This window comes from Streptomyces tanashiensis, from assembly GCF_014648895.1.
In the GTDB taxonomy this organism is placed as follows: Bacteria; Actinomycetota; Actinomycetes; order Streptomycetales; family Streptomycetaceae; genus Streptomyces; species Streptomyces tanashiensis.
Map to the genome: position 1 here is coordinate 906053 of NZ_BMRZ01000001.1, position 111796 is coordinate 1017848.

Here is a 111796-nt window from a genome sequence, read left to right on the forward strand (position 1 = left end):
GCAATGCGCCCGGCGTACCTGTTGCCACCACGGTCGAACACGACGGCCTCGACACCGGCGGCCTTGGCGCGCTCAGCGACAAGGGCACCGACCTGCTTGGCCTGCGCGGACTTGTCACCCTCGCCACCGCGGATCGACGCGTCCAGGTTCGACGCCGACGCAAGGGTGTGACCCTTGAGGTCGTCGATGACCTGAGCGGTGATGCCGCGGTTCGAACGCGTCACGACGAGGCGCGGACGCTCCGCCGTACCCGACACGTTCTTGCGGATGCGGATGTGGCGGCGAGCCTTGGCCGCACGCTTGTAAGCGTCGCCCTTGGCGATCTTCACACCGTATGCCATGGCTTACTTACCAGCCTTTCCGACCTTGCGGCGGATGACCTCGCCGGCGTACTTGACGCCCTTGGCCTTGTACGGGTCGGGCTTCCGCAGCTTGCGGATGTTCGCCGCGACCTCGCCGACCTTCTGCTTGTCGATGCCCTCGACCGAGAACTTGGTCGGCGACTCGACCTTGAACGAGATGCCCTCGGGCGCCTCGATCAGGATCGGGTGGCTGTAGCCGAGCTGGAACTCCAGAGCGGAGCCCTTCGCGGCCACGCGGTAACCGACACCGCTGATCTCGAGCGCCTTCACGTAACCCTGGGTCACACCGGTGATCATGTTGGCCACCAGCGTGCGGGACAGGCCGTGCAGGGCCTTGTTCTGACGCTCGTCGTTCGGACGGTTGACGTTGAGCACGCCATCCTCGCCCTTAACGATCTCGATCGGCGCGGCGACGGTGTGGCTCAGGGTGCCCTTGGAACCCTTGACCGTGACCGTGCGGCCATCGATGGTGACGTCCACGCCGGCGGGAACCTGGATAGGCAGCTTGCCAATACGCGACATTAGCTATTCCTCCGTTCCCGACTACCAGACGTAGGCGAGGACTTCCCCACCTACGCCCTTCTTGCCTGCCTGCTGGCCGGTCAGGAGACCGTGGGACGTGGAGATGATCGCCACGCCCAGGCCGCCGAGAACCTTCGGCAGGTTGGTGGACTTCGCGTAAACCCGGAGACCGGGCTTCGAGATCCGCTTGATGCCCGCGATGGAGCGCTCACGGTTCGGACCGAACTTGAGCTCGAGGACGAGGTTCTTGCCGACCTCGGCGTCCTCGACCTTCCAGCCCGTGATGAAGCCCTCCTGCTGGAGGATTTCCGCGATGTGAGACTTGATCTTGCTGTGCGGCATCGTCACGGAGTCGTGGTATGCCGAGTTCGCGTTACGCAGACGAGTCAGCATGTCCGCGATCGGATCAGTCATGGTCATGAATTGGCCTTCGGCCTCTCTCGCCGGGGTTTCCTGTATGCGCCATCCCTCTCCCCACACAGGGGCGGGACGGGTGCGGCGCGGGGACCTACGGCGTAGTAAGTCGTACGGGCGGCGGACGCCCAACCCTCCTAGCCTAAGCCATGGAGGCCTGGGCATCCGCCAACCCAGTGCTTACCGAGAGACTCCGGTCATCCCAAGTAAGGGATTACCAGGAGCTCTTGGTCACGCCCGGCAGCTCGCCACGGTGAGCCATCTCACGGAGGCACACGCGGCACAGGCCGAACTTGCGGTACACGGAGTGGGGACGACCACAACGCTGGCAACGCGTGTAGCCACGCACGCCGAACTTGGGCTTGCGGGCAGCCTTCGCGATGAGAGCCTTCTTCGCCATCTCGCTTACGCCTCCTTGAACGGGAAGCCGAGGTGACGCAGAAGGGCACGGCCCTCGTCGTCGTTGGTCGCCGTGGTCACCACGGTGATGTCCATACCCCGGACACGGTCGATCTTGTCCTGGTCGATCTCGTGGAACATGACCTGCTCCGTGAGACCGAAGGTGTAGTTGCCACGCCCGTCGAACTGCTTGGGGGACAGACCACGGAAGTCGCGGATGCGCGGAAGCGCGAGCGACAGGGTGCGGTCCAGGAACTCCCACATGCGGTCGCCACGGAGGGTGACGTGCGCACCGATCGGCTGGCCCTCACGCAGCTTGAACTGCGCGATGGACTTGCGAGCCTTGGTGACGGCCGGCTTCTGACCGGTGATCGTGGTGAGGTCACGGACGGCACCGTCCATGAGCTTCGAGTCACGGGCGGCGTCGCCGACACCCATGTTGACCACGATCTTCACGAGGCCGGGAACCTGCATGACGTTCTCGTAGGAGAACTCCTCACGCAGCTTGCCCGCGATCTCCTCGCGGTACTTCGTCTTGAGACGCGGAGTGGTGGTAGCCATCAGATGTCCTCACCCGTCCGCTTGGCAACGCGGATCTTGTTGCCCTCGTCGTCGAAGCGGTAACCGACACGCGTGACGACCTTCTTGCCGTCCTTCTCCACGACCAGCTGGACGTTGGAGACGTGGACCGGAGCCTCGGTCGTGACGATGCCACCGGCCTGCGACGGGCCGGCCTTGGTGTGCTTCTTGACCCGGTTGACACCCTCGACGAGGACACGGTTCTCGCGGGGGAAGGCCGTGATGACCTTGCCCTGCTTGCCCTTGTCCTTACCGGTGATGACCTGGACCAGGTCGCCCTTCTTGATCTTCATGCTTACAGCACCTCCGGCGCGAGCGAGATGATCTTCATGAACTTCTTCTCGCGCAGCTCACGGCCGACCGGGCCGAAGATACGGGTGCCACGAGGGTCGCCGTCGTTCTTGAGAATGACAGCGGCGTTCTCGTCGAAGCGGATGTACGAGCCGTCCTGGCGGCGGCGCTCCTTGACGGTGCGAACGATGACCGCCTTGACGACGTCACCCTTCTTCACGTTGCCACCGGGGATCGCGTCCTTGACGGTGGCGACGATGACGTCACCGATGCCCGCGTAGCGGCGACCCGAGCCACCGAGAACACGGATGCAAAGGATCTCCTTGGCACCAGTGTTGTCGGCGACACGCAGTCGCGACTCCTGCTGGATCACGTCTATCTCCTGATTTGTCTGCCGGTTCCCGGCCGGGGCTTCGCGAGGAAGCCCCGGCCGAGCCTGGCGGAACTGACCTGAGGGATACCCCTCAGGCTGAACAGTTGGATTTCCCTTGCGGGAAAGTCCTTACTTGGCCTTCTCGAGGATCTCGACGACGCGCCAGTGCTTCGTGGCGGACAGCTTCCGGGTCTCCATCAGGAGGACGCGGTCGCCGATGCCGGCAGCGTTCTGCTCGTCGTGAGCCTTGAGCTTGTTCGTACGGCGGATGACCTTGCCGTACAGCGCGTGCTTGACGCGGTCCTCGACAGCGACGACGACGGTCTTGTCCATCTTGTCGCTGACGACCAGGCCCTCGCGGACCTTGCGAGCGTTGCGCTCGGTCTTCTCAGTCACGTTGCTCTCGCTCATCAGGCGTTCTCCACCGTCTCGATGCCCAGCTCACGCTCACGCATCAGGGTGTAGATCCGGGCGATGTCCTTACGGACGGACTTGAGCCGACCGTGGTTCTCGAGCTGGCCCGTCGCCGCCTGGAAGCGGAGGTTGAACAGCTCTTCCTTGGCCTCGCGGAGCTTGTTGAGAAGCTCCTCGTTGCCCAGCTCGCGCAGCTCGGACGCCTTGGTACCGGCCGACATCACAGCTCACCTGCTTCGCGCTTCACGATCTTGCACTTCATCGGCAGCTTGTGGGCCGCACGGGTCAGGGCCTCGCGCGCGATCTTCTCGTTCGGGTAGGACAGTTCGAACATCACCCGACCCGGCTTGACGTTCGCGATCCACCACTCCGGAGAACCCTTACCGGAACCCATGCGGGTCTCGGCGGGCTTCTTCGTCAGCGGGCGGTCCGGGTAGATGTTGATCCAGACCTTGCCGCCACGCTTGATGTGGCGGGTCATCGCGATACGAGCCGCCTCGATCTGGCGGTTGGTCACGTACGCCGGCGTGAGGGCCTGAATGCCGTACTCGCCGAACGCAACCTGCGTACCACCCTTGCTGGCGCCGGAGCGCTTCGGGTGGTGCTGCTTGCGGTGCTTGACCCTACGGGGGATCAGCATTTCGGTCAGGCCTCCGTTCCGGTGCTCTCAGCCGGAGCGGCAGCGGCGGCGGGAGCGTCGGCCTTGGGGGCCTCGGCAGCCGGCGCGGACTGCTGCTGCGGCTTGCGGCCGCGGCCGCCACGCTCGCCACCGCGGCCACCACGGCCGGCCGGGCGGTCGCCAGCGCCGGCACCACGGGCCGGGCGGTTGCCCGCACGGGCCGCAGCGTTCTCGGCGCGGACCTCGGCGATGTTCTTGACGTCGCCCTTGTAGATCCAGACCTTGACGCCAATGCGACCGAAGGTCGTCTTGGCCTCGAAGAAGCCGTAGTCCACGTTCGCGCGGAGCGTGTGCAGCGGCACACGGCCCTCGCGGTAGAACTCCGAGCGGGACATCTCGGCGCCGCCGAGACGACCGCCGCACTGGATCTTGATGCCCTTGGCGCCGGCCTTCATCGTGCCCTGCATGCTCTTACGCATGGCGCGACGGAAGGAGACGCGGGAGGAGAGCTGCTCGGCAACGGCCTGAGCAACCAGCTGAGCGTCCATCTCGGGGTTCTTGACCTCGAGGATGTTCAGCTGGACCTGCTTGCCCGTGAGCTTCTCGAGGTCGCCGCGGATGCGGTCGGCCTCGGCGCCACGGCGGCCGATGACGATGCCGGGACGCGCGGTGTGGATGTCCACCCGCACGCGGTCACGGGTGCGCTCGATCTCAACCTTCGAGATACCGGCGCGCTCCATGCCGGACGTCATCATCCGACGGATGGCGACGTCTTCCTTGACGTAGTCCTTGTACAGCTTGTCGGCGTACCAGCGGGACTTGAAGTCCGTGGTGATGCCGAGCCGGAACCCATGCGGGTTAACCTTCTGGCCCATTACCGGGTTCCTTCCTTGCTGCTGACGACCACGGTGATGTGGCTGGTCCGCTTACGGATCCGGTAGGCACGGCCCTGAGCACGCGGACGGAACCGCTTCAGGGTCGGGCCCTCATCCACGTACGCCTCGCTGATGACCAGCGAAGAGGCGTCGGTGTGGTCGTAGTTGTGCGCGGCGTTGGCGATGGCGCTGTCAAGCACCTTGCCAACCGGCACGCTCGCGGCCTGCGGGGCGAAACGCAGGACCGCCTGAGCCTCCGTGGCGTCCATGCCACGGATAAGGTCCACCACGCGGCGGGCCTTCATGGGCGTGACGCGGATGTACCGCGCCTGGGCCCTGGCTTCCATGGTTGTCCTTCCAGTGTCTGTCATGGTCATTCCACCCCGCTACTAGCGGCGCTTCGACTTCCGGTCGTCCTTCACGTGACCCCGGAAGGTGCGCGTCGGCGAGAACTCGCCGAGCTTGTGGCCGACCATCGACTCGGTGACAAACACCGGAATGTGGGTCTTGCCGTTGTGCACCGCGATCGTGTGGCCGAGCATGGCCGGGATGATCATCGAGCGACGGGACCAGGTCTTGATGACGTTCTTGGTACCGGCTTCGTTCTGGGCGTCCACCTTCTTGACGAGGTGGCCGTCGACGAAGGGTCCCTTCTTGAGACTGCGCGGCATCTAAACCCGCTCCTAGCGCTTCTTGTTCGTCTTGCGGCGGCGGACGATGTACTTGTTCGAAGCCTTCTTCGGCGAACGAGTACGACCCTCCTTCTGACCCCACGGGGAGACCGGGTGGCGACCACCGGAGGTCTTGCCCTCACCACCACCGTGCGGGTGGTCGACCGGGTTCATCGCCACACCGCGGACGGTCGGGCGAACGCCAAGCCAGCGCTTGCGGCCGGCCTTGCCCCAGTTGATGTTCGACTGCTCGGCGTTGCCGACCTCGCCGATGGTGGCGCGGCAGCGGGCGTCGACGAGACGGATCTCACCGGACGGCATACGAAGGTGGGCCATCGTGCCCTCCTTCGCCAGCAGCTGCACGGAGGCACCGGCCGAGCGGGCGAACTTGGCACCGCCACCGGGACGGAGCTCGATCGCGTGGATCGTGGTACCGACCGGGATGTTGCGGAGCGCCAGGTTGTTGCCGGGCTTGATGTCCGCGCCCGGGCCGTTCTCGACGCGGTCGCCCTGGGTCAGACCCTTGGGGGCGATGATGTAGCGCTTCTCGCCGTCCACGTAGTGGAGGAGCGCGATGCGCGCGGTGCGGTTGGGGTCGTACTCGATGTGAGCGACCTTGGCCGGCACGCCGTCCTTGTCGTGACGACGGAAGTCGATCACACGGTAGGCGCGCTTGTGGCCACCGCCCTGGTGACGGACGGTCACACGACCGGTGTTGTTACGGCCGCCCTTGCTGTGCAGGGGGCGGACCAGCGACTTCTCCGGCGTGGACCGCGTGATCTCGACGAAGTCGGCTACGGAGGAGCCACGACGGCCCGGCGTAGTCGGCTTGTACTTGCGGATTCCCATTTCTCAGTCCTCGTCCGATTCCGGACGATCCAGACCGCCGTTAGGCGGTCGGACCGCCGAAGATGTCGATACGGTTGCCCTCGGCAAGGGTCACGATGGCGCGCTTGGTGTCCTTGCGCTTACCGAAACCGGCCTTGGTGCGCTTGCGCTTGCCCTGGCGGTTGATCGTGTTGACCCCGGTGACCTTGACCGAGAAGACCGCCTCGACGGCCTGCTTGATCTGGGTCTTGTTGGAGCCAGGCGCGACGATGAACGTGTACTTGTTCTCGTCCAGCAGTGCGTAGCTCTTCTCCGAGACAACCGGCTTGACGAGAATGTCGCGCGGGTCCGAGAAGGTCTTGCTGGTGACGACGGCCTCAGTCATCAGGCGTCGCTCCCTTCGGTCTCAGCGGTCTGGGGGCCAGACACGAAGGACTCGAGGGCGGCCTGGGTGAAGACCACGTCGTCGGAGACGATCACGTCGTACGTGTTGAGCTGGCCCGGCTCCAGGATGTGCACCTGGGGCAGGTTACGAGCGGACAGCCACGCGGCCTCGTCGGAGCGCTCGACGACCAGGAGCAGGTTCTTGCGCTCCGAGATCTTGCCGAACAGCGTCTTGGCGGCCTTGGTGGAGATGCCACCCTCGACCACGCCGGTGACGACGTGGATGCGGGAGTGGTTCGCCCGGTCCGACAGGGCACCGCGGAGGGCGGCGGCCTTCATCTTCTTCGGGGTCCGCTGCGAGTAGTCACGCGGCACGGGACCGTGCACGACGCCACCACCGGCGAACTGCGGGGCGCGGGTCGAACCCTGACGGGCGCGGCCGGTGCCCTTCTGGCGGTAAGGCTTCTTGCCACCACCGCGGACTTCGCCACGGGTCTTGGTCTTGTGCGTGCCCTGACGGGCCGCGGCCAGCTGCGCGACGACGACCTGGTGGATCAGCGGGACGCTGACCTTGGCGCCGAAGATCTCCTCGGGGAGCTCGACGGTCCCGGCCTTGTCGCCAGACGGCGAAAGGATGTCAATGGTGCTCATCGGTTCCTCAAACCCCCTTGGCCGCAGTGCGGACCAGGACGAGGCCACCGTTGGGGCCGGGGACGGCGCCCTTGATGAGCAGCAGACCCTTCTCGGCGTCAACGGCGTGGACGGTCAGGTTCTGGGTGGTCACACGCTCGTTGCCCATGCGACCGGCCATGCGCATGCCCTTGAAGACACGGCCCGGGGTGGCGCAGCCACCGATCGAACCGGGCTTGCGGTGCACGCGGTGGGCACCGTGCGAGGCCTTGCCACCACGGAAGTTGTGGCGCTTCATCGCACCGGCGAAGCCCTTGCCCTTGCTCTTACCGGTGACGTCGACCTTCACGCCGGCCTCGAAGACCTCGGCGGTGATCTCCTGGCCGAGCGTGTACTCGGAGGCGTCAGCGGTGCGGAGCTCCACCAGGTGGCGGCGCGGGGTGACGTCGGCCTTGGCGAAGTGGCCCTTGAGGGGCTTGTTCACCTTGCGCGGGTCGATCTCGCCGAAGGCGATCTGGACCGACTCGTAGCCGTCGACGTCGTTCGTACGGACCTGGGTCACGACATTCGGGCCGGCCTTGACGACGGTCACCGGGACGACCCGGTTGTTCTCGTCCCAGACCTGCGTCATGCCGAGCTTCTCGCCCAGGATGCCCTTGATGTTCTTAGCCATCTCGCGCGTCACCTCAGAGCTTGATCTCGATGTCGACGCCCGCCGGCAGGTCGAGGCGCATGAGCGAGTCAACCGTCTTCGGCGTGGGGTCGAGGATGTCGATGAGGCGCTTGTGCGTGCGCATCTCGAAGTGCTCGCGCGAGTCCTTGTACTTGTGCGGCGACTTGATGACGCAGTACACGTTCTTCTCAGTGGGCAGCGGCACCGGGCCTGCGACCGACGCACCAGTGCGAGTCACCGTCTCGACGATCTTCTTCGCCGAGGAGTCGATGACCTCGTGGTCGTAGGCCTTGAGCCGGATGCGGATCTTCTGTCCCGCCATGGCTACTAGTAGTCCTTTGTCTCGTAACGCTCTGGAACCCGGTGCGTTTCCGTTTTCCTCCGACCCACGCGGTCGGGCGTGTCGCACTCCCTCTACGCAGAGATCCCTAGGGATCTCCCAACCAAGGGGGCACGGTCGCCATGACCGCAGGCCGGGGGGAAAACACCCACCGGGTGCCTGGTCGGCACCCCGCTGACGCTTCCCAGAAGATTCCCGTACGTCCGCTCCTGAGAAGGAGCGACGAGTACTGTGGGACTCGCTTCCGGTCCTCCCGACGGGAGGCGCGCAGCATCGGCACTCAACCGAGCAACTTGGACAGTCTGCCATACGGGGCCTTGCGGCCGCCAATCGGGGGCGAAGACTGTACCCCACGTCACGTACGGCCATGCGCCGGGGCGCATGCGCCTGCCGCGCGCGCCCCTTCTCCCCCGTCACCCCAGACGCCGGGCCCGCTCCGTCAGATGACGCCGCTCGGGGGCGCTGGTCGTGTGCCGGGCCGCCTCCCGGTAGGCGGAGGCCGCCCCCTCCCCGTCGCCGAGAAGTTCGAGCAGGTGCGCGCGGGTCGCGAGGAGGCGGTGGTTCCGGGCGAGCAGCCGGTCCGCCGCGAGACCGTCCAGGAGCTCCAGACCGGCCCGTGGGCCATGGACCATGGCGACGGCGACGGCACGGTTGAGCGTGACCATCGGGTTCGGCCCGGTGCCCTCCAGCAGCTCGTACAGGGCGAGGATCTGCGGCCAGTCCGTGGCCTCGGCGGACCCCGCCTCGTCGTGCACGGCCGCGATCGCCGCCTGGATCTGGTACGGGCCGACCCGGCCCTGCGGCAGGGTGCGGCTGATCAGCTCCACGCCCTCGGCGATCAGCCCGCCGTCCCAGCTCCCCCGGTCCTGCTCCGCCAGGGGTACGAGTTCCCCGCGCGGGCCCGTGCGGGCCGGACGGCGGGCGTCCGTGAGCAGCATCAGCGCGAGCAGGCCCGCCGTCTCGGTGTCGTCGGGGACGAACCGGTGCAGCATCCTGGCGAGCCGGATCGCCTCCGTGGACAGCTCGGGCGCGGTGAGCGCGTCCCCTGCGCTGGCCGTGTAGCCCTCGTTGAAGACGAGGTAGAGCACGTGCCGCACCTCGGCGAGGCGGGCGGTGCGGTCCTCGCCCTCGGGCTGCGCGAGGGACAGCCCGCCGGCCTTGATCACCTGCTTGGCCCGGCTGATCCGCTGCGCCATGGTCGGCTCGGGCACGAGGAAGGCGGCGGCGATCTGCGCGGTGGTGAGGCCGCCGACGGCGCGCAGGGTGAGCGCGATCCTGCTGGGCGGCGACAGGTCCGGGTGGCAGCAGAGGAAGAGCAGGGACAGGGAGTCGTCCCGGTCGGTGCCGGACTCGTCGTCGGCGGCGTGCGCGAGGAGCTCGGAGTCCGGGGTGGCGAGGGCGACGGCGTCCTCGCGGCGCCGGCGCGCGGCCTCGCTGCGCACGTGGTCGACGTACCTGCGCTGGGCCACGGTCACCAGCCACGCGCGCGCGTGGTCGGGGACCCCCTGCCCGGGCCACTGCTGCGCCGCCGCGATCAGGGCCTCCTGGACGGCGTCCTCGCAGAGGTCGAAGTCGCCGTATCGGCGGACGAGCGCGCCGAGGACCTGCGGCGCGTACGCGCGCAGCAGGTCCTCGACCTCGTGCGGGCCGGTCACACGTCCGCCGCGGACTCGTGCAGGACCGGCCACAGCTCGACGGGGTCGACGTCCGCGAAGGGCATGTCCGCGGCGATCTCCTGGGCCCGCTCCAGGCTCTCGCAGTCGAGCAGGTAGAAGCTGGCGAGGTACTCCTTGGTCTCCAGGTACGGGCCGTCGGTGACCGCGGGGGCCCCGCCCTCGCGCCGCACGAGCTGGGCGGCGGCCGCGTCCGCGAGGCCGTACGCGCCGATCAGCTCGCCGCTCTCCCGGTACTTCCGGTTGAAGGCCTCCTGCCGGGCGATCGCCTCGGGCCAGGCCTCGGCCGGGAAGGAGTCCCACTTGGCCTGGTTGCCGTAGATCATCGCGACGTACTTCATCTCGGGTGTCCTCCCCGTCCCGCCCGCCCCTGTGGCGCGCTGTCACCCTTCGGTCGGAACCAGGATCGCTCTCTCGACATCCGCCCGCACGAATGTCGGAGATCTTTTCCGGGGATCCTCCCCGGCCGCCCCGCCCGGCGCACAACCGCCCCTCTCGCAAATCCGTCTTCCAGTCGACCGATTGAGCGAAGGGCCCTGCCGTGCACACTCCTCCCCGTCGGCGGACGGTTCTCGCCGCCGCCCTCGCGGTCACCTCGGCCGCCGCCGGGTGCTCCGTCCCGGAGCCGCGCCGGACCGCGCCGACCGCCGATCCCGCGCCCGGCAGGCCGATCGCCTCCGCGCGGGCCCGGCGGACGCTGCTCATGCAGTTCTCCGCCCATCCGGACGACGACCTGTACTTCATGAACCCCGACACGCAGCGGCTGCTCGACGCGGGCGTCCCGCTCGTCTCCGTGTACGTGACGGCGGGCGAGCACACCGGCCGGAACCGGATCGCGGGGATGCCCGAGACTCCCCCGGACCGGGCCGCCTACTCCGCCGCCCGCCACCAGGGCCTGCGCCAGTCGTACGCGGTGGCCCTCGGCCTGCCCGCTTTCACGCCGTGGCGGCGGGAGGTCCTCACGCTCCCCGGCGGGCGGCGGGCCGAGGTCGACACGCTCACGCGCGGCGCCCACAGGATCGAGCTGGTCTTCCTCAACCTGCCGATGCACACCAGCCGCCGCTACATGGCCGTGCCCGCGCTCTGGCACGACCGGGCCCTGGAACTGCGCACCCATCTGTCGGCCGGCTCCCCCGTCACCCGCTCCGACACCTACGACTACGACCGGCTGGTCGCCGTCCTCGCCGGACTGCTGCGCCGCTACCGGCCCACGGTCGTGCACACCCTGGACCCGGACCCCGACATCCAGCTCGGCGACGAGGCCACCCGCAGGCGGGACTCCGAGCAGCCGGGCTACGCGGACCACGGGGACCACACGGCGGTCGCCTCGTTCACCTGGGCCGCGCTGTGCCGCTGGGTCAGCGACGCGGTCCGGGACGGCGAGCCGATACCGGCGTTCACGACCACCGCCTTCCGCGGCTACTACAACCGGCACTGGCCCAAGAACCTCCCGCCGGAGGTCCTGGCGGGGAAGGCGGCCCGGCTCGTCCCGTACGGCGGCAGCCCCTCCTGGCAGTGCGGCAACCCCTCGGGCTGCGGCGACTACGGCGTCGGCGGCGACCGGCCGCTCACCAACCGCAAGGGCTGGGTGCGCTCCACGCACCACCGCTGGCCGGGCGCGGGCCCGGCGCTCGCCGAGGAGCCCGGCGGCCGCCTCGCCGCGTACGGGGTGCTCGGGCTGCGCGCGGTCCGCTGGCGGGAGTCCGCGCCCGGCGTCTGGGGCGAGCCGGTGGACCTGGGCGGCGGCCCGCTCGCGCCTGCGCTCGGTTCGGCGGTGCTCGGCGACGGCCGGGTGCTGCTCCTCGGGGTGCGGTTCGCCGCCCTCGACGGACACGGCGGGGCCGACCGGCGCGAGGTGGTGCTCCTGGAGCAGCGCTCCCCCGGCGGCGGCTTCCTGGCTTGGCGGGGCCTGGGGAACCCGGAGCGCGGGGACGACCGGGGGCGCCGGATCGGTGCCCCGGTGGCGGTGGCCGCTCCCGACGGCCGGGTCCACCTCTTCGTACGGAACGCGGACAAGGGCGTCTCGACGCGGGTGCGGGCGGCGGACGGCTCCTGGTCCCCCTGGCGGAGGCTGCCCGGCGACGCGGAGGTCCAGGACGGTCTGGCGGTGTCCGTGGACGCGGCCGGCCGGGTGCACGTGTACGCGGCGGGGCGGGAGTCCGTACGGCACTGGGTGGACGGGGTCCCGCGGCCGGCTCCGCTGCCGCTCTCCGGTTCCACGGTGGCGAGCGCGGGCGGTGAGCTCCTCTACCGGGCGCCGGCGGTGGCACGGCTGACCGGCCCGGACGGCGACGCGGGTCTCGACGGGTACGGGGGCGTCGTCGCCGCGCGGTCCCCGGCGCTCGGTACCGTCCTGCTCGGCACGGACGAGCAGGGCCGGGTGGCGCTCAGGGCCGGTGGCCGGCTCCGTACGCTGCGACGGCCCGCGGTGGCGGCGGCGCTCCACCTGGGCGCGCGCGGAGCGACCGTGGTCGGGCTGGGCGCGGACAGCCACCCCTGGTCCTGGCGCCCGTAGGACCCCGCGGGTTCCTGACGCCCGTAGCACCCCGCGGACGACGGCCGGAGGAAACAGCCCGGGAACGCGAGAAGGCCCCGCACCTTTCGGTGCGGGGCCTTCCCTCACTGCTCAGCGGCTCCTGCGAGCCACCAGGTCAGTTCAAGATCAGGCGTTGATCTTGACGACCTGGCCGGCGCCGACGGTCCGGCCACCCTCACGGATGGCGAACTTGAGGCCCTCCTCCATGGCGACGGGCTGGATCAGCTCGACGGTCATGGCGGTGTTGTCGCCCGGCATGACCATCTCGGTCCCCTCGGGGAGGGTCACGACGCCGGTCACGTCCGTGGTACGGAAGTAGAACTGCGGGCGGTAGTTGTTGAAGAACGGGGTGTGACGGCCACCCTCGTCCTTCGACAGGATGTAGGCCTGGGCCTCGAAGCTGGTGTGCGGCGTGACCGAACCCGGCTTGATGATGACCTGGCCGCGCTCGACATCCTCGCGCTTGATGCCACGGAGGAGCAGACCGACGTTCTCACCGGCCTGGCCCTCGTCGAGCAGCTTGCGGAACATCTCGATGCCGGTGACCGTGGTGGTGGTCTTCTCGGTCTTGATGCCGATGATGTCGACGGTCTCGTTGACCTTGAGGACACCACGCTCGATACGACCGGTGACAACGGTGCCACGACCGGTGATCGTGAAGACGTCCTCGATCGGCATCAGGAACGGCTTGTCGACGTCACGCTCGGGCTGCGGGATGGACTCGTCGACGGCGTGCATGAGGCCGAGAAGCTTCTCGCCCCACTCCTTGTCGCCCTCGAGCGCCTTGAGCGCCGAGACACGGACGACCGGCAGGTCGTCGCCCGGGAACTCGTACTCGGAGAGGAGCTCACGGACCTCGAGCTCGACGAGCTCCAGGATCTCCTCGTCGTCCACCATGTCGGCCTTGTTCAGGGCGACGACGATGTACGGAACGCCGACCTGGCGGGCCAGGAGCACGTGCTCCTTGGTCTGCGGCATCGGGCCGTCGGTGGCGGCGACCACGAGGATGGCGCCGTCCATCTGCGCCGCACCCGTGATCATGTTCTTGATGTAGTCGGCGTGACCGGGGCAGTCGACGTGCGCGTAGTGACGCGACTCCGTCTGGTACTCGACGTGCGCGATCGAGATGGTGATACCGCGCTGGCGCTCCTCGGGAGCCTTGTCGATCTGGTCGAAGGCCGAGGCCTCGTTCAGGTCCGGGTACGCGTCGTGCAGCACCTTGGTAATGGCGGCCGTGAGGGTCGTCTTACCGTGGTCGATGTGACCGATGGTGCCGATGTTGACGTGCGGCTTAGTCCGCTCGAACTTCGCCTTCGCCACTGGGGTCCTCCTGGAGTGGTTCTGAACGCCTTGCTTCATCGGCGCCAGGTGATCTTTGCTGGGATGCCAGTAAACCGGGGCCCGATCCCTCGGGTTTCGGGGGGCTGAGCCCCGGCGACTGGTGTCAAGCCTAAAGCGTGAACTCGGAAGAGTTACTCGCCCTTGGCCTTCGCGATGATCTCCTCGGCGACGTTCCGCGGAACCTCGGCGTAGGAGTCGAACTGCATCGAGTAGCTTGCGCGACCCGAGGTCTTGCTGCGGAGGTCTCCGACGTAGCCGAACATCTCCGAGAGCGGCACGAGGCCCTTCACGACGCGGGCGCCGCTGCGCTCCTCCATGGCCTGAATCTGGCCACGGCGGGAGTTGATGTCACCGATGACCTCACCCATGTAGTCCTCGGGCGTGACGACCTCAACGGCCATCATCGGCTCAAGGATGACGGGAGAAGCCTTGCGCGCGGCCTCCTTGAAGGCCTGCGAACCGGCGATCTTGAACGCGAGCTCGGAGGAGTCGACCTCGTGGTAGGCACCGTCGAGAAGGATGACGCGGACGCCAGTCATCTCGTAGCCGGCCAGGATGCCGAACTGCATGGCCTCCTGCGCACCCGCGTCGACCGAAGGGATGTACTCCTTCGGGATGCGGCCACCGGTGACCTTGTTCACGAACTCGTAGGAGGCGTCGCCACCCTCGATGGGCTCGATCGCGATCTGCACCTTGGCGAACTGACCGGTACCACCGGTCTGCTTCTTGTGGGTGAAGTCCACGCGCTCGACGGCCTTGCGGATCGTCTCGCGGTACGCGACCTGCGGCTTGCCGACGTTCGCCTCGACCTTGAACTCGCGACGCATACGGTCGACGAGGATGTCGAGGTGAAGCTCGCCCATACCACCGATGATGGTCTGGCCGGTCTCCTCGTCCGAGTGGACCTGGAAGGAGGGGTCCTCCTCCGCGAGACGCTGGATGGCGACACCCAGCTTCTCCTGGTCACCCTTGGACTTGGGCTCGATGGCGACCTGAATGACCGGCGCCGGGAAGTCCATGGACTCCAGGATGACCGGGTTCTTGTCGTCGCACAGCGTCTCACCGGTGGTGGTCTGCTTGAGGCCCATGACGGCGACGATGTCGCCGGCGCCCACCGAGTCGATCTCCTCACGCTTGTTCGCGTGCATGCGGTAGATCTTGCCGATGCGCTCCTTCTTGCCCTTGACGGAGTTCAGCACCGCGGTGCCGGCCTCCAGGCGACCGGAGTAGATCCGGACGAAGGTGAGCTTGCCGAGGTGCGGGTCGCTCGCGATCTTGAACGCGAGCGCCGACAGCGGCTCGTCGTCGGACGGCTTGCGCTTCACGACGAGCTCGGCGTCCTTGACGTCGTGGCCCTCGATGGCCTCGACGTCCAGGGGCGACGGGAGGTAACGGACGACAGCGTCGAGCAGGGGCTGGACGCCCTTGTTCTTGAACGCGGTGCCGCAGAAGACGGGGGTGACCGTCTTCTCGCCGTTGCCCTTGCCGGACGCGATGGTGATACGACGGACAGCCGCGTACAGCTGCTCCTCGGTGGGCTCGACGCCCTCGAGGAAGAGCTCCATGAGCTCCTCGTCGTTCTCCGCGACGGTCTCGACGAGCTTGGCGCGGTACTCCTCGGCCTGCTCGAGCTTGTCCGCCGGGATGTCGACGACGTCGTACATCTCACCCTTGCTGGCCTCGGCGGACCAGACAAGCGCCTTCATGCGGACCAGGTCGATGACGCCCTGGAAGTCCATCTCGGCACCGATGGGGAGCTGCATGACGATCGGGACGGCGCCGAGGCGGTCCACGATCATGTCGACGCAGCGGAGGAACTCGGCGCCCGTACGGTCGAGCTTGTTGACGAAGCAGATGCGCGGGACGCCGTAGCGGTCCGCCTGACGCCAGACAGTCTCGGACTGGGGCTCGACACCGGCCACACCGTCGAACACGGTGACAGCACCGTCGAGCACGCGCAGCGAACGCTCCACCTCGACGGTGAAGTCGACGTGGCCCGGCGTGTCGATGATGTTGATCGTGTGATCGACATTCTCGAGCGGCCAGTGGCAGGTCGTCGCGGCAGACGTGATCGTGATGCCGCGCTCCTGCTCCTGCTCCATCCAGTCCATCGTGGCAGCGCCGTCGTGGACTTCACCGATCTTGTACGAGACACCGGTGTAGAACAGGATCCGCTCGGTGGTGGTCGTCTTGCCCGCGTCGATGTGGGCCATGATGCCGATGTTGCGCACCTTGGCCAGGTCAAGCGAAGTGGTAGCCATATCGGCTCAGTCTTCTCTCGGTCTCGATGTGGGTTGCGACTACCAGCGGTAGTGCGCGAAGGCCTTGTTGGACTCGGCCATCTTGTGCGTGTCCTCACGCTTCTTGACGGCAGCACCGAGGCCGTTGGAGGCGTCGAGGAGCTCGTTCATGAGGCGCTCGGTCATGGTCTTCTCGCGACGGGCGCGGGAGTAACCGACGAGCCAGCGGAGGGCCAGCGTGGACGCGCGGCCCGGCTTGACCTCGATCGGCACCTGGTAGGTGGCGCCACCGACACGGCGGGACTTGACCTCGAGGGCCGGCTTGACGTTCTCGAGAGCGCGCTTCAGCGTGATGACCGGGTCCTGGCCGGTCTTCTCACGAAGACCCTCCATGGCGCCGTACACGATGCGCTCGGCGGTGGAACGCTTGCCGTCCAGCAGGATCTTGTTGATCAGCGAGGTGACAAGAGGAGAGCTGTAGACCGGGTCGATGATGACCGGGCGCTTCGGGGCGGGGCCCTTACGAGGCATTCTTACTTCTCCTTCTTGGCGCCGTAGCGGCTGCGAGCCTGCTTACGGTTCTTGACGCCCTGCGTGTCGAGGGAACCGCGGATGATCTTGTAACGAACACCCGGCAGGTCCTTCACACGGCCACCACGCACGAGCACGATGGAGTGCTCCTGCAGGTTGTGACCCTCACCCGGGATGTAGGCCGTGACCTCGATGCCCGAGGTCAGACGCACACGCGCGACCTTACGGAGGGCCGAGTTCGGCTTCTTCGGGGTGGTCGTGAACACACGCGTGCAGACGCCGCGACGCTGAGGGGAACCCTCGAGTGCGGGCGTCTTGTTCTTCTCGACCTTGTCCTGCCGGCCCTTACGGACCAGCTGCTGGATCGTAGGCACTACTTCTCCGGTTTCTGTGTGCCGTCGGTAAAACTAACCTGGAACATTCACCGACCCACGCGGTCGGGTGTGTCGAATCTCGCGGACCTCCGCCAGGGGCGGAAAAAGCGCGGATCACGGTGGCCGATATATGACTCGCCGTGCGGTTGAGGACACGCACGGGAGCCCAGGCACACCCCAGGCACAAGGCATGAGCGTACCTATCGCATGGACTCCGGTCAAAACAAATGCCCACGCGCACGTGGTCCCGGCCGGAGCGGGCCGGGACCAGGGCGGATCGTTCCGGCACCCCGGGGAGGGCCGCCGGTCGCGGGCGGTGGCGGCCGGTCGCGGTCAGTCGCGGGCGGTACGCCTCGACTCGGCGGCGGCGGGGGCGTCGGCACCCTCGGCGTCGGGCTCCAGGAACTGGTTCACGACCTTGACGAAGACGCCCAGGCGCTCGTCGGGGACGCCGAGCCAGCGGGCGAAGTCCTCCATGGTCGGCTGCCAGTCGTTGGGCGGCAGCAGGTCCGCCGCCAGCGGAAGCTCCTCGGGGGTCACCCGGCCGGACCGGATCAGCATGTCGCGCACGGACACCCCGAGGAGGGGCGCGATCCGGCGCATGGTCTCCAGGTCCGGCATGCTCTGCCGCTGCAGCAGCCGCGTGACGGCGGCGCGGTGCACTCCGGCCTCGTCCGCGATGCGGGACTTCCCGCCGCCGCGGGGGCTGTCGATGTCGTATCCGCGCGCCCGCATCAGGCCCTCGACCCAGCCTGCGAACTCGTCGAGCCCTTGAGTGCTCATGTTGTACCGCTCCTCGCTCCCCACCCTTCGGATCCCATACCTTAGCGTGCTTGCGCGCACAGAATTACGTGCTTTCGGGCACGCAACCGTGTCGAATCGGTGAAGACCAGTTCACGGGGGTGTCGAATTTTGTTGCGCGCTCGCACGCAACGTGTAAGTCTGGCTCGCCGCCGCACTCGTCGGCCCCCCGAGCCACAGGAGCCCCATCGGCCCCATGGGCCCGGGCGGGCCCCGGACCGTGGAGAACTCCCTTGTTCCATCCCGACCCGTCCCCCTGGCAGGCCTCCGCCGCGTGCGCCGGCCTCTCCCCGTCCGTCGTCTTCGCCCGCCGCGCCAAGGAGGCGGCCCCGGCTCTGCGGGCCTGCGCCGACTGCCCCGTGCGCCGCGAGTGCGAGTCCGCCGTGGCCCCGGCCGAGAGCTACTTCGACGGCGTCTGCGCGGGCCGCCTCTGGCGCAACGGCCGCCCGGCGGACGCCCAGCGCGTCGCGAAGGCGGTCGCGGCGGCGGGGAGCGGCCGCCGTGGCTGACCGCACCGAGGACACCACCGGCGCCCACCGCACCGCCGTCGCCCCGGCGGCAGCGTCCGCCGCCACCCGTACCGTCGAGCTCGTCCTGCGGGACATCGCGCTCTGGACGGCCTCTCTCGTACGGCAGTTCCCCGAGCTGTCGGAGGAGCTGGCGCCCGGCCGCCGCTCCCCCGCCGGCACCGCGCCCACCGCCCCGCACCCGGGCCGCGACGAGCTCATCCGCGAGGAGCGGCGCGAGGCGCTGCTCCTCGAACAGCGCCACGGCCTGTCCGTCCCCGGGCACGGCGCCGCCCCGATCCGGCTGCACATCTCCGACGCCATCCGGGACATCACCGACGGCGTGGTGGAGCTGGAGGAGGCGGTCTGCGCCCGTCTCGCGCTGCCGCGGCCGCGCCGGGCCGGGGTGATCGAGCGGCTGCGCCGGATCGTCGGGCTGCTCGACACCGTCGCCGGGCACCCGGACCTCGCCCGGCACGTCCGGGACGAGATCCGGCGGATGGCCCGCCGGTGCGCCCGGACGCTCGGCGACGCGGAGACGGTCGTGCGGGTGACGGGCCGCTGCCCCTGGTGCGACTCGGTGTCGCTGCGGGCGTTCCCGGACCGGCGGGCGGTGCTGTGCGTGAACCCGGCGTGCGTCTGCACGGACGCGGCGTGCGGCTGCCAGGACGACCCCGCGTACCGGCACCTGTGGCCGGAGGGCCAGTGGGAGGAGCTGTCGGAGGCCTCGGGGACCGGTACCGAGGAGATCCGGGCGGCGATGGACGACACGAAGGAGACCTCATGCTGAGCTCGCCCGCACTGCCCGCCCTTCCGGCGCTGATCCCGGGGCCGCTGGCCGCCGTGGAGGCGGGCGTCGCGCCCGCGACGATCCGCAAGTGGGTCCAGCTGGGCCATCTGCGGGCGGCGGGCCGGGCCGGCCGGGCCCAGCTCTTCCGCCTGGAGGACGTCTTCGCGGCGGAGCGGCTGGCCCGCCGCCGCCCCCGTACGGCCTGATCCCGCCGCCTCTCCTGAAGCGCCCCGCGTCCCTCCGGACGCGGGGCGCTTCGCCGTTCCGTCAGGAGGCCTTCAGGAAGGCCCGGAGGGAGCGGACGAGTGCGTCGGCGAAACGTTCGCGCACCGGCTCGGGGACGCGGTCCAGGGAGAGGTACGGGTTGAGGTCCTCCAGCTCGACGAGGAGCAGCTCGCCTCCGGGGGCGCGGCAGGCGTCGACGCGCTGGATGCCGTGGTCGAGGGTGTTCCAGTCGATGAAGCGACGCGCGAAGTCGAGGTCGTCGGCGGTCGGTTCGTACGGCTCCAGGACCCAGCGGCGCTCGGGGTCGGGGGCGTACAGGGCGTACTGGAAGCGGTCGTCGACGAAGTAGAAGGAGACCTCGTACCGGAAGTCGACGCGCGGCTGGACGAGGAGCTCGCCGTACGAAAGGCCGGCGAGCTCCTCGTACGCCAGGAAGCGCAGGCCTATGGAGTCGGCACCCGCCTTGGGCTTGACCGCGTACGCGGCCGCTTCGGGCAGGCGGTGCAGGTCCTCGGCCCGGTCGACGGTGGGGATGACGGGGTACCCGGCGGCCGTCAGGTCAAGGAGGTACTGCTTGCCGGCCATGTCGCCGCGGCCGTGCAGGGGGTTGTAGACGAGGGTGCCGAGCGCCGTCGCCCGCTCGCGGAAGGCGTCGTACGCCTCCTGGTGGCCGAGGACCGGGCCGCTGTTGCGGACGACGACGGCGTCGAAGGCGTCCATGAGGGCGGCGGCGTCGAGCGGGTGACAGAGCGCCAGGTCGAAGTCGGCGCGCAGCCGGGCGGTGAGGTGGATGTCCTCGTCGCAGTAGCGCCGGCCCCGGGCCGGGTAGGCGAGGTCGGTCACGTAGAGCAGTCGGGGGCGGGCGGACACGGGGCGGCTCCTGGGTCGGGTGCCGCCAACCTATCGAGGGGTGCCCGGGGGGCCGCTCGCCGGGCCGTACGGAAGACCGCCTCCGAATTAGTTGCGTGCGCGCACGCTCCCTGTCACAGTTGGTGCAGCGGCGGAGCTGTGCCCGCGAGACGGGCCGCAGTCTCCGCCGTCCGCCGTCCGGGAGCGCTCCGCGCCCCCGCCCCTCCCCCGCGTCGAGCGCCCCGGACGGCACCCCGCACCACCCGTCCCGCTCCCCCCTTCCGAGGAGAACCGTCATGACCACTCCCCCGAGTGCGTTCCCGGACGTCGAGAAGCTGGTCGTCGACGTCCTCAAGGCCGACCCGGCCCTGGCCGGGATCACGGTCGCCGTCCAGGCGCCGGCCGGCTTCGACGGCACGCAGAACGCCGTCCTGGTGAACCGCCGCGGCGGCGCCTGGATCGGCGACCTGCACGTCGACAAGCCGCTGGTCGAGTTCGAGGTGTACGGGCCGACCAAGAACGCGGCCCACGTCCTCGCCAACGCCGCCCGGCGGGCGCTGCTCGCCACCATCGGCAAGCAGCTCGGCGCCACCTTCGTCAGCGACGTCGAGGAGCAGGACGGGCCGCGCTGGATGCCCGACTACCTCTACCGGGGCGCCAACCGCTACCTCTGCGTCATCCAGCTCTCGCTGAACGTCTTCTGAGCCCGCTCCCCCGGGCGCCTCTCCGCCCCTGAGCGCCCCCGAGCCCGCACGGCTCCCTGACGGGCGCTCACCCACAGACCAGGCCTCGCCGTCCGGCGGGGCCTTTGCCGTACCCGGACCCGATGTCCAGGGCGGTCATCCCACCCCACCCCAAGGAGAAACCCCACCATGGCTGGAAACAACTCTGCCGAGATCCGCGTCGCAGGCACCGGCAAGCTCTACGTCGCCGACGCCGGCACCTCCGCCCCGGCCACCTTCGGCACGGACTCCGCCGCCGACTGGTCCGGCGCGGGCTGGAAGGACCTCGGCTTCACCTCCGGCGACGGCGTCACCTTCTCGAAGAAGGACAAGCTGGAGGCCATCGACTCGTGGCAGTCGGTCTCCCCGATCCACTACATCTACTCGAGCCGTGACCTCTCGCTGAAGTTCTCGCTGCTCCAGTTCAACGAGGACACGCTGCCCTTCTTCATGGGCGGCGACGCCGTCAAGGCGGAGCCGACGCCGGCCGTCGACACCTACCGCTACGAGATCGCCGAGCGTCCGTTCGCCGACGTCCGCGCCCTCGGCCTGGAGTTCACCGACGTCAAGGCCGGCGGCACGACCGCGGTGCGCTACCGCTTCATCATCCCGCGCGGTCAGGTCACCGCCACCGACGACATCAAGCTGGCCCGCAAGGCGGCGTCCCAGCTGGGCATCACCTTCAGCGCGATGTCGAAGGGTGACGGCAAGCCGCTGGCGACCTTCCTCATGAAGGACAGCCAGTACTCCGCGACCGTCTGATCCCTCTCCCCCCGGGGCGGGACGGCGCACCGCCGTCCCGCCCCACCCCTCTCCTCTTCACGCATCCGAACAAGGAGTACGCATCACCATGGCCCGTTTCGACGTCAACGCCGCCCGCGCCCAGCGACAGGAGGCCCACGGCCGCAAGTGGTCCTTCGAGCTGGACGGCGAGACCTACACCCTTCCGACCGAGCTGAGCCGCGGCACCGCCAAGGCGCTGCGCAAGCTCGACGACAACGACGTGGACGGCCTGCTCGCACTCCTGATGGGTGAGGAGCAGTTCTCCCGCTTCGAGCAGCACGACATCACCATGCAGGACATCGCCGCCATCCTGGAGGCCTACGGCAAGGAGACCGGGCTCGGCCTGGGGGAAGACTGAGCCTCGTCGAGTTCGTCGACGAACACGCCGAGGCCCTTGAGGCGGACTTCCTCCGCTACTACTCCACCGATCTGCTCGACTGGCACCGCGGCGAGCTCTCCAGCCGTCGCGTCGTGCTGCTGATCAAGCATCTGCCGCGGGACAGCGCCGTACAGCGCGAGATCCACGGCGAGACCGCCGAATGGTCGATCACCGACCATCTCCTCGCGGCCACGGTGGACCATCTGGCCGTGGCGAACTGGATGTTCGCCTGCGTCAACACCGGCGAGGACTCCGACCCGCCGGAGGCTCCGACGCCCGTCCCCCGCCCGGGAGGACGGGACGACGAGGACGAGGACGGAGAGCGAGCGGACCAGGACGGGCAGAGGCCGTCCGCCGGGGAGGGCAAGGTCGTCTCCCCCCAGGCCATCGCCCGCTTCTTCGGGTGATCCCGCGGCCCCCGGAGCCCCTTCCCGTCAGGGAGTGGGCTCCGGGGGCGCTTCTTCCCGTCCTCGCTCGGCGCTCATGTCCTTCTCCAGGGCCCTGGCCCGGTCGGACAGCCTCCGCCCCCTGCTCGCGCGCGCGTCCGGTTCGCCCGGGTCGGCGTCGCGCCGGTCGGCGGACGGTCCGACCTGGACCGGCACCCCGGCCAGCGGCGGCACGATCGGCCGGCCGCCCTTGCCGCGCACGACCTTCCGTACCGGCTGGACGTTCCGGCGGGTCCGGCTCTCCTGGGCGGTCACGAGGACGTCCGGCTCCGTGTCGGCCTCGGACTCCTTCTGGTGCTCGGGCTCCGGCTCGGGCTCGGCCCGCTGGCCCGTCGCGGGGTCGGCCCGATGTCCGGGCTCGGCCCGCTGTTCGAACAGCTCGCGTTCCCTGCGGACGCGCTCCTCGGCCTCGACGACGGCCGCGGGCGGTTCGAGGAGCCGGGCGAAGGGCAGCGCGATGACCCGCGCGCCCTCCTGGCCGGCGTCGGTACGGCGCTGGGGCCGGCGGATTCCACGCGCGTCACCCTGCCCCTGCGCGTAGGCGTCGGCGACGCGCTTCTCGTACTCCCTGCGGATGCGCGGCAGTTCGTCCGAGACGGCCTCGGCCCATCCGGACGTGAAGGCGGACGTCTCCCGTCGGTCGACCTCGGCCCTGGGGATCACGACGAGTTCCTCGGGGGCGTACCCGGAGACGTGGACGAGCTCCGAGAGATAGGCGAAGAGGTGGGGCAGATCGGGGTGGGACGCAAGCCAGTCGACGACCCGCTCCCGGCGACCAGCGCCCGGCTCCGTATCCATGCGTCAGTGCTGCCTTCCAGCCCCCTGGGGTCCCCGCGCGCCCCTCGCGCCCCTCGCCCCCCAAAGTGGTCCGGTCCGGGGAACGCGGCTTCCAGGTTACCCGGTCGAACTCACGGCCGTTTCTGGCGCCAACACGTTCGGATATCGCACAAGAAGACACGCCGTCAGACGTTTCCCGCTCGACAAACATCGAACAGATGTTCCACACTCTGTTCGCACAGCAGTTCGAACACGTGGTGCCCCCGCTCCTCACTCCGCGGCGCCGCCACACCCGCACGGGCAAGCAACCGGAAGGCAGGCGTCCATGACTCAGCAGGCCGAGGCATCCCGACCGCACATCCCGCTCCAGGACCGCCTCCGCCAGCTCCTCGACGGACCCGTCGCCCTCGACAAGAGAGCGTTGCTCGGCACGCTGTACGCCGAGGTCTCCCGCCGCGAGACCCTCGCGTACGCCGCCGGCTGGAACGACGCCCTCGCGACGACGCGCCGCGGCCCCCGCCGATCCGAGGACGCCTAGCGCCCCGGCTGCCCCCGCACGAACGAGCCCTTGCCGCTACCGGCAGGGGCTTTTCGGCGCTTGGCCGTCACCGGCCGGAAGCGGAGCAATCCATGGCAGAAACGATCGCGGATCTCTCGAAGGAGATCACCTCCCTCAGGGACGCCCTCCTCAAGGACCGGGTCGACAACAGCGACCCCAAGAACCCGAAGACGCAGGTCTCCGAACTCAAGGAACACCTCGTCCAGCAGGCCCCGAAGCTCATGACCGAGGACTTCTTCAAGGCGCAGTTCGCCCCTTACTTCAAGAAGTTCGACGACATGCACCAGGAGCTCGTCAAGGCGAAGAAGACGGAGTGGATGGAGGCCGCCGGTCTCGGCAGCTTCGCGGCCGCCGTCGAGAAGTTCCACGAGGACAGCGTCTGGTGGCCCGTGTACCTCGTGTCGGGCTTCCTCAGCCTCGCCGTCCCGGCGTTCCTCATCGCCGTGGCGTTGAACCTCAAGGACCTGCAGCGGAAGATCCAGGGCGGGATCTTCAACTGGCTCGGCCGCAAGTGGCCCAGCCTGCGAGGTCAGATCCTGGCCAGCGTGGAGGGTGGCCTCATCCCCCGCCGTCAGAACGCCCAGACGGTCAGGGATCGCGAGGCGGGCAACCTCGCCGGCGTGACCCTCACCAACCCGCCGGACCCGGCGACCTTCGACGCGCTCAAGCGGGCCCTCGGCGACATCAACCGCCGGATCATCAACTTCAACAAGGCCGTCGCCAAGATGAAGAGCAAGGCCCAGCTCGACAAGCTGGCCACCGGCGTCGAGGCGATCACCAGGGCCACGGACGCCGCGAAACCCACGGACATCGAGACGCTGGCCAAGGCCATCGACAAGCTCGGTGACGCCCAGACCAAGTTCAACCCGCGCGACGTCCCCAAGCCCCGCCCGCTTCTTGCGACGGCCGACGCCGCCAGGACCCTCGCCGAGGCCGGCGAGACCGTCACGCAGAGGTTCCAGAAGCTCAAGGACGACGCCGCCGAGCTGGCCCGCCTCATGGCCGGCGGCGCCTCGTCCTGACCCCCACCCACCTGGAAAGGAGGTACTCCCATGTCTCTCGTCAGTGCCCTCAAGAAGTCGTCCGACGGCCTGCGCAACATCAAGACCCAGGCGTCCGGCGCCGGCACCTCGATCAAGAAGGTCGGCGACGCCGGCAAGTCGGCGTCCAGTCAGCTCAAGACGCTCCGTACCAACGCTCAAGGCTCCAACACCCAGCTCAAGAACCTCAAGACGGCCTCGGAGCAGGCCGAGCGCGCCATGAAGAAGGCCGGCGACACCGCTCAGTCGGCCGGCGGCAAGCTCGGCAAGTACGAGTCCGGCGCCGGCAAGGCCGCAAAGGGCCAGGACAAGCTCAACAAGTCCATGAAGGGCAACTTCCTGGTCCGGCTGCTCGAACTCTTCATGCCGCTCATCGAGACGATCGTCGAGATGGCGATGCGCTCGAAGACGATGCAGACGGTCATGAAGAAGGCGTTCAGCGCCATCAAGACCGTGATCAGCTCGGTCATGAAGGCCATCGGCCCGATCATGAAGCAGGCCGGCGCCCTCATCAAGACGGTCTGGAACGGCATCAAGAAGGCCATCTCCACCGTCGTGAAGGCCGTCGCCACGGTCATCAAGACGTACGTGAAGATCTGGAAGACGGTCATCACCACGGTGATGAACGCGATCAAGAGCGTCATCAGCGCCGTCTGGAACGGCATCAAGGCCGTCATCACCCCGGTGGTGAACTGGATCAAGTCCGCGATCCCGAGCGCGTTCACCGCCGTCAAGGACAAGATGTCGTCCATCTGGAACGGCCTCAAGGACATCGCGTCCCGGGCGTTCGACGGCATCAAGAGCGGTGTGAAGGGCCCGATCAACGCCGTCATCGGCCTCATCAACTCGATGATCGGCAGCCTCAACCGCGTCAAGGTCAGCGTCCCCGGCTGGGTCCCCGTCGTCGGCGGCAAGACCTTCGGCGTCAACCTGCCGACCATCCCGATGCTCGCCACCGGTGGTGTCGTCATGCCCCGCCACGGCGGTGTCCCGGCGATCCTCGCCGAGGCCGGCGAGGCCGAGGCCGTCCTGCCGCTGTCCAAGCTGGACCGGCTGCTCGCCCTCACCGCCCGCCGCGCCCGCATGGGCCAGAGCGTCAGCCAGGGCGGGGCCGCCGGTCCCGGGCTGCACATCGAGCACTACCACGCGGCCCGGAACAGTGACCCGCACACCACCGCCGACGCGCTCATGTACCTCGTGAAGGCGCGTGGAGCACGCGCATGAGTGCCATGGCGCTGGGTGGCGCCATGCCCAACCCCTTCAGGGGTGTTGCTCCGACGATGAAGTCCCTGGCGCGGGGGCTCGGTGACGCGGGCGGCGCGCTCAGGCAGCTCAAGCAGGACGTCCAGCGCGCCGCGACGGGTGTCGGCGCCCTGGCCACCGGGATCAAGAGCTCCGGCACCTCCCTCCGCACCCTCGGCCAGAACGCCTCCGGCGCCGCCACCGCCGTCACCAAGATCAAGCGCTCCACCGCACCCACCAGGGTCAAGCGGATCGGCGACGCCGCCGGCAAGGCCCGCAGGGCCGCCGGGAAGATCGGCTCCGGCGCCGGCGTGATCCTCGGCATCCTGCTGCCGCTGCTGCCCATCACGGACGTCATCTCCGGCCTGATGGGCACCTTCGGCACCGTGATGACCATCGCCTCGATCGCCATGACGGGCGTCAACGTCGCCATGCGGGCCAACCCGCTCGGCTTCCTCGTCGGCCTGATCGTGCCCATCGCGGCGTACCTGATCGAACTGGCGGTCAACTCCGAGACCGGCCAGCGGATCATCAAGCAGGTCCTCCAGCAGGCGCTGAAGGGCTTCCAGGCGGTCTGGAAGTTCATCCAGCCGTTCATGCAGGGCCTCGGCAAGGCCGTGGGCACCTACGTCGCGGCGTACCTGACCGTCTTCAAGACCGGACTCAAGATCGTCGGGTCGGTGATCGGCGGAATCTCGAAGATCGGCTCCGCCGTCTCCTCGGCGTCGAACGCGCTGCGCGGCATCGCCTCCCGGACCATCGGCGGCATCAGGAGCGCCGTCCAGCCGGTCGCCGACTGGATCACCGACAGGATCCCCGGCTTCTTCCGGACCGCCAAGGACGCCGTGAGCAACGCCCTGCGGGGCATCGGCGACCTGGTCAAGGGCGCGCTGAGCGCGGTCATCGGTGTCGTGAAGGGACCGATCAACGGCCTGATCGCCTTCGTCAACTGGATCATCGACGGGCTCAACAAGCTCAGCTTCGAAATCCCGCTCACCGGCAAGAAGTTCGGCGTCGAACTCGACAAGCTCCCGATGCTCGCCGAGGGCGGCATCGTCTCGCCCGGAAGCGCGGACGACTACCGCATCGACTCGCTCTCCCAGCTGGAGAACCGCCGTGTCCCGGCGCTCACCGAGCCGCCTCCCCGGCCGCACCGCGTCCGGGACTTCCACGAGGAGCCCGGCGCCGGCCCCCGGTCGACCGCCGAGGACCTGCTGTTCCTCGCGACCGCCCACCGCTGACCCCATCCGAAGTGAGGTGACGGCCCCATGGCCGAGACCACTACCCCCTACGCCGGAAGCACCCTCACGGCCGACGTCGCGCCCGGCTCGCTCATCACCCAGGACGGGCAGATGCAGTGGGCCGGGCTCCTGATCGGGCCCGGCACCCCCTTCGCCGTCGACAAGTCCGGCCTGCAGGGCTGGGAGGACCTGCCCGAGTACGACTCCTCCGACGCCGACCGCCCCACCTCGCACGGCGCCTGGCCGGGTGCCCGGTACGCCAAGCCGCGCAAGGTCGGCGGCACCATCGTGCTGATGCCGGAGTACAAGGGCGCGGCGGGTGCCATCCGCATGCTGCGGCAGGCGCTCGCCCTCCTCGACGAGGAGCGCTGGCTGACCGTCCGGCTGCACGGCGAACTGCTCGCCGTCCGCGCCCGGATCGCCCAGCGCGTGGTCCCCGCCGACCAGGGCTTCGCCACCCAGGGCAGCTCCCGCATGTCCGTCCAGTGGCTGGCGTCCGACCCCCGCCGGTACGCCGTCGACGAGCAGGTCGCCACGACCACTCCCCCGCAGCCGGAGTCGGGCCTCACCTGGCCGCTGACATGGCCGCTCAGCTGGGGCAAGGCGACGAGCACCGGTGACGTCAGCGTCGAGAACACCGGCTCGGCCGCCTGCCACCCGGTGATCGTCTTCCGCGGCCCGTGCTCCATGCCCGCCGTCACCGAGCGGGTCACCCGGCGCCGTCTGCGGTACGCGATCGACCTGGCCGCCGGCGACGAGCTCACCGTCGACACCCGCGCGGGGACGGTCATGCTCAACAACTCGGCCTCCCGGCTGCACACCGCGATGGCCGACTCCACCCCGGAGGAGCTGTTCGTGCTGGACCCCGGCCGGACCGACCTGTCCTTCCGGCCCGAGGAGGGCACCGCGGCCTCGCTGATGACGGTGCGCTGGCGCAGCGCCGAGTGGTGACCGCCGCCGCACGGACCTCGTGCGGCGACCGGCCCTCGTGACCACCGCCGCGTGAGCCCCGCGCGGCGACCGGCCCCTCCTGACCGCCGCGGCGGTGATCACGCCACGGCGTGGTCACCGCCGCGGCGTCGTTCCTCCACCCCGACCGCCCCCGCCCCCTTCCGGAGAGGTGACCCATGACCGTACGCGCCGCTTGGCTCCAGTCCACCGGCCAGACCCGCGAGGACACCCGTCTGACCCTCGCCGCCCTGCTCACCCCCAGCGGCCAGAGCCCCGAGGAGACCCCGCTGCGCTCGCGGTCGGGCATCGTGCCCGGTGGCTTCGTGCTGACCGGCAGCGCCCCGATGCAGTGCACCATCGGCACCGGTCGCGCGATCCTCCAGGGCAAGGACACCGCCCAGGGCTCCTATCTCGTCGCCGTCACCGCCCCGGAGAGCTTCACCCTCGGGGACGGCGACGCGCAGTACGACCGGATCGACCTGATCGAACTGGCCGTCGTGGACGGCTCCTACGACCAGGGCGCCACCACCGAGGCCGTGCTGCGGCTGGTCAAGGGCACTCCCGCGGCCACCCCCGTCGCCCCGGTGAGCGGCGCCGGCAGCGCCCTCCCGCTCTACACGGTCCGGGTCCCGAAGGGCACCTCGGCCGGTACCGGCGGCGTGAACTGGACCACCGCGGTCACCACCCAGCACTGGGCGGTCGTCGCGCTCGGCGGGATCATGCCCACCAGCGGCTTCAAGGGCGCGTACACCGGCCAGTACCGGGACACCGCCGGGCTGCTCCAGCGCTGGGACGGCGCGACCTCGACCTGGGTCTCGTACCCCAAGGCGATCGGCGGCATCGCGCCGCACGGCACGGTGACCACGGGCACGTACACCGGCCAGTTCCGGGACAACGCCGGAGTGCTCCAGCGCTGGGACGGCACCGCCTGGCAGTACGCCGAGGGCAAGGCGACGATCCTGTTCAGCGCCTCGCAGACGTCCCACCAGTCCATCCCCTTCGCCGTGTGGACCCCGGTCACCCTCCAGACCGTCGACATCGACGACTTCAACGGCTGGAACGGGACCGACACCTTCACCGTGCCCCGCACCGGCTGGTGGCGCGTCTCCGGCCACACCGCCTGGACCAGCGACTCCTTCGAGGGCATGCGCGGCACCCGGGTCGTCGTCGGCGGCGTCGGCGTCCCCCGGATGACCTGGCTCACGCCCGCGGGCGGCGGCCCCGTCGTCGTCGGCGGCCAGGGCCTCATCAAGCTCACCGCCGGCAGCACGGTCCAGCTCTCCGCGTACCAGACGGTCCCGACCCCGGTACGCACCCTCGGCGGCGGCGGCTACTCCTGCAACCTCTCGGCCGAGTGGATCAGGTCCTGACTCCACCGGATCGCCCCCCGATCCCGTCCCTCCCCCGCCTCGACTCCTCGATCGGAGAAACCCCATGAACCTGCGCAGCAGCTGGGTCGCCGAGACCGGCCAGACCCGCGAGGACACCCGCCTCACCCAGACCGGTGTCACCACGATGCAGAACCCCGTCCAGGTCCGCTCCGGCATCCTGCCCGGCTCGTACGACGGCGCCTTCCGGCTGGCCGGTTTCTGGACCTTCGGCGCCGGCGCCATGACGGCCACGGTCTCCGAAGGCCGCGCCGTCATCCAGGGCGACATCACGCAGGGCGCCTACCCGGTGACGCTGCCGGTCGCCACGGCCGTCAACTTCACTCCGGGCAACGCCCAGTACGCCCGCATCGACGTGATCGTCCTGAAGATCTACGACTCGCTCTACGACACCTCGACGAAGACCGAGGCGAAGCTGGAGATCATCCAGGGCACCCCGGAGCAGACCCCGAAGGTCCCGCTCATCCCGGCGCGCTGCCTGCCGCTGTACGAGGTCCTGGTCCCGGCCGGCGCCAGCGCCGGCAACGGCGGCATCCCGTGGAACACCTCCCTCAAGGACCTGCGCTCCACGGTCGTCTCGCTCGGCGGCATCCTCCCGGCCGAGGGCCAGACCGGTCCGGGCGCCTACCCGGGTCAGTACCAGGACGCGGCCAACACGCTCCAGCGCTGGGACGGCGCCGCCTGGGTGCCGTACCCGGCGGCGCTCGGCGGCATCATCCCGAACACCGCCTCCGCCACACCGGCGAGCTACCCCGGCCAGTACCGCGACACGGCGAACGGCCAGCTCCAGCGGTGGAACGGTTCGGCGTGGATCCCGGCCGTGGCGGTCGGGGCCTTCGTCGACAACGGCGACTACGGCGACACCACCTCGACCACCTACACCTCGACACTCGCGGGCCGCGTCACCAACCCGCTCACGGTCAGCTTCGTCGCCCCGCCGTCCAGGGCCGTCGCCGTCAGCTTCGGCGCCAAGATGCGGTCGACGAGCAGCGACCACTACGCGTACATGGCGCTCAAGCTCACCCAGGGCGCGACGGTCGTCAACGACCTCGAGGACGACTACGCGGTGCTCGCCGCCAGCCAGAACATGATCTCGGTGGCCAACACGCGCCGCTACTCCGGTCTGACCGCGGGCACGACGTACACGCTCACGGCCTTCTTCCGGGTCATCACCAACACCCTCACCCTCAAGGCCGGCTTCGACAACACCTTCATCAAGGTCGACCCGCTGCCGTAGTCCCGGATCCACTCACCCGACAGGAGAACACCATGGCACTGCGCAGCGGCTGGCTCCCGCCGACCGGACAGACCCGTGTCACCACCCGCCTCACCGCCCACGGCGCCACCACCCCGGCCAACCCGCTCGCCTCGCGCTCCGGCATCCTGCCGGGCACGATCGACGGCAAGTTCCGGGTCGGCGGCCTCTGGATGAGCTCCAGCGGCCCGATGACGGCGACCGTCTACGCCGGGCGCGCCGTCATCCAGGGCCCGAACAACCAGGGTGCCTACCCCGTCACCCTCGACGCGGACACCGTCCTCACCTTCGGTGACGGCGACCCGCTGAACCCGCGCATCGACCTCGTCGTCCTGCGCGTGTACGACGACGAGTTCGACAGCCTCACCCGGAGCGAGGCCGTCCTGGAGATCGTCAAGGGCCAGCCGAAGGCGACGCCGGAAGCCCCGGCCGCGCCCCCGCTCTCCCTCCCGCTCTTCTCGGTCAAGGTGAAGGCCGGGGCCTCGGCCGGCACCGGCGGCATCGACTGGGCGGGCGGGGCCTCCACCGACCTGCGCACCACCCTCGTCGGCGTGGGCGGCATCCTGCCCGTCTACAACAACGCCGGCGTCCCCGGCTCCTACCCGGGCCAGTACCAGGACAACGACAACGCCCACTTCCTCCAGCGCTGGGACGGCCTGGGCTGGGTCGCGTACCCGAAGGAGATCGGCGGTGTCGCCCCCAGCGGCACGGTCTCGACCGGTACGTACGCCGGCCAGTTCCGCGACAACTACGGCGTCCTCCAGCGCTGGACCGGCACCGCCTGGGCGAACTACCAGCCCCCGGTGGAGGTGGAGACCACCACGAGCGCCACGACCGCACTGCCCGGCTGGACGGTCGTGGCCTTCGCCGCCCGCCGCACCCGGGGCCTCGCGACCGTCCTCGTCACCGTCACCCGCAACGGCGCCACCATCAACGTCGACGGCGCCGGCAACTTCACCGACGAGCCGCTGTGCACCCTGCCCGCCGGATGGCGCCCGGCCTTCGACTACGAGGCCTCCGCCTGCGACGGCTTCGGCAACGGCGGTGCCTACATCTCCCCCAGCGGCCAGATCAACCTGCGCACCTGGTCGTCCAACGGCGCTCTCGTCGCCGGCCGGAACGTGCGCATCTCCGCGACCTACGTCCTGTAAAGGGGGCTGTCCATGGCCATCGACACGCCCTACCGGGCCATCTTCTGCGACCTCTGGTCCGACACGACCCTCGACATCCTGCCGCTGCGGGACGTGTCGTTCGAGGACTACATCGGCCGGGCCGGCTCGCTGTCCGGCACCGTCCCCATCCCCGACCGCGAGATCGCCGAGCGGGCCCACCGGATCAGGCCGGGCCGCACCACGGTCTACCTGGAGCGCGGCGGGGACCTGTGGTGGGGCGGCATCGTCTGGACCACCAACCTGCAGGCCAGTGACCGGGGCGTGCTGACCCTGGGAGTCCAGGCCTCCACCTTCGACTCGTACGCGACCCGGCGCCGCATCCGTACGAACGAGTTCGAGACCCAGTTCACCCAGCCGACCGACCAGTTCGTCATCGCCCGCAGCCTCTGGCGCAGTCTCTCGGACGGCCTGGGCCTCAGCAGGATCGACGTCGGCGACGGGGACGAGGCACCCGGCGCACTGCGGACGGCCTCCTGGCGGTACGGCGACGAGACCGTCTACCAGGAAGCCCTCGACCAGCTCGGCGCCCAGGGCCTCGAATACCAGATCCAGGTCTACCGCGATCCGAGCGAGGGCACGCGGGTCCGCCGGCTCAAGCTCGGCTCGCCCATCCGCACCGGCGCCACCGACATGGTCTTCGACCGGCCCGGCTCGATCCTGTCGTACTCCATCCCGGACGACGCCACCCGCGGCGGGACCACGGCCCTGGCCCGCGGCGCCTCGACCAACAGCAACGCGGGCACCGAGTCCCGGCCGACGCTGTCCGACGTCAAGGTGCCGACGAAGCCGCTCCCGGACCTCTGGCCCCAGCTCGACCTGTCCTCGGACCACAACGACATCAGCGACAAGAGCACGCTGAACGCGCTCGCCCAGGCGGAGGTCGACACGCCGTGGGGTTCCGTGCAGATCCCCGAGATCAGCATCCGGCTCGGCGGGATCGTCCCCCCGACGCTCCTCGGGCGCACCGCCCGCATCCGCATCACCGACGAATGGCACCCGACGGGCCTCGACGCCCGCTACCGCATCGTCGGCGTCAAGGTCAGGCCGGCCGAGCGAGGCCGTCCCGACACCGCCGAACTCGCACTTGAGGAGGGCTGATGGCCCTGCTGCCCGAGAACATCGTCGACCGGCTGATCCAGATGGAGCGACGGATCCAGGCCCTGTCCACAGCGGTCAACACCCGTCCTCCTCTCAACGAGATCCGTCCCACCACGCCCTCCTCCCCGGCCAAGCCGGTCCTCCGGGTCTTCGACGGCTACAACCACGAGCTCTTCGCGGACGACATCGCGACCGGCGGCCTCGCCAGGCCGTGGCTGCAGCTGATGCCGCCGGTGGACCACCAGAACGTGGCGAAGTGGCCGTCGACCACGAGCACGACCTTCACCCCCATCGCCCAGTCCTTCAATCCGGTCTGGCAGCCCAAGATGCGGCTGATGATGTACACGAGGGCGTCCAGCGGCGCGGCCGGCCAGGTGAAGGTCATGGTCGACGGCCAGCAGTTCGGCCCGACCGTGCCCGCCGGAACGAGCTTCGACCACACCGGTCTGCTCCCGGTCGACCTGCCGACCAAGTTCGGCAAGGTCATGACCGTCGAGATCCACGCCGTGGTCACCAGTGCCTCCGGCACGGTGTACGCCCAGACCGTCAGCATGTACGGCACCCAGACCTGACCGTCCGCCCACCCCGGCCGACGAGGCCGTCGAGGAGCACACCATGAACATCGACCCCACCCAGCCCTGGGGCGTGGCCATCGACTACGCCGGCCGCGCCACCGTCACCGAGAACGGCCACACCATCGCCGTACGCGTCTACGACAACGGGCTCGGCTACACCCTGGAACGGGACCCGTTCACCGGCCAGTACCCGTCGGTGCACATCAGCGCGGAGTTCGCCAAGGCCGGCACGGGTGACACCACGCTGCGCGGCTACGGCCTGGCCGTCGTCGAGGCGAAGGACGGCGTCCCCGCCGTTCCCGACCCGACCGCCGTCCAGCGGGCCGTCGCCGCCGCGCTCGCCGACTTCGAGACCCGCCGCGCGCACTACGCCGCCCTCTGCGCCGCCTGGGACCCGGCCGCGCAGCAGCCCGTCCCGGAGCCCGAGCCGCTCCCGTAACCCTTCCGCCCCACCCGTACGCAGCCCGCCCGAGTGCGGGCTTTTCTCATGCCTGGAGGACACCAGATGGCCACTCCCCTGTCCGCGGACCGGTTCCTCGCCGCGCTCCGCGCCGAAGGCGTCACCGTCGTCGAACACCCCGGCTGGCGCACCCACAACCGCAACCAGGTCGGCACCTGGGGACCGGTGGTCGGCGTCATGATCCACCACACCGTCTCCAGCGGCACCGCCTCCTCCGTCGAGCTCTGCTACAACGGCTACGACGGGCTCCCCGGGCCGCTCTGCCACGGCGTCATCGCCAAGGACGGCACCGTCCACCTCGTCGCCTCCGGCCGCGCCAACCACGCGGGCGGCGGCGACCCCTCGGTCCTCCAGGCCGTCGTCACCGAGACGTACGGCGACCGGCCGCCCGCCCCCCGCGAGCACCAGGGCAGCAGCAACGCCGTCGACGGCAACTCCCGCTTCTACGGCTTCGAGTGCATCAACCTCGGCAACGGCACCGACCCCTGGCCGGCCGCCCAGCTCGACGCCATCGAGCGGGTCTCCGCCGCCCTGTGCAGGGCCCACGCCTGGGGCGCCAAGTCCGTCATCGGCCACCTGGAGTGGTCCGACTGGAAGAGCGACCCCAAGGGCTTCGGCATGCCGACCATGCGCGACCGGGTCCAGACCCGGCTGGGCAAGGCCCCCGCCAAGAACACCCCCGCCGCCGGCAAGCCGGCCGCCCCCCGCCTCCAGCCGTTCCCGGGCGCCTCGTTCTTCCGCAAGGAGACGAGCTCCCCGATCATCACGGCCATGGGCCGCCGCCTCGTCGCCGAGGGCTGCTCCGCGTACACCGTCGGTCCCAGCCCCCGCTGGGGCGAGGCCGACCGGCTCAGCTACGCGAAGTGGCAGCACAAGCTCGGCTTCCGCGGCACGGACGCCGATGGCGTCCCCGGCGCCGCCTCCTGGAACGCGCTGAAGGTCCCCTTCACGAAGTAACCGACCCCCACCAAGGAGCACACCGATGTCCGATGCCGCCAAGCGCACGGCCCGTACCGTCCTCCAGTCCGCCGTCGGCATCGCCGTCGTCCTCCCCGCGATCGTCGACGCGTCCGGTGTCCCCGAGACCCTCCCCTGGGTCGCCGGGGCACTGGCCGTCGCCGGCGGGCTGGCCCGCGTGATGGCCCTCGACCTGGTGCAGAACCTGCTGCCGTCCTGGCTGCGCAGCACCCCGGGCGGTGCCGATGACCGAGTCTGACCCGAACGACCCCGTCGCCGTCGCCCTCGAACTGGAACGGCTCCGGGGCACCCTGGAGGCCGGCTTCGCCCGGGTCGACGGCTCGCTCGCGCTGCTCGTGCAGCGCAGCGACCAGACCGACAGGCAGCTCGCCGACCACGAGGCACGCCTCGACGAGCTGGAGCGGGCCCGCTGGCCGCTGGCGAGCATCGCCGCCCTGACCGCGAGCGCCGGTGTGCTGGTCGCCGTCTGGGAACTGGCCGCGCGCTGACCGCTCCGGCCGGACGAACGCCGAAGGGCGGCCACCCCGCACGGGGTGACCGCCCTTCGGTCAAGCGACTCGCTTACTGGTTGTACGGACCGTAGTCGTAGTCCTCCAGCGGAACGGCCTGGCCGGAGCCCGAGCCGAACGGCGAGTAGTCGATGTCGTCGTAGCCGACGGCCGAGTACATCGCGGCCTTGGCCTCCTCGGTCGGCTCGACCCGGATGTTGCGGTAGCGGGAGAGACCCGTACCGGCCGGGATGAGCTTACCGATGATGACGTTCTCCTTGAGGCCGATGAGGCTGTCGGACTTGGCGTTGATCGCCGCATCCGTCAGGACTCGGGTCGTCTCCTGGAAGGAGGCGGCCGACAGCCAGGACTCCGTCGCCAGCGAGGCCTTGGTGATACCCATCAGCTGCGGACGGCCGGAGGCGGGGTGACCGCCCTCGGTGACCACACGACGGTTCTCGGTCTCGAACTTCGACCGCTCGACCAGCTCGCCCGGCAGGAGCTCCGCGTCGCCGGACTCGATGATCGTCACGCGGCGCAGCATCTGCCGGATGATGATCTCGATGTGCTTGTCGTGGATCGACACGCCCTGCGAGTTGTAGACCTTCTGGACTTCGCCGACCAGGTGGACCTGGACCGCGCGCTGACCGAGGATCCGGAGCACGTCGTGCGGGTTGGTGGCACCCACGGTGAGCTTCTGGCCCACCTCGACGTGGTCGCCCTCGCCCACGAGCAGACGGGCACGCTTCGAGATCGGGAACGCCGTCTCGTCGGTGCCGTCGTCCGGGGTGACGACGATCTTCTTGGTCTTCTCGGTCTCCTCGATGCGGACGCGACCGGCCGCCTCGGAGATCGGGGCGACACCCTTGGGCTGACGCGCCTCGAAGAGCTCGACGACACGGGGCAGACCCTGGGTGATGTCGTCACCGGCCACACCACCGGTGTGGAAGGTACGCATCGTCAGCTGGGTACCGGGCTCACCGATGGACTGGGCGGCGATGATGCCGACCGCCTCACCGATGTCGACCAGCTTGCCGGTGGCGAGCGAACGGCCGTAGCAGAACGCACAGGTACCGACGGCGGACTCACAGGTCAGGACCGAACGGGTCTTGACCTCCTCGACGCCCGCGTTGACCAGGGCGTCGATGAGCACGTCACCCAGGTCGACGTTGGCCGGCGCGATGACCTTGCCGTCGACGACGACGTCCTCGGCGAGCATCCGCGCGTACACGGAGGTCTCGACGTCGTCCGTCTTCCGCAGGACACCGGCCTCGTCCTTGGCCGCGATCCGCAGCTTCAGACCGCGCTCGGTGCCACAGTCCTCCTCGCGGATGATGACGTCCTGCGAGACGTCCACCAGACGACGGGTCAGGTAACCCGAGTCGGCGGTACGCAGGGCGGTGTCGGCGAGACCCTTACGGGCACCGTGCGTGGAGATGAAGTACTCGAGGACGGTGAGGCCCTCGCGGAACGACGCCTTGATGGGACGCGGGATCGTCTCGTTCTTGGCGTTGGACACCAGACCACGCATACCGGCGATCTGACGCATCTGCATCATGTTTCCTCGGGCACCCGAGTCAACCATCATGAAGATGGGGTTCGTCCGCGGGAAGTTCGCGTTCATCGCCTCGGCGACCTCGTTGGTCGCCTTGGTCCAGATCGCGATGAGCTCCTGCGTGCGCTCTTCCTTGGTGATCAGACCGCGCTCGTACTGCTTCTGGACCTTCTCGTCCTGCGCCTCGTAGCCCTTGACGATCTCCTTCTTCGCCTCGGGAACGACGACGTCGGAGATGGCCACGGTGACACCGGAACGGGTCGCCCAGTAGAAGCCCGCCGCCTTCAGGTTGTCGAGCGTCGCCGCCACGATGACCTTGGGGTAGCGCTCGGCGAGGTCGTTGACGATCTCGGAGAGCTGCTTCTTGCCGACGGAGTAGTCGACGAACGGGTAGTCCTCGGGCAGCAGCTCGTTGAAGAGCGCACGGCCCAGGGTCGTCCGCAGACGGAACGTGTCACCCTGCTGCCACTCCGGCTCGCCCTCCTCGGCGACCGGGGGAACCCAGCCACGCGGAGCGACGGTGCCGACGGGGAAGCGGATCTCGATCTCCGACTGGAGCGCGAGCTCGCCGGCGTCGAACGCCATGATCGCCTCGGCCGTGGAGCCGAACGCGCGGCCCTCGCCCTTGGTGTCACGGAGCTCACCGTCGGTGGTCAGGAAGAACAGACCGAGGACCATGTCCTGGGTCGGCATCGTGACCGGACGGCCGTCGGCGGGCTTCAGGATGTTGTTCGAGGACAGCATCAGGATGCGGGCCTCGGCCTGCGCCTCCGCGGAGAGCGGCAGGTGGACGGCCATCTGGTCACCGTCGAAGTCCGCGTTGAACGCGGTGCAGACGAGCGGGTGGATCTGGATGGCCTTGCCCTCGACCAGCTGCGGCTCGAAGGCCTGGATGCCGAGGCGGTGCAGCGTGGGCGCACGGTTCAGCAGAACCGGGTGCTCGGCGATGACCTCTTCGAGGACGTCGTACACGACCGTGCGGCCGCGCTCGACCATGCGCTTCGCCGACTTGATGTTCTGCGCGTGGTTCAGGTCGACCAGGCGCTTCATCACGAACGGCTTGAAGAGCTCCAGCGCCATGGCCTTCGGCAGACCGCACTGGTGCAGCTTGAGCTGCGGGCCGACGACGATGACGGAACGCGCCGAGTAGTCGACACGCTTGCCGAGCAGGTTCTGACGGAAACGACCCTGCTTGCCCTTCAGCATGTCGCTGAGGGACTTCAGCGGACGGTTGCCGGGGCCCGTCACCGGGCGACCACGACGGCCGTTGTCGAAGAGGGCGTCGACCGCCTCCTGGAGCATCCGCTTCTCGTTGTTCACGATGATCTCGGGGGCACCGAGGTCGAGCAGACGCTTCAGACGGTTGTTGCGGTTGATCACACGGCGGTACAGGTCGTTCAGGTCGGAGGTCGCGAAGCGGCCACCGTCCAGCTGCACCATCGGACGCAGGTCCGGCGGGATGACCGGCACGCAGTCGAGAACCATGCCCTTGGGGCTGTTCGCGGTCTGCAGGAACGCGGAGACGACCTTGAGGCGCTTGAGCGCACGGGTCTTCTTCTGGCCCTTGCCGGTACGGATGATCTCGCGGAGGCGCTCGGCCTCCTCGTCCAGGTCGAAGGACTCCAGGCGCTTCTGCAGCGCCGCGGCACCCATCGAACCGTCGAAGTACGTGCCGAAGCGGTCACGCAGCTCGCGGTAGAGGAGCTCGTCGCCCTCCAGGTCCTGGACCTTGAGGTTCTTGAAGCGCGACCAGACCTCGTCCAGACGGTCGATCTCGCGCTGCGCACGGTCGCGCAGCTGCTTCATCTCGCGCTCGGCACCCTCGCGCACCTTGCGGCGCACGTCGGCCTTGGCGCCCTCGGCCTCCAGCTCGGCGAGGTCGTTCTCGAGCTTCTTGGCGCGGGCCTCCAGGTCGGAGTCGCGACGGTTCTCGATCTGCTGACGCTCGACGGAGACGTGCGCCTCCAGCGAGGGCAGGTCACGCGTACGACGCTCGTCGTCGACGTACGTGATCATGTACGCCGCGAAGTAGATGACCTTCTCGAGGTCCTTCGGGGCGAGGTCGAGCAGGTAGCCAAGACGCGACGGAACGCCCTTGAAGTACCAGATGTGGGTGACGGGAGCGGCGAGCTCGATGTGGCCCATCCGCTCACGGCGCACCTTGGCGCGGGTGACCTCGACGCCACACCGCTCACAGATGATGCCCTTGAAGCGGACGCGCTTGTACTTGCCGCAGTAGCACTCCCAGTCCCGGGTCGGACCGAAGATCTTCTCGCAGAAGAGTCCGTCCTTCTCGGGCTTGAGCGTGCGGTAGTTGATGGTCTCCGGCTTCTTGACCTCGCCGTGGCTCCACTGACGGATGTCGTCAGCGGTGGCCAGACCGATCCGGAGCTCGTCGAAGAAGTTGACGTCGAGCACTATGCGTCAATCCCTCTCAGGGTTGTAAGGCTTTGGGGTCTGATACGGGGGTCCTGGGGCCGGCGGGGGGACCATTGCTGGTCCCCCTGCCGGACTCCCGTCAGACCTCTTCGACGCTGCTCGGCTCGCGCCGGGACAGGTCGATGCCGAGCTCCTCCGCTGCGCGGAAGACGTCCTCGTCGGTGTCGCGCATCTCGATGGACATGCCGTCCGAGGACAGCACCTCCACGTTGAGGCACAGGGACTGCATCTCCTTGATGAGGACCTTGAAGGACTCGGGGATGCCGGGCTCAGGGATGTTCTCGCCCTTGACGATGGCCTCGTAGACCTTCACGCGGCCGGTCACGTCGTCGGACTTGATCGTCAGCAGCTCCTGGAGGGCGTACGCGGCGCCGTATGCCTCCAGCGCCCACACCTCCATCTCACCGAAGCGCTGGCCACCGAACTGGGCCTTACCACCCAGCGGCTGCTGGGTGATCATCGAGTACGGGCCGGTCGAACGCGCGTGCAGCTTGTCGTCGACCAGGTGGTGGAGCTTGAGGATGTACATGTACCCGACGGAGATCGGGTCCGGGAACGGCTCGCCGGAGCGGCCGTCGAACAGCCTCGCCTTACCGGTCGGGAGCACCATGCGCTCGCCGTCGCGGTTCGGGATGGTGTGCTGGAGCAGACCCGCGAGCTCGTCCTCACGCGCACCGTCGAAGACCGGGGTCGCGACGTTGGTGCCGGGGGCGACCTGGTCGGCGCCGATCGCCTGGAGGCGCTGCGCCCACTCGTCCGCGAGACCGGAGACGTCCCAGCCGCGGCTGGCGAGCCAGCCGAGGTGGATCTCCAGGACCTGTCCCGGGTTCATTCGGGACGGGACACCCAGCGGGTTGAGGATGATGTCGACCGGGGTGCCGTCCTCGAGGAAGGGCATGTCCTCGATCGGAAGGATCTTGGAGATGACACCCTTGTTGCCGTGACGGCCGGCGAGCTTGTCACCATCGGTGATCTTGCGCTTCTGGGCGACGTAGACGCGGACCAGCTGGTTCACGCCCGGGGGAAGCTCGTCGCCCTCCTCGCGGTCGAAGACGCGGACGCCGATGATCTTGCCGATCTCGCCGTGCGGCACCTTCAGCGAGGTGTCACGGACCTCACGGGCCTTCTCACCGAAGATCGCGCGGAGCAGGCGCTCCTCCGGCGTCAGCTCGGTCTCACCCTTGGGCGTGACCTTGCCGACGAGGATGTCGCCGGCGACGACCTCGGCACCGATGCGGATGATGCCGCGCTCGTCGAGGTCCGCGAGGACCTCCTCGGAGACGTTCGGGATGTCCCGGGTGATCTCCTCGGGGCCGAGCTTGGTGTCACGGGCGTCGACCTCGTGCTCCTCGATGTGGATCGAGGAGAGGACGTCGTCCTGCACGAGGCGCTGCGACAGGATGATCGCGTCCTCGTAGTTGTGGCCCTCCCACGGCATGAACGCCACGAGGAGGTTCTTGCCGAGCGCCATCTCGCCGTCTTCGGTGGCGGGACCGTCGGCGAGGACCTGGCCCTCGATGACGCGGTCGCCCTCGTCCACGACGACCTTCTGGTTCACAGAGGTGCCCTGGTTGGAGCGGGAGAACTTGTGCAGGCGGTACGTGATGTACGTGCCGTCGTCGTTGGCGACCGTGATGTAGTCGGCCGACAGCTCCTGGACGACACCGTCCTTCTCGGCCTTGAGCACGTCGCCGGCGTCGGTGGCGCAGCGGTACTCCATGCCGGTGCCGACGAGCGGGGCCTCCGACTTAATCAGCGGGACGGCCTGACGCATCATGTTCGCGCCCATGAGGGCACGGTTGGCGTCGTCGTGCTCGAGGAACGGGATCATGGCGGTCGCGACCGACACCATCTGGCGCGGCGAGACGTCCATGTAGTCCACGTCCGACGGCTCGACGTAGTCGACCTCGCCGCCACGCTTACGGACCAGGACGCGGGCCTCGGTGAACTGCAGCTCGTCGTTGAGCGCGGCGTTGGCCTGCGCGATGACGAACCGGTCCTCCTCGTCGGCGGTGACGTAGTCGACCTCGTCGGTGACCTGGCCGTCGACGACCTTGCGGTACGGCGTCTCGATGAAGCCGAACGCGTTGACGCGGCCGTACGAGGCGAGCGAACCGATCAGACCGATGTTCGGGCCTTCGGGGGTCTCGATCGGGCACATGCGTCCGTAGTGGGACGGGTGCACGTCTCGGACCTCGAAGCCGGCCCGCTCACGGGACAGACCACCGGGACCCAGCGCCGAGAGACGACGCTTGTGCGTCAGACCCGACAGCGGGTTGTTCTGGTCCATGAACTGCGACAGCTGGCTGGTGCCGAAGAACTCCTTGATGGAGGCGACGACCGGCCGGATGTTGATCAGGGTCTGCGGCGTGATCGCCTCGACGTCCTGGGTGGTCATCCGCTCGCGGACGACGCGCTCCATACGAGCCAGACCCGTGCGGACCTGGTTCTGGATGAGCTCGCCGACGTTGCGCAGACGACGGTTGCCGAAGTGGTCGATGTCGTCGGTCTCGACGACGATCTCGTTGCCGTTCTCGCCGATCGTCTCGGTCTCGCCCGCGTGGAGCTTGACCAGGTACTTGATCGTGGCGATGACGTCGTCGGTGGTGAGGACACCGGCGTCCAGCGGCTCGTCGGCGCCGAGCTTCTTGTTCACCTTGTAGCGGCCGACCTTCGCGAGGTCGTAGCGCTTCGGGTTGAAGTAGAGGTTCTCGAGCAGCGTCTGAGCGGCCTCACGGGTCGGCGGCTCGCCCGGACGCAGCTTGCGGTAGATGTCGAGCAGCGCGTCGTCCTGGCCCTGGGTGTGGTCCTTCTCCAGGGTGGCGCGCATGGACTCGTACTCGCCGAACTCCTGCAGGATCTGCTCGGTGGTCCAGCCGAGAGCCTTGAGGAGGACGGTGACGGACTGCTTGCGCTTGCGGTCGATGCGGACACCGACCAGGTCGCGCTTGTCGATCTCCATCTCCAGCCAGGCACCCCGGGACGGGATGATCTTGGCGGAGAAGATGTCCTTGTCGGACGTCTTGTCGATCGACGAGTCGAAGTAGACACCCGGCGAACGGACCAGCTGCGACACCACGACACGCTCGGTGCCGTTGATGACGAAGGTGCCCTTGTTGGTCATGAGCGGGAAGTCGCCCATGAAGACCGTCTGGGACTTGATCTCGCCGGTCTCGTTGTTGGTGAACTCGGCGGTGACGAAGAGCGGGGCGCCGTACGTGAAGTCACGGTCCTTGCACTCGTCGATCGAGTTCTTCGGCGGCTCGAAGCGGTGGTCGCGGAAGGTCAGCGACATCGACCCGGAGAAGTCCTCGATCGGGGAGATCTCCTCGAAGATCTCCTCCAGGCCGGACTTCGTGGGGACGTCCTGTCCCGACTCAAGGGCAGCCTCGACGCGAGCCTTCCAGGCGGCGTTGCCGAGCAGCCAGTCAAAGCTCTCGGTCTGCAGCGCGAGGAGGTTCGGAACCTCGAGGGGCTCCTTGATCTTTGCAAAGGAGATGCGCAGCGGGGCGGTGCTTGCGCCGTTGTTCGTATTGGTCGAGGCGTTGCGCGAGGCGGCCAAGAGGGGGTCCTTCCGAGGGCTCGGACTCACTACGCGCGTACCGGTCCCCAGCAACGCTTCACGGCAGACTTTTCCTGAGATGACCAAAGGGCCAGGTCAGACGGGGTCGGTCCACGAAGCTGATGCGAAGGTATGCCCCTGGTGACGGGCAGGGGGCAGCTAACAGGCAGCGCAAAGGGTCAGTGTAGCCACTTGGCTCACTGATGTCCAGGGCGACTTCTTCGCGACCCTCGTTGCTCTCAACTCCGCGGTACCTCGCGCCGTGCGGCGCACCTCGATACTGCCCGTTCAGTCGTCGATCCATGCCTCGGAAACGGATCGTTGTGACGACGCGTCCTGAGAATTGCGCGCTGCGTGCGGTTCGTCAAGACCCGCCGGTCTGCGGGGCGCACGGCGAAGATCACCATACTCCGCTTCCAGCGCCTCTCAGGCCCCCCGCCACGCCCGTCCCGGGAACGCCGAAAGGCGACCACCCAGAAGGGTGATCGCCTTTCGCTGCTCCCGCGTTACACGGGAGCAGGAGTCAGCTTCAGCGACTCGAAACGGTCTTACTTGACCGTGACGGAGGCGCCGGCGGCCTTGAGGGACTCGGCAGCCTTCTCGGCGGCCTCCTTCGCGACCTTCTCGAGGACCGGCTTCGGGGTGCCGTCGACGAGGTCCTTGGCCTCCTTGAGGCCCAGGGAGGTGAGCTCACGCACGACCTTGATGACCTGGATCTTCTTGTCGCCGGCACCCTCGAGGATGACGTCGAACTCGTCCTGCTCCTCGGCGGCCTCGGGGGCAGCGCCACCGACGGCGGGGCCGGCAACGGCGACGGCCGCGGCGGCGGTGACGTCGAACTTCTCCTCGAAGGCCTTCACGAACTCGGAGAGCTCGATGAGGGTCATCTCCTCGAACTGGGCGAGGAGGTCGTCCTGAGAGAGCTTCGCCATGATGGGCGATCCTTCCACTAATTCGGCAGGTGCCGATGTGTCTATAGAGGCGGGCGTAACGGCCCGCTACGACCCGCGCACTAGGCGGCGCGGATCAATGCGCGAGCCGAATTACTCGGCACCGCCCTGCTCGGCGAGCTTGACGCGAAGCGCTTCCGCGGTGCGGACGAACTTCGACGGCAGCGCCTGGAAGAGCGAGGCAGCCTGAGACTGCTTGCCCTTGAACGCGCCGGCCAGCTTGCTGAGCAGAACCTCGCGGGACTCGAGGTCCGCAAGCTTCTTGATGTCGTCGGCGGAGAGAGCCTTACCGTCAAGGACACCGGCCTTGATGATGAGGTTCGGGTTCTCCTTGGCGAAGTCACGCAGGGCCTTCGCCGACTCCACCGGGTCACCGGTGACGAAGGCGACCGCGGTCGGACCAGCGAAGTGCTCGTCCAGTGCGGTGATCCCGGCCTCGTTGGCCGCAATCTTGGTCAGCGTGTTCTTCACCACGGCGTACTGGGCGTTCTCACCGAGAGAGCGACGCAGCGTCTTGAGCTGCGCGACGGTGAGACCCCGGTACTCGGTCAGCACGGCGGCGTTGGAGCTCTGGAACGCGTCCTTGAGCTCGGCCACCGATGCAGCCTTGTTGGGCGTCGGCATAGTGCGTCGGCCTCCTTCCGGGTGATGAGGACCGCTCAGAAGGGGGCTGGACAAACAAAACGCCCCGGCGCAGGCGCACGGGGCTGAGCTCGACCGGACGAGTCCGGGAACTTTCCACAGTCACCTGCGCGGGTCGTCCGTTGTCAGCGGATCCTTCGGCCACCGCACCCGGTAGGGCACAGCAACGACCAGCGGTCTTTGGCTTCTGTGGAAGAGTACGCGACCGTGTCGGCTTCGGGCAAATCAGCCCTGGCCGAGTTCCTTCCCGAGGTCCTTCATCATCTGCATGAAGTCGAAGGTGTCCTTCGCCGGCGGGGCCTGGACGTTCGCCTTGGTGCCGTAGTCGGAGTAGAAGGCCGTCATGTTCATCGTGCCCTCGGGCATCTTCATGCCGACGACCATCTTCACCGGGTAGCCGTCGCCGTTGACCCAGAGCTCGGTGTCGTAGCCCTTGACCCCCGAGTCCTTCATGGTCGCGACGAGCTTCTCGCGGTCCGCCTTCGGCAGGCCGTCGAAGGCCTTGTTGGCCTTCAGCATGTCCTCGAAGGCGACCGAGCCCTTGTAGTGCTGGGCGTCGACGCCCTCGACCTTCTCCGGGCCGACGTGCTTGATGCCCGGGGACTCCAGGAGCAGCGCGAGCTGCTGGGCCGGGTCCTGGTTCATGCCGCCGAGGTTCTGCGTCATCTGCTTCTGCAGGGCGGCATCGCCGGACTCCTTCGCCAGGGCGGCGAAGTCCATCTTCATCCAGCGCTTGCCGTCCATGGAGGCGGCCTGCTCGGCGCCCATGTCCATGTACATGACGTTGTCGTGCATGATCATGCGAATCTTGTCGGGCATGCCGGCGGCGCCCGCCCCGGCGAACATGCCGCCGGACATCGTCACGTCCATCGAGGCCGGGTCCCAGCCCTGCACGCCGGTCATGGTGGTGGTGCCGGAGCCCAGACCGGCGCCCGTCATCTCGATCGTCATCCGGAGCTTCGCGGCCTTGGCCTGGGAGGTCTTCTCGTACGCGGCCTGGATGACCTTGGTGACCTCCCCGAGGCTCTGCACCTTCGGAGCACCCGCCTCGGCCCCCGCCTTGGCCCCGGTCTTGGCGTCTGCTCCGTCCTGACAGCCCGCGACACCCGTCACGACGGCCACGGCCGTCAGGGCGACGCCCGCGCGCTTCCATGCGGACTTGTTCATGAGCGTTCCCCACCCCTTGATCTACGTCTTTGCGGTCTCTTGAACCGTAACAAGAAGCCGGCCCCGCACCTCCGGAGAGGTGCGGGGCCGGCTTGACCACTCAGTGAACCGGTGAGGTTCAGACCGCGGCCGGGTCCTCCTCGACGAGGAGGTTACGGGTGCGGTTGGAGTCCAGCGGGATGCCGGGGCCCATCGTGGTGGAGAGGGCGGCCTTCTTGATGTAGCGGCCCTTGGCGGCGGACGGCTTCAGACGGAGGATCTCCTCCAGCGCCGCGGCGTAGTTCTCGACCAGCTTCGTGTCATCGAAAGAGACCTTGCCGATGATGAAGTGCAGGTTCGAGTGCTTGTCGACGCGGAACTCGATCTTGCCGCCCTTGATGTCGTTGACAGCCTTCGCGACATCGGGGGTGACGGTGCCGACCTTGGGGTTCGGCATGAGACCACGCGGGCCGAGGACGCGGCCGAGGCGGCCGACCTTGCCCATGAGGTCCGGGGTGGCCACAACGGCGTCGAACTCGTTCAGGCGGTTGCCCTTGGAGATCTCGTCGATGAGCTCGTCGGAACCGACGATGTCGGCGCCAGCGGCGATCGCGGCCTCGGCACGGTCACCGGTCGCGAAGACCAGGACCCGGGCGGTCTTGCCGGTGCCGTGCGGGAGGTTCACGGTGCCGCGGACCATCTGGTCGGCCTTGCGCGGGTCGACACCCAGGCGGAAGGCGACCTCGACGGTGCCGTCGAACTTCGTGGCGGCGGTCTCCTTCGCGAGGCGGACGGCCTCGAGGGGAGCGTAGAGCCGCTCGCGGTCGATCTTGGCGTCCGCGGAGCGGAGAGCCTTGCTGCGCTTCACTGCTTCTCCTGGTGTTTCAGGTATGGAGTCGTGGTGCGGGCCGCGCCGGCCCTACCACTGAAAGGTCAAACGGGGGGGTGATCAGCCCTCGACCGTGATGCCCATGGAACGGGCGGTGCCGGCGATGATCTTGGACGCGGCGTCCAGGTCATTGGCGTTGAGGTCGGGGAGCTTGACCGTGGCGATCTCGCGGACCTGGGCGGCCGTGAGCTTGGCGACCTTGGTCTTGTGCGGCTCGCCGGAGCCCTTCTCCACACCCGCGGCCTTGAGGATCAGCTTGGCGGCCGGCGGAGTCTTGGTGATGAAGGTGAAGGTGCGGTCTTCGTAGACCGTGATCTCCACCGGCACGACCATGCCACGCTGCGACTCGGTCGCGGCGTTGTAGGCCTTGCAGAACTCCATGATGTTGACGCCGTGCTGACCGAGCGCGGGGCCGACCGGCGGGGCCGGGTTGGCCGCACCAGCGTTGATCTGGAGCTTGATAAGCCCCGTGACCTTCTTCTTCTTGGGAGGCATTGCTCTCTCCGGGTCCTAGTGAGAGTGTTCAGCCCGCCTTCCGGTCATCCGGATGCAGGCATACCGCACAACGATAACGGGTATAGACGTGCGGCCAAAAACCGAGCAGGTCAGAGCGGCTTTAACAGCCACTCTGACCTGGTCGGAAGACGGTGAGATCAGTTCTTCTGGATCTGGTCGAAGCTGAGCTCGACCGGGGTCTCGCGACCGAAGATCTCGACGAGGCCCTTGACCTTCTTCGAGTCGGGGTTGATCTCGTTGATCGTGGCCTGGAGGGTCGCGAACGGGCCGTCGGTGACGGTGACCGAGTCGCCGACCTCGAAGTCCAGGACCTGGACCTCCAGCTTGCGGGCGGGAGCCGGCTTGCCCTCGGCCTCGGCGGCCTCGCGGGCGGCCTTCTCCTCGGCCTCCGGGGCGAGCATCTTGACGATCTCGTCCAGGGTCAGCGGGTACGGGTCGTAGGCGTTGCCCACGAAGCCGGTGACGCCGGGGGTGTTGCGGACGACGCCCCAGGACTCGTTCGTCAGGTCCATGCGGACGAGAACGTAGCCGGGAAGCTTGTTCTGCTTGACGTTCTTCCGCTCGCCGCCCTTGATCTGGACGATCTCTTCCTCGGGGACCTCGGCCTGGTAGATGAAGTCCTCGACGTTGAGCGAGACGGCACGCTGCTCGAGGTTGGCCTTCACGCGCTTCTCGTAGCCCGCGTAGGTGTGGATGACGTACCACTCGCCGGGGAGGGTGCGGAGCTCCTCGCGGAGCGCGGCGACCGGGTCGACCGGGGCGGCCGGCTCGGCCTCCTCCTCGGTCTCTTCCTCGGTGTCCTCGTCCTCGACCTCGACGTCGTCCTCAGCCTCGACCTCGACGGTCTCGTCCTCGTCGGCCTCGTCGATCTCGACGTCCTCGTCCGCAGCGTCCTCAGCAGCGTCGACCTCGACGTCCTCGACGTCCTCGTCGGCGGCCTCGACGATGTCCAGCTCGTCCTCGACGGACTCGGACTCGAAGGCGTCGTTCAGGTTCGCGTCAGACACGGTGGCTGCTTCTTCCTGCGATACAGATGGGGTGGAACAAAAAGTCAGCCGAAGACGTACTTGACTGCTTCCTGGAAGCCATAGTCAATCACGGTGACGAGGCCGATCATGATGACGACGAAGACAATCACCACGGTGGTGTACGTCGTCAGCTGGCTGCGCGTGGGCCAGACGACCTTGCGGAGCTCGGCGATGATCTGGCGGTAGAAGAGCGCGAGACGGCCCAGAGGGCCCTTCTTTCCGCGCTTCCCGCCCTTGCGGGACTTCTTCTTCGACTCTGCGGTCTCGTCGTCGGCATCAGGCATGTCGATGGAGCCTACGGCGTCCGTCACGATCTCTCACCTGATTCCGGGTCGGCCGTGCCGCGCCCGGGTGGAGCCGCACGGCGGTGCAATGAAGTACGTACATGCGCACAACACCTGGCGGTGTGTGTAGCAGGGCCGGAGGGACTTGAACCCCCAACCGCCGGTTTTGGAGACCGGTGCTCTACCAATTGAGCTACGACCCTTTGTCGGTGTCCTCAACGTACCGCATCGTGAGATGTGGTCGGTGCGGGCCAACGAGGAGTGAGCATACGTGGTCATGGGCCCCTACGTCGAACAGAAAGCGCGCCGACCTGCCGTAGGACGCGCGTACGACCGGGAATGACCGTTCCTGTCCGGTCCGTGAAACCTGTGTGCCGGGGCCGGAGAGGGTCTGGGACGATGGGCCGCATGAGCGCTGCTACCCCTCCCACCGAGCGTCGGGTCTCCGCCCGGATCGGTGCGATCTCCGAGTCCGCCACCCTCGCCGTCGACGCCAAGGCCAAGGCCCTCAAGGCCGCCGGGCGCCCGGTGATCGGTTTCGGCGCGGGTGAGCCCGACTTCCCGACCCCGGACTACATCGTCGAAGCGGCCGTCGAGGCCTGCAAGAACCCGAAGTACCACCGCTACACGCCGGCCGGCGGTCTGCCCGAGCTGAAGGCCGCGATCGCCGCCAAGACGCTGCGCGACTCCGGTTACGAGGTCGACGCCTCCCAGGTCCTCGTGACCAACGGCGGCAAGCAGGCGATCTACGAGGCCTTCGCCGCGATCCTCGACCCGGGCGACGAGGTCATCGTCCCGGCGCCGTACTGGACGACGTACCCCGAGTCGATCCGTCTCGCGGGCGGTGTCCCGGTGGAGGTCGTCGCCGACGAGACCACCGGCTACCGGGTCTCGGTGGAGCAGCTGGAGGCGGCGCGCACGGAGAAGACCAAGGTCGTCCTCTTCGTGTCGCCCTCGAACCCGACCGGCGCGGTGTACAGCGAGGCGGACGCCGAGGCGATCGGCCGCTGGGCCGTCGAGCACGGCCTGTGGGTCCTGACCGACGAGATCTACGAGCACCTGGTCTACGGCGACGCGAAGTTCACCTCGCTGCCGACGATCGTGCCCGAGCTGCGCGACAAGTGCATCGTGGTCAACGGCGTGGCGAAGACGTACGCGATGACGGGCTGGCGCGTCGGGTGGATCGTCGGCCCGAAGGACGTCGTGAAGGCCGCGACGAACCTGCAGTCGCACGCCACGTCCAACGTGAGCAACGTCGCCCAGGTGGCCGCGCTCGCCGCCGTCTCCGGCAACCTGGACGCGGTCGCCGAGATGCGCACCGCCTTCGACCGCCGCCGCCAGACGATCGTGCGGATGCTGAACGAGATCGAGGGCGTCTACTGCCCGACGCCGGAGGGCGCGTTCTACGCGTACCCGTCGGTGAAGGGGCTGCTCGGCAAGGAGATCCGCGGCAAGCGCCCGCAGTCCTCGGTCGAGCTGGCCGCCCTGATCCTGGACGAGGCCGAGGTCGCGGTCGTCCCGGGCGAGGCCTTCGGCACCCCGGGCTACCTGCGCCTGTCGTACGCGCTCGGCGACGAGGACCTGGTGGAGGGCGTGTCCCGGATCCAGAAGCTGCTCGCCGAGGCGACTGACTGATCCTCTCGCAGGTGCGGGCCCCCGGTTCTCCGGAACCGGAGGCCCGTTTTTGCGTTCCAGCGGGCACCCGATCGTGGAAACGGGGTGTCTTCGTCCATTCGGGTGCGGCAGGATCAGCCGATGGAGCACGTTTCACGCGACATCACCCTGCTGCCCAAGGCCCATCTGCATCTGCACTTCACCGGTTCGATGCGGCCCACGACGCTCATCGAGCTGGCCGACAAGTACGGCGTGCATCTCCCGGAGGCGCTGAGCAGCGGCACCCCACCCAGGCTGCGGGCCACCGACGAACGCGGCTGGTTCCGCTTCCAGCGGCTCTACGACATCGCCCGCTCCTGCCTGCGCGCGCCGGAGGACATCCAGCGGCTCGTCCGGGAGGCGGCCCAGGAGGACGTCAGGGACGGCTCGGGGTGGCTGGAGATCCAGGTCGACCCCACGTCGTACGCTCCGCACCTCGGCGGCCTGATCCCGGCCCTGGAGATCATCCTGGACGCGGTGGACGCGGCCTCGCGGGAGACCGGGCTCGGGATGCGCGTGCTGGTCGCGGCGAACCGGATGAAGCACCCTCTGGAGGCGCGGACCCTGGCCCGGCTCGCGGTGCGGTTCGCGGACCGGGGCGTGGTCGGCTTCGGGCTCTCCAACGACGAGCGGCGGGGCATGGCCCGGGACTTCGACCGGGCCTTCGCGATCGCCCGTGAGGGCGGGCTCCTTGCGGCCCCGCACGGCGGCGAGCTGACGGGGCCCTCGTCCGTACGGGACTGCCTGGACGATCTGCGGGCGGCGCGGGTGGGCCACGGCGTGCGGTCGGCGGAGGACCCCCGGCTGCTGCGGAGGCTCGCCGAGAAGGGGGTGACCTGCGAGGTCTGCCCGGCGTCGAACGTCGCCCTCGGGGTGTACGAGAAGCACGAGGACGTGCCGCTGCGGACCCTCTTCGAGGCCGGGGTGCCGATGGCCCTCGGCGCGGACGACCCGCTGCTCTTCGGCTCGCGGCTCGCGGCGCAGTACGAGATCGCCCGCCGGCACCACGGGTTCACGGACGTGGAGCTGGCGGAGCTGGCGCGTCAGTCGGTGCGGGGTTCGGCGGCGCCCGAGGGCGTCCGGGCGAAGCTGCTCGCGGGGATCGACGACTGGATCAGCCGATCCCCTTGAGCAGGGTGCGGGCGAGCGCGCGGGCGAAGTCGTCGAGGGAGTCCGGCGGCCTGCGGTCCGGGCTCATCTCCCAGGCGAAGGAGCGCTGGACGCAGGCCCCGAGGAGCAGGGAGGCCGCGGCCACCGGGTCGGCGTCTGCGCCGATGCGGCCGTGCCGCTGCTCGGCGCGGAGATAGGCGGCGAGGCCTTCGATGGGCTTGTGGGGGCCCATGCCGTAGGTGCGCATGGCCTCCTCGTGGCGCCGCTTGAGCTGCGGTTCCGCGTACAGGGAGGCGACGACCGGGAAGGTCTGCTCGTAGAAGAGCGCGGCCTGCCGGGCGACCTCGGTGAGGTTCTCCTCGACGGTGCGGCCGCCGGGGTCGTGGGCGAGCGTGCCGAGGAGTCCGCCGAGCTGGGGCAGGCGCTCGTTCAGGACGGTCAGGAAGAGCTCTTCCTTGCTGCTGAAGTACTTGTAGAGCGCCGCTTCCGAGCAGCCGGCCGCCTTGGCGATCTCCTTGGTGGTGGTGCGGGCGAGCCCCGCCGTGCGCATGAGGTCCCGGGCGGCGTCGACGATCCGGGTCCGGGTCGGCCTCTGTTCCATGCATCCTCCAGCCACGCTTGACGTCTGAGTGAGTATCCACTCACCCTGGGGGTGAGTGAATACTTACCCACCCCGGGAGGGTGCGACATGAAGCTCACAGTCTTCGGTGCGACCGGCGGCATCGGCCAGGAGATCGTCCGGCAGGCACTGGCCTCGGGCCACGAGGTGACGGCGGTGGTGCGGGATCCGGCACGGCTCACGGCGACCGGCACGCGCCTCACGGTCCTGCGGGCCGACCTGACCGACCCCGGGGCCCTGCGCGGGGCCGTCGCGGGCCGGGACGCGGTCCTCTCGGGCCTCGGGGCCCGGAGCCGGGCGGACGCGGGCGTGGCCGCCCGGCTGACCCGCTCGGTGCTCACCGCGATGGAGGCCGAGAGGACACGCCGGCTCCTGGTGGTCAGCGCCGCCCCGCTGGGCCCGGTCCCGGAGGGTCAGGCCCTCGTCGACAAGGCGGTGCTCGCGATCGTCAACTCCGTCCTGAAGGACGTCTACGCCGACCTGCGGGTCATGGAGTCCGACCTCGCCGCGAGCGACGCCGACTGGACCTCCGTACGCCCGCCCAAGCTGACGGACAAGCAGGGCACCGGGCAGTACCGCAGGGTCGTCGGCGGCACCCCGCCCCGGGGCCGCTCCCTGGCCCGCGCGGACGTGGCGCACGCGATGCTGTCGATGATCGACGACCCCGCGACGGTCAGGCAGGGCGTCGGCGTCGCGTACTAGAGCTCGACGCCCACGGTCACCGGCTCGTTGACGAGGGTGATCCCGAAGGCGTCCCGTACGCCGGCGACGACCTCCCGGGCGAGGGCGAGGAGGTCCTCGGTGGTCGCCTCGCCGCGGTTGGTGAGGGCGAGCGTGTGCTTCGTGGAGATGCGGGCCGGACCGGAGCCGTACCCCTTGGTGAATCCGGCCTTGTCGATCAGCCAGGCCGCCGAGGTCTTCACGGCTCCGTCCTCGCCCGCCGGGAAGGCCGGCGGGGTGACGTCCGCTCCGAGCCGCACCGCCACCCGGGCCCGGAAGCTGTCGAACTCGTCGCTCGTGAGGATCGGGTTGGTGAAGAAGGAACCGGCGGACCAGGTGTCGTGGTCCTCCGGGTCCAGGACCATGCCCTTGCCGGCGCGCAGCCGCAGCACGGTCTCGCGGGCCGTGGCGAGGGGCACCCGGTCCCCGGCCTCCACGCCCAGGGCGCGGGCGGTCTCGGCGTACTTGATCGGCGCGGAGAGGCCGCCGGCGTCCTCGAGGTCGAAGCGGACCCGCAGCACGACGTACCGGTCGGGCTGGTCCTTGAAGAGGCTGTGCCGGTACGAGAAGGCGCACTCGGCACCGGTGAGGGTGACGGTCTCCTCGGCGCGCCGGTCGTAGGCGACGACCTCGGTGACGGTGGCGGAGACGTCCTGCCCGTACGCGCCGACGTTCTGGATCGGGGTCGCCCCGGCGGAGCCGGGGATGCCGGCCAGGCACTCGATCCCGGCGAGCCCGGCCTCGACGGTCCGCGCCACGGCGTCCGTCCATACCTCTCCGGCGGCGAGCTCCAGGCGCGTGCCGTCCAGGACGAAGCCGGTGGTGGCGATGCGCAGCGCCGTGCCGTCGAAGCCCTTGTCCCCGATGACCAGGTTGGAGCCGCCGCCGATGATCAGCAGCGGGGTGCCCGCGGCGTCGGCCTCGCGGACTGCGGCGACCACCTCGTCGTCGGTGGTCGCGGTGACGAGCCGGGTGGCGGGGCCGCCCAGCCGGAAGGTGGTCAGGGGCGCGAGGGGGGCGTCTGCGATCTGCTGCACGGGCTCAAGCGTACGGGCGCGGTCGCGGCAGGAGAAAAGGCGACGGCCCCGCCGGGAGTGGCGGGGCCGTGCACGGCGCGGGGCCGCGGCGTCCTCGGCGCGGCACCGGGGGTGCCGTCACGCGGTGATCAGCCCCGGCTTCCCGGCGTCGGCCCCGGACTCGGCCCCGGACTCCGCCTCGGTCCCGACAGCGACCTCGACCTCGACACCGGCCTCGGCGCCGGCCTCGATCCCGGCCTCGGAGGGCGTCCCGGACAGCACCTCGGACTCCGTCTCCGCCTTCCGTCGGGCCTCCTGCCGCCGCGACGGGGCGAAGAGCACCGCCACCGCGCCGAGCGCCACCGCCCCGGCGCCGACCCACAGCGCGGGGACCAGGCCGTCGACGAAGCGCTGGCCCGACTCGTATCCGCCCTGCGCGGTGAAGATCGAGGCCATCACGGCGACGCCGAGCGCGCCGCCGACCTCGCGCAGCGCGTTGTTCGCACCGGACGCGATGCCCTGCTCGGAGGGGCGGACGCTGGACATCACGAGGTTGGCCGCGGGGGCGAAGTACAGCGCCATGCCGATGCCGCTCACGACGAGGGCGGGGAGCTGGGCGGCGTACGAGGCGTCGGGCGTCAGGACGAGGGCGAACCAGGCGAGGCCGAGCGCCTGGAGGGCGAGGCCCGCGGCGACGACCGGGCGGCCGCCGATCCGGTCGGAGAGGGCGCCCGCGATCGGCGCGACGATCATCGGCATGCCGGTCCAGGGCAGCATCCGCAGCCCCGCCTCGGTGGGCGAGTAGCCGAGCACGCCCTGCATGTACTGGCTGAGCAGGAAGATCGAGCCGAACATGCCGAGGAACATCAGCAGGCTGGCCGCGTTGATGCCGGAGAAGGCGCGGTTGCGGAAGAGCCGCATGGGCAGCATCGGCGCCTTGTTGTGGATGCCGTGGTGGACGAAGCCGCCGAGGAGCGCGGAGCCGGCGATCAGCGCGGTGAGCACGGTGGCGGAGGTCCAGCCGTCGAGCGGGCCGCGGATCAGCCCGTACACGATGCCGAACAGGCCGCCGCTGGCGAGGAGGGTGCCGGCGATGTCGAGGCGGGCACCGGCGCCGTACGACTCGGCGAGCCGCAGCCGGGCGAGCGGCAGGAGGGCGAGGCCGAGCGGGACGTTCAGCCAGAAGATCCACTGCCAGGACATGTGCTCGGTGAGGGTGCCGCCGATGAGCGGGCCGGCGGCGACGGCGAGGCCGTTGACGGCGCCCCAGATGCCGAACGCCATGCCGCGCCTGGCCGCCGGGACGGCCGCGGTGAGCAGGGTGAGGGTGAGCGGCATCATGATCGCGGCGCCGACGCCCTGGACGGCGCGGGCGGCGATCAGCGCGTCGATGCCGGGGGCGAGCGCGGCGGCGGCGGAGGCGCCGGTGAAGACGGCGAGCCCGGCGACGAAGAGCCGGCGGCGGCCGAAGCGGTCGCCGAGGGCGGCGCCGAACATGAGCAGGACGGCGAAGGTGAGGGTGTAGGCGCTCACCGTCCATTCGAGGTCGTGCAGTCCTCCCCCGAGGTCCTCCCGGATGGAGGGCAGGGCGGTGGTGACGACGAGGTTGTCGAGGGCCGCCATGAAGCCGGCGACGCTGGTGATGACGAGGGCCCAGGCGGCGGAGCCGCGGCGGGCTGCGGGCTGGTTCACTGCTGCTCACCCTTCGGGTTAGTTATTGATGACTAACTTCTACGAGCAGGGGTCGGCCGGGACGCGGAGCGGACCGGCCCCGGGCCGGAGCCCGGGTGTGCGCTACTTCTCCAGTCGCCCGAGGCGGCGGGCGGAGGGGTAGAACCCCTCCCAGACCCGGTGCTCGGGCGGGAATCCCATGGCGACGAGGGTGTTGACGAGCATGCCGTACGCCAGGAAGGTCGTGGTCTCGTTGACGTCGGCGCCGAGCGGCAGGTGGACGGTCTCCCACAGCTCCATCCAGCCGGCCCGGACGGCCTCACCGAACTCGTGGTCGCCGGCCTCCTCCGCGGCGGCCACCGCGACGTACACCTGCATCTGCATCAGGAGCCGGTCCGGCTGCTCGGCGATGAGCCGGGTGTAGGCGTTGGCCATGGCATGCAGGGCCTCCTCCCCCGACAGTCCCTCGGCGGCCTCCTCGAAGACCCGCCGGGTGTCCGCCAGGCAGCGTTCGGACGCCGCCAGGAAGATCGCCTTCTTCCCGGGGAAGAGCCGGAAGAGGTACGGCTGCGAGACGCCGACACGGCGGGCGATCGCCTCCGTGGAGGTGCCGTGGTAGCCGCCCCGGGCGAACTCCCTCATCGCGGAGCGGATCACGCTCTCGCGCCGCTCCTCTGCGCTCATCCTGACCATGCATACGAAGTTAGTACTCAATCACTAACTTCGTCAACCCGGGAAAAGGGGCGGCCTCGTCGGGACGGCCGCCCCCAACCGGAATCCGGGGTCAGGCCAGGCGCACGACGGCCCGGGACATGCCCAGGACCTTCTGCCCGGCGCTCGTCGCGGTGATGTCGACCCGCACCTGCCGGTCGTCCAGCTTCGCGGCGACCTTGGCGGAGACCTCGATCAGGGCACCGGCCCCGTCGTTGGGGACGACGACCGGCTTGGTGAAGCGGACGCCGTACTCGACGACGGCGGCGGGGTCGCCGGCCCAGTCGGTGACGACGCGGACGGCCTCGGCCATGGTGAACATGCCGTGGGCGATGACGTCCGGGAGGCCGACCTCGACCGCGAACTTCTCGTTCCAGTGGATGGGGTTGAAGTCCCCGGAGGCGCCGGCGTACTGCACGAGCGTGGCGCGGGTCACGGGGAAGGTCTGCGCGGGCAGCTCGGTGCCGACCTCGACCTCGTCGTAGGCGATCTTCGCGGTCATGGTCAGGCCCCCTCGGGCGCGCGGGAGACGAGCTTGGTCCAGGCGGTGACGACGTGCTCGCCGGAGGCGTCGTGGACCTCGCCGCGGATGTCGAGGATGTCGTTGCCCGCGAGGGACTTGATCGCCTCGATGGTGGAGGTGACCGAGAGCCGGTCCCCGGCGCGGACCGGCCGCGTGTAGGCGAACTTCTGGTCGCCGTGGACGACGCGGCTGTAGTCGAGACCCAGCTGCGGGTCCTCGATGACGGCGCCGGCCGCCTTGAATGTGATGGCGAACACGAAAGTCGGCGGAGCGATCACATCGGAATGTCCGAGCGCCTTGGCCGCCTCGGTGTCGGTGTACGCGGGATTGGCGTCACCGATCGCCTCGGCGAACTCGCGGATCTTCTCGCGGCCGACCTCGTAGGGCGCGGTGGGCGGATAGGTCCGCCCCACGAAGGACTGGTCGAGCGCCATGGACTCGATACCTCCTGCTGAATCTGTTGCCGATTGCGATGTTGCCGATGGTGCCGACAAACGACACGAGGCCGCCCCCGAGTGGGGACGGCCTCGTGTACGAGCCTGATTAGCGCGTCTCGCGGTGCGCAGTGTGCGAGTTGCAGCGAGGGCAGTGCTTCTTCATCTCAAGACGGTCCGGGTTGTTACGCCGGTTCTTCTTGGTGATGTAGTTCCGCTCCTTGCACTCCACGCAGGCCAGCGTGATCTTCGGGCGGACGTCGGTGGCAGCCACGTGAGTGCTCCTTGACGGACGGATGGACGGATGAACGCATAGAAGAGTAGCCGATCGAAGGACCGACCCCACAATCGGCTACTGTCTGTAGCGGTGACCGGACTTGAACCGGTGACACAGCGATTATGAGCCGCTTGCTCTACCGACTGAGCTACACCGCTTTGATGATCCGGACCCCGTCCGAAGACGGGATCCCTCTCACCAGAGCCCCAATACGGAATCGAACCGTAGACCTTCTCCTTACCATGGAGACGCTCTACCGACTGAGCTATTGGGGCGAGCGAGGAAGACATTACACGGTCTCCGGCCCATCACCCAAATCCGTTTCCCGGCGACCTCGCGACAGCCCTCACCAGGCGTCCCGTACGCCACTCGTGGCCTCATCGGTACGACTATTGCGCTCCTCCTCGAAGGTCGCTCCGAGCGCCCCTAGGCTCGGCCCCACGCTGCGTGATCTTGATCTTGAGGAGCCTTGAGGAGCCCGATGTCAGCCGACAGCAAGCAGCCCCAGCCGCCCGAGGACGGGGCCGCCACCACCGCCGACTCGACCTCGCTCCTGCTCTCCCACGCGCGGCTCACCGACGGACGGACCGTGGACGTACGGCTCGCCGGCGGCCGGATCGAGGCCGTCGGCACCGCGGGCAGCCTCACCGCCGTGGGCGCGCGGGTCGACCTCACCGGCTATCTGCTGCTGCCCGCCGCCGCCGAACCCCACGCCCACGCCGACACCGCGCTCTCCGCCGACACCCCCGGCCCCGTCTCGTACGCCCCCGAGGAGGTGCAGCGGCGGGCCACCGAGGCGGCGCTGCTCCAGCTCGGCCACGGCGCGACCGCGCTCCGCGCGCACGTGCGCATCGGCGACGTCCAGGGACTCGGCCCGCTCGAAGCCGTGCTCCAGGCCCGGCGCTCGCTGCGCGGCCTCGCCGACCTGACGGCCGTCGCCGTGCCCCGGCTGCTCACGGGCGTCGCGGGCGCGGACGGGCTCGCGATACTGCGGGACGCGGTGAAGATGGGCGCCGGCGTGGTCGGCGGCTGCCCGGACCTCGACCCGGACCCGGCCGGCTACGTGGAGGCGGTGCTCGACGTCGCGGCCGAGCAGGGCGTCCCGGTGGACCTGCACACCGACGGGGACGACCCGGCCCGGCTCGCCCGGCTCGCGGCGATGGCCGGCGGACTGCGGCCCGGGGTGACGATCGGGCCGTGCGCCGGGCTCGCCCGGCTCCCCCCCGACGCGGCACGGCGGGCGGCCGACCGGCTGGCGGCGGCCGGGGTGACGGTGGTCTGCCTTCCGCAGGGCGGCTGCGGGGGCACGGAACTGCGCGGGGCGGCGCCGGTGCGGCTGCTGCGGTCGGCCGGGGTGCGGGTCGCGGCGGGCAGCGGGGCGCTCCGGGACGTGGCCAACCCGGTGGGACGCGGGGACCCGCTGGAGGCGGCCTACCTGCTGGCCTCGCTCGGCGGGCTGCCGCCCGGGGAGGCGTACGGGGCCGTCAGCGCCGAGGCGCGGGCGGTGATGGGCCTCCCGGAGGTGCGGGTGGAGGCCGGCTTCCCTGCGGAGCTGCTGGCGGTGCGCGGCGAACGCCTGGCGGGCGTGCTCTCCCTCGCGTACAGCCGGATCGTGGTGCACCGGGGCCGGGTGGTGGCCCGGACGAGCGCGGTGCGGGAGTACTGCGACTCGGCGGCGGCCCTGGACCTGCCGCGACAGGCGCGCCCGGAGCGCCCGCCCGAGCCGGGAAGCCCTCCGGCCGGACCCGTCGTACGGTCGTGAGTATGCGCATCGTCATCGCTGGAGGACACGGACAGATCGCCCTGCGCCTGGAGAGGCTGCTCTCGGCGGCCGGGCACGAGGTCGCGGGAATCATCCGCAGACCGGAGCAGGGCGCCGACCTGCGGGAAGCGGGCGCCGAGCCCGTCGTCCTGGACCTGGAGTCGGCGTCGGTCGAGATGGTCGCCGCGGTGCTGCAGGGCGCGGACGCGGCCGTCTTCGCGGCGGGCGCGGGCCCGGGCAGCGACGCCGCCCGCAAGGACACGGTGGACCGGGCGGCGGCGGTGCTCTTCGCCGACGGGGCGGAACGCGCGGGCGTGCGCCGCTACCTCGTCGTCTCCTCGATGGGCGCGGACGCGTCCCACCCGGGCGACGAGGTCTTCGACGCCTACCTGCGCGCGAAGGGCGCGGCCGACGACGAGGTCCGCTCCCGTACGGCCCTGGAGTGGACGATCCTGCGCCCCGGCTCCCTGACGAACGACGCGGGCACCGGCATGGTCCGCCTGGAGGCCCGCACGGGCCGCGGACCGGTCCCCCGGGACGACGTGGCCGCGGTCCTCGCCGAGCTCCTCGACACCCCGGCGACGGCCGGCCTCACCCTGGAACTGATCGCCGGCTCGGTCCCGCTCTCGGTCGCGGTGAAGGACGTGGCGGGCAACTGAAGCCCACCGCTCCAGGAAACGAGTGAAGGCCCCCGGTGCAAGCACCGGGGGCCTTCTTCACGTGGCGACGCCAGGATTCGAACCTGGGTAGGCTAAGCCGACGGATTTACAGTCCGCTCCCATTGGCCACTCGGGCACATCGCCATGGGTTCGCTGCCTTGGTTCCCCGCTTTTCTGCGGTGTTCCCCGGCAACGACGTAAACAATACCTGATCCCCGGGGGTGCTTCGCCACCGGATTGATCGACGGCTGATCAGCGGTTCGGCCCGTGGCTCACCCCCTAGGCTTTGGGGGTACCCCACAGCATCCGAGCAAGGAGCCACGAGTCATGGCCGACTCCAGTTTCGACATCGTGTCCAAGGTCGAGCGGCAGGAGGTCGACAACGCCCTCAACCAGGCCGTGAAGGAGATCTCCCAGCGCTACGACTTCAAGGGAACCAACGCCTCGATCTCCTGGTCGGGCGAGAAGATCCTGATGCAGGCGAGCGGCGAGGAGCGCGTCAAGGCGATCCTCGACATCTTCCAGTCCAAGCTGATCAAGCGGGGCATCTCGCTGAAGTCGCTGGAGGTCGAGGGCGAGCCGCAGCTGTCCGGCAAGGAGTACAAGCTCTTCGCCTCCGTCCAGGAGGGCATCTCCCAGGAGAACGCCAAGAAGGTCGCGAAGGCCATCCGTGACGAGGGCCCCAAGGGCGTCAAGGCGCAGGTCCAGGGCGACGAGCTGCGCGTCAGCTCGAAGAGCCGGGACGACCTGCAGGCCGTGCAGGCGCTGCTCAAGGGCAAGGACTTCGACTTCGCGATCCAGTTCGTGAACTACCGCTGACGGTCGTGTCCGAATACCGCCGGCCTCACGCTCGGCGGTCCCCGCACACTGGGTCCCAGGAAGACCCGTGCGGGGAGAGGAACCAGCCATGACCGTGTACGCGTACGTCGACGGCCCCCTGGGCGAGATGCTCCTCGTCGGGCAGCTCGCCGAAGGGGGCCGCGCCGTGCTGCGCTCGCTGTCCCTGCCCGGGCAGAAGGGCGCCGTCGAGGTCGAGGACGGCTGGACGCTCGCGCCTGAGGCGTTCGCCGAGGCCGCCCGGCAGCTGGGCGAGTACTTCGCGGGGCGGCGCGACCGCTTCGACCTGCCGCTCGCCGGCGACACCGGGACCGAGTTCCAGCGGCGCGTCTGGCGGGCCCTGGAGGAGATCCCGTACGGGACGACCGTCTCGTACGGGGAGATCGCCCGGCGGGTCGGCTCGGCCGGCGCCGGGGTGCGGGCCGTGGGCACCGCGATCGGGCGCAACCCGCTGCTCGTGGTGCGGCCCTGCCACCGGGTGATCGGAGCCGACGGGAACCTGCGCGGGTACGCCGCCGGGCTCGACCGCAAGGAGCGGCTCCTCGGGCTCGAAGGGGCCCTCGTGTGAGCGAGGGGCTCTTCCCCCGCGAGCGGGTCACGGTGGCGCCCGGGGCGGTGCACGTGCCCGCGTGGCTCCCGTTCGCGCGCCGGCGGGAGCTGGTGGACGCCTGCCGGGAGTGGGGGCGCGGGCCCGTCCCGTACCGGCGGACGGTGCTGCCCGGCGGCGGCGTGATGTCGGTGCGGTCGCTCTGCCTGGGACGGCAGTGGGTGCCGTACCGCTACCTCGACTCCGTCGGGGTCCCGCTGCCTGACCGGCTGGTCGCGCTGGGCCGGGAGGCGCTCGTCGAGGCGTACGGGGACCACGGGGGCTTCACCCCCGACACCGCGCTCGTGAACTTCTACGCGCCCGGGGCGCGGATGGGGATGCACCAGGACCGGGAGGAGCGCTCCGGGGCGCCGGTGGTGTCACTGAGCCTCGGGGACCGGTGCGTGTTCCGTTTCGGGAACGAGGAGAACCGCGGCCGGCCGTACCAGGACGTCACCCTGGCCTGCGGGGACCTCTTCGTCTTCGGCGGGGCTTCGCGGTGGGTTCACCACGGCGTCCCCAAGGTGTTCGCGGGGACCGCCGAGCCGGCGCTCGGCCTGACCGGGCGACTGAACATCACGCTCAGGGAGACCGGCCTCAGCGTTTAATGTGCGGAGCATGACACCGGAACTGCGCCGCTCCCTGGGCCTCTTCGACGCGGTCGTGATCGGCCTCGGCTCGATGATCGGCGCGGGGATCTTCGTCGTCCTCGGCCCCGCCACGGACGCGGCCGGCTCCGGGGCGGGGCTGCTCTGGGCACTCGGGCTCGCCGCCGTCGTCGCGTACTGCAACGCCATGGCCTCGGCGCGGCTCGCCGCCCGCTACCCGGCCTCCGGCGGCACCTACGTGTACGGTCGCGAACGTCTCGGTTCCTTCTGGGGGTACCTGGCCGGCTGGGCGTTCGTCGCCGGCAAGACGGCCTCGTGCGCGGCGATGGCGCTGACGGTCGGGGCGTACGTGTGGCCGGAGCAGGCGCACGCGGTGGCGGTCGCCGCCGTGGTGGCCCTGACCGCCGTCAACTACCGGGGAGTTCAGAAGTCCGCGCTACTCACCCGGGTGATCGTGGCGCTCGTCCTGGCCGTCCTCGCCTGCGTGGTCACGGTCTCCTTCGGGGCCGGCGGGGCCGGGCTCCCGGCCCTCGGCGGGGAGTTCACGACGGGCGGGGTCCTCCAGGCCGCGGGTTTGCTCTTCTTCGCATTCGCGGGGTACGCGCGGATCGCCACGCTCGGCGAGGAGGTCCGTGATCCGGCCCGCACCATCCCCCGGGCCGTGCCGCTCGCGCTCGGCCTCGCGCTCGCCGTCTACGGCCTCGTCGCGGTCGGCGTGCTCACCGTCCTCGGCCCCGCGGCCCTCGCCGACTCCCCCGCGCCGCTCGCCGACGCGGCCCGCGCGGCGGGCGCCGACGGGCTCGTGCCGCTGGTCACGGCGGGCGCGACCCTCGCGGCGCTGGGCGCGCTCCTCTCGCTGATCCTCGGGGTGTCCCGTACGACCCTGGCGATGGCCCGGGACGCCTACCTGCCGACGGCCCTCGCGGCCGTGCACCCCCGCTTCCAGGTGCCGCACCGGGCGGAGCTCGCGGTGGGCGCGGTGGTGGCCGTCGTCGCGGCGACGGCGGACGTGCGCGGCGCGATCGGCTTCTCGTCGTTCGGCGTGCTCGTCTACTACGGGATCGCCAACGCCTCCGCCTGGACGCTGGGCGGCCGCGACCGCTACCTGGCCGCGCTCGGCCTCGCCGGCTGCGCGGCCCTCGCCTTCGCCCTGCCCCTCGGCTCGGTCCTGGCGGGCTCGGGCGTGGTGGCGGCGGGCGTGGTGGCCTGGGCGATCAGCCGGGGCCGGGCGGTGCCGCCCCGGACGTGAGGCCAGGGGGTACCGACCGGCCCGGGCGTGAGGCCAGGGGGTACCGACCGGCCCGGGCGTGAGGCCAGACGGTTCCGACCGCCCCGGACGTGAGGCCAAGGGGTTCCGACCCCTGCCCGGGCGTGAGGCCCGGGAGCGGGTCAGCGGGGGCCGTAGCCGTACGCCTGGTCCGTCGGGACGATCTCCTTGCCCAGGGGCAGCAGCGACACCGGGATCATCTTGAAGTTCGCGATGCCCAGCGGGATGCCGATGATCGTGATGCACAGGGCGATCCCGGTGGTGATGTGGCCCAGCGCGAGCCACCAGCCCGCCAGGATCAGCCACAGCACGTTGCCGACGCAGGACGGCGCGCCCGCGTCACGCCGGTCGACGACCGTCTGGCCGAACGGCCAGAGGGCGTAGATGCCGATGCGGAAGGCGGCGAGTCCGAAGGGGATGCCGATGATCGTGATGCAGAGCAGGACGCCCGCGAGCATGTAGCCCAGGAACATCCAGAACCCGCACAGGACCAGCCAGATGATGTTGAGGATCGTCTTCACGGGCGTCGACCTGCCATCTGTTCGAGCCGGGCGATCCGCTCGGCCATCGGCGGATGCGTGGAGAACATCTTGGAGAGGCCCTGTCCGGGCCGGAAGGGGTTCGCGATCATCATGTGGCTCGCGGTCTCGATCCTCGGCTCGGGCGGCAGCGGGAGCTGCTTGGTGCCCGCCTCCAGCTTCCGCAGGGCGCTGGCGAGGGCGAGCGGGTCGCCGGTGAGCTGGGCCCCGGAGGCGTCGGCCTCGTACTCCCGGGAGCGGGAGATCGCGAGCTGGATGACCGAGGCGGCGATCGGGCCGAGGATCAGGACCAGCAGATAGCCGAGGATGCCCGGGCCGTCGTCGTCGTCGGAGCGGCCGACCGGGATCAGCCAGGCGAAGTTGACCAGGAACATGATCACGGAGGCGAGCGCTCCGGCGACCGAGGAGATCAGGATGTCCCGGTTGTAGACGTGGCTCAGCTCGTGGCCGATGACCCCGCGCAGCTCGCGCTCGTCGAGGATCGCGAGGATGCCCTCGGTGCAGCAGACGGCGGCGTTGCGCGGGTTGCGGCCGGTCGCGAAGGCGTTGGGCGCCTGCGTCGGGGAGATGTAGAGCCGGGGCATGGGCTGGCGCGCCTGCGTGGAGAGCTCGCGCACCATCCTGTAGAGCGCGGGGGCCTCGAACTCGCTCACCGGGCGGGCGCGCATGGCCCGCAGCGCCAGCTTGTCGCTGTTCCAGTACGCGTACGCGTTGGTGCCGAGCGCCACGAGCAACGCGACGATCAGTCCCGTACGCCCGAAGAAGCTGCCGATGACGATGATGAGGGCCGAGAGCCCTCCGAGGAGGACGGCGGTCCTCAGCCCGTTGTGCCGGCGGTGCACGGTACGCCCTCCAGGTGGTGCGGCAGGGGAACCCTTTTCCTCGCGTGGTGGTCCTCCCCGGACGTCGTCCGAGGAGGACTCCCATGTCCAGTGGACCCTTCTGTACTGGTCAACGCCAGGCGGGAGGTCCCGGTTCCCCGGCTCGCGGGGGGGTGCCGTGTGGGCCGTACGGGTGAAGGCGCCCCTAGCGGGCGGCCGGGATCTTCTCCAGGCCGAGGGCGGTGGGCTCGACCTCGCTGGTGCAGTGGGCGCAGCGGGAGGCGATGGCCGGGATCTCGGTGAAGCAGCGGGGGCAGTCGCGCTTCTCCGCCTTCGGGTCGGCGGCCTCCTCCTTGGCGAACTTCTCCTGGATCTTCGTCATGGGGACGACGATGAGGAAGTACAGGACCCCGGCCGTGATGACGAACGCTATGACGGCCGCGATGGCCAGGCCGTACGGGAAGACGGTGCCCTGGATCTTGAAGCTGGCCTCGCTGAAGTCGCCGACCGAGCCGGTGGCCAGACCGATGAGCGGGGTGATGAACGCCTTGCTGAAGCCGGTGACGACGGCCGTGAACGCGGAGCCGACGGCCAGGCCGATGGCCATCGAGACGACGTTCCCGCGAAGTATGAAGTCCTTGAATCCGTTCAGCACGGGGTGTTGCTCCTCGGTGTTCTTCTGTGGGGGGGGTCAGAAAAGGCTGTCCGTCGCGAAGCGGAGGGCGAACTGCGGGTAGCCCGACAGCACGACCCCGGCGACGGCGGTCAGCACGATCGCCAGGGTGACCGGCGCGGGGGCCTTGTGCGGGACGGGGGCGCCCTCCGGCGCGCGGAAGAGCAGGGCCGTCCAGCGCAGGTAGTAGTACAGCGCGATCACGACGTTGACACCCATGATCACGGCCAGCCACCCGAGGCCCGCGTCGACGGCCGCCGAGAAGACGGTCACCTTGGCGAAGAGGCCGATGATACCCGGGGGCAAACCGGCCAGATTCAGGAGGAAGAACCCGAGGGCGAGGGCCGCCGCGGGGCTGGCGGCGTACAGGCCCCGGTAGTCCGCGATCCGGTTCTCGGGGTGGGTGCGGGCGACGAGCGCGACGACGGCGAAGGCACCGAGGTTCACGACGGCGTACATCACGGCGTACGCGACGGTGGCACCGATCTGGTCGTCGCCGGAGTACGCGGCGGCCGCGATCGGCACCAGGAGGTAGCCGGCCTGGGCGACGGAGGACCAGGCGAGCAGCCGGACCGCGCTCCACGCGCGCGTGGACACCTGGCGGAGCGCGGCGACGTTCCCGGCCGTCATGGTGAGCGCGGCGAGGACGGCGAGGGCGGGGCCCCACACGTCCGCGTACGACGGGAAGGCGACGACCGTCACCAGGATCAGGCCCGTGAAGCCGACGGCCTTGCCGACGACGGACAGGTAGGCGGCGACGGGCAGCGGGGCGCCGACGTAGGTGTCGGGCACCCAGAAGTGGAAGGGGACGGCCGCCGTCTTGAAGGCGAAGCCGACGAGGGTGAGGGCGACACCGGCCTCGGCGAGCGTCTGGAGCTGCCCGGGGACGTCGTCGAGGCGCTGGGCGATCTCCGTGAGGTGGAGGGTGCCGGTCGCCGCGTACACGAAGCTGACACCGAGCAGGGTGACGGCGGTCGCGGTGACGGAGGACAGGAAGAACTTGAGCGCTGCCTCGCCGGACATGCGGTCGCCGCGCTTGAGGCCGACGAGCGCGAACGCGGGCAGCGAGGCCACTTCGAGGGCGACGACCAGGGTCGCCAGGTCGCGGGAGGCGGGCAGCAGGGCGGCGCCGGCGGCCGAGGAGAGCAGCAGGAACCAGTACTCGCCGGCCGGGAGCCTCTCGCGGGTCTCCGAGAGCGACAGCAGCGCCGTGAGGAGCGCGCCGGCGAGGACGAGCGCCTGGATGACGAGCGTGAAGTGGTCGGCGGTGTAGCTGCACGCGTCCGCGTGGCCCTCGGCCTGGGCCTTGGCGGTCAGGCAGAAGGTGGAGCGGTCGCCGGCCCGCAGCGGCAGGAGGAGCGCGAGGGCGGCGGCGAGGCCGCCGACCGCGGTCCAGCCGAGGATCTGCTTGCGCTCCTGCGGCACGAACAGGTCGGCGACGAGGACGGCGAGCGCGACCACGGCCGTGAGGGTGGGGGGCGCGATCGTGAGCCAGTCGACGGACTGGACGAGGGACGACGTCATCGGGGGCCTCCCGCGAGGAGCTGCTGGACGGCCGGGTCGGTGAGGCCGAGGAGGACCGCGGGCCAGAGTCCGGCGAGGACGGTGAGGGCGACGAGCGGGGTCCAGGCGGCGAACTCGTACCCCTGGACGTCGGCGATCGCCGTCTCCCCCGCGGGCCGCGGGCCGCCCATGCAGACGCGGCGGACGACGACGAGGAGGTAGGCGGCGGTGAGGAGGGTGCCGAAGGCGCCGATCGCCATGAAGGTGAGGAAGGCGGGGCGGCTGAGGCCCTCGGCCGGGTCGAAGGCGCCGAACAGGGCGAGCATCTCGCCCCAGAAGCCGGCGAGGCCGGGCAGTCCGAGGGAGGCGACGGCGGCGAAGGCGAGGAGGGCGCCGAGGCGGGGGGCGCGGCCGTAGAGGGCGGCGCCGGTGGCCCCGGCGAGGGTGTCGAGGTCGGCGGTGCCGTACCGGTCCTTGACCGCGCCGACCAGGAAGAACAGCAGGCCGGTGACGAGGCCGTGGGCGATGTTGGCGAAGAGGGCGCCGTTGACCCCGGTGGGGGTCATGGTGGCGATGCCGAGGAGCACGAAGCCCATGTGGCCGACGGAGGAGTACGCGATGAGGCGCTTGAGGTCGCCCTTGTTGCCGGGCCTCGCGAGGGCGAGGCAGGCGAGCGATCCGTAGATGATCCCGGCGACGGCGAAGGCCGCGAGGTACGGGGCGAGGGTCTGCATGCCCTCGGGGGCGATCGGCAGGACGATCCGGACGAAGCCGTACGTGCCCATCTTGAGCAGGACGCCGGCGAGGAGGACGGAGCCGACGGTCGGGGCGGCGGTGTGGGCGTCCGGGAGCCAGCTGTGGAGCGGCCACATCGGGGTCTTCACGGCGAGCCCGAGACCGATCGCGAGAACGGCGATGACCTGCACCGCTGTGGTCAGTCCGCGGCCGTTGTCGGTGGCGAGTGCCACCATGTCGAACGTGCCCGCCTTCACGCCGATGAGGAGCAGGCCGAGCAGCATGACGACGGAGCCGAGCAGCGTGTAGAGGATGAACTTCCAGGCGGCGGCCTGCCTGCCCTCGCCGCCCCAGCGGGCGATGAGGAAGTACATCGGGATGAGGACCGTCTCGAAGGCCAGGAAGAACAGCACGAGGTCGAGGACGGCGAAGGTGGCGAGGGTGCCGGACTCGAGGACCAGCAGCAGGGCGACGAAGGCCTTCGGGGACCCGCCCGCGGGCAGCTTGAAGTAGCTGTACAGCGCGCAGAGGAAGGTCAGCAGCGCGGTCAGGACCAGGAGGGGGAGGGAAATGCCGTCGACACCGAGGTGGATGCGCACGTCGAGTGCCCTGATCCAGCTGATGTCCGTCGTGGCCTGCATCTTCGACGGCTGGTCGTGGTCGAAGCCGAGCGCGAGGACGAGCGCGGCCAGCAGGATGACGCCGGTGACGGTGACGCCGTGGCGGAGCACGGCCTGGTCGGGCGACTTCCCCTTCAGCCCGGGCGGGGCGGGGAGGAGAGCGGCGACGGCGCCGAGGAGCGGGCCGGCGACGATCAGCACCAGAAGGAACTGCATCACGGATTCGCTGATATCGATCACGGCTCACGCTCCGGCGGCGGCGTTGGCGAGGGCGACGGCGACGATCGCCAGGACGACGGAGCCGGCGAGCAGGGCGCTCAGATAGGTCTGGACGTTGCCGGTCTGGGCACGGCGGACGAGCCACCCGAGGCCCTTGGCACTGTCCCCCGCGGCGCGTACGTAGGTGTCGACGACCTCGCGGTCCAGGAAGCGGACCAGGGAGGCGGCGGCGAGTACGGGGCGGACGAAGGCCGTGCGGTAGACGGCGTCCAGGTGGAAGCCGTCGGCGGCGGGCCCGTGCAGCGGTCCCAGGAGGGCACGGCCGGGGTCGGCCGGGTCCTCGGCGGGGTGCGGCAGGTGCAGCGCCTCGGCCTCGACCTGGCCCGCCTCGGCGTCCGGGTGGGCGACGTGCGGGACGGGGGCCGCGACCGGGGTGCGGGCGGCGAGGGTGCGCCAGACCGCGTAGGTGACGGCGGCTCCGGCGACGGCGAGGCCCGTACCGAGGACGGCCGTGGTGAGGGTCGGGGTGAGGGGGTGCCCGTCGAACCAGTCGTCGAGGTAGGTGACGGTCAGACCGAAACCGAGGGAGGGGATCGCGAGGACCCACAGGACGCTCGTCATGGCGATCGGCTGGCGGCCGTGGTCCGGTGCCTCGGCGCCGCGGCCGCGGAAGGTCCGCAGCCAGAGCCGGAGCGCGTACGCGGCGGTGAGCAGGGCGGTCAGCAGGCCCGCGACGAGGACGGTCCAGCCGGCCCCGGCGGGGGCGACGTCCCGCTCGCCGAAGGCGGTGTGCTCGGCCGCCACGAGGACGGCTTCCTTGGAGAAGAAGCCGGCGAAGGGCGGGATCGCGGCGAGCGCGAGCAGGGCCACGGTCATCGTCCAGTACGCGTCCGGGATGCGCCGGGCGAGGCCGCTCATGCGGGACATGGCGGTGAGCGAGTTCGTGCCGGCGGCGTGGATGACCACGCCGGCGGCGAGGAACAGCAGCGCCTTGAACGCGCCGTGCGAGACCAGGTGGAAGACGGCGGCGCCCCGGTCTCCGACGGCGAGGGCACCGGCCATGTAACCGAGCTGGCCGATCGTCGAGTAGGCGAGGACCCGCTTGATGTCGTCCTGGGCGAGGGCGGCGAGCGCCGAGCCGACCATCGTGATCGCGGCCATGACGGCGAGCACGGTCATCGCGGCGGCGGACGCGGCGAAGACCGGAAGCAGCCGGGCCAGGAAGTAGATGCCGGCGGCGACCATCGTCGCCGCGTGGATGAGCGCGGAGACGGGGGTGGGGCCGGCCATGGCGTCCGGGAGCCAGGTGTGGAGCGGGAACTGCGCGGACTTGCCGGCGACGCCGGCGAGCAGCAGCAGCGCGATCAGGGTCGGGTGGTCGAGGCCGCCGCTCGCGACGGCGCCGAGGACGCCGGTGATCTCGAAGGTGCCCGCGTCGGTGGCGAGCGCGAAGAGACCGATGAGGAAGGGGACGTCACCGAGCTTGGTGACGAGGAAGGCCTTGAGGGAGGCGGACCGTGCCTCGGGGGTCTCCCAGTAGTGGCCGACGAGGAAGTACGAGCAGATTCCCATGACCTCCCAGCCGACCAGGAGCACCATCAGGTCGCCGGTGTAGACGACGAGCAGCATCGCGGAGGTGAAGAGGGAGACGAGCGCGGCGTACGAGGGGTAGCGCGGGTCCTCGCGGAGGTAGCCGGTCGAGTAGATCTGCACGCAGGTCGCGACGACGCAGACGAGGACGGCGACGAGTGCGGCGAAGCCGTCGATGTAGAGGCTCAGGTCGATCGGGATCGAGCCGGTCGGGGTGAGCTCGGTGGAGGCGACGATCGCCTTCCCTCCGCCCTGGCGGGCGGCGACCAGGGCGGCGAGGACCACGGCGGCGAGCGTCGGCAGCACGGCCAGCGGGCGGACGAAGCCGGGCGCGGTGCGGCCGAGCAGGAGTCCGGCGGCGGAGCCGAGGAAGGGGAGGAGGGGGACGAGGACGGCGAGGGTGGTCGTGGTCACGCGGCGGCCTCGGCCTTCTCCTCGGCGGACGGTTGTTCCTTGGTGTCGCGGAGACGGTCGACGTCCGAGGTGCCGCGGTTGCGGTGGACCATCAGGACGATCGCGAGTCCGATGCCGATCTCCGCGGCGGCGACGGCGATGGTGAAGAGCGTGAGGGCCTGGCCGGCGTGGAGGGTGTCACGGAGCCAGACGTCGAAGGCGACCAGGTTGAGGTTGACGGCGTTGAGCATCAGCTCGACGGACATCAGGACCAGGATCGCGTTGCGGCGGGCGAGGACGCCGTAGAGACCGACGGCGAAGAGGAGGGCGGCGAGGACGGCCGGGTAGGCGAGGTGCATCAGTTCTCGTCCTCCTTCTTCTTCCGGGAGAGGACGATCGCGCCGACCAGGGCGGCGAGGAGCAGCACCGACAGCGCCTCGAAGGGCAGCACCCAGTGCTGGAAGAGGAACTCGCCGGTGACGCTGGTGGAGCCCTGGGCGGGTCCGTCCAGATCGATCCAGGTCGTGCGGAACGCGTCGACGACGACCCAGACGAGGGCGGCCGCGGCGGCCACCGCGACGGCGAGGGCGACCGGCCGGTTGCCGGAGTCGGCGTCCGGGGAGCGGCCGATGGGGGCCTTGGTGAGCATGAGACCGAAGAGGAGGAGGACGACGACGGAACCGACGTAGATCAGGACCTGGACCCAGGCGATGAACTCGGCGGTCAGGAGCAGGTACTCGACGGCGAGCCCGCCGAGCGCCACGACCAGCCAGAGGGCGGCGTGCACCAGCTGGCGGGTGGTGACGGTGACGAGGGCGGCGCCGAGGGTGGCGATTCCGACGAGGACGAAGGCGATCTCGACGCCGGTGGGCGAGAGGAAGCCGTGGGCCTGTGCTGCGAGGTTCACTGCTGGTCCTCCTGGGCCTCGCCCTGGGCCTGAGCCTGGGCGGCGGCCTGGGCCTCGGCGGCGGCCTGGGCGGCGGCCTTCTCCACCGCCTTGCGGGCCGCGGCGATCTCCTTCGGCTCCTCCGCGTGCGGGTCGAGCGCGGGCGGCTCGGGGACCGTCCACATCCACTCGCGGAGCTTGTCGCGCTCGTGGGTGAGCTCGTGGATGTCGGTCTCCGCGTACTCGAACTCGGGCGACCAGAACAGCGCGTCGAAGGGGCAGACCTCGATGCAGATCCCGCAGTACATGCAGAGCGAGAAGTCGATGGCGAAGCGGTCGAGGACGTTCCGGCTGCGCTCGCGGCCGCCGGGGGCGGCGGGCGGCACCGTCTCCTTGTGGGAGTCGATGTAGATGCACCAGTCGGGGCACTCACGGGCGCAGAGCATGCAGACCGTGCAGTTCTCCTCGAACAGGCCGATGACCCCGCGGGTGCGGGGCGGGAGCTCGGGCTGCACGTCCGGGTACTGCGCGGTGACCGTCTTGCGGGTCATCGTGCGGAGGGTGACGGCGAGGCCCTTGGCGAGGCCGGAACCGGGGATGGGAGGCATGGTTACTGGATCGCCACCTTCACGATGCCGGTGAGCGCGATCTGCGCCAGGGCGAGCGGGACGAGCGTCGTCCAGGCCAGCTTCTGCAGCTGGTCCTCGCGGAGCCGGGGGTACGAGACCCGCAGCCAGATCACGACGAAGGCGAGGACGGCCGTCTTGAGGAGGGTCCAGACCCAGCCGAGGCCGTCGGCGCCGAAGGGGCCGTGCCAGCCGCCGAGGAAGAGGACGGTGGTGAGACCACAGAGGACGACGATGCCCGCGTACTCGGCGAGCAGGAAGAGCGCGAAGCGGAGACCGGTGTACTCGGTGTACGCGCCGAAGATGATCTCCGAGTCGGCGACGGGCATGTCGAACGGGGGCCGCTGGAGCTCGGCGAGACCGGCGACGAAGAACACGAGCGCGCCGATGATCTGCCAGGGCAGCCACCACCACTCGAAGGCGTTCAGGATGCCGGGCAGGGAGACGGTGCCGGCGGCCATCGCGACGGAGGCGGCGGCCAGGAGCATGGGCAGCTCGTACGCGAGGAGCTGAGCCGCGGTACGGAGGCCGCCGAGCAGCGAGAACTTGTTCGCGGAGGCCCAGCCGGCCATGAGCGAGCCGAGGACGCCGACCCCCATCACGGCGAGCACGAAGAAGATGCCGGCGTCGACGACCTGCCCGACGGCTCCCTCGCTGGGCCCGATCGGAATGGCGACGAGGACGAGCAGGTACGGGAGGAGGGCGACGGCCGGTGCGAGCTGGAAGATCCGCCGGTCCGCGTCCTTCGGGACCACGTCCTCCTTCTGCGCGAACTTCACGCCGTCGGCGACGAGCTGGGCCCAGCCGTGGAAGCCGCCCGCGTACATGGGGCCGAGACGGCCCTGCATGTGCGCCATGACCTTGTGCTCGGTCTGCCCGACGACGAGCGGCAGCACGAGGAAGACGCCGAAGACGATGAGCAGCCGGACGGCGACGTCGAGTGCGTCGTTCACGCGGGATCGCCTCCGGCGGGGTCGGTGGGGTTGTCGATGCCGCCCCGCCCTGCGGGCGGCTCGGCGGAGGCACCGGCATCGGTTGGACCTTCATGAGCGGACGCACTGCCCGAGCCGGGGGCGTCGGGGTCGGGGGTCGGGGTGTCCGGCGCGGGGGCGGGGGCGTCCGGGCCGGGGGCCGGGACGTCCGGCTCGGAGGCCGGGACGTCCGGGCCGGGGGCCGGAGTGTCCGCAGGGGCGGCGGCTTCCGGTGCCGGCGCCTCGGTGCCGCCGGGCTTCTGGGGCTCCGGGCTGGAGGCCTGGACGTCCGGGCTAGGGGCCGCGGCATCCGGCCCGGAGGCCGGAGTGCCCGCAGGGGCAGCGGCTTCCGGTGCCGGTGCCTCGGTGTCCGCAGGAGCCGCGGCCTCCGCAGCCGGCGCCTCGGTGCCGCCGGGTTCGGCGGCGGGCGGCGCTTCGGCGCCGCCGGGCTTCTGGGGCTCCGGGCCGTCGGTCTTCGCCGGGGGCGTTGCCTCCGGCTTCGCGGGCTCGGTGGTGGGCGGTGTCGGTGGCTTGTCGTCGAAGGCCGGGCGGGCGTGGTGCCACGGGGCGTCCGAGCTACGGGTACGCGGGGTGGCGGCCGCGCCCGGGGCCGCCGGGCTCTCGGGCTCGGGGGCCGTCTGGCTCGCCGAGCCGTCGGCAGCCGAGCGGCTGCGGCGCGGCGGGCGGGCCGCTGCGGCCGGGGCTTCCGTGGACGCGCCGGGCTCCGGGGCCGACTGGCTCGCCGAGCCCTCGGAGGCCGAGCGGGAGCGGCGTACCGGGGCGCCCGGCTCCGGGGTCGCCGGGTTCTCGGGCTCCGTGGCCTTGGGCTCCGGGGCCGCCTGGCTCGCCGAGCCCTCGGAGACCGAGCGGGAACGGCGTACCGGCGCGCCCGGCTCCGGGGTCGTCTGGCTCGCCGAGCCCTCCGTGACCGAGCGGGCGCGCCGGACCGGGCGGTCGCCCGCCGCGGCGCGGGCCGGGCGGTCGCCTGCCGTCGCGCGGGCGGGGCGGGTGGGGGCCGGGGGGAGCTGGCCCTTGAGGGGGCCCCACTCGTTGGGGTCCGGGACGCCCGGCGGGAGCATCTGGCGGCGCTTCGGACCGCCGCCGTCATGGGACTCGCCCGGCTCCTTCGCGCCCGGCCACGCCTTGGCGACGCGGGCCGCGAGGACGAAGTCCTTGCGCAGCGGGTGGCCCTCGAAGTTCTCGGGGAGCAGGAGGGGGACGAGGTGCGGGTGGCCCTCGAAGGCCACGCCGAACATCTCGTGGGTCTCGCGCTCGTGCCAGCCCGCGCCCGCGTAGATCCCGATCGCCGTCGGGAGGACGGGGGCGTCGTGCGGAACGGTCGTGCGCAGCAGGAGGCGGCGCGGCCGGCCGTCGCCGAGCGCCACGACGTGCGCGCAGACGCGGAAGCCGGTGCCCGGCTCGTCCACCGCGCTCAGCCAGTCGAAGTACGTGCAGCCGAGGCTGTCCCGGGCGGTCTCCAGCGCCGCGAGCCACGTCGACGGCGGGACGTCGACGGTCAGCAGGTCGTACGCCTGCTCCGCCGTCGCCTCCTCGCCGAAGATCTCGGTGACGGCGTCGGGGAGGGAGTCGTACCGGTTCACTCCGTGCCTCCCGGCGGCGGGACCAGGGGGCTCGTCAGCTGGGAGACCGTGGCGGCGGTCGCGTACCGCTCGGCCAGGCTCTCGCGGGCGATCTTCTCCTGGAGCTTGAGGATGCCCTGGAGCAGCGCCTCGGGGCGCGGCGGGCAGCCCGGGACGTAGACGTCGACGGGGATGATCTGGTCGACGCCCTTGGTGACCGAGTACGAGTCCCAGTACGGGCCGCCGCAGTTCGAGCAGGCGCCGAAGGAGATGACGTACTTCGGCTCCGGCATCTGCTCGTAGAGGCGCTTCACCGCCGGCGCCATCTTGTCCGTCACCGTGCCGGAGACGATCATCAGGTCGGCCTGGCGCGGTCCCGGCGCGAAGGGGATCACGCCGAGGCGGATGAAGTCGTGCCGGGCCATCGACGCGGCGATGAACTCGATCGCGCAGCAGGCGAGCCCGAAGTTGAAGACCCACAGGCTGTAGCGGCGGCCCCAGTTCAGGACCACCTTCATCGGCTCGGGGGCCAGGCGGGCGAGCGTCCCCAGCTTCGGAGCGGGCAGGGGTGTTACGTCCATGACAGGACGCCCTTCTTGTACGCGTAGAGCAGCCCCACGGCCAGGAAGCCGAGGAAGACGAACATCTCGACCAGGGTCGTGGCGCCGTAGCCGGGCGCCGCGAAGACCGTCGCCCAGGGGAAGAGGAAGATCGAGTCGACGGCGAAGATGACGTAGAGGAAGGCGTACACGTAGTAGCGGACCTGGGTGTGGGCCCAGCCCTCCCCCACGGGGTCGACACCGCACTCGTAGGTGAGGAGCTTCTCCGGCGTCGGCACGACGGGCCGCAGCAGCCGGCCCGCGCCGAACGCCACGGCGACGAAGAGCACGCCGACGACGGCCAGCAGGCCGACGACGGAGTACGTCTGGAAGTAGTCCGCCGCGTCGGCCGCGACAACGGTCGGTTCCCGCACGTCCGCCCCTCGGTCTCGGTGTCTCATGAGTCACTTCTGTACGCACGCGAGTCTAGGCCCTGCTAAAGGGACCGTAAGCAGTCGCGGGTGCCTTCTCGCATACCCACCGGTACGCGCGCGTGGGCCCGCGCCGGTGGGGATATCCCCCCTCGCCCTGACCCACCTCCCCCATGGCGTCGCGCCCTGCCCGACCGGCAGTCTGGGGACCATGAGCGCCGATCTTGATCCCGTCGAGTCCCCAGAGCCGTCCGACCTCTCCGGCTCGGCCGAGAACCCCCGTCCGCCGCTGCGGTTCGCCTACGGGAAGGAGACCTGGAAGGAGATCGCCTTCCTCCTCTCCAATCTCTTCACGGCCGTGGCCGGTTTCGTCTACGCGGTCGTCAGCATCGCGCTCGGCGTGGGCCTCGCCGTGACCGTGATCGGCCTGCCGCTGCTCGCCCTCGGCCTCGGCGGTGCCCGCCTGCTCGGCCGGTCGGAACGGGCACGGGCGCGGGCCCTGCTCGGGATGCGGATCGCCGAGCCCTCCCCGCACCCGCGGCACACCGGCTTCTTCGGCTGGCTGTGGGCCTCGCTGAAGGACCCGGTGGCCTGGCGGACCCAGCTGTACGGGCTGATCCGGCTGCCCTGGGGGATCGTGACGTTCACCGTCGGGCTGGTCTCGCTCGTCGTCCTCTGGCCCGTGCTGCCCTTCCTGGCCCGCGGCCTCGCCAACGGCGACCGGGGCATGGTCCGGGGGCTGCTCTCGCCCTCCGACGAGCTGGAGCGGCGGATCGCCGAGCTGGAGTCGGACCGGGGCGTGGTCGTCGACACCGCCGCGGCCGACCTGCGGCGCATCGAGCGCGACCTGCACGACGGCGCCCAGGCCCGGCTCGTGGCCCTGGCGATGGGTCTCGGCCTCGCGAAGGAGAAGCTGCTGGAGGACCCGGAGGCCGCCGCGGCGATGGTCGACGAGGCGCACGGCGAGGTGAAGCTGGCCCTCCAGGAGCTGCGGGACCTCGCCCGGGGCATCCACCCGGCGGTCCTCACCGACCGGGGGCTCAACGCCGCCCTCTCCTCGGTCTCCGCGCGCTGCACGGTGCCGGTGAAGGTGCACGTGGACCTGGCGGAACGGCCGGCGGAGGCGATCGAGGGCATCGCGTACTTCACGGTGTCGGAGCTCCTCCAGAACGTGTCCAAGCACTCCCGTGCCCGGTCCGCCGCCGTGGAGGTCTGGCGGGCGGGCGACCGGCTGATGCTCCAGGTGCGGGACGACGGGGCCGGCGGGGCGCGCTTCGACGGCGGTACGGGGCTCGCGGGGCTCGCGGAGCGGCTGGGCGCGGTCGACGGGCTGCTCGTCCTCGACTCCCCCGAGGGCGGTCCGACGACGGTCACGGCGGAGCTGCCGTGGCGCTCCCGGCCGACGGCCTGATCCGTTCCGCGGCTCGCGGGTCTTGCGGGTCTGGCCGGTATGGCCGGTCTGGCCGGTCCCGCGCGTCTCCCGGCTCTCGCGGGCCTCGCCGGTCTGGCCGGGGTCTCGCCGGTCTCGCCGGTAGGGAAAACCCCCGCCCCGAGACGCCCACCCGCCTCATGGTCCGGCGGGCCGCGGGACGGAACCCTGGATCACGTACCGCCCGCACCCCCCGAGCCGCTCCGAGCAGAGAAGGAACACCGCGATGGCCGCCTCCCACCGACTCCCCGCCGCGATCCGCGCGCCGTTCGAGGCCCGCACCTGGCGCGCCTTCGGGTACGTGCTGATCGGGCTGCCGCTGAGCATCCTCTGGTTCGCGCTCTCCGTCTCCTTCGTCTCGGCCGGCGCCGGGCTGCTCATCACCTTCCTCGGTGTGCCGATCCTGGCCGGGGCGCTCGCCATGTGCCGGGGCTTCGGCGCGGTGGAGCGGGCCCGGGCGCGCGGGCTGCTCGGCCTCGACGTGGCCGCGCCGGAGCCGGTGCGCGGGCGGACCGGCGGGGCGTTCTCATGGATGGGGGCCATGCTGAAGAGCGGCGCGTCCTGGCGGCACCTGCTGTACGCGTTCCTGCACATGCCGTGGGCGGTGTTCTCGTTCTCGGTGACCGTGGCGCTGTACGCCTGGGGCTGGAGCCTCTTCACGTACCCGCTGTGGCAGTGGGTCTTCCCCACCTGGGTCGGGCAGGACGGGATCCAGCTGTACGGGGACGCGACCCACTCCTTCTACCTCGACGCGCCCTTCGAGATCGCCGTGACCAGTCTGATCGGGCTCGTGTTCGTCCTCATCGGACCGTGGGTGCTGCGCGGGCTCGTCTCCGTCGACCGGCTCCTCGTCTCCGGGCTCCTCGGCCCGTCCCGGCTGGCCTCGCGCGTCACGGAGCTGGAGTCCGACCGGGGCGTGGTCGTCGACACCGCCGCGGCCGACCTGCGGCGCATCGAGCGCGACCTGCACGACGGCGCCCAGGCCCGGCTCGCGGCGCTCGCCATGGACCTGGGGCTCGCGAAGGAGAAGCTGGCGCGGGACCCGCAGGCGGCGGCGGTACTCGTCGACGAGGCGCACGGCGAGGTGAAGCTGGCCCTCCAGGAGCTGCGGGACCTCGCCCGGGGCATCCACCCGGCGGTCCTCACCGACCGGGGGCTCGACGCGGCGCTGTCGGCGGTGGCCTCCCGGTGCGCGGTCCCGGTGTCCGTGGACGTGGACCTGCCGGCCCGGCCGGTTCCGGCGATCGAGGGCATCGCGTACTTCACGGTCTCGGAACTCCTCCAGAACGTCACCCGGCACTCGCGCGCCCGGCGCGCCTGGGTGGACGTGTGGCGGACGGAGAACCGGCTGATGCTCCAGGTCCGGGACGACGGCGTGGGCGGCGCGAGCGTGGAGGGCGGCGGGTCCGGTCTCGCGGGGCTCTCCGAGCGGGTCGGCGCGGTGGACGGGGTGCTCGCGGTGGACTCGCCGGCGGGGGGTCCGACGACGGTGACGGTGGAACTGCCCTGGCGCGCGTAAGCCCTGGCCGGGCCGTTCACGGGCCCGCGCCCCGCGCCCGTTGTGGGCCCGCGCCGCGCCGTTGTGGGCAATCGTTCCGCTGGGGCGGAACGGGTGGGCACAACGGAACGGCGCCCTTGCCGGCGCCCGAGGCTCCCGCGCCTTTGACCCGCACCCCAGTGCACCGTCACTGGGACCCCCATCGCCCCAGCGGGACGACTGCCCACACGGCCGGGGCCAGGCCCCCGTGGGCCTGGGTGAAGTGCCATGCTGAAGGGGTCATCGGATGACCGGAGCATGGGGGCGGCAGGGCGTGAGTGTGCAAGACGTGGCAGCGCGGGTACGGGTGGTCATCGCCGAGGATTCCGTCCTGCTCAGGGAGGGTCTGACCCGGCTCCTGACCGATCTGGGGCACGAGGTCGTCGCCGGGGTCGGGGACGGCGAGGCGCTGGTGAAGACGGTGGCGGGGCTCGCGGGTGAGGGCGCGCTGCCGGACGTGGTGGTGGCGGACGTGCGGATGCCGCCGACGCACACCGACGAGGGCGTGCGGGCGGCCGTGCGGCTGCGCAAGGAGTACCCGGGGCTGGGTGTCCTGGTGCTGTCGCAGTACGTGGAGGAGCAGTACGCCACCGAACTTCTGGCCGGTTCCAGCCGGGGCGTGGGCTATCTCCTGAAGGACCGGGTCGCGGAGGTCCGCGAGTTCGTGGACGCGGTCGTGCGGGTCGCCGGGGGCGGTACGGCCCTGGATCCGGAGGTCGTGCAGCAGCTGCTCGGCCGGAGCCGTCAGCAGGACGTGCTCGCGAACCTGACCCCGCGCGAGCGGGAGGTCCTCGGTCTGATGGCGGAGGGCCGGACGAACTCGGCGATCGCGAAAGCGCTGGTCGTGAGCGACGGAGCGGTGGAGAAGCACATCAGCAACATCTTCCTGAAGCTGGGGCTCTCCCCGAGTGACGGCGATCATCGCCGGGTACTCGCGGTGTTGACGTACCTGAAGTCCTGATCATCTGACACCCTGTCAGATAACCTGGTCCTAGTTCCAAGGGATGAGGCGGAACCAGACTTTCCGGAACACTCCGGGTGGCGACAGAACGTGACGATTCAGGGCAAGAGGGCGTCTCAAAAAGAGGTCCATGATGTGAGAAGTCCCGGGAGGGCCCCCCTCACCGTCGTAGGGTGGGCCACGGGACGGAAGGTGATCTCCACCGGTGATCTCCACCGGCGATCGCCTCCCGCGCCCCGAGCCTTCTCCCCGCCTCCGGCGGAGAGTCCCCTTGCCGCGAGGGAGGTCCAGTTCAGTGACCAGCCAGGTCAGTAGCGAGGCCGGTGAGGCCCTGGTCGGGGAGCAGCGCAGCGCCCCGGCGACGCCCCACCACGGCACCGAGAAGGAAGTGCGCCGGCTCGACCGGGTGATCATCCGCTTCGCGGGTGACTCCGGAGACGGCATGCAGCTGACGGGTGACCGCTTCACCTCGGAGACGGCGTCCTTCGGGAACGACCTCTCCACGCTGCCGAACTTCCCGGCCGAGATCCGGGCACCCGCCGGAACCCTGCCGGGCGTGTCGTCCTTCCAGCTCCACTTCGCCGACCACGACATCCTGACCCCGGGCGACGCCCCGAACGTGCTGGTCGCGATGAACCCCGCCGCCCTCAAGGCGAACATCGGGGACGTGCCGCGCGGCGGCGAGATCATCGTCAACACCGACGAGTTCGCCAAGCGCGCCATGGCCAAGGTCGGGTACGCGACCTCGCCCCTGGAGGACGGCTCGCTCGACGGCTACCGGGTCCACCCGGTGCCGCTGACGACGCTGACCCTGGAGGCGCTCAAGGAGTTCGGCCTGTCCCGGAAGGAGGCCGAGCGGAGCAAGAACATGTTCGCGCTCGGGCTGCTCTCCTGGATGTACCACCGGCCGACCGAGGGCACCGAGACCTTCCTGCGCCAGAAGTTCGCGAAGAAGCCGGAGATCGCCGAGGCCAACGTGGCCGCCTTCCGGGCCGGCTGGAACTTCGGCGAGACCACCGAGGACTTCGCCGTCTCCTACGAGGTCGCCCCCGCGACCCGGGCGTTCCCCACGGGCACGTACCGGAACATCTCCGGGAACCTGGCCCTCTCGTACGGTCTGGTCGCCGCCGCCCGCCAGGCGGACCTGCCGCTCTACCTCGGCTCGTACCCGATCACCCCGGCCTCGGACATCCTGCACGAGCTGTCCAAGCACAAGAACTTCGGCGTGCGGACCTTCCAGGCCGAGGACGAGATCGCCGGCATCGGCGCCGCGCTCGGCGCGGCCTTCGGCGGCTCGCTCGCCGTCACGACGACCTCCGGCCCGGGTGTGGCGCTCAAGTCCGAGACCATCGGACTCGCCGTCTCGCTCGAACTGCCGCTGCTGATCGTCGACATCCAGCGCGGCGGCCCGTCCACCGGTCTGCCGACGAAGACCGAGCAGGCCGACCTCCTCCAGGCCATGTACGGCCGCAACGGCGAGGCGCCGGTGCCGGTCGTGGCCCCGAGGACGCCCGCCGACTGCTTCGACGCGGCCCTCGACGCGGCCCGGATCGCGCTCACGTACCGCACGCCGGTCTTCCTGCTCTCCGACGGCTACCTCGCCAACGGCTCCGAGCCCTGGCGCGTCCCGGACGTCGAGGAACTCCCCGATCTGCGGACCCTGTTCGCGACCGGGCCGAACCACACCCTCGCCGACGGCACCGAGGTCTTCTGGCCGTACAAGCGCGACCCGGAGACCCTCGCCCGCCCGTGGGCCGTGCCCGGCACCCCCGGCCTCGAACACCGCATCGGCGGCATCGAGAAGCAGGACGGCACCGGCAACATCTCGTACGACCCCGCCAACCACGAGTTCATGGTCCGCACCCGTCAGGCCAAGATCGACGGCATCGAGGTCCCGGACATCGAGGTCGACGACCCGGACGGCGCGGGCACCCTGGTCCTCGGCTGGGGCTCCACCTACGGGCCGATCACGGCCGCCGTCCGCCGCATCCGGCGGGAGGGCGGTCCCATCGCCCAGGCCCACCTGCGCCACCTCAACCCCTTCCCGAAGAACCTCGGCGAGGTCCTGAAGCGGTACGAGAAGGTCGTGATCCCCGAGATGAACCTCGGCCAGCTCGCCACCCTCGTCCGGGCGAAGTACCTCGTCGACGCCCGCAGCCACACCCAGGTCAACGGCATGCCGTTCAAGGCCGAGCAGCTCGCCGCCGCCCTCAAGGAGGTCATCGATGCCTGAGTCGCGCAGTGACTCGCTCCTCCACCTGGTGCCGAAGGCCGAGGCCGAGCAGTCCATGAAGGACTTCAAGTCCGACCAGGAGGTCCGCTGGTGTCCGGGCTGCGGTGACTACGCCGTCCTCGCCGCCGTCCAGGGCTTCATGCCGGAACTCGGCCTGGCGAAGGAGAACATCGTCTTCGTCTCCGGCATCGGCTGCTCCTCCCGCTTCCCGTACTACATGAACACCTACGGGATGCACTCCATCCACGGCCGCGCGCCGGCCATCGCCACCGGCCTCGCCACCTCCCGCCGCGACCTGTCCGTCTGGGTCGTCACGGGCGACGGCGACGCGCTCTCCATCGGCGGCAACCACCTGATCCACGCCCTGCGCCGGAACGTCAACCTGAAGATCCTGCTCTTCAACAACCGGATCTACGGCCTCACCAAGGGCCAGTACAGCCCGACGAGCGAGGTCGGCAAGATCACCAAGTCGACCCCGATGGGCTCCCTGGACGCGCCCTTCAACCCGGTGTCGCTGGCCCTCGGCGCCGAGGCGAGCTTCGTGGCCCGCACGGTCGACTCCGACCGCAAGCACCTCACCGAGGTGCTCCGCCAGGCCTCCGAGCACAACGGCACGGCGCTCGTCGAGATCTACCAGAACTGCAACATCTTCAACGACGGCGCCTTCGAGGTCCTCAAGGACAAGGACCAGGCCAAGGAGGCGGTCATCCGCCTCACCCACGGACAGCCGATCCGCTTCGGCGCCGAGAACGAGAAGGGCGTCGTCCGCGACCCGGCCACCGGCGACCTCCAGGTCGTCACGGTCACCCCGGAGAACGAGTCGCGGATCCTCGTCCACGACGCCCACGCGGCCACCCCGACGACGGCGTTCGCGCTGTCGCGCCTGGCCGACCCGGACACCCTCCACCAGACGCCGATCGGCGTCTTCCGCTCGGTGGACCGTCCCGTGTACGACACGCTCATGGCGGACCAGCTGGAGACGGCGGTCGAGCGCCACGGCAAGGGCGACCTGGGCCAGCTCCTCGCGGGCAACGACACCTGGACGGTCGTCGGGTAGATCGCGCGTCAAGGGCCCGGTCCGCGGTGCGGGCCGGGCCCTGTACGCCGTCAGTCGCGCTTCGCCGCCTCGGCGTACGGGCCGAGGCAGCGGGGTCTTCCGGACCTGATCTGCCAGAGGGTCAGTCCGTCGAACCGGGACTCCGAGCGGTCGGTGGACATGGCCTTGTAGGACCTGGCCACACCGCGGTACGACTGGTCCTCCTTCATGAACGCGTTCGCCATCGCCGCGCCCAGGCGCACCGCGTTCCCCCGGAGGGCGGAGCGCAGCGCCTGCGCCGTCCAGAGCAGGGCGTCGTACGACTCCACCGCGAAGCGGTCCACCGGGTCCGCGGCCGCGAGCCGCCAGCGCTTGCGGTACGCGGCCGCGAACTCCTTCGCGGCCGGGACCGTGTCGGGATCGGTGTAGCCCGTCCCGAAGTACCAGCCCTCGGCGGCCGCCCCTGCCACGGCGACGAACTCCGGCCGGAGCGCGGCCTCGACGCTTCCGCGCGAGCCCCGGTAGCCCTGCTGCCGCAGTGCCTTGGCGCACAGAGCGGCCCGGCGCGGCGACGTGCCCATGTAGAACACGCCCGTCGGCGAAGTGGCGAGTGCCGCCCGGACCGCCGGGGCGAAGTCCTCAGTGTCCGCCGCGACCCGGTGCACCGTGACCGTGCCTCCGGCGGGGGGCGTTCTCCGCGCGGTCTGGGCGGCGGACCAGCTGTAGGTGCCGGCGGCCCGGTCCTCGATGACCGCGGTGCGGCCCAGGTGGTGTGCGGTGAGGTAGCGGCCGAAGGGCAGGATCATCGCATCCTCCTGGGGCCGCATCTCGAAGTACGTGGCCATCTCCGGCGTCTGACTCCGGATCTCCCCCAGCGCGACCGTCGGCACCAGGCTGAGCATCGGCACCCTCGGATCCGCGAGCACGTTCGCTGCCGCCACGGCCGTCCCGAAGGCCGTCGGGCCGAGGACGGCGACCAGGGCCGGGTCCTTGAGGAGGGCGCGGGCCCCGGCGGCGGCCCGCTTGGGGTCTCCCCCGTCGTCCGTCACCCTGAGAACCAGGTCGAAGGGCCGGTCGGCGCGGGCGTTGAAGGTCTCGGCGGCGAGGCGCAGCCCTCGTTCCTGGCCACGCCCGTCCGTCCTGCCGGGACCGCTGAGGTCGGTGAGGACCCCTAGTGTGTACGCCGTTCGCACGGTCCCGGGCCCCGTTCCGGTGGCCGGATCGCGGCCGAGCAGCCAGGCGGTGAGGCCGCCTGTGACCGCGACGGCTCCGGCCGCTCCGACGGCGAGGAAGCGGCGACGTGACGTCCCCTGCGGCTCCTGGGGGTCGAGCATGGTCGGGTCGGCGACCGGCAGGTCGAGGACGCGTGACGAGCGCTGGGCGATCAGCGCGGGCAGGCCTGGCGGCAGCCAGTTCCCCGCCGCCGGGCCCTCGTACGGGCCGAGGGCGTCCCGCACCTCGGCGGCGCTCGGCCGGTCGGCGGGGTCCTTGGCGAGGCAGGCGGTGACGAGCGGGAGCAGGGTCTCCTGTACGTCGGCGAGATCGGGTTCCTCGTGAACCGTGCGGTAGACCACGGCGGCCACCGCGCCCGTACCGAAGGGGCGTTCGCCGGTCAGGGCGTACGCGAGGACGCAGCCGAGCGAGAAGACGTCGGCGGCCGGGCCGACCTCGCCGGCGCCCGCGATCCGGGCCTGTTCGGGGGCGAGGAAGCCGGGGGTGCCGATCATCGCGTCGGTGGCGGTGAGCGCGGTGGCGCCGCTGACCCTGGCGATGCCGAAGTCGATGAGCCGGGGCCCGTCGAGGGCGAGGAGGACGTTGCCGGGCTTCACGTCGCGGTGGACGAGCCCGGCCGCGTGCATGCCGTCGAGGGCGTCGGCGAGCCGTGCGCCCAGGGTGCGGACGGTGGGCTCGGGCAGGGCGCCGTGCAGGGCGACGGCCTCGGCGAGCGAGGGCCCGGGCACGTACTCGGTGGCCAGCCACGGCTCGCGGGCCTCCGGGTCGGCGCCGAGGACGCGGACGACCCAGCGGCCGGTGATCCGCTCGGCGGCGGTCGTCTCGCGGCGGAAGCGGGCCCGGAAGCCGGGGTCGGCGGCGTGCTCGGCGCGGATGAGCTTGAGCGCGGCGAGCGCCCCGCCGGCGGACCGGGCGAGGTAGACCACGCCCATGCCGCCGGTGCCGAGCCGCCCGAGCAGCCGGTAGCCGGCGATCGAGGACGGGTCGGCCTTCTTGAGCGGCTGCATGCTCAGGCCTTCTTCTGGGGCTCGGCGGGGGCGGGGCCGAGGTACTTGTAGGCCCCCTTCTGCACGCCGTAGAGGAAGGTGCCGATACCGGTGAGCTCGCCGTTGTCCTGGAACTGGTATCCGCCCATGGCCCCGGTGTGCTTCTGCTTCCGCAGGGCCCCCCACAGGCCCTTGCGGCTGAGCGGTCCCTTGGCCGCGCTCGTGGCGAGCCAGCTGGTGACCAGGTCGACCACGTCGAAGGACTCGCCGGTGTAGAAGGCCGGGGTGGTGCCGTAGCGCTTGCTGTGGGCGTCGAGGAAGTCCTGGGTGAGCTTGCGGTCGGCCGCCTTCTCCTTCGGGTCGGCGGCCCGCTGGACGGGGTCCATGACGGGCGCGCAGACGAACCAGCCCTCGGCGTCGCTCCCGGCCTCCTTCAGGAACTCCGGCCCGAAGACGTGCTGGCCGGTGAACCGGGGCCCGGTGAAGCCGAGTTCTTTCAGGGCGCGGGCGGCGAGCACGGCCGTGGAGCGGACGCCGTTGTGGACGTACGCGTCGATGCCGGAGTCGATCATCTCCCCGATGATCGAACGGTAGTCGGTGGCCCGGCCAGGGACGACCCGGAAGTACGGCTTGATGCCCGCCTGCTTGAAGCCGAAGCGGGCGCCGCTGTTGCACTGCCAGCTGTACTGGTCGTCGGTGCGTTCCTGGAGGACTCCCGGGCGGCGGATCTGCGGCAGGAGCGTGGTGGACCAGGCGAGGTAGACGCTCGCCATGAAGTGGTTCGGGATGGCGCGCAGCACGGTCGTGTTCGGCGCGCCGCCGCTTTCGCCCCTCAGGGTGAAGAGGTTGTAGCCGGCCGAGGTGGTGAGGAGCGGCAGGCCTGCCTCCTCGAAGGCGGGGAGCGCGGCGATGCCGGTGTCGTCGGAGGTGGGGCCGAGGACGGCGAGCACGGAGGGGTCGGTGGTGAGCCGGCGGGCGGCGGCGAGGGCGCCGGTCCGTTCCCCACGGTCGTCGGAGACCTTGAGTTCGAGGGTGAAGGGCTTGCCCTTGTGGACGGCATTGAACCGCTCGACGGCGAGCCGGGCACCGCGCTCCTGGGCCCGGCCGATCTCCCGGGCGGGTCCGGAGAGGTCGGCGAGGACGCCGATGGCCCAGTTGTTCCGGGGCTTGGGCGCGGGGTGCTTCCCGTCGGCGCCGGTGTCGTCGCGCCGGTCGAGCAGGGCGAAGGCGCCGCCGCCCGCGGCGATCACGGCGGCACCGGCGCCGAGCAGCAGGAAGCCGCGCCTGCTCGTCCTGGCCGGGGCGGCCGGGTCCGTACCGGGCGCGGTGGCGTCGATGTCGGGCAGCGCGAGCATGGCCGCCGAGCGTTCGGCGATGGTGGTGACGACGGGCGCGGGCAGCCAGTCGGCGGAGGTGCCGGGGATGCCCTCGGTGAGCCGGTCGGCGATCTCCTCGGCGGCGGGCCGGTCGGCGGGGTTCTTGGCGAGGCATGCCGCCAGGAACGGGAGCAGGTCTTCCGGTACGCCGGCGAGGTCGGGCTCGTCGTGGACGGTCCGGTACATGAGGGCGTCCACGGCCCCGGAGCCGAAGGGCGGGCGGCCGGTCGTCGCGTACGCGAGGAGGCAGCCGAGGGCGAAGACGTCGGCGGGCGGGCCGATGGCGTCGGTGCGGGCCTCGGCCTGCTCGGGGGCGAGGAAGCCGGGGGTGCCGACGACCATGTCGGTGGCCGTGAGCGCGGTCTCTCCGGTGGCGCGGGCGATGCCGAAGTCGATGAGGCGCGGGCCGTCGACGGCGAGGAGGACGTTGCCGGGCTTGACGTCCCGGTGGACGAGCCCGGCCGCGTGCACGGCGGCGAGGGCGCGGGCGACGGCGCCGCAGAGGATCCGTACGCTCCGCTCGGGCAGCGGCCCGTGGGCTCGGACGGCCTCGCCGAGGGAGGGTCCGGGCACGAAGGCGGTCGCCATCCACGGCTCGGGCGCGTCGGGGTCGGCACCCGTCACGGGCACGGCCCAGGGGCTGACGACCCTGCGGGCGGCCTCGACCTCGCGGCGGAAGCGGGCCCGGAAGTCGGGCTGGTCGGCGTGGTCGGCGAGGGTGACCTTGACGGCGGCGAGCTCACCGCTCTCGGTGCGGCCGAGGTAGACGACGCCCATGCCGCCGGCGCCGAGCCGTCCCAGGAGGCGATAGCCGGCGATCGTGGACGGGTCGGCGGGGAGCAGCGGCTGGAGCGCGCCGGGCTCGGGATCGGCCATCGGGCTCACGACTGGGCTCCCAACTGATTCTTGGCGCGCTCCTGCATGGTGGCGCTGGCCCGGATCTGGGCATCGTCGCTCTCGGCCCGGGTGCGGCCGGGGGCTCCCTTGACGACGGCGGCGACACTGACCTGTCCGATGCGCAGCTGGTACCAGCTGTAGGACTGCGGCCCCTTGAAGGCATCGGCGAGGTACGAGCCGCGCTCCATCAGGGTGTCCAGGTTCTCGTCGGAGCCGTAGGGGACGCCGAGCGACTGGAGGTCGGTGATGCGTTCGCCCTGGCGCAGCTGCTGATCCGGGCAGTGCAGCGCTTCCTCCAGGGTCTCGGCCATTTCCCAGTCGGCGTCGGCGGCGGTGCGGTGGACGGTGACGGTTGCGGCGACCCGCAGGGGCCCCTTGCCGCCGGCGGCCGGGATCTCGCTGTAGGCGGTGACGCTGTAGAGGACGGACCGGGGCAGGGCCCCGACCTCCCACTCGCAGTTCGCGTCGAGGACCGGCCAGGAGCCGGGGGCGCTGAGGAACGGCGTGCGCTTGGCGAAATCGGGTCCCCAGTCGTCCGGCCCCGCCACGATCGCGAGGGCGAGCCGCTTCGCGTCGGCCGCGTTGCGCGGCGCCTTCTTCGGGTCCAGCGTGAAGGCCCGTGCGGTCGGTGACGTGGTCGCCGTCCCGGACGCGCTCGGTGTCCCTCGGGAGGGTTTCGCCTCGTCCCCTCCGCCTCCCGACGAGCAGCCCGCCAGGAGCAACCCGCCCGCCGCCACGGCAGCGGCGCGCAGCACTCTTCCGTACGCGTCTCTCACGATTCCCCCACGGTCGTTCACACGATCCCCCGGTCGGTGAGGGAGATCGTACGGCTCCGCAGATCAACTCGCGCGGTCTACAACGTCATTGGGACGCCTCCCGCACCGTGTCGTAACGCACACGCGCCGCCTCCACCGCGTCGAGGCTGCTCGCGGTCCACCGTGCGAGCTCCGCGACCCGGCGGGCGGCCTCCTCGCCGAGTTCGGTGAGGCGGTAGTCGACGCGGGGCGGGATGACGGGCTTGGCGTCGCGGTGGACGAAGCCGTCGCGCTCCAGGGTCTGGAGCGTCTGCGTGAGCATCTTCTCGCTGACGCCGCCGATCGCGCGGCGCAGTTCGCTGAAGCGGTACGAGCGCTCCCGCAACGCGATCAGGATCAGGACGCCCCAGCGGCTGGTGACGTGCTCCAGGACGAGGCGCTCCGGGCACCTGGCGTCCGCCACGAGGGGCTGCGGCGGGCTGTGCGGGACCTTCTCACTTACTCCCATACCAGTACCTTACTTCAAAGTGGGTACTTACGAATGGTTAGCGCCCGTCGTACGGTGAGTGCATCGCCCAGCGCACCCCGCCCACCCCACGGGAAGAAGGAAGCACCATGAGCATCGTCGTCACCGGAGCCACCGGAGAGCTCGGCCGTCTCGTCATCGACGCCCTCCTCACCGGCGAGTCCGCCGTCCCCGCCTCGTCCGTCGCCGCCGTCGTCCGCGACAAGGAGAAGGCCGCCGACCTCGCCGAGCGCGGTGTCGAGCTGCGGATCGCCGACTACAACCGCCCGGAGACCCTGGCGGACGCCTTCGAGGCCGGTGACCGGGTCCTCCTGATCTCCGGCAGCGAGGTCGGCCGGCGCGTGGCGCAGCACGGCGCCGTGATCGACGCGGCCAAGGCGGCGGGCGTGGCCCAGCTCGCGTACACCGGCGTCCTCGGCGGCCCCGAGGCCGACTTCACGCTCGCCGACGAGCACAAGGCGACCGAGGAGCTGATCCTCGCGTCCGGCCTGCCCCACACCCTCCTCCGCAACGGCTGGTACTCCGAGAACTACACCGCCAACCTCGCCCCGGTCCTGGCCCACGGCGCCGTCGTGGCCAACGCCGGCGAGGGCCGGATCGCCTCCGCCTCCCGCGCCGACTACGCCGCCGCCGCGGCCGCCGTCCTGACCGGCCCGGCCGAGGAGCACCTGGGCAGGGCGTACGAGCTGAGCGGCGACACCGCCTGGTCCCTCGCCGAGTACGCGGCCGAGGTCGCCGCGCAGACCGGCCGGGAGATCGCGTACAGCGACGTCCCCGCCGCGACCCACCTGGAGATCCTCACCGGCGCCGGGGTCCCGGCCCCCTTCGCCGAGATCCTGGTCGACGTCGACCGGGCCGTCGCGCTCGGCGCGCTCGCCCTGCGGACCGGCGACCTGGCCCGGCTGATCGGCCGCCCGACCACCCCGATCGCCGAGTCGATCAAGGAGGCGCTGGCCGCCTCGTGAAGTTGTCATGACCGTACAGCGGTACGGGCATGACAACCCGCCCCGTGCGGCGCTACCTTCGACAGGACAGCGCGGCACTGGGCGGGAGGTCCGGGGTGAAGACGGAGAAGAACGAGGCGAGAGCAGGACTGCTCTACGGGATCGGCGCCTACGGAATGTGGGGACTGGTCCCGCTCTTCTGGCCCCTCCTCAAGCCCGCCGGCGCGATCGAGATCCTCGCCCACCGGATGGTGTGGTCCCTGGCCTTCGTCGGCATCGCCCTGCTCGCGCTGCGCCGCTGGGGCTGGATACCCGAGCTCGTGCGCGACCCGCGCAAGCTCGGCCTGATCACCGTCGCCGCCACGGTCATCACCGTGAACTGGGGCCTCTACATCTGGTCCGTGAACACGGGCCACGTCGTCGAGGCCTCCCTCGGCTACTTCATCAACCCGCTCGTCACCATCGCCCTCGGCGTCCTCGTCCTGAAGGAGCGCCTGCGTCCCGCGCAGTGGGCCGCCGTCGGCGTCGGCTTCTCGGCCGTGCTCGTCCTGGCCGTCGGCTACGGGCAGCCGCCGTGGATCTCGCTCACCCTCGCCTTCTCCTTCGCCGTCTACGGCCTGGTGAAGAAGAAGGTCAACATCGGCGGCCTGGAGTCGCTCGCCGCCGAGACCGCCGTCCAGTTCCTGCCCGCCCTCGGCTACCTCGTCTGGCTCGGCACCCAGGGCGACCTTGCCTTCGGCTCCCACGGCGCCGGCCACACGGCCCTGCTCGCCGCCACCGGCATCGTCACGGCGGCCCCCCTGGTCTGCTTCGGGGCCGCGGCGATCCGCGTACCGCTGTCCACGCTCGGCCTGCTCCAGTACCTCGCGCCGACCTTCCAGTTCCTGCTCGGGGTCGTCTACTTCCACGAGGAGATGCCGCCGGAGCGCTGGGCGGGCTTCTCCCTCGTCTGGCTGGCCCTGACGATCCTCACCTGGGACGCGCTCCGGACCGCCCGGAAGAGCCGGGCCGCGGTCGAGGCGGCCGCCGCCGCGTCCCGTACGGAACCCGCTCCCGCGCCCTCCGTCGCCTCCGCACCCTGACGGGCGTCACGCGTCCAGCAGGTCGTGCTCCCGGATCAGCCAGCAGACCGCCGTCAGGCGCAGGGTCGCGAAGTCGTGGCCCACGGGCTCGGTCCACTCGGCCTCGGAGAGCCAGTCGGTGAACCCGAGGACGTAGTCGGCGAGCTCCTCCCGGCGGACGGTCCGGCCCTCCGGGCCCCGCCGGGCCGGGAGCAGCGCGTCGCACACGGCCGCCGCGTGCTGGTCGACGGCGGCCACGAGCCCCGGCTCGAAGGAGAACTCCGAGAGCCGGGGCATGTACGTGGCGGCGACGTCGATCAGCGGGCAGGCGGGCGCATCGTTCATCCCTCCACATTAGGGGCGTACCGGGGCGTTCAGACCGTGACCTCGGTCGCACCTTCCGGGAACGAGATCGCGGCGGCACGGGAGGCGTACGACGCGCGGGAGGCGGCGGGCGTGTCCTGAGGAGAAACGGGCGTGTCCTGAGGAAAAACCGGTGGCCCTCCGGGGGAGGGCCACCGCACTCTGAGGGACATGCAAGAACCGAAGTACCGGATCCGCGCGCTCCACGACGAGCGCACGATCACCGTCTACCAGGCGTACCGGCCCGGGCTCGGGCTGCCCGCGGCCCGCGACGGCCGGTTCCCGGCCGCCTGGAAGCGGGACCGGATGACGTGGATCAAGCCGTCGTTCCTCTGGATGATGTACCGCTGCGGCTGGGGGACGAAGGAGGGCCAGGAGACCGTCCTCGCCGTGGAGATCACCCGCGAGGGCTTCGAGTGGGCCCTGCGGAACGCCTGCCTCTCCCACTACGAGCGCGGCTTCCACGCCGACCAGGCGTCCTGGAAGCGGCAGTTGAGGGAGGCGCCGGCCCGGGTCCAGTGGGACCCGGAGCGCGACCCGCACCTGCGGCCCCTCCCGTACCGCTCGCTCCAGCTCGGCCTGTCGGGCGAGGCGGCCCGCCGGTACGCGGACGAGTGGACGGTCTCGATCACCGACGTGACGGCCCTCGCCCACGAGGTCCACGGCCTGGTCAGGTCCGGCGACCTGGAGGCGGCCGCAGGGCTCCTGCCGCAGGAGAGGCCCTACCCGGAGCGGGAGGGCCTCCTCGACCACCTGCGGGCTCAGCCGCCCGCGACGCCGAAGTTGAAGTCCCCGGTGCCGAGCAGCCTGTAGAGCCGCAGCCACAGGGGCATGAGCTGCTCGGTGGCGCGGGCGCTCGACAGGTCGCCGAGGTCGATGATCCGGTCGGACGCCCACCCGAAGGAGGCGAGCAGCTCCGCGACCACGGCCTTCGCGTCCGCGTCGTCGCCGCTCAGGAAGACGTTGTGGTGTCCGGGGACCCGGCCGGGCTCGACCATGACGGTGTTGGTCATGGTGTTGAGCGTCTTGACGACCCGCGCCTCCGGGAAGGCGCTCTGCAGGTGCTCGGCGACGCTCCTGCCGTCGGGCAGGCCGACCTTGGGCGGGAAGCCCTCGGAGAAGTCGAGCGCGTTGGACACGTCGATCAGGACCTTGCCCCGCAGGTTCGCGGCGCCCGCGGCCTCCAGGACGGCCAGGGAGACGAGCCCGCCGGTCGCGTTGACGACCAGCTCGGCGGAGCCGGCCGCGTCGGCGAAGGTCCCGTGCGCCCCGCCGTGCTCCTCGGCCCACTTGGCGGCGTCGGCGTTGTCCGCGGTACGGGACCCCATGGCCACCTCGTGCCCCAGGGAGACCAGCTTCGTGGCGAGCCGGCGCCCGACCTCGCCCGTTCCCAGTACGGCGATCTTCATGTGCGTGCGCTCCTTCGGGGCGGCGAGACGGGGAGCCCGACCCTAGCGTCTGAAACCCCCGCCGACCGTCCCGCGCCGTCCCGACGTGTCCCCGAGTCGCGCCCCGGACCGAGGCGCAGACGGGGGTGCCGATGGGGGTGCCGACGGGGGCGGCTCCCCGGCCACCGGCCCCTCGTCCGCTGAGCGAACGCACCTGACCGGTTTCCGCTCTTGACGCGGAGTCAAAATCTCGCTGAACATTCAGCACGCACGACCGAACAACCGCACAACTGAACAACCGCGCATCCGCACAGCTCCAACGCCTCGTGGCACCCACGCCCGAGGCGTCTCGCACGTTCCGTCCCATCCCCGTTCGGAATCCGGAGCCCCCACATGAACATCTCCGTGCCCAGACGCGTCACCGCGGCCGCCGCCCTCGCGGCGCTCGCACTCGGCGGACTCACCGGTACCGCCTCCGCCGGGTCGCAGGCGGCCGTCGCCGCGCCCGACATCCCGCTCGCCAACGTCAAGCAGCACTTGGCGGACCTCCAGTCGATCGCCACCGCCAACGGCGGCAACCGCGCCCACGGCCGTACCGGCTACAAGGCGTCGATCGACTTCGTGAAGGCGAAGCTCGACGCCGCCGGCTACACCACCACCCTGCAGACCTTCACCTCCAGCGGCGCCACCGGCTACAACCTGATAGCCGACTGGCCGGGCGGCGACCCGAACCAGGTCCTCATGGCCGGTTCGCACCTCGACTCGGTCACCTCGGGCCCCGGCATCAACGACAACGGCTCCGGGTCCGCCGCGACCCTGGAGACCGCGCTCGCCGTCTCCCGCGCCCAGCTCCAGCCGACGAAGCACCTGCGGTTCGGCTGGTGGGGCGCCGAGGAGCTCGGCCTCATCGGGTCGAAGTACTACGTCAACAACCTGCCCGCGAGCGAGCGTTCAAAGATCAGCGGCTATCTGAACTTCGACATGATCGGCTCGCCGAACCCGGGCTACTTCGTCTACGACGACGACCCGACGATCGAGCAGACCTTCAAGGACTACTACGCCGGGCTCGGCATCCCCACCGAGATCGAGACCGAGGGCGACGGCCGCTCGGACCACGCGCCCTTCAAGAACGCGGGCATCCCGGTCGGCGGGCTCTTCTCCGGCGCCGACTACACCAAGACCGCGGCGCAGGCCCAGAAGTGGGGCGGCACGTCCGGCCAGGCCTTCGACCGCTGCTACCACTCGTCCTGCGACACCACGGCGAACATCAACGACACCGCCCTGGACCGGAACGCCGACGCCATCGCGTACGCGATCTGGAACCTGTCCACCGGGACGACGACCCCGCCGACCGGCACGGTCTTCGAGAACACCGCCGACGTCTCGGTCCCGGACAACGGCGCCGCGGTGACGTCGACGGTCAACGTCACCGGCGTCACGGGCAACGCGCCCTCGACGCTCAAGGTCGGTGTGAACATCGTCCACACCTACATCGGTGACCTCGTCGTCGACCTGATCGCCCCCGACGGCTCGGTCTACAACCTGCACAACCGGTCCGGCGGCAGCGCCGACAACATCAACCAGACCTACACCGTGAACGCCTCCTCCGAGGTCGCCAACGGTGCCTGGAAGCTCCGCGTCCAGGACAAGGCCTCGGTCGACACGGGATACGTCAACAGCTTCAAGCTGACCTTCCCGTAACCGCAGAAACTCCCGGGTGGGTCGGTGAATTTCGCCCCCGACCCGCCCGGGGTCCCAACGTCCGCGCTACTTGCCGGCGTTCGCCGCGTCCACCAGCGCGTCCTTCGTCACCGCGCCGACGTAGACCTTGCCGTCGTCGGTGAGGAGCGCGTTCACCAGCTTCGTCCTGAACACGGTGCCCGAGCCGAACTTCCCGGTGACCTTGTCGCCGAAGGAGTCCAGGAAGCCCTGGATCTCCTTCGGCGCCTCGTCGGTCTTCGGCGCCGGAGCCCCCGTGTCGAGCTTCGCGATCGTCGTCCAGCCCTCGCCGATGACGTTCAGGTCGCCGTCCTTCCCGAGGCCCGCTCCGAGGCCGGGGAAGCCCTCCTCGAAGCCCTTGGGCAGGTCCTCGCCGGACTCCGTCGCCTTCTCCGCCGCCCCCTCCGTCACCTTCGCGCCCTTCGGCGCCGTGAAGGTGAACTCCGAGGCGGCCGGCCTGCCGAAGTCGACCTTCGTGAAGCCCGCGTCGACGACCGGCTTGCCGCCCTCGACCGAGGAGAGGGTGAACTTCAGCGGGGTGCCGTTCGCCGCGTCCACCGCGATCTTCACCGACGCGACCGTCGAGCCGGCCTGCTTCGGCTTGATCACCAGCTGGTACGCGTCCCGGCCGGCCACCTTCGCCGTCCCGTCCACGGTGATCGAGGTGGTGTCGCCGGCGGCCTTCAGGACCTCGTCGGCGAGCTCCTTGGGCGTGCCGGGGAGCTTCTGCTCCTTCTCCGGGGCGCCGGACGCGCCCTTCTCGTGGAAGACCTCGTTCGACTTGCTGTCGTAGGCCCAGACGTCGTCGCCGCTGTGGATCAGGCTGTACTCGTCGGAGCCGTCGAGCAGGGTGAGCCGCTGGCGCTCGGGGCCGTCCGCCGCCACGCGCAGCGTGTGGCTGCCCGAGACGAGCTCGGTGAGCTTCTCGGCCGGGTCGGCCGAGGAGGAGCCGCCGTCGCCGCCCAGGCCCCCGAGGCCGGACGCCAGGCCGCCCAGCGAGGGCAGGCCGAGGTCGGTGGAGATCTTGAAGGTGCCGGACAGGGTCTGGGTGTCCGAGGCGGCGATCTTCTCGATGAGCTGCTGAGCCGTGATCTCCGGCAGGTCCGGGTCGCCGGACGCCGCCAGCGCCGGGACGAGCCCGATGGTCGCCGCGGCCACTCCTGCCACCGCGACCGGGACGATGAACCGGCTCGCCTTACGGGTCTCTGCCATGGTCTCCGCTACCTCCGTGCCGTGCTGCCCCTGTGGATGATGTCTCCATCTCACCAAGGCGGCGGCGCGGAATCGTCAGCCCCCGGGATCAACCTCACGTACTGCTTCGGGATGACCCGACCCCGAGACGCCCTACCCCGCGCGGTGGACCACGGCGTCGCACATCTCGGCCAGCGCGGCCTTCGCGTACCCGTCGGGCAGCGGCGCCAGCATCGCGCGGGCCTCCTCGGCGTACCGCACGGTGTCCCGGCGGGCCTGCTCCAGGGCGGGGTGGGCGCGCAGCAGCCGCAGGGCCTCGGCGTGCCGCTCGTCGTCGCCGAGGTCGCCGTCGATCAGGGCGACGAGCTCCAGGTCCTCCGGGCGCCCGTGGGCGGCCGCGGCGGCCCGCAGGTGGAGGACGGGGAGGGTCGGGATGCCCTCGCGGAGGTCGGTGCCGGGGGTCTTGCCGGACTCGTGGGAGTCGGAGGCGATGTCGAGGACGTCGTCGGCGAGCTGGAAGGCGACGCCGAGCCGCTCGCCGTACTGGGTGAGGATGTCGACGACGCTCTCGTCGGCGCCGGACATCATGGCGCCGAAGCGGCAGGAGACGGCGACGAGGGAGCCGGTCTTGCCGCCGAGGACGTCGAGGTAGTGGTCGACCGGGTCGCGGCCCTCCTGCGGACCGGCGGTCTCGAGGATCTGGCCGGTGACGAGCCGTTCGAACGCCTCGGACTGGATGCGTACGGCCTCGGGACCGAGGTCCGCGAGCGTGTGCGAGGCGCGGGCGAAGAGGAAGTCACCCGTGAGGACGGCGATCGAGTTGCCCCAACGGGTGTTGGCGCTGTCGACGCCGCGCCGGACGTCGGCCTCGTCCATGACGTCGTCGTGGTAGAGCGTGGCCAGGTGGGTGAGCTCGACGACCACGGCGGAGGGCACGACGCCCGGCGCGTAGGGGTCGCCGAACTGGGCGGCGAGCATCACGAGCAGGGGGCGGAACCGCTTCCCGCCGGCCAGGACGAGGTGCTGCGCGGCCTCCGTGATGAAGGGGACATCGCTCTTGGTGGCGTCCAGGAGGCCCGCCTCCACAGCCGCCAAACCCGTCTGGACATCGGCCTCAAGAGCCTGGTCCCGCACGCTAAGACCGAACGGCCCGACGACGGTCACGAGGGGGTCTCCTGTCTGCTGACGCCTGCTGACGATCACACGGATTGTTCACATGGACTGTTGACGATCACATGGATTGTCGATGTGTCGCTCGATTCACTCAAGCCAGCGTATCCGGTCACCTTTCGATCACCGTGGGCGCCTTCCCGTCACCCCCGGTATGTTCGGGATCAGCTCATACGACCAGGAGTATGCGTTTTGTCCCGAACAGCGATCGACACCGATACGAACGGCGAGCAGCCTCCCGAGGACGACCGCGCCTTCCCCGGGCATCCACGGGGTCTGCCGCCCCGGCCGCGCCGCACCATGCACCCCGTCCATTGAGGTGACCTGATGACGAAGATCCGTACCGACTTCCCGTACGAGACCCGCCACGAGGACATCCGCATCCCGCTGCCGGACGGCACCCGGCTGTACGCGCGCGTGTGGCGGCCGCTCACCGCGGAACCCGTACCGGCCCTCCTGGAGTACCTCCCGTACCGCCTCACCGACTGGACCGCGCCGCGCGACTGGCAGCGCCACCCCTGGTACGCGGGCCACGGCTACGCCTCCGTACGCGTCGACGTCCGGGGCCACGGCAACAGCGAGGGCCTACCCGGCGACGAGTACGACGCCGTCGAGCTCGCCGACGGGGTCGCCGTCGTGAACTGGCTCGCCGAGCAGGAGTGGTGCACCGGGAAGGTCGGCATGTTCGGGATCTCCTGGGGCGGCTTCAACTCGCTCCAGGTCGCCGCCCTCGCCCCCGGACCGCTCAAGGCGATCGTCACCGTCTGCTCCACCGACGACCGCTACGACAACGACGTGCACTACATGGGCGGCTCGGTCCTCGGCGTCGACATGCACGCCTGGGCGGCCACCATGCTCGCCTTCGCCTCCCGGCCCCCGGACCCGCTGCACGTGGGAGAGGAGTGGCGCGAGCTGTGGCTGAAGCGCCTGGAGGCCGTCGAACCCCTCATCCACACCTGGCTCGCCCACCAGACCCGCGACGCGTACTGGAAGCACGGCAGCGTCTGCGAGGACTACTCCGCGATCCGGGCCGCCGTCCTCGCCGTCGGAGGCTGGCACGACCCGTACCGCGACACCGTCCTGCGGCTCGCCCGGCACCTCCCCCAGGACCGGGTGCGCGGCATCATCGGCCCCTGGTCCCACCAGTACCCGGACCGCGGCCTGCCGCCGGGACCGGCCATCGGCTTCCTCCAGGAGACCCTGCGCTGGTGGGACCACCACCTCAAGGGCGCCGAGAACGACGTCATGGCCGAGCCGCTGCTCCGCTCCTGGATCAGCGAGTCGCACCGGCCGGCCACCGTGTACGAGGAGCTGCCCGGCCGCTGGGTCGCCGACCCCGCCTGGCCCTCCCCGCACGTCACCCCCGTCACGTACGGCTTCCAGGGCGCCCCGGTCGTCGTCGACTCACCGCAGCAGACCGGCCTCGACGCGGGCCGCTTCTTCCCCTTCGGCAACGACGCGGACCTCCCGCCCGACCAGCGCGACGAGGACGCCCACTCGGCCTGCTTCGACTTCCCCGTCCCGGAGGACGGCGGCCCCATCGAGGTCCTGGGACGGCCCTCCGTGAGCCTCGCCCTGCGCACGGCCGCCCCCACCGGCCAGGTGATCGCCCGGCTCTGCGACATCGCCCCGGACGGCTCCTCCACCCTCGTCACCCGGGGCGCCCTGAACTTCTCCGCCCGCTACGGCCGCGACCGGGCCGTGGAGGCCCAGATCGGCGAGACGGAGAGCTTCGTCTTCGAGCTGAACGGCATCGGGCACACCTTCCCGCCCGGACACCGGGTGCGGCTCGCGGTCTCCTCCACGTACTGGCCGTGGATCTGGCCCCAGCCCGACGCCGCCGGCTTCACCCTCGACCCGGCCGGCTCCTCCCTCACCCTCCCGGTCCGCGAGCACACCGAGGACGCCGTCGAGTGGGAGGAGCCGGAGCAGTCCGAACCCCTCGGCGTCGTGTACCCGAGCACCCTGGAGGAACCGCGCCCGGAGCGCGTGGTGGTCCGGGACGTGGCGAAGGGCGAGTGGACGCTGGAGGTCGACCCGAAGTACGGCGGCACGCGCGTGTACCCGGACGGCCTGGAGTTCACCGAGGACGCCGTCGAGACCTACACGATCGACGAGAGCGGCCCGCTGTCCGCCCGCACCCGCTCGGAGTGGGCCATCCGGCTGCACCGGCCCGAGCTGGCCTGGGACGTCACCGTCGACACCCGCTCGGAGGTCTCCTGCGACGCGGACGCCTTCCTCACCGAGAACGAGGTGGTGTGCAAGGAGGGCGGCGAGGTCGTCTTCCACCGGACCTGGGAGAAGAGGATCCCCCGTACGGCGGGCTGAACTCACGCCGTACGGGGGACCGGTCCGGGGTTACGCCTGCGCGCCGGCCTTGCGGCGGCGGGCGACGACCAGCGCACCGGCGCCCAGGGCGACGGCCCCGGCGGCGGCGAGGCCGAGCGGCAGGGTGTCGTTCGCACCGGTGGCGGCGAGGGTGCCGTTCACGGGGGTGTTCGACGAGCCGCCCTGCTGCGTGGTCTGGGTGTTGCCACCGGAGGTGACGGTCGGCGCCGGGGTCGGCGTCGCGGTCTCCGTCGGCTTCGGCTTCGGCTTGTCGCCCTTGGCGAGGATGTCGAAGTTCAGGTCCTTGTAGTCCTCGCCGACGCCGCAGCTGCCGTCGTTGTTCTCGTACTCGCTGTAGCCGAAGATCACGCCCTTGCCGGCCTCGGCCTTCGCGTCGACCGTGAGGCGCAGCTTCACGTCGTAGCTGGCGCCCTTGGCGAGCTTGCCGACCTCGATCGAGTCGAACTTCTCCGTGAACTCCGTCCATTCCAGGACGTCGTCGGAGGACCACTCGATCGGGATGATGTGCTTGGCGAAGTCCGTCTCCTCGTCGATCTCCTCGCCGGGGGCGGGGAGCCGCAGGGCGTTCGCGAAGGCGTGGACGCTGTCGAGGGTCTGGTCGGAGGTGTTGGTGACCCGCAGCGAGAAGACGGCGGGCTCGCCGGCGGTGACCGTCTTCGGACCGCTCAGGGCGATCTTGACGGCGGAGTCCTCCTGGCACTCCTCGCCGATCTCCTCGAAGAAGGCGAGCTCCTCCTTGGCGGCGTCGAGCTTCTCGGAGGCGGCGTCCTTCACCTTCTGGGCGAGGCCGACGACCTTGGAGGCGGCGACGCTCGCGTCGGCGAGCGCAGTGCTCGCCTTCTTCAGCTTCTCGTCGGCGGCGGTCTTGGCGGCGGCGGCCTCGTCGGCGGCCGTCTTCGCGGCGGTGACGGCGTCGGCGGCGGCCTTCTTCTGCTCGTCGGTGGCGTCGGCGGGCAGCTCCGTCACGGCCTTCTCGGCCTTGGCGAGCGCCTCGTCTGCGGCCGTCTTCTTGGCGGCGGCCTCGTCGGCGGCCTTCTGGGCGTCGGTGACCGCGGCCTTCAGCGGGTTGTCCGCCTTGTCGAGGGCCTTCAGGTCGTCCTTGGCCTTCGCGAGGTCGAGGACGGCCTCGTCGTACTCCTTCTGCGCCAGGGCGACGGCGGCCCGCAGCTCCTCGAGGGACGGCATGTCCTCGTCGGGGTCGTCCTGGGTCGTGGTGGGCTTCTGCGACGGCGAGGTCGTCGGCTTGGTGTCGGCGAACGCCGGAGCGGCCGAGAGGAACACGACCGGGGTGGTCACGGCGGCGGCCACGGCGGTCGCCAGGATGCGGCGGATCTTCACGTTGTGGACCTTTTCCTGGTCAGAGAGAAAGACTGCGAAGAATGGTGGTGGGCGCGCGCCCGCGGCTACTTCACGCGGCGCGACACCAGCCAGATCGTATGGCCGGAAAGGCCCTGGCGGGAGCCCTGTTTCCGCAGCTCGCAGGGGTGTTCCGGACCCACTCGGGACACATACCGCGCGAACACGGACAGTTGCCCACGGAGGCCGCACTTTCTGTGTGATCCATGTCATCCGCGCCCGGCGGCCCGACCCGTAACGTGTCCCCCACACACGTGGAAAGCGAGGCACGCACCGATGTCCGAGCACAGCCCGCTCGATCTGGCCGAGGGCGACCCCTTCGGCCCGCACAACCTCCCGTACGGCGTCTTCTCCACCGCCGACGAGCCCGGGCGGCGCCGGCTCGGCGTCCGCATCGGCGGGCACGTCCTGGACGCGGGTGCCGCGGCGCACGCGCTCGGCTCCCCGTACGCGGCACTGCTCGACCGGCCGAGCCTCAACCCGCTGCTCGCGGCCGGGCGGACCGCCTGGCGCGACGTGCGCCGGGCGCTGACGGCCTGGGTGACGGTGCCCGCGCACCGGGCGGACATCGAGCCGCTGCTGCACCCCCTGGACGCGGTGACGCTGCACCTGCCGTACGAGGTCGCGGACTACGTCGACTTCTACGCGAGCGAGCACCACGCGACGAACGTGGGCCGGATCTTCCGGCCCGACGGCGACGCGCTGACCCCCAACTGGAAGCACCTGCCGATCGGTTACCACGGTCGCGCGGGCACGGTCGTGGTCTCCGGCACCGATGTCGTACGCCCCTCGGGACAGCGCAAGGCCCCGTCGGACCCGGCTCCGGTCTTCGGCCCGTCGATCAAGCTGGACATCGAGGCGGAGGTCGGCTTCCTGGTCGGCACGCCCTCGGAGCTGGGCCGGCCCGTCCCGCTGGCCGACTTCCGGGAGCACGTCTTCGGTCTGACGCTGCTCAACGACTGGTCGGCGCGGGACGTGCAGGCCTGGGAGTACGTGCCGCTGGGCCCGTTCCTCGGCAAGTCGTTCCAGACCTCGGTCTCGGCGTGGGTGACGCCCCTGGAGGCCCTGGACGCGGCCCGGACCGCCCCGCCCGCGCGGGACTTCCCGCTGCTGCCGTACCTGGACGACGCGGCCGAGGAGGAGCCGGGCGGCTTCGATCTGCGGATCACGGTGGAGATCAACGGCGAGGTCGTGGCCGAGCCGCCGTTCTCCTCCATGTACTGGACGGCGGCCCAGCAGCTCGCCCACATGACGGTGAACGGCGCCTCGCTCCGCACCGGCGACCTGTACGGCTCCGGCACGGTCTCCGGGCCCGAGGTGAACCAGCGCGGCTCGCTCCTGGAGCTCACCTGGAACGGCCGTGACGCCCTCGAACTGGCGGGCGGCAAGCGGACGTTCCTGGAGGACGGCGACGAGGTCGTCCTCACGGCCTGGGCCCCGGGCCCGGACGGCACCCGTGTGGCGCTCGGCGAGGTCCGGGGCCGGATCGCACCCTCGGCCTGAGCCTCAGGCGGTCCGCCACAGGGCGGGGACGTTCGGCGGCTCCCAGCCGGCCTGGGCCGTGTGCGCCTGGAGGCACACATAGCCCAGGCCGCCGTAGGTGACGGCGTCCCCCGCCCGGTAGCCGGTCCCGGCGGCCCAGGTCCCGCCGGGGACGCCCGTCGGGGTCGGCGTCGGCGTCGGGCCGGGGTCCTGCGGCACGTTCAGGACGAAGTCGAAGGCGGCCTCCCGGGCCCCGCCGGCGTCCCGGACGGTCATGAGGAGCCGCGGGTCGAAGATCGTGTCGGTGTTGTTGCGGGGCTCGCCCGGGAAGTACAGCTGCGTGGTCAGCACCGGGCGGCCCGGGGCCTGCACCTTGACGTGGATGTGCCGGGTGCGGCCCGGATAGAGGCCGGGCACGATCGTCGTCAGCTTGAAGGCGCCCGCGGCGTCGGTGAACTGGTGGCCGCGGAAGCGGAATCCGGTGTTGTCGTAGGCGCCGTTGACGTCCGCCTGCCAGAAGTCGAGCAGGACGCCGGATATCGGCCGGCAGGCCAGCCCGAAGACGTATCCGCTCACGGTGAGCCGGACGCCGGTGGTGCCGGCCTCCAGGAGGCTGCTCCGCAGCGGGGAGTTCGGCTTGAAGTACGGCCCCTCGGTCTGCTGCGGGGTGGGGTCGTCGCCGTCGTCGCACTCCGGGGTGAGCGCGGGCGCCGCCTCTCCGGCGGTGAGGGTACGGGCGAGCGCCGGGACGCCCATGAGGACGGCGGGCGCCGCCATCCCGGCCGCGAGCGCGGCGCGCAGCACGGTCTTGCGTGTGACGTGTCCGGTGGAGGTCTCGTGGTCCATTCCTGCTCCTCGTGCGGGGGGCTGGGGGATCGCAACGAACCTAGGCGCGCGGGTCGCCGTCTTCGAGGGACGGAGCACGGCGGTCATGGTGTTTTCGGAAGTCCCCGGGGCTCCGCCCCGTCTCGCGGCGGAAGAAGCGGCAGAAGTAGGCGGAGTCCGCGAAGCCGACCCGGGCGGCGATCTGACGGATCGACAACTCGGTGCTGACGAGCAGCCGTTGCGCCTCGCGGGTGCGCGCCTCGCGCAGGAGGGCGGCGGGGGTGCGGCCGGTGGCGGCCCGGACGGACTCGGTGAGATGGCCGGGGGTGACGCCGAGCCGCTCGGCGCACTCCCGCACGGAGGGCCCGTCGGCTCCGGCCCGCCCGGCGAGCCGGACGAACTCCTCGGCGATCCCCCGGACGGGCGCCGGACGGGCGGCGCCCCCGGGCAGCCGGGCGGCCCGCACGAGGAGGACGTGGAGCAGGGACCGCAGCACCCCGGCGAAGCCGTCGGCCCCGTGCCGGTACTCCTCGGCGAGCTCCCGCATGAGCCGGTCCGTGCGCTCGTGCGTGGCGGCGTCGAGCCCCGCCCAGGGCCGCTCGCCGAGCCGCCGCAGCAGTTCCTCGTCGCCGGCGCCGCCGAGCAGGAACTCGGGCGTGAACAGGACGAGCGAGCCCTCCAGACCGCGCACGCCCTCCCAGTGGTGGACCTGTCCGGGCAGGATCACTCCCAGCTGCGGCGGCCGCACCTCGTACCGCTGCAGATCGAGCACATGGACCCCGCTCCCCCCGACGACGTGGACGATCTCGTAGAAGGTGTGCCGGTGCGGGAACGCGGCCCGGGACATCGGCCCCATCGCGTCGAACCCGCCCGCGGCGAAGGGCACTTCGTCGGGCAGCCGCACCTGGAGCCGGTGCACGGGCGGCTCCCCCTCCCGCGGGGCGGTGCAGGGCCCCCCTGGTAAGACCGTGGTACCGCGCATCGCCCCGCCCCGCCTCCCGTCTGGTACAGACCATTCGGGCGTCCACGATGCCACGCCCCGCGAGCCGTGTCAGGACCGCGAAGGGCCCGGCTCGCCCCCGAGCCGGGCCCTTCGCGCGTACCGTCCGCGCTACCGGACGAACACGCTCGCCTGGTTCGCCAGGTCCAGGAAGTACTGCGGGGCCACGCCGAGGACCAGGGTGACCACGACGCCCGCCGTGATCGTGATGCTCGTCAGGGCCGAGGGCACGGCGACCGTCGGGCCGTCCGCCTTCGGCTCGCTGAAGAACATGAGCACGATGACCCGGATGTAGAAGAACGCGGCGATCGCCGAGGCGATCACACCGACCACGACGAGGGCGCCCGCGCCGCCGTCCGCCGCCGCCTTGAAGACCGCGAACTTCCCGGAGAAGCCGGAGGTCAGCGGAATGCCGGCGAAGGCGAGCAGGAAGACCGCGAAGACCGCCGCGACGAGCGGCGAACGGCGCCCGAGCCCGGCCCACTTGGACAGGTGGGTGGCCTCGCCGCCCGCGTCCCGGACCAGGGTGACGACGGCGAACGCGCCGATCGTCACGAAGGAGTACGCCCCCAGGTAGAAGAGGACGGACGAGATCCCGCTCGGCGTGGCCGCGATGACACCCGCGAGCAGGAAGCCCGCGTGCGCGATCGAGGAGTACGCCAGGAGCCGCTTGATGTCGGTCTGGGTGATGGCGACGATCGCACCGCCCAGCATGGTGACGACGGCGACGCCCCACATGACGGGCCGCCAGTCCCAGGTGAGGCCCGGCAGCACCACGTACAGCAGGCGGAGCAGGGCGCCGAAGGCGGCGACCTTGGTCGCGGCGGCCATGAAGCCGGTGACCGGGGTCGGGGCCCCCTGGTAGACGTCCGGGGTCCACATGTGGAACGGCACGGCGCCGACCTTGAAGAGGAGCCCCATGAGGACCATGGCGAAGCCGATGAGCAGCAGCGCGTCGTTGCCCATGGTGTCGGCGAGCGCCGGGTCGACGGAGCCGATCGAGCCGTCGACGACGCGGGCGATGGTGGCGTACGAGACGGAGCCCGCGTAGCCGTAGAGCAGGGCGATCCCGAAGAGCAGGAAGGCCGAGGAGAAGGCGCCGAGCAGGAAGTACTTGACGGCCGCCTCCTGCGACATCAGCCGCTTGCGGCGGGCGACGGCGCAGAGCAGGTACAGCGGGAGGGAGAAGACCTCCAGCGCGACGAAGAGCGTCAGGAGGTCGTTGGCGGCCGGGAAGACCAGCATGCCGGCGATCGCGAAGAGCGCGAGCGGGAAGACCTCGGTGGTGGTGAAGCCGGCCTTGACGGCGGCCCTCTCCTGCTCGCTGCCGGGGACGGCGGCGGCCTCGGCGGCGAAGGAGTCGACCTTGTGGCCGTGGTCGGCCGGGTCGAGCCTGCGCTCGGCGAAGGTGAAGATCGCCACGATGGAGGCGAGGAGAATGGTGCCCTGGAGGAAGAGGGCGGGTCCGTCGACGGCGATGGCGCCCATGGCCGCGATGTGGGCCTTGGTGGAGCCGTAGCCGCCCGCCGCCAGGCCGACGACGGCGGCGAAGGCGGCGGCGAGCGCGAGGACGGACAGGAAGACCTGGCTGTGGTAGCGGCCCTTGCGGGGCACGAAGGCCTCGACGAGGACGCTGACGATCGCCGCGCCGATCACGATGAGCACGGGCGAGAGCTGCGTGTACTCGATGTGGGGCGCCGGGATCTTCTCCAGCGGCCCGGCGGCGGTCGTCCACAGGCTGTGGACGGAGGGTGCGACGGCGGATGTGCTCACTTGGCCGCCTCCACGTTCTGGATCGAAGGCTGGGGGTCCTTCTGCTGGACGTCGGACATGGTGTGCCGCACGGCCGGATTGACGACGTCCGTCAGCGGCTTCGGGAAGACCCCGAGGAAGATCAGGACGGCGATCAGCGGGACGACCACGGCCAGCTCACGCGCCCGCAGGTCGGGCAGCGCCCGCACCTCCTCCTTCACCGGCCCGGTCATCGTCCGCTGGTAGAGGACGAGGGTGTAGAGCGCGGCGAGGACGATGCCGGTGGTGGCGATGATTCCGGCCACCGGGTACCGGGCGTACGTGCCGACCAGGACCAGGAACTCGCTGACGAACGGCGCGAGTCCGGGCAGCGACAGGGTCGCGAGGCCGCCGATCAGGAAGGTGCCGGCGAGCACCGGGGCGACCTTCTGCACACCGCCGTAGTCGGCGATGAGCCGCGAGCCGCGCCGGGAGATCAGGAAGCCGGCGACGAGCATCAGCGCGGCCGTCGAGATGCCGTGGTTGACCATGTAGAGCGTCGCACCGGACTGGCCCTGGCTGGTCATCGCGAAGATGCCCAGGATGATGAAGCCGAAGTGCGAGATCGACGCGTAGGCGACCAGGCGCTTGATGTCCCGCTGGCCCACGGCGAGCAGCGCGCCGTACACGATGCTGATGAGGGCGAGGACGACGATCGCCGGGGTCGCCCACTTGCTCGCCTCGGGGAAGAGACCGAGGCAGAAGCGGAGCATCGCGAAGGTGCCGACCTTGTCGACCACGGCGGTGATGAGGACGGCGACCGGGGCGGTGGCCTCCCCCATCGCGTTCGGCAGCCAGGTGTGCAGCGGCCACAGCGGCGCCTTCACCGCGAAGGCGAAGAAGAAGCCGAGGAAGAGCCACCGCTCGGTGCTGGTCGCCATCTCCAGCGAGCCGTTGGCCCGGGCCTCGGCGATCTCCGTGAGCGAGAAGTTCCCCGCGACCACGTAGAGCCCGATGACGGCGGCCAGCATGATGAGGCCGCCGACCAGGTTGTAGAGGAGGAACTTGACGGCCGCGTAGGAGCGCTGGGCCGCCGCGTTCTCGTCGGAGCCGGTGTGGGCGCGGTCGCCGAAGCCGCCGATGAGGAAGTACATCGGGATGAGCATGGCTTCGAAGAGGATGTAGAAGAGGAAGACGTCGGTGGCCTCGAAGGAGAGGATCACCATCGCCTCGACCATGAGGATCAGGGCGAAGAAGCCCTGCGTCGGCCGCCACCTCTTCGAGGAGGTCTCCAGAGGGTCGGCATCGTGCCAGCCGGCCAGCACGATGAACGGGATCAGCAGGGCGGTGAGCGCGATGAGCGCCACCCCGATGCCGTCGACCCCGAGTTCGTACCGGACGCCGAAGTCCTTGATCCAGGAGTACGACTCGACGAACTGGTAGCGGTCGCCGCCCGGTTCGAAGCCGGCGAAGATCACCCCGGCCAGCACGAGGGTGGCGAGCGAGACGAGCAGCGCCAGCCATTTGGCGGCGGTGCGGCGGGCGGCCGGGACGGCGGCGGTGAGGATCGCACCGACCGCCGGGACCGCCGCCGTCGCCGTGAGGAGCGGGAAGCCCGCGTTGACCACTTGGGACATGGGAGTCACACCGCCCTCATCAGCAGGGTCGCGGCGATCAGCACCGCCGTACCTCCGAACATGGAGACCGCGTACGAGCGGACGTAGCCGTTCTGGAGCTTGCGCAGCCGGCCGGAGAGTCCGCCGACGGCGGCCGCGGTGCCGTTGACCACGCCGTCGACCAGGGTGTGGTCGACGTAGACGAGCGAGCGCGTCAGGTGCGTGCCGCCGGTGACGAAGACGGCGTGGTTGAAGTCGTCCTGGAGCAGGTCGCGGCGGGCGGCCCGGGTGAGCAGCGAGCCGCGCGGGGCGACCACCGGGACGGGCTTGCGGCCGTACTGGAGGTAGGCGAGGCCGACGCCGATCACCATGACGGCGACGGTGGCGGTGGTGACGGCGGCGGCGCTGAGCGGCGAGTGGCCGTGGGCGAAGCCGGTGACCGGCTCCAGCCACTCGACGAACCCGGCGAACTCGAAGTACGCGCCCGCCGCGACGGAGCCGACGGCGAGCAGCACCATCGGGATCGTCATGGACTTCGGCGACTCGTGCGGGTGCGGCGGCTCGCCGTTCTCGTCGGGCTGCCAGCGCTTCTCGCCGAAGAAGGTCATCAGCATCACGCGGGTCATGTAGTACGCGGTGATGGCCGCGCCGAGCAGGGTGACCGAGCCGAGGATCCAGCCCTCGGTGCCGCCCTTGGCGAAGGCCGCCTCGATGATCTTGTCCTTGGAGAAGAAGCCGGACAGGCCGGGGAAGCCGATGATCGCGAGGTAGCCGAGGCCGAAGGTGACGAAGGTGACCGGCATGTACTTCCGCAGGCCGCCGTACCTCCGCATGTCGACCTCATCGTTCATGCCGTGCATGACGGATCCGGCACCGAGGAAGAGACCGGCCTTGAAGAAGCCGTGCGTCACCAGGTGCATGATCGCGAAGACGTAGCCGATCGGGCCGAGGCCGGCCGCGAGGATCATGTAGCCGATCTGCGACATCGTCGAACCGGCGAGTGCCTTCTTGATGTCGTCCTTCGCGCAACCGACGATCGCACCGAAGAGGAGCGTGACCGCTCCGACGACGGTGACGACGAGCTGGGCGTCCGGCGCCGCGTTGAAGATGTCGGCGGAGCGGACGATCAGATAGACACCGGCGGTCACCATCGTGGCCGCGTGGATGAGGGCCGAGACCGGGGTCGGGCCCTCCATCGCGTCCCCGAGCCAGGACTGCAGCGGCACCTGGGCCGACTTGCCGCAGGCGGCGAGGAGCAGCATCAGGCCGATCGCGGTCAGCTTGCCCTCGGAGGCCTGGCCGGTCTCCGCGAGCACCGGCCCGAAGGTGAAGGTGCCGAAGGTGGTGAACATGATCATGATGGCGATCGAGAGGCCCATGTCGCCGACCCGGTTGACCAGGAAGGCCTTCTTCGCGGCGGTGGCCGCGGTGGGCTTGTGCTGCCAGAAGCCGATCAGGAGGTACGAGGCGAGGCCGACGCCCTCCCAGCCGAAGTACAGCAGCAGGTAGTTGTCGGCGAGGACGAGCAGGAGCATCGCCGCGACGAACAGGTTGAGGTAGCCGAAGAACCGGCGGCGGCGCTCGTCGTGCTCCATGTAGCCGATGGAGTAGATGTGGATGAGCGTGCCGACCCCGGTGATCAGCAGGACGAAGGTCATCGACAGCTGGTCGAGCTGGAAGGCCATGTCCGCCCGGAAGCCCTCGACGGGGATCCAGGTGTAGAGCCGCTGGAACATGGCCCGGTCGTCGGCGCTCTTGCCGAGCATGTCGGCGAAGAGCGCAAGGGCGATCACGAAGGAGGCCGCCGCGAGGAGCGTGCCGAGCCAGTGCCCGGACCTGTCGAGCCGCCGCCCGCCGCAGAGCAGCACCGCCGCGCCGAGCAGGGGCGCCCCGATGAGCAGCGCAATGAGATTTTCCACGGTCAGCCCCTCACAGCTTCATCAGGCTGGCGTCGTCGACCGAGGCCGAGTGGCGGGCACGGAAGACGGACACGATGATCGCGAGCCCGACGACGACCTCCGCGGCGGCGACGACCATCGTGAAGAAGGCGATGATCTGGCCGTCGAGGTTGCCGTGCATGCGGGAGAAGGTGACGAACGCGAGGTTGCAGGCGTTGAGCATGAGCTCGACGCACATGAAGACGACGATCGCGTTGCGCCGGATCAGCACCCCGACCGCACCGATGGTGAACAGCAGGGCGGCGAGATACAGGTAGTTGACGGGATTCACCGGGTGGCCTCCTCTTCGTCCCGGTCCCGGCCGAGCCGCTCCTCGGAGCGCTGCTCCAGGGCCTTGAGGTCGGCCATCGCCTCGGTGGACACGTCCCGGATCTGACCCCGCTTGCGCAGGGTCTGCATGACGGTGAGCTCCGCCGGGGTGCCGTCGGGCAGCAGACCGGCGATGTCGACGGCGTTGTGCCGGGCGTACACACCGGGTGCGGGCAGCGGCGGGACGTGCTTGCCCTCGCGCACGCGCTGCTCGGAGAGCTCGCGCTGGGTGCGGGCCCGCTCGGTGCGCTCCCGGTGGGTGAGCACCATCGCGCCGACGGCCGCCGTGATCAGCAGCGCGCCGGTGATCTCGAAGGCGAAGACGTACTTGGTGAAGATGAGGGCGGCGAGGCCCTCGACGTTCCCGCCGTACGCGCTGTTGGCCGCGCCGAGTCCGGCGAAGTCCTTCAGCGAGGCGTTGCCGATGCCGGCGGCGAGCAGGATGCCGAAGCCGAGCCCGCAGGCGACGGCCCACCAGCGCTGCCCCTTGATGGTCTCCTTCAGCGAGTCCGCGGCCGTGACACCGACCAGCATGACGACGAAGAGGAAGAGCATCATGATCGCGCCGGTGTAGACGACGATCTGGACGATGCCGAGGAAGTACGCGCCGTTGGCCAGGTAGAAGACCGCCAGGACGATCATGGTCCCGGCGAGGCAGAGCGCCGAGTGCACGGCCTTCCGCATCAGGATCGTGCACAGCGCGCCGACGACGGCGACGGTGCCGAGGACCCAGAACTGGAAGGCCTCGCCGGAAGAGGTCGCGTACGCCGCGAGGTTCGCGCTCATGCGTCCGCCCCCTCCGGCTCGCCCTTCTCCCCCTTGGACACGGCGACCTGACGGACGGTGCCGGGCGCGGCCTCGGTGACCAGGCCCCGGTAGTAGTCCTGCTCGGTCATGCCGGGGAAGATCGCGTGCGGCGAGTCGACCATGGTCTCCTCCAGGCCCGCGAGAAGCTGCTCCTTGGTGTAGATCAGGTTCTCGCGGGAGGAGTCGGCCAGCTCGAACTCGTTGGTCATCGTCAGCGCGCGCGTGGGGCACGCCTCGATGCACAGTCCGCAGAGGATGCAGCGGGCGTAGTTGATCTGGTAGACGCGGCCGTACCGCTCGCCGGGCGAGTAGCGCTCCTCGTCGGTGTTGTCCGCGCCCTCCACGTAGATGGCGTCGGCGGGACAGGCCCAGGCGCACAGCTCGCAGCCGACGCACTTCTCCAGACCGTCGGGGTGACGGTTGAGCTGGTGCCGGCCGTGGAAGCGGGGCGCCGTCGTCTTCTGCTGCTCCGGGTACTGCTCGGTCAGCCGCTTCTTGAACATGGCCTTGAAGGTCACGCCGAAGCCGGCCACCGGATTCTGGAAATCAGACACCGTCCGTCTCCTTTCCATCACTCGCAGTAGCAGTATCGGGGGCGCCACTGACAACGAGGTCCCGGTCGTGCCGGGGCCTGCGCCGGGGCACGGCCGGCAGGGACTGTCCGGGCTTGGGCGGTACGGGGAAGCCGCCGGCCATCGGGTCGAAGGAGCCCCCGTCCGCGGCTTCCGCCCCGGCCGCCTTCGCCTTCCGGTCGCGGAACACGTCGACCAGGAAGGACAGCAGCAGCAGCCCGAGGACGGCACCGGCCACGTACAGCACGATGTCGGCGAAGGCGATGTTCTCGTTCCGCAGCGCGCGGACGGTGGCGACCAGCATCAGCCAGACCACGGCGACCGGGATGAGGACCTTCCAGCCGAGCTTCATCAGCTGGTCGTAGCGGACGCGGGGCAGGGTGCCGCGCAGCCAGATGAAGAAGAACAGCAGCAGCTGCACCTTGATGACGAACCAGAGCATCGGCCACCAGCCGTGGTTCGCGCCCTCCCAGAAGGTGGAGACCGGGTACGGGGCCCGCCAGCCGCCCAGGAAGAGGGTCACCGACACGGCCGAGACCGTCACCATGTTCACGTACTCGGCGAGCATGAACATCGCGAACTTGATGGACGAGTACTCGGTGTTGAAGCCGCCGACGAGGTCGCCCTCGGACTCCGGCATGTCGAAGGGCGCGCGGTTCGTCTCGCCGACCATCGTGACGATGTAGATGATGAACGAGACCGGCAGCAGGATCACGAACCAGCGGTCCGCCTGCGCCTCGACGATCTTCGAGGTCGACATCGACCCGGAGTAGAGGAAGACCGAGGCGAAGGCCGCGCCCATGGCGATCTCGTACGAGATCATCTGCGCGCAGGACCGGAGGCCGCCGAGCAGCGGGTACGTGGACCCGGAGGACCAGCCGGCGAGGACGATGCCGTAGATGCCGACGGAGGCGACCGCGAGGACGTACAGCATCGCGATCGGCAGGTCGGTGAGCTGCATCGCGGTCCGGTGGCCGAAGATCGAGACCTCGTTGCCGGCCGGGCCGAAGGGGATCACGGCGATCGCCATGAAGGCGGGGATCGCGGCGATGATCGGGGCGAGGACGTAGACGACCTTGTCGGCCTTCTTGACGATCACGTCCTCCTTGAGCATCAGCTTGATGCCGTCCGCGAGGGACTGGAGGAGACCCCAGGGGCCGTGCCGGTTGGGGCCGATGCGCAGCTGCATCCAGGCGACGACCTTGCGCTCCCACACGATGGAGAAGAGCACGGTGATCATCAGGAAGGCGAAGCAGAAGACCGCCTTGATCAGCACGAGCCACCAGGGGTCCGTACCGAACATGGACAGGTCTTCGGCGGCGAGGACGCTGCGCTGAGCGTCCGCGAGTGGAGCGAGGGCGGTCATGCGCGCACCTCCGGAGCAGCTGCGGTCCGGGCTGCGCCCGACCGGACGAGGGGGATGCGGGTCTGTGGCCCGGCGGGGCCACGGCCCGCGGTGGCCAGGGCTTCGCCCGGCCGGACAGGAGTCACGGTCATGAGCCCGCCTCCGCGCCCTTGCCGGCCGCCGGCCCGGCCGGGCCGATGCGGACCAGGTCGCCGGGGTGGGCGCCGGTGTCGGAGAGGACGCCGCGGCCGGCCGAG

117 protein-coding genes and 4 tRNA genes (2 of these 121 cut by a window edge) are annotated in these 111796 nt (G+C 70.5%); 42 read left to right on the forward strand and 79 right to left on the reverse strand.

Annotated features, from left to right (window positions below; genetic code table 11):
- The 20 genes from rplR to IE237_RS04165 form a co-directional block, all read right to left on the reverse strand.
- Positions 1 to 341: the 5' portion of a 50S ribosomal protein L18 gene (gene rplR / locus IE237_RS04070; RefSeq protein WP_015035587.1), read on the reverse strand. The gene continues 43 nt to the left of window position 1, outside the view; only the first 341 of its 384 coding nucleotides appear in the window; it begins with the start codon at positions 339 to 341; its stop codon lies off the left edge, out of view.
- 3 nt (positions 342 to 344) lie between these two features.
- A complete protein-coding gene (rplF, locus tag IE237_RS04075; protein ID WP_073810162.1) occupies positions 345 to 884 on the reverse strand; it encodes a 50S ribosomal protein L6 in 540 nt (179 codons plus the stop codon).
- 21 nt (positions 885 to 905) lie between these two features.
- The gene (gene rpsH / locus IE237_RS04080) at positions 906 to 1304 is read right to left on the reverse strand and encodes a 30S ribosomal protein S8 (RefSeq protein ID WP_015035585.1); all 399 of its coding nucleotides are present in this window, start codon (positions 1302 to 1304) and stop codon (positions 906 to 908) included.
- A 208-nt stretch (positions 1305 to 1512) separates the two neighbouring features.
- Positions 1513 to 1698, reverse strand: coding sequence for a type Z 30S ribosomal protein S14 (locus IE237_RS04085; RefSeq protein ID WP_003948630.1), 186 nt, complete (start codon positions 1696 to 1698; stop codon positions 1513 to 1515).
- Positions 1699 to 1703: 5 nt separating this feature from the next.
- Entirely contained in the window at positions 1704 to 2261 is a 558-nt protein-coding gene (gene rplE / locus IE237_RS04090) for a 50S ribosomal protein L5 (protein ID WP_106975815.1), read from the reverse strand.
- Positions 2258 to 2569, reverse strand: a complete 312-nt coding sequence (gene rplX / locus IE237_RS04095; protein WP_015035583.1) for a 50S ribosomal protein L24 — start codon at positions 2567 to 2569, stop codon at positions 2258 to 2260. Before rplX ends, rplE begins: the two co-directional genes overlap by 4 nt.
- Positions 2570 to 2571: 2 nt before the next feature.
- Positions 2572 to 2940: a 50S ribosomal protein L14 gene (rplN, locus tag IE237_RS04100; RefSeq protein WP_003956455.1), complete on the reverse strand. Its 369-nt coding sequence runs from the start codon at positions 2938 to 2940 to the stop codon at positions 2572 to 2574.
- Positions 2941 to 3069: 129 nt separating this feature from the next.
- The gene (rpsQ, locus tag IE237_RS04105) at positions 3070 to 3351 is read right to left on the reverse strand and encodes a 30S ribosomal protein S17 (RefSeq protein ID WP_030208995.1); all 282 of its coding nucleotides are present in this window, start codon (positions 3349 to 3351) and stop codon (positions 3070 to 3072) included.
- Positions 3351 to 3575, reverse strand: a complete 225-nt coding sequence (gene rpmC / locus IE237_RS04110; protein WP_017239580.1) for a 50S ribosomal protein L29 — start codon at positions 3573 to 3575, stop codon at positions 3351 to 3353. The genes rpsQ and rpmC overlap by 1 nt, the downstream gene beginning before the upstream one ends.
- Complete coding sequence (gene rplP, locus IE237_RS04115) at positions 3575 to 3994, reverse strand: 50S ribosomal protein L16 (RefSeq protein ID WP_017239579.1); 420 nt, start codon at positions 3992 to 3994, stop codon at positions 3575 to 3577. The genes rpmC and rplP overlap by 1 nt, the downstream gene beginning before the upstream one ends.
- Before the next feature lie 5 nt (positions 3995 to 3999).
- Positions 4000 to 4848: a 30S ribosomal protein S3 gene (gene rpsC, locus IE237_RS04120; RefSeq protein WP_017239578.1), complete on the reverse strand. Its 849-nt coding sequence runs from the start codon at positions 4846 to 4848 to the stop codon at positions 4000 to 4002.
- On the reverse strand, positions 4848 to 5195 hold the full coding sequence (gene rplV / locus IE237_RS04125; RefSeq protein ID WP_004571827.1) for a 50S ribosomal protein L22: 348 nt from the start codon (positions 5193 to 5195) through the stop codon (positions 4848 to 4850). The genes rpsC and rplV overlap by 1 nt, the downstream gene beginning before the upstream one ends.
- Positions 5196 to 5237: 42 nt before the next feature.
- Positions 5238 to 5519 (reverse strand): 30S ribosomal protein S19, encoded by a 282-nt coding sequence (rpsS, locus tag IE237_RS04130; RefSeq protein ID WP_015035577.1) that lies wholly within the window; start codon positions 5517 to 5519, stop codon positions 5238 to 5240.
- Between the two features lie 12 nt (positions 5520 to 5531).
- Positions 5532 to 6368: a 50S ribosomal protein L2 gene (gene rplB, locus IE237_RS04135; protein ID WP_030208986.1), complete on the reverse strand. Its 837-nt coding sequence runs from the start codon at positions 6366 to 6368 to the stop codon at positions 5532 to 5534.
- Between the two features lie 40 nt (positions 6369 to 6408).
- Complete coding sequence (gene rplW / locus IE237_RS04140) at positions 6409 to 6732, reverse strand: 50S ribosomal protein L23 (protein WP_024755407.1); 324 nt, start codon at positions 6730 to 6732, stop codon at positions 6409 to 6411.
- On the reverse strand, positions 6732 to 7382 hold the full coding sequence (rplD, locus tag IE237_RS04145; RefSeq protein ID WP_189800378.1) for a 50S ribosomal protein L4: 651 nt from the start codon (positions 7380 to 7382) through the stop codon (positions 6732 to 6734). Before rplD ends, rplW begins: the two co-directional genes overlap by 1 nt.
- Positions 7383 to 7389: 7 nt before the next feature.
- The gene (rplC, locus tag IE237_RS04150) at positions 7390 to 8034 is read right to left on the reverse strand and encodes a 50S ribosomal protein L3 (protein WP_030687820.1); all 645 of its coding nucleotides are present in this window, start codon (positions 8032 to 8034) and stop codon (positions 7390 to 7392) included.
- A gap of 13 nt (positions 8035 to 8047) precedes the next feature.
- A complete protein-coding gene (gene rpsJ, locus IE237_RS04155) occupies positions 8048 to 8356 on the reverse strand; it encodes a 30S ribosomal protein S10 (RefSeq protein WP_003948644.1) in 309 nt (102 codons plus the stop codon).
- Positions 8357 to 8787: 431 nt separating this feature from the next.
- Positions 8788 to 10029: an RNA polymerase sigma factor gene (locus tag IE237_RS04160; RefSeq protein ID WP_189800379.1), complete on the reverse strand. Its 1242-nt coding sequence runs from the start codon at positions 10027 to 10029 to the stop codon at positions 8788 to 8790.
- Positions 10026 to 10388, reverse strand: coding sequence for a YciI family protein (locus tag IE237_RS04165; RefSeq protein WP_189800380.1), 363 nt, complete (start codon positions 10386 to 10388; stop codon positions 10026 to 10028). The genes IE237_RS04160 and IE237_RS04165 overlap by 4 nt, the downstream gene beginning before the upstream one ends.
- Before the next feature lie 200 nt (positions 10389 to 10588).
- Here IE237_RS04165 and IE237_RS04170 point away from each other — a divergent pair, with 200 nt between their 5' ends.
- Positions 10589 to 12562, forward strand: a complete 1974-nt coding sequence (locus IE237_RS04170) for a PIG-L family deacetylase (RefSeq protein WP_189800381.1) — start codon at positions 10589 to 10591, stop codon at positions 12560 to 12562.
- Positions 12563 to 12709: 147 nt separating this feature from the next.
- Here IE237_RS04170 and tuf read toward each other — a convergent pair whose 3' ends face one another.
- From tuf to IE237_RS04195, 5 genes are all read right to left on the reverse strand, one after another.
- On the reverse strand, positions 12710 to 13903 hold the full coding sequence (tuf, locus tag IE237_RS04175) for an elongation factor Tu (RefSeq protein WP_041662773.1): 1194 nt from the start codon (positions 13901 to 13903) through the stop codon (positions 12710 to 12712).
- Between the two features lie 152 nt (positions 13904 to 14055).
- Positions 14056 to 16185, reverse strand: a complete 2130-nt coding sequence (gene fusA, locus IE237_RS04180) for an elongation factor G (protein ID WP_189800382.1) — start codon at positions 16183 to 16185, stop codon at positions 14056 to 14058.
- A 39-nt stretch (positions 16186 to 16224) separates the two neighbouring features.
- Positions 16225 to 16695 (reverse strand): 30S ribosomal protein S7, encoded by a 471-nt coding sequence (gene rpsG, locus IE237_RS04185; RefSeq protein WP_015035567.1) that lies wholly within the window; start codon positions 16693 to 16695, stop codon positions 16225 to 16227.
- 2 nt (positions 16696 to 16697) lie between these two features.
- Positions 16698 to 17069 carry a 30S ribosomal protein S12 gene (gene rpsL / locus IE237_RS04190; protein ID WP_003948652.1) on the reverse strand — a complete coding sequence of 124 codons (372 nt, stop codon included), beginning with the start codon at positions 17067 to 17069 and terminating at the stop codon, positions 16698 to 16700.
- 333 nt (positions 17070 to 17402) lie between these two features.
- Positions 17403 to 17852: a helix-turn-helix domain-containing protein gene (locus tag IE237_RS04195; protein ID WP_189800383.1), complete on the reverse strand. Its 450-nt coding sequence runs from the start codon at positions 17850 to 17852 to the stop codon at positions 17403 to 17405.
- Positions 17853 to 18103: 251 nt separating this feature from the next.
- On the opposite strand from IE237_RS04195, the gene IE237_RS04200 reads away from it, so the two are divergent.
- From IE237_RS04200 to IE237_RS04210, 3 genes are read left to right on the forward strand one after another with little or no spacing between them, the layout of a single operon-like run.
- The gene (locus IE237_RS04200; protein WP_189800384.1) at positions 18104 to 18379 is read left to right on the forward strand and encodes a WhiB family transcriptional regulator; all 276 of its coding nucleotides are present in this window, start codon (positions 18104 to 18106) and stop codon (positions 18377 to 18379) included.
- Positions 18372 to 19166, forward strand: coding sequence for a hypothetical protein (locus IE237_RS04205; protein WP_229842244.1), 795 nt, complete (start codon positions 18372 to 18374; stop codon positions 19164 to 19166). Before IE237_RS04200 ends, IE237_RS04205 begins: the two co-directional genes overlap by 8 nt.
- Positions 19160 to 19372, forward strand: a complete 213-nt coding sequence (locus tag IE237_RS04210; protein WP_189800385.1) for a hypothetical protein — start codon at positions 19160 to 19162, stop codon at positions 19370 to 19372. The genes IE237_RS04205 and IE237_RS04210 overlap by 7 nt, the downstream gene beginning before the upstream one ends.
- A gap of 61 nt (positions 19373 to 19433) precedes the next feature.
- Here the strand turns inward: IE237_RS04210 and IE237_RS04215 are convergent, their stop codons facing one another.
- Entirely contained in the window at positions 19434 to 20261 is an 828-nt protein-coding gene (locus IE237_RS04215) for an ATP-grasp domain-containing protein (RefSeq protein WP_189800386.1), read from the reverse strand.
- Between the two features lie 275 nt (positions 20262 to 20536).
- On the opposite strand from IE237_RS04215, the gene IE237_RS04220 reads away from it, so the two are divergent.
- The 4 genes from IE237_RS04220 to IE237_RS04235 all read left to right on the forward strand — a co-directional run bounded on the left by IE237_RS04220 (position 20537) and on the right by IE237_RS04235 (position 22531).
- Positions 20537 to 20944, forward strand: a complete 408-nt coding sequence (locus tag IE237_RS04220) for a phage tail termination protein (protein WP_189800387.1) — start codon at positions 20537 to 20539, stop codon at positions 20942 to 20944.
- Positions 20945 to 21112: 168 nt separating this feature from the next.
- A complete protein-coding gene (locus IE237_RS04225; protein WP_017239564.1) occupies positions 21113 to 21724 on the forward strand; it encodes a phage tail tube protein in 612 nt (203 codons plus the stop codon).
- Between the two features lie 88 nt (positions 21725 to 21812).
- On the forward strand, positions 21813 to 22103 hold the full coding sequence (locus tag IE237_RS04230) for a hypothetical protein (RefSeq protein ID WP_189800388.1): 291 nt from the start codon (positions 21813 to 21815) through the stop codon (positions 22101 to 22103).
- 113 nt (positions 22104 to 22216) lie between these two features.
- The gene (locus tag IE237_RS04235; RefSeq protein ID WP_189800389.1) at positions 22217 to 22531 is read left to right on the forward strand and encodes a hypothetical protein; all 315 of its coding nucleotides are present in this window, start codon (positions 22217 to 22219) and stop codon (positions 22529 to 22531) included.
- Positions 22532 to 22558: 27 nt separating this feature from the next.
- Here the strand turns inward: IE237_RS04235 and IE237_RS04240 are convergent, their stop codons facing one another.
- Positions 22559 to 23368 carry a hypothetical protein gene (locus IE237_RS04240; protein WP_189800390.1) on the reverse strand — a complete coding sequence of 270 codons (810 nt, stop codon included), beginning with the start codon at positions 23366 to 23368 and terminating at the stop codon, positions 22559 to 22561.
- A 304-nt stretch (positions 23369 to 23672) separates the two neighbouring features.
- Between IE237_RS04240 and IE237_RS04245 the strand changes: the two genes are divergently transcribed.
- The 14 genes from IE237_RS04245 (at position 23673) to IE237_RS04310 (ending at position 35794) form a co-directional block, all read left to right on the forward strand.
- Complete coding sequence (locus tag IE237_RS04245) at positions 23673 to 23885, forward strand: hypothetical protein (RefSeq protein WP_189800391.1); 213 nt, start codon at positions 23673 to 23675, stop codon at positions 23883 to 23885.
- 92 nt (positions 23886 to 23977) lie between these two features.
- The gene (locus tag IE237_RS04250; protein ID WP_189800392.1) at positions 23978 to 24928 is read left to right on the forward strand and encodes a hypothetical protein; all 951 of its coding nucleotides are present in this window, start codon (positions 23978 to 23980) and stop codon (positions 24926 to 24928) included.
- Between the two features lie 30 nt (positions 24929 to 24958).
- On the forward strand, positions 24959 to 26170 hold the full coding sequence (locus IE237_RS04255) for a phage tail protein (RefSeq protein WP_189800393.1): 1212 nt from the start codon (positions 24959 to 24961) through the stop codon (positions 26168 to 26170).
- Positions 26167 to 27429, forward strand: coding sequence for a phage tail family protein (locus IE237_RS04260; protein WP_189800394.1), 1263 nt, complete (start codon positions 26167 to 26169; stop codon positions 27427 to 27429). The genes IE237_RS04255 and IE237_RS04260 overlap by 4 nt, the downstream gene beginning before the upstream one ends.
- A 27-nt stretch (positions 27430 to 27456) precedes the next feature.
- Entirely contained in the window at positions 27457 to 28380 is a 924-nt protein-coding gene (locus IE237_RS04265) for a phage distal tail protein (RefSeq protein WP_189800395.1), read from the forward strand.
- A gap of 176 nt (positions 28381 to 28556) precedes the next feature.
- Positions 28557 to 29750, forward strand: a complete 1194-nt coding sequence (locus IE237_RS04270; RefSeq protein ID WP_189800396.1) for a hypothetical protein — start codon at positions 28557 to 28559, stop codon at positions 29748 to 29750.
- Between the two features lie 64 nt (positions 29751 to 29814).
- Complete coding sequence (locus IE237_RS04275) at positions 29815 to 31005, forward strand: hypothetical protein (RefSeq protein WP_189800397.1); 1191 nt, start codon at positions 29815 to 29817, stop codon at positions 31003 to 31005.
- Between the two features lie 32 nt (positions 31006 to 31037).
- Positions 31038 to 32174, forward strand: a complete 1137-nt coding sequence (locus tag IE237_RS04280; protein ID WP_189800398.1) for a hypothetical protein — start codon at positions 31038 to 31040, stop codon at positions 32172 to 32174.
- Positions 32175 to 32186: 12 nt separating this feature from the next.
- Positions 32187 to 33293: a hypothetical protein gene (locus tag IE237_RS04285; RefSeq protein WP_189800399.1), complete on the forward strand. Its 1107-nt coding sequence runs from the start codon at positions 32187 to 32189 to the stop codon at positions 33291 to 33293.
- Positions 33293 to 33865, forward strand: a complete 573-nt coding sequence (locus IE237_RS04290; RefSeq protein WP_189800400.1) for a hypothetical protein — start codon at positions 33293 to 33295, stop codon at positions 33863 to 33865. The genes IE237_RS04285 and IE237_RS04290 overlap by 1 nt, the downstream gene beginning before the upstream one ends.
- 43 nt (positions 33866 to 33908) lie before the next feature.
- Positions 33909 to 34307: an ATP-binding protein gene (locus tag IE237_RS04295; protein WP_189800401.1), complete on the forward strand. Its 399-nt coding sequence runs from the start codon at positions 33909 to 33911 to the stop codon at positions 34305 to 34307.
- A 66-nt stretch (positions 34308 to 34373) separates the two neighbouring features.
- Positions 34374 to 35285 carry a peptidoglycan-binding protein gene (locus IE237_RS04300; RefSeq protein WP_189800402.1) on the forward strand — a complete coding sequence of 304 codons (912 nt, stop codon included), beginning with the start codon at positions 34374 to 34376 and terminating at the stop codon, positions 35283 to 35285.
- 25 nt (positions 35286 to 35310) lie between these two features.
- Positions 35311 to 35544 carry a hypothetical protein gene (locus tag IE237_RS04305; protein WP_189800403.1) on the forward strand — a complete coding sequence of 78 codons (234 nt, stop codon included), beginning with the start codon at positions 35311 to 35313 and terminating at the stop codon, positions 35542 to 35544.
- Entirely contained in the window at positions 35531 to 35794 is a 264-nt protein-coding gene (locus tag IE237_RS04310; RefSeq protein ID WP_189800404.1) for a hypothetical protein, read from the forward strand. Before IE237_RS04305 ends, IE237_RS04310 begins: the two co-directional genes overlap by 14 nt.
- 73 nt (positions 35795 to 35867) lie before the next feature.
- Here IE237_RS04310 and IE237_RS04315 read toward each other — a convergent pair whose 3' ends face one another.
- From IE237_RS04315 to IE237_RS04360, 10 genes are all read right to left on the reverse strand, one after another.
- A complete protein-coding gene (locus tag IE237_RS04315) occupies positions 35868 to 39767 on the reverse strand; it encodes a DNA-directed RNA polymerase subunit beta' (protein ID WP_189800405.1) in 3900 nt (1299 codons plus the stop codon).
- Between the two features lie 100 nt (positions 39768 to 39867).
- On the reverse strand, positions 39868 to 43350 hold the full coding sequence (gene rpoB / locus IE237_RS04320) for a DNA-directed RNA polymerase subunit beta (RefSeq protein WP_189800406.1): 3483 nt from the start codon (positions 43348 to 43350) through the stop codon (positions 39868 to 39870).
- A gap of 548 nt (positions 43351 to 43898) precedes the next feature.
- Complete coding sequence (rplL, locus tag IE237_RS04325; RefSeq protein ID WP_033202007.1) at positions 43899 to 44282, reverse strand: 50S ribosomal protein L7/L12; 384 nt, start codon at positions 44280 to 44282, stop codon at positions 43899 to 43901.
- Positions 44283 to 44393: 111 nt separating this feature from the next.
- Positions 44394 to 44924: a 50S ribosomal protein L10 gene (rplJ, locus tag IE237_RS04330; RefSeq protein ID WP_030687887.1), complete on the reverse strand. Its 531-nt coding sequence runs from the start codon at positions 44922 to 44924 to the stop codon at positions 44394 to 44396.
- Between the two features lie 243 nt (positions 44925 to 45167).
- Positions 45168 to 46109, reverse strand: coding sequence for an SCO4651 family lipoprotein (locus IE237_RS04335; RefSeq protein WP_189800407.1), 942 nt, complete (start codon positions 46107 to 46109; stop codon positions 45168 to 45170).
- Positions 46110 to 46227: 118 nt separating this feature from the next.
- On the reverse strand, positions 46228 to 46956 hold the full coding sequence (gene rplA, locus IE237_RS04340; RefSeq protein ID WP_189800408.1) for a 50S ribosomal protein L1: 729 nt from the start codon (positions 46954 to 46956) through the stop codon (positions 46228 to 46230).
- An 81-nt stretch (positions 46957 to 47037) separates the two neighbouring features.
- Positions 47038 to 47472 carry a 50S ribosomal protein L11 gene (gene rplK / locus IE237_RS04345; protein ID WP_030687894.1) on the reverse strand — a complete coding sequence of 145 codons (435 nt, stop codon included), beginning with the start codon at positions 47470 to 47472 and terminating at the stop codon, positions 47038 to 47040.
- Between the two features lie 158 nt (positions 47473 to 47630).
- Positions 47631 to 48500 carry a transcription termination/antitermination protein NusG gene (gene nusG, locus IE237_RS04350; RefSeq protein WP_189800409.1) on the reverse strand — a complete coding sequence of 290 codons (870 nt, stop codon included), beginning with the start codon at positions 48498 to 48500 and terminating at the stop codon, positions 47631 to 47633.
- A gap of 44 nt (positions 48501 to 48544) precedes the next feature.
- Positions 48545 to 48832 carry a preprotein translocase subunit SecE gene (gene secE, locus IE237_RS04355; protein ID WP_189800410.1) on the reverse strand — a complete coding sequence of 96 codons (288 nt, stop codon included), beginning with the start codon at positions 48830 to 48832 and terminating at the stop codon, positions 48545 to 48547.
- Positions 48833 to 48935: 103 nt separating this feature from the next.
- A tRNA-Trp gene (locus IE237_RS04360) sits at positions 48936 to 49008 on the reverse strand.
- Positions 49009 to 49213: 205 nt separating this feature from the next.
- Between IE237_RS04360 and IE237_RS04365 the strand changes: the two genes are divergently transcribed.
- Complete coding sequence (locus tag IE237_RS04365; RefSeq protein WP_189800411.1) at positions 49214 to 50440, forward strand: pyridoxal phosphate-dependent aminotransferase; 1227 nt, start codon at positions 49214 to 49216, stop codon at positions 50438 to 50440.
- 120 nt (positions 50441 to 50560) lie between these two features.
- Entirely contained in the window at positions 50561 to 51589 is a 1029-nt protein-coding gene (locus tag IE237_RS04370; RefSeq protein WP_189800412.1) for an adenosine deaminase, read from the forward strand.
- Here the strand turns inward: IE237_RS04370 and IE237_RS04375 are convergent.
- On the reverse strand, positions 51573 to 52169 hold the full coding sequence (locus IE237_RS04375; protein WP_189800413.1) for a TetR/AcrR family transcriptional regulator: 597 nt from the start codon (positions 52167 to 52169) through the stop codon (positions 51573 to 51575). The two genes, IE237_RS04370 and IE237_RS04375, sit on opposite strands and share 17 nt — an antisense overlap.
- 87 nt (positions 52170 to 52256) lie before the next feature.
- Here IE237_RS04375 and IE237_RS04380 point away from each other — a divergent pair, with 87 nt between their 5' ends.
- Positions 52257 to 52889: an NAD(P)-dependent oxidoreductase gene (locus IE237_RS04380; RefSeq protein ID WP_189800414.1), complete on the forward strand. Its 633-nt coding sequence runs from the start codon at positions 52257 to 52259 to the stop codon at positions 52887 to 52889.
- Here IE237_RS04380 and IE237_RS04385 read toward each other — a convergent pair.
- The 8 genes from IE237_RS04385 to IE237_RS04420 all read right to left on the reverse strand — a co-directional run bounded on the left by IE237_RS04385 (position 52886) and on the right by IE237_RS04420 (position 57814).
- Positions 52886 to 53944, reverse strand: coding sequence for a UDP-N-acetylmuramate dehydrogenase (locus IE237_RS04385; RefSeq protein WP_189800415.1), 1059 nt, complete (start codon positions 53942 to 53944; stop codon positions 52886 to 52888). The two genes, IE237_RS04380 and IE237_RS04385, sit on opposite strands and share 4 nt — an antisense overlap.
- 117 nt (positions 53945 to 54061) lie before the next feature.
- On the reverse strand, positions 54062 to 55615 hold the full coding sequence (locus IE237_RS04390; protein ID WP_229842245.1) for an MFS transporter: 1554 nt from the start codon (positions 55613 to 55615) through the stop codon (positions 54062 to 54064).
- 102 nt (positions 55616 to 55717) lie between these two features.
- On the reverse strand, positions 55718 to 56287 hold the full coding sequence (locus IE237_RS04395) for a TetR/AcrR family transcriptional regulator (RefSeq protein WP_189800416.1): 570 nt from the start codon (positions 56285 to 56287) through the stop codon (positions 55718 to 55720).
- Positions 56288 to 56378: 91 nt separating this feature from the next.
- Positions 56379 to 56807, reverse strand: a complete 429-nt coding sequence (locus IE237_RS04400; RefSeq protein ID WP_189800417.1) for a MaoC family dehydratase — start codon at positions 56805 to 56807, stop codon at positions 56379 to 56381.
- 2 nt (positions 56808 to 56809) lie between these two features.
- Complete coding sequence (locus tag IE237_RS04405; RefSeq protein ID WP_030687915.1) at positions 56810 to 57262, reverse strand: MaoC family dehydratase N-terminal domain-containing protein; 453 nt, start codon at positions 57260 to 57262, stop codon at positions 56810 to 56812.
- Between the two features lie 109 nt (positions 57263 to 57371).
- Positions 57372 to 57536, reverse strand: coding sequence for a 50S ribosomal protein L33 (rpmG, locus tag IE237_RS04410; RefSeq protein ID WP_003956487.1), 165 nt, complete (start codon positions 57534 to 57536; stop codon positions 57372 to 57374).
- 88 nt (positions 57537 to 57624) lie between these two features.
- Positions 57625 to 57697, reverse strand: a tRNA-Met gene (locus IE237_RS04415).
- A 44-nt stretch (positions 57698 to 57741) separates the two neighbouring features.
- A tRNA-Thr gene (locus IE237_RS04420) sits at positions 57742 to 57814 on the reverse strand.
- Positions 57815 to 58020: 206 nt separating this feature from the next.
- Between IE237_RS04420 and IE237_RS04425 the strand changes: the two genes are divergently transcribed.
- Together IE237_RS04425 and IE237_RS04430 are read left to right on the forward strand one after the other, a co-directional pair.
- On the forward strand, positions 58021 to 59301 hold the full coding sequence (locus IE237_RS04425) for an amidohydrolase family protein (RefSeq protein WP_189800418.1): 1281 nt from the start codon (positions 58021 to 58023) through the stop codon (positions 59299 to 59301).
- A gap of 2 nt (positions 59302 to 59303) precedes the next feature.
- Entirely contained in the window at positions 59304 to 59960 is a 657-nt protein-coding gene (locus IE237_RS04430; protein ID WP_189800419.1) for an SDR family oxidoreductase, read from the forward strand.
- A gap of 62 nt (positions 59961 to 60022) precedes the next feature.
- Here the strand turns inward: IE237_RS04430 and IE237_RS04435 are convergent.
- A tRNA-Tyr gene (locus tag IE237_RS04435) sits at positions 60023 to 60104 on the reverse strand.
- Positions 60105 to 60287: 183 nt separating this feature from the next.
- Between IE237_RS04435 and IE237_RS04440 the strand changes: the two genes are divergently transcribed.
- The 4 genes from IE237_RS04440 to IE237_RS04455 all read left to right on the forward strand — a co-directional run bounded on the left by IE237_RS04440 (position 60288) and on the right by IE237_RS04455 (position 63240).
- Positions 60288 to 60779 carry a YajQ family cyclic di-GMP-binding protein gene (locus IE237_RS04440; RefSeq protein ID WP_030757368.1) on the forward strand — a complete coding sequence of 164 codons (492 nt, stop codon included), beginning with the start codon at positions 60288 to 60290 and terminating at the stop codon, positions 60777 to 60779.
- Between the two features lie 88 nt (positions 60780 to 60867).
- On the forward strand, positions 60868 to 61365 hold the full coding sequence (locus IE237_RS04445; protein ID WP_189800420.1) for a methylated-DNA--[protein]-cysteine S-methyltransferase: 498 nt from the start codon (positions 60868 to 60870) through the stop codon (positions 61363 to 61365).
- Positions 61362 to 61991 (forward strand): alpha-ketoglutarate-dependent dioxygenase AlkB family protein, encoded by a 630-nt coding sequence (locus IE237_RS04450; RefSeq protein ID WP_189800421.1) that lies wholly within the window; start codon positions 61362 to 61364, stop codon positions 61989 to 61991. Before IE237_RS04445 ends, IE237_RS04450 begins: the two co-directional genes overlap by 4 nt.
- Positions 61992 to 62001: 10 nt before the next feature.
- The gene (locus IE237_RS04455; RefSeq protein WP_189800422.1) at positions 62002 to 63240 is read left to right on the forward strand and encodes an APC family permease; all 1239 of its coding nucleotides are present in this window, start codon (positions 62002 to 62004) and stop codon (positions 63238 to 63240) included.
- A 140-nt stretch (positions 63241 to 63380) separates the two neighbouring features.
- Here the strand turns inward: IE237_RS04455 and IE237_RS04460 are convergent, their stop codons facing one another.
- The 13 genes from IE237_RS04460 to IE237_RS04520 form a co-directional block, all read right to left on the reverse strand.
- The gene (locus tag IE237_RS04460) at positions 63381 to 63779 is read right to left on the reverse strand and encodes a YccF domain-containing protein (RefSeq protein ID WP_189800423.1); all 399 of its coding nucleotides are present in this window, start codon (positions 63777 to 63779) and stop codon (positions 63381 to 63383) included.
- On the reverse strand, positions 63776 to 64639 hold the full coding sequence (htpX, locus tag IE237_RS04465; protein WP_189800424.1) for a zinc metalloprotease HtpX: 864 nt from the start codon (positions 64637 to 64639) through the stop codon (positions 63776 to 63778). Before htpX ends, IE237_RS04460 begins: the two co-directional genes overlap by 4 nt.
- Before the next feature lie 184 nt (positions 64640 to 64823).
- Positions 64824 to 65273 (reverse strand): large conductance mechanosensitive channel protein MscL, encoded by a 450-nt coding sequence (gene mscL / locus IE237_RS04470; protein WP_189800425.1) that lies wholly within the window; start codon positions 65271 to 65273, stop codon positions 64824 to 64826.
- 36 nt (positions 65274 to 65309) lie between these two features.
- Entirely contained in the window at positions 65310 to 66815 is a 1506-nt protein-coding gene (locus IE237_RS04475) for an NADH-quinone oxidoreductase subunit N (RefSeq protein ID WP_189800426.1), read from the reverse strand.
- Positions 66812 to 68365: a complex I subunit 4 family protein gene (locus IE237_RS04480; RefSeq protein ID WP_189800684.1), complete on the reverse strand. Its 1554-nt coding sequence runs from the start codon at positions 68363 to 68365 to the stop codon at positions 66812 to 66814. The genes IE237_RS04475 and IE237_RS04480 overlap by 4 nt, the downstream gene beginning before the upstream one ends.
- Before the next feature lie 27 nt (positions 68366 to 68392).
- Positions 68393 to 70372: an NADH-quinone oxidoreductase subunit 5 family protein gene (locus IE237_RS04485; RefSeq protein WP_189800427.1), complete on the reverse strand. Its 1980-nt coding sequence runs from the start codon at positions 70370 to 70372 to the stop codon at positions 68393 to 68395.
- Positions 70369 to 70710, reverse strand: a complete 342-nt coding sequence (gene nuoK / locus IE237_RS04490) for an NADH-quinone oxidoreductase subunit NuoK (protein WP_093874583.1) — start codon at positions 70708 to 70710, stop codon at positions 70369 to 70371. The genes IE237_RS04485 and nuoK (IE237_RS04490) overlap by 4 nt, the downstream gene beginning before the upstream one ends.
- Complete coding sequence (locus IE237_RS04495) at positions 70710 to 71258, reverse strand: NADH-quinone oxidoreductase subunit J family protein (RefSeq protein ID WP_189800428.1); 549 nt, start codon at positions 71256 to 71258, stop codon at positions 70710 to 70712. The genes nuoK (IE237_RS04490) and IE237_RS04495 overlap by 1 nt, the downstream gene beginning before the upstream one ends.
- The gene (locus tag IE237_RS04500; protein WP_189800429.1) at positions 71255 to 71845 is read right to left on the reverse strand and encodes a NuoI/complex I 23 kDa subunit family protein; all 591 of its coding nucleotides are present in this window, start codon (positions 71843 to 71845) and stop codon (positions 71255 to 71257) included. Before IE237_RS04500 ends, IE237_RS04495 begins: the two co-directional genes overlap by 4 nt.
- 2 nt (positions 71846 to 71847) lie before the next feature.
- Entirely contained in the window at positions 71848 to 72816 is a 969-nt protein-coding gene (locus IE237_RS04505) for a complex I subunit 1/NuoH family protein (protein ID WP_189800430.1), read from the reverse strand.
- Positions 72813 to 74435, reverse strand: coding sequence for an NADH-quinone oxidoreductase subunit C (locus tag IE237_RS04510; protein WP_189800431.1), 1623 nt, complete (start codon positions 74433 to 74435; stop codon positions 72813 to 72815). Before IE237_RS04510 ends, IE237_RS04505 begins: the two co-directional genes overlap by 4 nt.
- A complete protein-coding gene (locus IE237_RS04515) occupies positions 74432 to 74995 on the reverse strand; it encodes an NADH-quinone oxidoreductase subunit B (RefSeq protein WP_189800432.1) in 564 nt (187 codons plus the stop codon). Before IE237_RS04515 ends, IE237_RS04510 begins: the two co-directional genes overlap by 4 nt.
- Positions 74986 to 75414, reverse strand: coding sequence for an NADH-quinone oxidoreductase subunit A (locus IE237_RS04520; protein ID WP_189800433.1), 429 nt, complete (start codon positions 75412 to 75414; stop codon positions 74986 to 74988). The genes IE237_RS04515 and IE237_RS04520 overlap by 10 nt, the downstream gene beginning before the upstream one ends.
- Positions 75415 to 75595: 181 nt before the next feature.
- Here IE237_RS04520 and IE237_RS04525 point away from each other — a divergent pair, with 181 nt between their 5' ends.
- The 5 genes from IE237_RS04525 (at position 75596) to IE237_RS04545 (ending at position 82601) form a co-directional block, all read left to right on the forward strand.
- Positions 75596 to 76795: a sensor histidine kinase gene (locus tag IE237_RS04525; RefSeq protein ID WP_189800434.1), complete on the forward strand. Its 1200-nt coding sequence runs from the start codon at positions 75596 to 75598 to the stop codon at positions 76793 to 76795.
- A gap of 244 nt (positions 76796 to 77039) precedes the next feature.
- The gene (locus tag IE237_RS04530; RefSeq protein WP_189800435.1) at positions 77040 to 78332 is read left to right on the forward strand and encodes a sensor histidine kinase; all 1293 of its coding nucleotides are present in this window, start codon (positions 77040 to 77042) and stop codon (positions 78330 to 78332) included.
- Between the two features lie 307 nt (positions 78333 to 78639).
- Positions 78640 to 79311 (forward strand): LuxR C-terminal-related transcriptional regulator, encoded by a 672-nt coding sequence (locus IE237_RS04535; RefSeq protein WP_308433038.1) that lies wholly within the window; start codon positions 78640 to 78642, stop codon positions 79309 to 79311.
- Positions 79312 to 79606: 295 nt separating this feature from the next.
- Positions 79607 to 81544: a 2-oxoacid:acceptor oxidoreductase subunit alpha gene (locus tag IE237_RS04540; protein WP_189800437.1), complete on the forward strand. Its 1938-nt coding sequence runs from the start codon at positions 79607 to 79609 to the stop codon at positions 81542 to 81544.
- Positions 81537 to 82601 carry a 2-oxoacid:ferredoxin oxidoreductase subunit beta gene (locus IE237_RS04545; protein WP_189800438.1) on the forward strand — a complete coding sequence of 355 codons (1065 nt, stop codon included), beginning with the start codon at positions 81537 to 81539 and terminating at the stop codon, positions 82599 to 82601. Before IE237_RS04540 ends, IE237_RS04545 begins: the two co-directional genes overlap by 8 nt.
- Before the next feature lie 50 nt (positions 82602 to 82651).
- On the opposite strand, the gene IE237_RS04550 is transcribed toward IE237_RS04545, so the two are convergent.
- The 4 genes from IE237_RS04550 to IE237_RS04565 all read right to left on the reverse strand — a co-directional run bounded on the left by IE237_RS04550 (position 82652) and on the right by IE237_RS04565 (position 88335).
- Complete coding sequence (locus IE237_RS04550; protein WP_189800439.1) at positions 82652 to 84820, reverse strand: bifunctional serine/threonine-protein kinase/ABC transporter substrate-binding protein; 2169 nt, start codon at positions 84818 to 84820, stop codon at positions 82652 to 82654.
- Between the two features lie 2 nt (positions 84821 to 84822).
- Positions 84823 to 87051 carry a bifunctional serine/threonine-protein kinase/ABC transporter substrate-binding protein gene (locus IE237_RS04555; RefSeq protein WP_189800685.1) on the reverse strand — a complete coding sequence of 743 codons (2229 nt, stop codon included), beginning with the start codon at positions 87049 to 87051 and terminating at the stop codon, positions 84823 to 84825.
- Between the two features lie 5 nt (positions 87052 to 87056).
- Positions 87057 to 87848: a hypothetical protein gene (locus IE237_RS04560; protein WP_229842246.1), complete on the reverse strand. Its 792-nt coding sequence runs from the start codon at positions 87846 to 87848 to the stop codon at positions 87057 to 87059.
- An 85-nt stretch (positions 87849 to 87933) separates the two neighbouring features.
- Complete coding sequence (locus IE237_RS04565) at positions 87934 to 88335, reverse strand: winged helix-turn-helix transcriptional regulator (RefSeq protein WP_189800440.1); 402 nt, start codon at positions 88333 to 88335, stop codon at positions 87934 to 87936.
- A gap of 107 nt (positions 88336 to 88442) precedes the next feature.
- On the opposite strand from IE237_RS04565, the gene IE237_RS04570 reads away from it, so the two are divergent.
- Positions 88443 to 89318 carry an SDR family oxidoreductase gene (locus IE237_RS04570; protein ID WP_189800441.1) on the forward strand — a complete coding sequence of 292 codons (876 nt, stop codon included), beginning with the start codon at positions 88443 to 88445 and terminating at the stop codon, positions 89316 to 89318.
- A gap of 155 nt (positions 89319 to 89473) precedes the next feature.
- Positions 89474 to 90379: an EamA family transporter RarD gene (rarD, locus tag IE237_RS04575; protein ID WP_370468149.1), complete on the forward strand. Its 906-nt coding sequence runs from the start codon at positions 89474 to 89476 to the stop codon at positions 90377 to 90379.
- 6 nt (positions 90380 to 90385) lie between these two features.
- On the opposite strand, the gene IE237_RS04580 is transcribed toward rarD, so the two are convergent.
- Entirely contained in the window at positions 90386 to 90703 is a 318-nt protein-coding gene (locus IE237_RS04580) for a DUF6401 family natural product biosynthesis protein (protein ID WP_189800443.1), read from the reverse strand.
- 189 nt (positions 90704 to 90892) lie between these two features.
- Here IE237_RS04580 and IE237_RS04585 point away from each other — a divergent pair, with 189 nt between their 5' ends.
- Positions 90893 to 91534 (forward strand): DUF4291 domain-containing protein, encoded by a 642-nt coding sequence (locus IE237_RS04585; protein ID WP_189800444.1) that lies wholly within the window; start codon positions 90893 to 90895, stop codon positions 91532 to 91534.
- On the opposite strand, the gene IE237_RS04590 is transcribed toward IE237_RS04585, so the two are convergent.
- Positions 91483 to 92130 (reverse strand): NADPH-dependent F420 reductase, encoded by a 648-nt coding sequence (locus tag IE237_RS04590; protein ID WP_189800445.1) that lies wholly within the window; start codon positions 92128 to 92130, stop codon positions 91483 to 91485. The genes IE237_RS04585 and IE237_RS04590 overlap by 52 nt on opposite strands.
- Before the next feature lie 372 nt (positions 92131 to 92502).
- On the opposite strand from IE237_RS04590, the gene IE237_RS04595 reads away from it, so the two are divergent.
- Positions 92503 to 93810 (forward strand): M28 family metallopeptidase, encoded by a 1308-nt coding sequence (locus tag IE237_RS04595; RefSeq protein WP_189800446.1) that lies wholly within the window; start codon positions 92503 to 92505, stop codon positions 93808 to 93810.
- A 66-nt stretch (positions 93811 to 93876) separates the two neighbouring features.
- On the opposite strand, the gene IE237_RS04600 is transcribed toward IE237_RS04595, so the two are convergent.
- Together IE237_RS04600 and IE237_RS04605 are read right to left on the reverse strand one after the other, a co-directional pair.
- A complete protein-coding gene (locus IE237_RS04600; protein WP_189800447.1) occupies positions 93877 to 95040 on the reverse strand; it encodes a LolA family protein in 1164 nt (387 codons plus the stop codon).
- Positions 95041 to 95172: 132 nt separating this feature from the next.
- Positions 95173 to 96183: a polyprenyl synthetase family protein gene (locus IE237_RS04605; RefSeq protein ID WP_189800448.1), complete on the reverse strand. Its 1011-nt coding sequence runs from the start codon at positions 96181 to 96183 to the stop codon at positions 95173 to 95175.
- Between the two features lie 333 nt (positions 96184 to 96516).
- On the opposite strand from IE237_RS04605, the gene IE237_RS04610 reads away from it, so the two are divergent.
- On the forward strand, positions 96517 to 98517 hold the full coding sequence (locus IE237_RS04610; RefSeq protein ID WP_189800449.1) for a CocE/NonD family hydrolase: 2001 nt from the start codon (positions 96517 to 96519) through the stop codon (positions 98515 to 98517).
- Between the two features lie 30 nt (positions 98518 to 98547).
- On the opposite strand, the gene IE237_RS04615 is transcribed toward IE237_RS04610, so the two are convergent.
- On the reverse strand, positions 98548 to 99876 hold the full coding sequence (locus tag IE237_RS04615) for an LPXTG cell wall anchor domain-containing protein (protein WP_189800450.1): 1329 nt from the start codon (positions 99874 to 99876) through the stop codon (positions 98548 to 98550).
- A 294-nt stretch (positions 99877 to 100170) separates the two neighbouring features.
- On the opposite strand from IE237_RS04615, the gene fahA reads away from it, so the two are divergent.
- Entirely contained in the window at positions 100171 to 101397 is a 1227-nt protein-coding gene (fahA, locus tag IE237_RS04620) for a fumarylacetoacetase (RefSeq protein WP_189800451.1), read from the forward strand.
- Positions 101398 to 101400: 3 nt separating this feature from the next.
- Here fahA and IE237_RS04625 read toward each other — a convergent pair whose 3' ends face one another.
- From IE237_RS04625 to IE237_RS04670, 10 genes are all read right to left on the reverse strand, one after another.
- Positions 101401 to 102222, reverse strand: coding sequence for a dioxygenase family protein (locus IE237_RS04625; RefSeq protein WP_189800452.1), 822 nt, complete (start codon positions 102220 to 102222; stop codon positions 101401 to 101403).
- Positions 102223 to 102262: 40 nt separating this feature from the next.
- Positions 102263 to 103183: a helix-turn-helix transcriptional regulator gene (locus IE237_RS04630; protein ID WP_189800453.1), complete on the reverse strand. Its 921-nt coding sequence runs from the start codon at positions 103181 to 103183 to the stop codon at positions 102263 to 102265.
- A gap of 129 nt (positions 103184 to 103312) precedes the next feature.
- Complete coding sequence (nuoN, locus tag IE237_RS04635; protein ID WP_189800454.1) at positions 103313 to 104974, reverse strand: NADH-quinone oxidoreductase subunit NuoN; 1662 nt, start codon at positions 104972 to 104974, stop codon at positions 103313 to 103315.
- Entirely contained in the window at positions 104971 to 106569 is a 1599-nt protein-coding gene (locus IE237_RS04640; RefSeq protein ID WP_189800455.1) for an NADH-quinone oxidoreductase subunit M, read from the reverse strand. The genes nuoN and IE237_RS04640 overlap by 4 nt, the downstream gene beginning before the upstream one ends.
- 5 nt (positions 106570 to 106574) lie before the next feature.
- On the reverse strand, positions 106575 to 108467 hold the full coding sequence (nuoL, locus tag IE237_RS04645) for an NADH-quinone oxidoreductase subunit L (RefSeq protein WP_189800456.1): 1893 nt from the start codon (positions 108465 to 108467) through the stop codon (positions 106575 to 106577).
- Positions 108468 to 108477: 10 nt separating this feature from the next.
- Positions 108478 to 108777: an NADH-quinone oxidoreductase subunit NuoK gene (nuoK, locus tag IE237_RS04650; protein WP_189800457.1), complete on the reverse strand. Its 300-nt coding sequence runs from the start codon at positions 108775 to 108777 to the stop codon at positions 108478 to 108480.
- On the reverse strand, positions 108774 to 109601 hold the full coding sequence (locus tag IE237_RS04655) for an NADH-quinone oxidoreductase subunit J (RefSeq protein WP_189800458.1): 828 nt from the start codon (positions 109599 to 109601) through the stop codon (positions 108774 to 108776). Before IE237_RS04655 ends, nuoK (IE237_RS04650) begins: the two co-directional genes overlap by 4 nt.
- The gene (gene nuoI / locus IE237_RS04660; protein WP_189800459.1) at positions 109598 to 110194 is read right to left on the reverse strand and encodes an NADH-quinone oxidoreductase subunit NuoI; all 597 of its coding nucleotides are present in this window, start codon (positions 110192 to 110194) and stop codon (positions 109598 to 109600) included. Before nuoI ends, IE237_RS04655 begins: the two co-directional genes overlap by 4 nt.
- A complete protein-coding gene (nuoH, locus tag IE237_RS04665; protein ID WP_189800460.1) occupies positions 110169 to 111560 on the reverse strand; it encodes an NADH-quinone oxidoreductase subunit NuoH in 1392 nt (463 codons plus the stop codon). The genes nuoI and nuoH overlap by 26 nt, the downstream gene beginning before the upstream one ends.
- A 127-nt stretch (positions 111561 to 111687) precedes the next feature.
- Positions 111688 to 111796: the 3' portion of an NADH-quinone oxidoreductase subunit G gene (locus IE237_RS04670; RefSeq protein WP_189800461.1), read on the reverse strand. Its footprint extends 2390 nt past the window's final position; only the last 109 of its 2499 coding nucleotides appear in the window; its start codon lies off the right edge, out of view; it ends in the stop codon at positions 111688 to 111690.

Bases quoted from the DNA above. Each gene is read 5' to 3' on its own strand.
- IE237_RS04270 (WP_189800396.1), top strand. From the start codon at position 28,557: ATGACCGTACGCGCCGCTTGGCTCCAGTCCACCGGCCAGACCCGCGAG.
- IE237_RS04290 (WP_189800400.1), top strand. From the start codon at position 33,293: ATGGCCCTGCTGCCCGAGAACATCGTCGACCGGCTGATCCAGATGGAG.
- rpsS (WP_015035577.1), bottom strand. From the start codon at position 5,519: ATGCCGCGCAGTCTCAAGAAGGGACCCTTCGTCGACGGCCACCTCGTC.
- IE237_RS04475 (WP_189800426.1), bottom strand. From the start codon at position 66,815: ATGACGTCGTCCCTCGTCCAGTCCGTCGACTGGCTCACGATCGCGCCC.
- rplP (WP_017239579.1), bottom strand. From the start codon at position 3,994: ATGCTGATCCCCCGTAGGGTCAAGCACCGCAAGCAGCACCACCCGAAG.
- rpsQ (WP_030208995.1), bottom strand. From the start codon at position 3,351: ATGAGCGAGAGCAACGTGACTGAGAAGACCGAGCGCAACGCTCGCAAG.
- IE237_RS04365 (WP_189800411.1), top strand. From the start codon at position 49,214: ATGAGCGCTGCTACCCCTCCCACCGAGCGTCGGGTCTCCGCCCGGATC.
- nuoH (WP_189800460.1), bottom strand. From the start codon at position 111,560: ATGACCGCCCTCGCTCCACTCGCGGACGCTCAGCGCAGCGTCCTCGCC.
- fusA (WP_189800382.1), bottom strand. From the start codon at position 16,185: ATGGCTACCACTTCGCTTGACCTGGCCAAGGTGCGCAACATCGGCATC.
- IE237_RS04280 (WP_189800398.1), top strand. From the start codon at position 31,038: ATGGCACTGCGCAGCGGCTGGCTCCCGCCGACCGGACAGACCCGTGTC.
- IE237_RS04580 (WP_189800443.1), bottom strand. From the start codon at position 90,703: ATGAACGATGCGCCCGCCTGCCCGCTGATCGACGTCGCCGCCACGTAC.
- IE237_RS04570 (WP_189800441.1), top strand. From the start codon at position 88,443: ATGAGCATCGTCGTCACCGGAGCCACCGGAGAGCTCGGCCGTCTCGTC.
- rplL (WP_033202007.1), bottom strand. From the start codon at position 44,282: ATGGCGAAGCTCTCTCAGGACGACCTCCTCGCCCAGTTCGAGGAGATG.
- rpmC (WP_017239580.1), bottom strand. From the start codon at position 3,575: ATGTCGGCCGGTACCAAGGCGTCCGAGCTGCGCGAGCTGGGCAACGAG.
- IE237_RS04600 (WP_189800447.1), bottom strand. From the start codon at position 95,040: ATGGCAGAGACCCGTAAGGCGAGCCGGTTCATCGTCCCGGTCGCGGTG.
- IE237_RS04655 (WP_189800458.1), bottom strand. From the start codon at position 109,601: ATGAGCGCGAACCTCGCGGCGTACGCGACCTCTTCCGGCGAGGCCTTC.
- IE237_RS04220 (WP_189800387.1), top strand. From the start codon at position 20,537: ATGACCACTCCCCCGAGTGCGTTCCCGGACGTCGAGAAGCTGGTCGTC.
- IE237_RS04335 (WP_189800407.1), bottom strand. From the start codon at position 46,109: ATGAACAAGTCCGCATGGAAGCGCGCGGGCGTCGCCCTGACGGCCGTG.
- IE237_RS04405 (WP_030687915.1), bottom strand. From the start codon at position 57,262: ATGGCGCTCGACCAGTCCTTCGTGGGGCGGACCTATCCGCCCACCGCG.
- IE237_RS04395 (WP_189800416.1), bottom strand. From the start codon at position 56,287: ATGGTCAGGATGAGCGCAGAGGAGCGGCGCGAGAGCGTGATCCGCTCC.
- rarD (WP_370468149.1), top strand. From the start codon at position 89,474: ATGTGGGGACTGGTCCCGCTCTTCTGGCCCCTCCTCAAGCCCGCCGGC.
- IE237_RS04195 (WP_189800383.1), bottom strand. From the start codon at position 17,852: ATGAGCACTCAAGGGCTCGACGAGTTCGCAGGCTGGGTCGAGGGCCTG.
- IE237_RS04590 (WP_189800445.1), bottom strand. From the start codon at position 92,130: ATGAAGATCGCCGTACTGGGAACGGGCGAGGTCGGGCGCCGGCTCGCC.
- rplX (WP_015035583.1), bottom strand. From the start codon at position 2,569: ATGAAGATCAAGAAGGGCGACCTGGTCCAGGTCATCACCGGTAAGGAC.
- rplJ (WP_030687887.1), bottom strand. From the start codon at position 44,924: ATGCCGACGCCCAACAAGGCTGCATCGGTGGCCGAGCTCAAGGACGCG.
- IE237_RS04400 (WP_189800417.1), bottom strand. From the start codon at position 56,807: ATGACCGCGAAGATCGCCTACGACGAGGTCGAGGTCGGCACCGAGCTG.
- IE237_RS04285 (WP_189800399.1), top strand. From the start codon at position 32,187: ATGGCCATCGACACGCCCTACCGGGCCATCTTCTGCGACCTCTGGTCC.
- IE237_RS04520 (WP_189800433.1), bottom strand. From the start codon at position 75,414: ATGAGACACCGAGACCGAGGGGCGGACGTGCGGGAACCGACCGTTGTC.
- IE237_RS04240 (WP_189800390.1), bottom strand. From the start codon at position 23,368: ATGGATACGGAGCCGGGCGCTGGTCGCCGGGAGCGGGTCGTCGACTGG.
- IE237_RS04245 (WP_189800391.1), top strand. From the start codon at position 23,673: ATGACTCAGCAGGCCGAGGCATCCCGACCGCACATCCCGCTCCAGGAC.
- IE237_RS04295 (WP_189800401.1), top strand. From the start codon at position 33,909: ATGAACATCGACCCCACCCAGCCCTGGGGCGTGGCCATCGACTACGCC.
- rpsJ (WP_003948644.1), bottom strand. From the start codon at position 8,356: ATGGCGGGACAGAAGATCCGCATCCGGCTCAAGGCCTACGACCACGAG.
- rplW (WP_024755407.1), bottom strand. From the start codon at position 6,732: ATGACTGAGGCCGTCGTCACCAGCAAGACCTTCTCGGACCCGCGCGAC.
- IE237_RS04255 (WP_189800393.1), top strand. From the start codon at position 24,959: ATGTCTCTCGTCAGTGCCCTCAAGAAGTCGTCCGACGGCCTGCGCAAC.
- IE237_RS04430 (WP_189800419.1), top strand. From the start codon at position 59,304: ATGCGCATCGTCATCGCTGGAGGACACGGACAGATCGCCCTGCGCCTG.
- IE237_RS04625 (WP_189800452.1), bottom strand. From the start codon at position 102,222: ATGGACCACGAGACCTCCACCGGACACGTCACACGCAAGACCGTGCTG.
- IE237_RS04545 (WP_189800438.1), top strand. From the start codon at position 81,537: ATGCCTGAGTCGCGCAGTGACTCGCTCCTCCACCTGGTGCCGAAGGCC.
- IE237_RS04440 (WP_030757368.1), top strand. From the start codon at position 60,288: ATGGCCGACTCCAGTTTCGACATCGTGTCCAAGGTCGAGCGGCAGGAG.
- IE237_RS04085 (WP_003948630.1), bottom strand. From the start codon at position 1,698: ATGGCGAAGAAGGCTCTCATCGCGAAGGCTGCCCGCAAGCCCAAGTTC.
- rplK (WP_030687894.1), bottom strand. From the start codon at position 47,472: ATGCCTCCCAAGAAGAAGAAGGTCACGGGGCTTATCAAGCTCCAGATC.
- IE237_RS04275 (WP_189800397.1), top strand. From the start codon at position 29,815: ATGAACCTGCGCAGCAGCTGGGTCGCCGAGACCGGCCAGACCCGCGAG.
- IE237_RS04260 (WP_189800394.1), top strand. From the start codon at position 26,167: ATGAGTGCCATGGCGCTGGGTGGCGCCATGCCCAACCCCTTCAGGGGT.
- IE237_RS04375 (WP_189800413.1), bottom strand. From the start codon at position 52,169: ATGGAACAGAGGCCGACCCGGACCCGGATCGTCGACGCCGCCCGGGAC.
- rplC (WP_030687820.1), bottom strand. From the start codon at position 8,034: ATGGCTAAGAACATCAAGGGCATCCTGGGCGAGAAGCTCGGCATGACG.
- rpsC (WP_017239578.1), bottom strand. From the start codon at position 4,848: ATGGGCCAGAAGGTTAACCCGCATGGGTTCCGGCTCGGCATCACCACG.
- IE237_RS04310 (WP_189800404.1), top strand. From the start codon at position 35,531: ATGACCGAGTCTGACCCGAACGACCCCGTCGCCGTCGCCCTCGAACTG.
- IE237_RS04500 (WP_189800429.1), bottom strand. From the start codon at position 71,845: ATGCCTCCCATCCCCGGTTCCGGCCTCGCCAAGGGCCTCGCCGTCACC.
- IE237_RS04455 (WP_189800422.1), top strand. From the start codon at position 62,002: ATGACACCGGAACTGCGCCGCTCCCTGGGCCTCTTCGACGCGGTCGTG.
- IE237_RS04640 (WP_189800455.1), bottom strand. From the start codon at position 106,569: ATGTCCCAAGTGGTCAACGCGGGCTTCCCGCTCCTCACGGCGACGGCG.
- IE237_RS04305 (WP_189800403.1), top strand. From the start codon at position 35,311: ATGTCCGATGCCGCCAAGCGCACGGCCCGTACCGTCCTCCAGTCCGCC.
- IE237_RS04370 (WP_189800412.1), top strand. From the start codon at position 50,561: ATGGAGCACGTTTCACGCGACATCACCCTGCTGCCCAAGGCCCATCTG.
- IE237_RS04445 (WP_189800420.1), top strand. From the start codon at position 60,868: ATGACCGTGTACGCGTACGTCGACGGCCCCCTGGGCGAGATGCTCCTC.
- IE237_RS04525 (WP_189800434.1), top strand. From the start codon at position 75,596: ATGAGCGCCGATCTTGATCCCGTCGAGTCCCCAGAGCCGTCCGACCTC.
- rplF (WP_073810162.1), bottom strand. From the start codon at position 884: ATGTCGCGTATTGGCAAGCTGCCTATCCAGGTTCCCGCCGGCGTGGAC.
- IE237_RS04250 (WP_189800392.1), top strand. From the start codon at position 23,978: ATGGCAGAAACGATCGCGGATCTCTCGAAGGAGATCACCTCCCTCAGG.
- IE237_RS04530 (WP_189800435.1), top strand. From the start codon at position 77,040: ATGGCCGCCTCCCACCGACTCCCCGCCGCGATCCGCGCGCCGTTCGAG.
- rpsH (WP_015035585.1), bottom strand. From the start codon at position 1,304: ATGACCATGACTGATCCGATCGCGGACATGCTGACTCGTCTGCGTAAC.
- IE237_RS04630 (WP_189800453.1), bottom strand. From the start codon at position 103,183: ATGCGCGGTACCACGGTCTTACCAGGGGGGCCCTGCACCGCCCCGCGG.
- IE237_RS04610 (WP_189800449.1), top strand. From the start codon at position 96,517: ATGACGAAGATCCGTACCGACTTCCCGTACGAGACCCGCCACGAGGAC.
- nuoI (WP_189800459.1), bottom strand. From the start codon at position 110,194: ATGGAAAGGAGACGGACGGTGTCTGATTTCCAGAATCCGGTGGCCGGC.
- IE237_RS04265 (WP_189800395.1), top strand. From the start codon at position 27,457: ATGGCCGAGACCACTACCCCCTACGCCGGAAGCACCCTCACGGCCGAC.
- fahA (WP_189800451.1), top strand. From the start codon at position 100,171: ATGTCCGAGCACAGCCCGCTCGATCTGGCCGAGGGCGACCCCTTCGGC.
- IE237_RS04595 (WP_189800446.1), top strand. From the start codon at position 92,503: ATGAACATCTCCGTGCCCAGACGCGTCACCGCGGCCGCCGCCCTCGCG.
- IE237_RS04585 (WP_189800444.1), top strand. From the start codon at position 90,893: ATGCAAGAACCGAAGTACCGGATCCGCGCGCTCCACGACGAGCGCACG.
- rplV (WP_004571827.1), bottom strand. From the start codon at position 5,195: ATGGAAGCCAGGGCCCAGGCGCGGTACATCCGCGTCACGCCCATGAAG.
- IE237_RS04565 (WP_189800440.1), bottom strand. From the start codon at position 88,335: ATGGGAGTAAGTGAGAAGGTCCCGCACAGCCCGCCGCAGCCCCTCGTG.
- IE237_RS04515 (WP_189800432.1), bottom strand. From the start codon at position 74,995: ATGGACGTAACACCCCTGCCCGCTCCGAAGCTGGGGACGCTCGCCCGC.
- IE237_RS04550 (WP_189800439.1), bottom strand. From the start codon at position 84,820: ATGCAGCCGCTCAAGAAGGCCGACCCGTCCTCGATCGCCGGCTACCGG.
- IE237_RS04225 (WP_017239564.1), top strand. From the start codon at position 21,113: ATGGCTGGAAACAACTCTGCCGAGATCCGCGTCGCAGGCACCGGCAAG.
- IE237_RS04555 (WP_189800685.1), bottom strand. From the start codon at position 87,051: ATGGCCGATCCCGAGCCCGGCGCGCTCCAGCCGCTGCTCCCCGCCGAC.
- rplD (WP_189800378.1), bottom strand. From the start codon at position 7,382: ATGAGCACCATTGACATCCTTTCGCCGTCTGGCGACAAGGCCGGGACC.
- IE237_RS04480 (WP_189800684.1), bottom strand. From the start codon at position 68,365: ATGCAGTTCCTTCTGGTGCTGATCGTCGCCGGCCCGCTCCTCGGCGCC.
- IE237_RS04425 (WP_189800418.1), top strand. From the start codon at position 58,021: ATGTCAGCCGACAGCAAGCAGCCCCAGCCGCCCGAGGACGGGGCCGCC.
- IE237_RS04230 (WP_189800388.1), top strand. From the start codon at position 21,813: ATGGCCCGTTTCGACGTCAACGCCGCCCGCGCCCAGCGACAGGAGGCC.
- IE237_RS04210 (WP_189800385.1), top strand. From the start codon at position 19,160: ATGCTGAGCTCGCCCGCACTGCCCGCCCTTCCGGCGCTGATCCCGGGG.
- nuoK (WP_093874583.1), bottom strand. From the start codon at position 70,710: ATGCACCTCGCCTACCCGGCCGTCCTCGCCGCCCTCCTCTTCGCCGTC.
- rpsG (WP_015035567.1), bottom strand. From the start codon at position 16,695: ATGCCTCGTAAGGGCCCCGCCCCGAAGCGCCCGGTCATCATCGACCCG.
- IE237_RS04300 (WP_189800402.1), top strand. From the start codon at position 34,374: ATGGCCACTCCCCTGTCCGCGGACCGGTTCCTCGCCGCGCTCCGCGCC.
- IE237_RS04165 (WP_189800380.1), bottom strand. From the start codon at position 10,388: ATGAAGTACGTCGCGATGATCTACGGCAACCAGGCCAAGTGGGACTCC.
- rplB (WP_030208986.1), bottom strand. From the start codon at position 6,368: ATGGGAATCCGCAAGTACAAGCCGACTACGCCGGGCCGTCGTGGCTCC.
- IE237_RS04380 (WP_189800414.1), top strand. From the start codon at position 52,257: ATGAAGCTCACAGTCTTCGGTGCGACCGGCGGCATCGGCCAGGAGATC.